At 62.1% G+C, this 114,907-nt stretch carries 106 protein-coding genes and 1 tRNA gene (2 of these 107 running past the window's edge); 61 read left to right on the top strand and 46 right to left on the bottom strand.

Annotation, left to right across the window (positions count from 1 at the left end; translation table 11 throughout):
- On the top strand, positions 1-2,642 hold the 3' portion of the coding sequence (locus tag Q4F19_RS08125; protein WP_303541431.1) for a LamG-like jellyroll fold domain-containing protein. 1,204 nt of this gene lie to the left of the window's left edge; the window shows 2,642 of its 3,846 coding nt (coding positions 1,205-3,846); its start codon lies off the left edge, out of view; its stop codon occupies positions 2,640-2,642.
- A gap of 2 nt (positions 2,643-2,644) precedes the next feature.
- Positions 2,645-3,841: a serine hydrolase domain-containing protein gene (locus Q4F19_RS08120; RefSeq protein WP_303541429.1), complete on the top strand. Its 1,197-nt coding sequence runs from the start codon at positions 2,645-2,647 to the stop codon at positions 3,839-3,841.
- A 298-nt stretch (positions 3,842-4,139) separates the two neighbouring features.
- On the opposite strand, the gene Q4F19_RS08115 is transcribed toward Q4F19_RS08120, so the two are convergent.
- Complete coding sequence (locus Q4F19_RS08115) at positions 4,140-4,862, bottom strand: LamG-like jellyroll fold domain-containing protein (protein ID WP_303541427.1); 723 nt, start codon at positions 4,860-4,862, stop codon at positions 4,140-4,142.
- Positions 4,863-5,037: 175 nt separating this feature from the next.
- Positions 5,038-5,874: a helix-turn-helix transcriptional regulator gene (locus tag Q4F19_RS08110; RefSeq protein WP_303541425.1), complete on the bottom strand. Its 837-nt coding sequence runs from the start codon at positions 5,872-5,874 to the stop codon at positions 5,038-5,040.
- A 96-nt stretch (positions 5,875-5,970) separates the two neighbouring features.
- Here Q4F19_RS08110 and Q4F19_RS08105 point away from each other — a divergent pair, with 96 nt between their 5' ends.
- The 4 genes from Q4F19_RS08105 (at position 5,971) to Q4F19_RS21460 (ending at position 10,987) form a co-directional block, all read left to right on the top strand.
- Positions 5,971-6,873, top strand: coding sequence for an SDR family oxidoreductase (locus tag Q4F19_RS08105; RefSeq protein ID WP_303541423.1), 903 nt, complete (start codon positions 5,971-5,973; stop codon positions 6,871-6,873).
- A 239-nt stretch (positions 6,874-7,112) separates the two neighbouring features.
- Complete coding sequence (locus Q4F19_RS08100; RefSeq protein ID WP_303541421.1) at positions 7,113-7,349, top strand: hypothetical protein; 237 nt, start codon at positions 7,113-7,115, stop codon at positions 7,347-7,349.
- Positions 7,350-7,538: 189 nt separating this feature from the next.
- A complete protein-coding gene (locus Q4F19_RS08095; RefSeq protein ID WP_303541420.1) occupies positions 7,539-10,325 on the top strand; it encodes a TonB-dependent receptor domain-containing protein in 2,787 nt (928 codons plus the stop codon).
- A gap of 434 nt (positions 10,326-10,759) precedes the next feature.
- Entirely contained in the window at positions 10,760-10,987 is a 228-nt protein-coding gene (locus Q4F19_RS21460) for a hypothetical protein (protein ID WP_431312378.1), read from the top strand.
- A gap of 3 nt (positions 10,988-10,990) precedes the next feature.
- On the opposite strand, the gene Q4F19_RS08090 is transcribed toward Q4F19_RS21460, so the two are convergent.
- Together Q4F19_RS08090 and Q4F19_RS08085 are read right to left on the bottom strand one after the other, a co-directional pair.
- Positions 10,991-11,473: a helix-hairpin-helix domain-containing protein gene (locus Q4F19_RS08090; protein WP_303541418.1), complete on the bottom strand. Its 483-nt coding sequence runs from the start codon at positions 11,471-11,473 to the stop codon at positions 10,991-10,993.
- Positions 11,474-11,475: 2 nt separating this feature from the next.
- Positions 11,476-12,897 carry a beta-propeller fold lactonase family protein gene (locus Q4F19_RS08085; protein WP_303541416.1) on the bottom strand — a complete coding sequence of 474 codons (1,422 nt, stop codon included), beginning with the start codon at positions 12,895-12,897 and terminating at the stop codon, positions 11,476-11,478.
- Between the two features lie 339 nt (positions 12,898-13,236).
- Here Q4F19_RS08085 and Q4F19_RS21455 point away from each other — a divergent pair, with 339 nt between their 5' ends.
- Entirely contained in the window at positions 13,237-13,509 is a 273-nt protein-coding gene (locus tag Q4F19_RS21455) for a c-type cytochrome (RefSeq protein WP_431312387.1), read from the top strand.
- 75 nt (positions 13,510-13,584) lie between these two features.
- Here the strand turns inward: Q4F19_RS21455 and Q4F19_RS08080 are convergent, their stop codons facing one another.
- From Q4F19_RS08080 to Q4F19_RS08070, 3 genes are all read right to left on the bottom strand, one after another.
- The gene (locus Q4F19_RS08080; RefSeq protein ID WP_303541414.1) at positions 13,585-14,214 is read right to left on the bottom strand and encodes a hypothetical protein; all 630 of its coding nucleotides are present in this window, start codon (positions 14,212-14,214) and stop codon (positions 13,585-13,587) included.
- A gap of 22 nt (positions 14,215-14,236) precedes the next feature.
- Positions 14,237-14,542 (bottom strand): hypothetical protein, encoded by a 306-nt coding sequence (locus Q4F19_RS08075; protein WP_303541412.1) that lies wholly within the window; start codon positions 14,540-14,542, stop codon positions 14,237-14,239.
- A gap of 112 nt (positions 14,543-14,654) precedes the next feature.
- Positions 14,655-14,924 (bottom strand): GlsB/YeaQ/YmgE family stress response membrane protein, encoded by a 270-nt coding sequence (locus tag Q4F19_RS08070; protein ID WP_303541411.1) that lies wholly within the window; start codon positions 14,922-14,924, stop codon positions 14,655-14,657.
- Positions 14,925-15,135: 211 nt separating this feature from the next.
- Between Q4F19_RS08070 and Q4F19_RS08065 the strand changes: the two genes are divergently transcribed.
- A complete protein-coding gene (locus Q4F19_RS08065; RefSeq protein ID WP_303541409.1) occupies positions 15,136-16,623 on the top strand; it encodes a PAS domain S-box protein in 1,488 nt (495 codons plus the stop codon).
- Between the two features lie 633 nt (positions 16,624-17,256).
- Positions 17,257-20,436, top strand: a complete 3,180-nt coding sequence (locus Q4F19_RS08060; RefSeq protein ID WP_303541408.1) for a TonB-dependent receptor domain-containing protein — start codon at positions 17,257-17,259, stop codon at positions 20,434-20,436.
- Between the two features lie 257 nt (positions 20,437-20,693).
- Here the strand turns inward: Q4F19_RS08060 and Q4F19_RS08055 are convergent, their stop codons facing one another.
- Positions 20,694-21,893, bottom strand: coding sequence for a dicarboxylate/amino acid:cation symporter (locus tag Q4F19_RS08055; protein ID WP_303541957.1), 1,200 nt, complete (start codon positions 21,891-21,893; stop codon positions 20,694-20,696).
- A 549-nt stretch (positions 21,894-22,442) separates the two neighbouring features.
- Positions 22,443-24,233, bottom strand: coding sequence for an APC family permease (locus Q4F19_RS08050; RefSeq protein ID WP_431312386.1), 1,791 nt, complete (start codon positions 24,231-24,233; stop codon positions 22,443-22,445).
- On the opposite strand from Q4F19_RS08050, the gene Q4F19_RS08045 reads away from it, so the two are divergent.
- Both Q4F19_RS08045 and Q4F19_RS08040 read left to right on the top strand, forming a co-directional pair.
- Positions 24,147-24,329: a DUF2442 domain-containing protein gene (locus tag Q4F19_RS08045; RefSeq protein WP_431312385.1), complete on the top strand. Its 183-nt coding sequence runs from the start codon at positions 24,147-24,149 to the stop codon at positions 24,327-24,329. The two genes, Q4F19_RS08050 and Q4F19_RS08045, sit on opposite strands and share 87 nt — an antisense overlap.
- A gap of 301 nt (positions 24,330-24,630) precedes the next feature.
- Positions 24,631-25,059: a hypothetical protein gene (locus tag Q4F19_RS08040; RefSeq protein WP_303541406.1), complete on the top strand. Its 429-nt coding sequence runs from the start codon at positions 24,631-24,633 to the stop codon at positions 25,057-25,059.
- A gap of 141 nt (positions 25,060-25,200) precedes the next feature.
- Here the strand turns inward: Q4F19_RS08040 and Q4F19_RS08035 are convergent, their stop codons facing one another.
- On the bottom strand, positions 25,201-25,494 hold the full coding sequence (locus tag Q4F19_RS08035; protein WP_303541405.1) for a DUF6894 family protein: 294 nt from the start codon (positions 25,492-25,494) through the stop codon (positions 25,201-25,203).
- A gap of 703 nt (positions 25,495-26,197) precedes the next feature.
- Between Q4F19_RS08035 and Q4F19_RS08030 the strand changes: the two genes are divergently transcribed.
- The 3 genes from Q4F19_RS08030 (at position 26,198) to Q4F19_RS08020 (ending at position 27,258) form a co-directional block, all read left to right on the top strand.
- Positions 26,198-26,377, top strand: coding sequence for a hypothetical protein (locus tag Q4F19_RS08030; protein WP_303541404.1), 180 nt, complete (start codon positions 26,198-26,200; stop codon positions 26,375-26,377).
- A gap of 87 nt (positions 26,378-26,464) precedes the next feature.
- Positions 26,465-26,755: a hypothetical protein gene (locus tag Q4F19_RS08025; protein WP_303541403.1), complete on the top strand. Its 291-nt coding sequence runs from the start codon at positions 26,465-26,467 to the stop codon at positions 26,753-26,755.
- An 83-nt stretch (positions 26,756-26,838) separates the two neighbouring features.
- On the top strand, positions 26,839-27,258 hold the full coding sequence (locus tag Q4F19_RS08020) for a hypothetical protein (RefSeq protein ID WP_303541402.1): 420 nt from the start codon (positions 26,839-26,841) through the stop codon (positions 27,256-27,258).
- Positions 27,259-27,946: 688 nt separating this feature from the next.
- Here Q4F19_RS08020 and Q4F19_RS08015 read toward each other — a convergent pair.
- Positions 27,947-28,738 (bottom strand): tyrosine-type recombinase/integrase, encoded by a 792-nt coding sequence (locus Q4F19_RS08015; RefSeq protein ID WP_341850169.1) that lies wholly within the window; start codon positions 28,736-28,738, stop codon positions 27,947-27,949.
- An 18-nt stretch (positions 28,739-28,756) separates the two neighbouring features.
- Between Q4F19_RS08015 and Q4F19_RS21395 the strand changes: the two genes are divergently transcribed.
- Both Q4F19_RS21395 and Q4F19_RS08010 read left to right on the top strand, forming a co-directional pair.
- Positions 28,757-29,203, top strand: a complete 447-nt coding sequence (locus Q4F19_RS21395; RefSeq protein WP_341850168.1) for a hypothetical protein — start codon at positions 28,757-28,759, stop codon at positions 29,201-29,203.
- An 84-nt stretch (positions 29,204-29,287) separates the two neighbouring features.
- A complete protein-coding gene (locus tag Q4F19_RS08010; RefSeq protein ID WP_303541401.1) occupies positions 29,288-30,328 on the top strand; it encodes a hypothetical protein in 1,041 nt (346 codons plus the stop codon).
- A 260-nt stretch (positions 30,329-30,588) separates the two neighbouring features.
- On the opposite strand, the gene Q4F19_RS08005 is transcribed toward Q4F19_RS08010, so the two are convergent.
- The 3 genes from Q4F19_RS08005 to Q4F19_RS07995 all read right to left on the bottom strand — a co-directional run bounded on the left by Q4F19_RS08005 (position 30,589) and on the right by Q4F19_RS07995 (position 33,215).
- Entirely contained in the window at positions 30,589-31,572 is a 984-nt protein-coding gene (locus Q4F19_RS08005) for a ParB/RepB/Spo0J family partition protein (RefSeq protein WP_303541400.1), read from the bottom strand.
- Positions 31,573-31,828: 256 nt separating this feature from the next.
- Entirely contained in the window at positions 31,829-33,031 is a 1,203-nt protein-coding gene (locus Q4F19_RS08000) for an AAA family ATPase (RefSeq protein WP_303541398.1), read from the bottom strand.
- A complete protein-coding gene (locus Q4F19_RS07995) occupies positions 32,997-33,215 on the bottom strand; it encodes a hypothetical protein (RefSeq protein ID WP_303542003.1) in 219 nt (72 codons plus the stop codon). The genes Q4F19_RS08000 and Q4F19_RS07995 overlap by 35 nt, the downstream gene beginning before the upstream one ends.
- Before the next feature lie 352 nt (positions 33,216-33,567).
- On the opposite strand from Q4F19_RS07995, the gene Q4F19_RS07990 reads away from it, so the two are divergent.
- From Q4F19_RS07990 to Q4F19_RS07980, 3 genes are all read left to right on the top strand, one after another.
- Positions 33,568-34,872: a replication protein RepA gene (locus Q4F19_RS07990; protein WP_303541396.1), complete on the top strand. Its 1,305-nt coding sequence runs from the start codon at positions 33,568-33,570 to the stop codon at positions 34,870-34,872.
- A 1,125-nt stretch (positions 34,873-35,997) separates the two neighbouring features.
- The gene (locus Q4F19_RS07985; protein WP_303541395.1) at positions 35,998-36,435 is read left to right on the top strand and encodes an antitoxin Xre-like helix-turn-helix domain-containing protein; all 438 of its coding nucleotides are present in this window, start codon (positions 35,998-36,000) and stop codon (positions 36,433-36,435) included.
- Entirely contained in the window at positions 36,422-37,153 is a 732-nt protein-coding gene (locus Q4F19_RS07980; protein WP_303541394.1) for an RES family NAD+ phosphorylase, read from the top strand. Before Q4F19_RS07985 ends, Q4F19_RS07980 begins: the two co-directional genes overlap by 14 nt.
- Positions 37,154-37,369: 216 nt before the next feature.
- Here the strand turns inward: Q4F19_RS07980 and Q4F19_RS07975 are convergent, their stop codons facing one another.
- Positions 37,370-37,969: a Ros/MucR family transcriptional regulator gene (locus Q4F19_RS07975; protein WP_303541392.1), complete on the bottom strand. Its 600-nt coding sequence runs from the start codon at positions 37,967-37,969 to the stop codon at positions 37,370-37,372.
- 278 nt (positions 37,970-38,247) lie between these two features.
- Between Q4F19_RS07975 and Q4F19_RS07970 the strand changes: the two genes are divergently transcribed.
- From Q4F19_RS07970 to Q4F19_RS07950, 5 genes are all read left to right on the top strand, one after another.
- Positions 38,248-40,011: an amidohydrolase family protein gene (locus Q4F19_RS07970; protein WP_303541391.1), complete on the top strand. Its 1,764-nt coding sequence runs from the start codon at positions 38,248-38,250 to the stop codon at positions 40,009-40,011.
- A gap of 529 nt (positions 40,012-40,540) precedes the next feature.
- The gene (locus Q4F19_RS07965) at positions 40,541-40,744 is read left to right on the top strand and encodes a hypothetical protein (RefSeq protein ID WP_303541389.1); all 204 of its coding nucleotides are present in this window, start codon (positions 40,541-40,543) and stop codon (positions 40,742-40,744) included.
- Between the two features lie 368 nt (positions 40,745-41,112).
- Positions 41,113-41,376 carry a thioredoxin domain-containing protein gene (locus tag Q4F19_RS07960; RefSeq protein ID WP_303541387.1) on the top strand — a complete coding sequence of 88 codons (264 nt, stop codon included), beginning with the start codon at positions 41,113-41,115 and terminating at the stop codon, positions 41,374-41,376.
- A complete protein-coding gene (locus tag Q4F19_RS07955) occupies positions 41,270-41,740 on the top strand; it encodes a glutathione S-transferase family protein (protein WP_303541385.1) in 471 nt (156 codons plus the stop codon). The genes Q4F19_RS07960 and Q4F19_RS07955 overlap by 107 nt, the downstream gene beginning before the upstream one ends.
- Positions 41,741-41,742: 2 nt before the next feature.
- Positions 41,743-41,949, top strand: a complete 207-nt coding sequence (locus Q4F19_RS07950; protein WP_303541384.1) for a helix-hairpin-helix domain-containing protein — start codon at positions 41,743-41,745, stop codon at positions 41,947-41,949.
- A 103-nt stretch (positions 41,950-42,052) separates the two neighbouring features.
- Here Q4F19_RS07950 and Q4F19_RS07945 read toward each other — a convergent pair whose 3' ends face one another.
- Entirely contained in the window at positions 42,053-42,313 is a 261-nt protein-coding gene (locus tag Q4F19_RS07945; RefSeq protein ID WP_303541383.1) for a hypothetical protein, read from the bottom strand.
- Positions 42,314-42,590: 277 nt separating this feature from the next.
- On the opposite strand from Q4F19_RS07945, the gene Q4F19_RS07940 reads away from it, so the two are divergent.
- Positions 42,591-43,196 (top strand): helix-turn-helix transcriptional regulator, encoded by a 606-nt coding sequence (locus Q4F19_RS07940; protein WP_303541382.1) that lies wholly within the window; start codon positions 42,591-42,593, stop codon positions 43,194-43,196.
- Between the two features lie 91 nt (positions 43,197-43,287).
- Complete coding sequence (locus tag Q4F19_RS07935) at positions 43,288-44,295, top strand: aldo/keto reductase (protein ID WP_303541381.1); 1,008 nt, start codon at positions 43,288-43,290, stop codon at positions 44,293-44,295.
- A gap of 75 nt (positions 44,296-44,370) precedes the next feature.
- Here Q4F19_RS07935 and Q4F19_RS07930 read toward each other — a convergent pair whose 3' ends face one another.
- Entirely contained in the window at positions 44,371-44,769 is a 399-nt protein-coding gene (locus Q4F19_RS07930) for a thermonuclease family protein (protein ID WP_303541380.1), read from the bottom strand.
- 87 nt (positions 44,770-44,856) lie between these two features.
- Between Q4F19_RS07930 and Q4F19_RS07925 the strand changes: the two genes are divergently transcribed.
- From Q4F19_RS07925 to Q4F19_RS07900, 6 genes are all read left to right on the top strand, one after another.
- Positions 44,857-45,054 (top strand): hypothetical protein, encoded by a 198-nt coding sequence (locus Q4F19_RS07925; protein ID WP_303541379.1) that lies wholly within the window; start codon positions 44,857-44,859, stop codon positions 45,052-45,054.
- A gap of 1 nt (position 45,055) precedes the next feature.
- Positions 45,056-45,550 (top strand): hypothetical protein, encoded by a 495-nt coding sequence (locus tag Q4F19_RS07920; protein ID WP_303541378.1) that lies wholly within the window; start codon positions 45,056-45,058, stop codon positions 45,548-45,550.
- Positions 45,547-46,020: a hypothetical protein gene (locus Q4F19_RS07915; RefSeq protein WP_303541376.1), complete on the top strand. Its 474-nt coding sequence runs from the start codon at positions 45,547-45,549 to the stop codon at positions 46,018-46,020. Before Q4F19_RS07920 ends, Q4F19_RS07915 begins: the two co-directional genes overlap by 4 nt.
- 10 nt (positions 46,021-46,030) lie before the next feature.
- Positions 46,031-46,309 carry a hypothetical protein gene (locus Q4F19_RS07910; RefSeq protein ID WP_303541374.1) on the top strand — a complete coding sequence of 93 codons (279 nt, stop codon included), beginning with the start codon at positions 46,031-46,033 and terminating at the stop codon, positions 46,307-46,309.
- A gap of 454 nt (positions 46,310-46,763) precedes the next feature.
- Positions 46,764-46,931, top strand: coding sequence for a hypothetical protein (locus Q4F19_RS07905; protein ID WP_303541372.1), 168 nt, complete (start codon positions 46,764-46,766; stop codon positions 46,929-46,931).
- Positions 46,932-47,608: 677 nt separating this feature from the next.
- Positions 47,609-47,686 (top strand) — tRNA-Ser (locus Q4F19_RS07900).
- A 170-nt stretch (positions 47,687-47,856) separates the two neighbouring features.
- Here the strand turns inward: Q4F19_RS07900 and Q4F19_RS07895 are convergent.
- Positions 47,857-48,870 (bottom strand): winged helix-turn-helix domain-containing protein, encoded by a 1,014-nt coding sequence (locus Q4F19_RS07895; RefSeq protein ID WP_303541951.1) that lies wholly within the window; start codon positions 48,868-48,870, stop codon positions 47,857-47,859.
- Positions 48,871-49,078: 208 nt separating this feature from the next.
- Here Q4F19_RS07895 and Q4F19_RS07890 point away from each other — a divergent pair, with 208 nt between their 5' ends.
- On the top strand, positions 49,079-49,786 hold the full coding sequence (locus Q4F19_RS07890) for a DUF938 domain-containing protein (RefSeq protein ID WP_341850167.1): 708 nt from the start codon (positions 49,079-49,081) through the stop codon (positions 49,784-49,786).
- A gap of 745 nt (positions 49,787-50,531) precedes the next feature.
- Here the strand turns inward: Q4F19_RS07890 and Q4F19_RS07885 are convergent.
- The 3 genes from Q4F19_RS07885 to Q4F19_RS21450 all read right to left on the bottom strand — a co-directional run bounded on the left by Q4F19_RS07885 (position 50,532) and on the right by Q4F19_RS21450 (position 51,711).
- Complete coding sequence (locus tag Q4F19_RS07885) at positions 50,532-50,918, bottom strand: hypothetical protein (RefSeq protein WP_303541370.1); 387 nt, start codon at positions 50,916-50,918, stop codon at positions 50,532-50,534.
- Positions 50,919-51,222: 304 nt separating this feature from the next.
- On the bottom strand, positions 51,223-51,417 hold the full coding sequence (locus Q4F19_RS07880; protein ID WP_303541369.1) for a hypothetical protein: 195 nt from the start codon (positions 51,415-51,417) through the stop codon (positions 51,223-51,225).
- A 45-nt stretch (positions 51,418-51,462) separates the two neighbouring features.
- On the bottom strand, positions 51,463-51,711 hold the full coding sequence (locus Q4F19_RS21450; RefSeq protein WP_431312377.1) for a DUF6894 family protein: 249 nt from the start codon (positions 51,709-51,711) through the stop codon (positions 51,463-51,465).
- 777 nt (positions 51,712-52,488) lie between these two features.
- Between Q4F19_RS21450 and Q4F19_RS07875 the strand changes: the two genes are divergently transcribed.
- From Q4F19_RS07875 to Q4F19_RS07855, 6 genes are all read left to right on the top strand, one after another.
- On the top strand, positions 52,489-52,866 hold the full coding sequence (locus tag Q4F19_RS07875) for a hypothetical protein (RefSeq protein ID WP_303541367.1): 378 nt from the start codon (positions 52,489-52,491) through the stop codon (positions 52,864-52,866).
- Between the two features lie 672 nt (positions 52,867-53,538).
- Entirely contained in the window at positions 53,539-53,694 is a 156-nt protein-coding gene (locus Q4F19_RS07870) for a hypothetical protein (protein ID WP_303541365.1), read from the top strand.
- Positions 53,691-53,909 (top strand): hypothetical protein, encoded by a 219-nt coding sequence (locus Q4F19_RS07865; RefSeq protein ID WP_303541363.1) that lies wholly within the window; start codon positions 53,691-53,693, stop codon positions 53,907-53,909. Before Q4F19_RS07870 ends, Q4F19_RS07865 begins: the two co-directional genes overlap by 4 nt.
- Positions 53,910-54,304: 395 nt before the next feature.
- Complete coding sequence (locus Q4F19_RS21445) at positions 54,305-54,559, top strand: DUF6894 family protein (RefSeq protein ID WP_431312376.1); 255 nt, start codon at positions 54,305-54,307, stop codon at positions 54,557-54,559.
- A 262-nt stretch (positions 54,560-54,821) separates the two neighbouring features.
- Complete coding sequence (locus tag Q4F19_RS07860) at positions 54,822-55,271, top strand: nuclear transport factor 2 family protein (RefSeq protein ID WP_303541361.1); 450 nt, start codon at positions 54,822-54,824, stop codon at positions 55,269-55,271.
- A 196-nt stretch (positions 55,272-55,467) separates the two neighbouring features.
- Complete coding sequence (locus Q4F19_RS07855) at positions 55,468-55,998, top strand: hypothetical protein (RefSeq protein ID WP_303541360.1); 531 nt, start codon at positions 55,468-55,470, stop codon at positions 55,996-55,998.
- A gap of 1,080 nt (positions 55,999-57,078) precedes the next feature.
- On the opposite strand, the gene Q4F19_RS07850 is transcribed toward Q4F19_RS07855, so the two are convergent.
- Both Q4F19_RS07850 and Q4F19_RS07845 read right to left on the bottom strand, forming a co-directional pair.
- Entirely contained in the window at positions 57,079-57,816 is a 738-nt protein-coding gene (locus Q4F19_RS07850) for a PEPxxWA-CTERM sorting domain-containing protein (protein ID WP_303541358.1), read from the bottom strand.
- A 316-nt stretch (positions 57,817-58,132) separates the two neighbouring features.
- Entirely contained in the window at positions 58,133-59,095 is a 963-nt protein-coding gene (locus tag Q4F19_RS07845; protein ID WP_303541356.1) for a GlxA family transcriptional regulator, read from the bottom strand.
- A 119-nt stretch (positions 59,096-59,214) separates the two neighbouring features.
- Here Q4F19_RS07845 and Q4F19_RS07840 point away from each other — a divergent pair, with 119 nt between their 5' ends.
- Positions 59,215-59,856, top strand: coding sequence for an HD domain-containing protein (locus Q4F19_RS07840; protein ID WP_303541354.1), 642 nt, complete (start codon positions 59,215-59,217; stop codon positions 59,854-59,856).
- A gap of 50 nt (positions 59,857-59,906) precedes the next feature.
- Here the strand turns inward: Q4F19_RS07840 and Q4F19_RS07835 are convergent, their stop codons facing one another.
- On the bottom strand, positions 59,907-60,485 hold the full coding sequence (locus Q4F19_RS07835; protein ID WP_303541352.1) for an isochorismatase family protein: 579 nt from the start codon (positions 60,483-60,485) through the stop codon (positions 59,907-59,909).
- Positions 60,486-60,618: 133 nt separating this feature from the next.
- On the opposite strand from Q4F19_RS07835, the gene Q4F19_RS07830 reads away from it, so the two are divergent.
- Entirely contained in the window at positions 60,619-61,164 is a 546-nt protein-coding gene (locus Q4F19_RS07830) for a TetR/AcrR family transcriptional regulator (protein ID WP_303541351.1), read from the top strand.
- 39 nt (positions 61,165-61,203) lie between these two features.
- On the top strand, positions 61,204-62,118 hold the full coding sequence (locus Q4F19_RS07825) for an alpha/beta fold hydrolase (RefSeq protein ID WP_303541349.1): 915 nt from the start codon (positions 61,204-61,206) through the stop codon (positions 62,116-62,118).
- Positions 62,119-62,373: 255 nt separating this feature from the next.
- On the opposite strand, the gene Q4F19_RS07820 is transcribed toward Q4F19_RS07825, so the two are convergent.
- Both Q4F19_RS07820 and Q4F19_RS07815 read right to left on the bottom strand, forming a co-directional pair.
- Positions 62,374-63,489: a glycoside hydrolase family 130 protein gene (locus Q4F19_RS07820; protein WP_303541347.1), complete on the bottom strand. Its 1,116-nt coding sequence runs from the start codon at positions 63,487-63,489 to the stop codon at positions 62,374-62,376.
- Positions 63,486-64,244 carry an SDR family oxidoreductase gene (locus tag Q4F19_RS07815; protein WP_303541345.1) on the bottom strand — a complete coding sequence of 253 codons (759 nt, stop codon included), beginning with the start codon at positions 64,242-64,244 and terminating at the stop codon, positions 63,486-63,488. Before Q4F19_RS07815 ends, Q4F19_RS07820 begins: the two co-directional genes overlap by 4 nt.
- Before the next feature lie 235 nt (positions 64,245-64,479).
- On the opposite strand from Q4F19_RS07815, the gene Q4F19_RS07810 reads away from it, so the two are divergent.
- A complete protein-coding gene (locus Q4F19_RS07810; RefSeq protein ID WP_303541343.1) occupies positions 64,480-66,645 on the top strand; it encodes a hypothetical protein in 2,166 nt (721 codons plus the stop codon).
- 285 nt (positions 66,646-66,930) lie between these two features.
- Here the strand turns inward: Q4F19_RS07810 and Q4F19_RS07805 are convergent, their stop codons facing one another.
- The 4 genes from Q4F19_RS07805 to Q4F19_RS07790 all read right to left on the bottom strand — a co-directional run bounded on the left by Q4F19_RS07805 (position 66,931) and on the right by Q4F19_RS07790 (position 72,241).
- Entirely contained in the window at positions 66,931-67,251 is a 321-nt protein-coding gene (locus tag Q4F19_RS07805; protein ID WP_303541341.1) for a hypothetical protein, read from the bottom strand.
- 1,240 nt (positions 67,252-68,491) lie between these two features.
- Positions 68,492-69,598, bottom strand: a complete 1,107-nt coding sequence (locus Q4F19_RS07800) for a hypothetical protein (protein WP_303541340.1) — start codon at positions 69,596-69,598, stop codon at positions 68,492-68,494.
- A 114-nt stretch (positions 69,599-69,712) separates the two neighbouring features.
- Entirely contained in the window at positions 69,713-70,030 is a 318-nt protein-coding gene (locus Q4F19_RS07795) for a VOC family protein (protein ID WP_303541339.1), read from the bottom strand.
- Between the two features lie 1,413 nt (positions 70,031-71,443).
- Positions 71,444-72,241, bottom strand: a complete 798-nt coding sequence (locus tag Q4F19_RS07790; protein ID WP_303541337.1) for a phytanoyl-CoA dioxygenase family protein — start codon at positions 72,239-72,241, stop codon at positions 71,444-71,446.
- A 116-nt stretch (positions 72,242-72,357) separates the two neighbouring features.
- On the opposite strand from Q4F19_RS07790, the gene Q4F19_RS07785 reads away from it, so the two are divergent.
- Positions 72,358-73,149 carry a helix-turn-helix transcriptional regulator gene (locus Q4F19_RS07785; RefSeq protein WP_303541336.1) on the top strand — a complete coding sequence of 264 codons (792 nt, stop codon included), beginning with the start codon at positions 72,358-72,360 and terminating at the stop codon, positions 73,147-73,149.
- 81 nt (positions 73,150-73,230) lie between these two features.
- Here Q4F19_RS07785 and Q4F19_RS07780 read toward each other — a convergent pair whose 3' ends face one another.
- Both Q4F19_RS07780 and Q4F19_RS07775 read right to left on the bottom strand, forming a co-directional pair.
- A complete protein-coding gene (locus Q4F19_RS07780) occupies positions 73,231-74,523 on the bottom strand; it encodes an MGH1-like glycoside hydrolase domain-containing protein (RefSeq protein ID WP_303541335.1) in 1,293 nt (430 codons plus the stop codon).
- 57 nt (positions 74,524-74,580) lie between these two features.
- Positions 74,581-77,166, bottom strand: a complete 2,586-nt coding sequence (locus Q4F19_RS07775) for a TonB-dependent receptor (RefSeq protein ID WP_303541334.1) — start codon at positions 77,164-77,166, stop codon at positions 74,581-74,583.
- Positions 77,167-77,307: 141 nt separating this feature from the next.
- Between Q4F19_RS07775 and Q4F19_RS07770 the strand changes: the two genes are divergently transcribed.
- From Q4F19_RS07770 to Q4F19_RS07745, 6 genes are all read left to right on the top strand, one after another.
- Positions 77,308-78,258, top strand: coding sequence for a LysR family transcriptional regulator (locus tag Q4F19_RS07770; protein ID WP_303541333.1), 951 nt, complete (start codon positions 77,308-77,310; stop codon positions 78,256-78,258).
- Between the two features lie 102 nt (positions 78,259-78,360).
- On the top strand, positions 78,361-79,626 hold the full coding sequence (locus Q4F19_RS07765; protein ID WP_303541332.1) for a glycerate kinase type-2 family protein: 1,266 nt from the start codon (positions 78,361-78,363) through the stop codon (positions 79,624-79,626).
- Between the two features lie 11 nt (positions 79,627-79,637).
- A complete protein-coding gene (locus tag Q4F19_RS07760; RefSeq protein ID WP_303541331.1) occupies positions 79,638-80,888 on the top strand; it encodes an MFS transporter in 1,251 nt (416 codons plus the stop codon).
- Entirely contained in the window at positions 80,885-81,925 is a 1,041-nt protein-coding gene (locus Q4F19_RS07755; protein WP_303541329.1) for a zinc-binding dehydrogenase, read from the top strand. The genes Q4F19_RS07760 and Q4F19_RS07755 overlap by 4 nt, the downstream gene beginning before the upstream one ends.
- Entirely contained in the window at positions 81,922-82,905 is a 984-nt protein-coding gene (locus tag Q4F19_RS07750) for a Gfo/Idh/MocA family protein (RefSeq protein WP_303541327.1), read from the top strand. The genes Q4F19_RS07755 and Q4F19_RS07750 overlap by 4 nt, the downstream gene beginning before the upstream one ends.
- Positions 82,889-84,625, top strand: a complete 1,737-nt coding sequence (locus tag Q4F19_RS07745; protein ID WP_303541326.1) for a glycoside hydrolase family 36 protein — start codon at positions 82,889-82,891, stop codon at positions 84,623-84,625. Before Q4F19_RS07750 ends, Q4F19_RS07745 begins: the two co-directional genes overlap by 17 nt.
- Positions 84,626-85,033: 408 nt before the next feature.
- Here the strand turns inward: Q4F19_RS07745 and Q4F19_RS07740 are convergent, their stop codons facing one another.
- Positions 85,034-85,408: a response regulator gene (locus Q4F19_RS07740; protein WP_303541325.1), complete on the bottom strand. Its 375-nt coding sequence runs from the start codon at positions 85,406-85,408 to the stop codon at positions 85,034-85,036.
- Positions 85,405-86,451, bottom strand: a complete 1,047-nt coding sequence (locus tag Q4F19_RS07735; RefSeq protein WP_303541324.1) for an HWE histidine kinase domain-containing protein — start codon at positions 86,449-86,451, stop codon at positions 85,405-85,407. Before Q4F19_RS07735 ends, Q4F19_RS07740 begins: the two co-directional genes overlap by 4 nt.
- Before the next feature lie 2,155 nt (positions 86,452-88,606).
- Between Q4F19_RS07735 and Q4F19_RS07730 the strand changes: the two genes are divergently transcribed.
- Positions 88,607-88,762, top strand: coding sequence for a hypothetical protein (locus Q4F19_RS07730; protein WP_303541322.1), 156 nt, complete (start codon positions 88,607-88,609; stop codon positions 88,760-88,762).
- Positions 88,763-88,804: 42 nt separating this feature from the next.
- Here Q4F19_RS07730 and Q4F19_RS07725 read toward each other — a convergent pair whose 3' ends face one another.
- Entirely contained in the window at positions 88,805-89,077 is a 273-nt protein-coding gene (locus Q4F19_RS07725) for an HU family DNA-binding protein (protein WP_303541320.1), read from the bottom strand.
- Positions 89,078-90,561: 1,484 nt separating this feature from the next.
- On the opposite strand from Q4F19_RS07725, the gene Q4F19_RS07720 reads away from it, so the two are divergent.
- Entirely contained in the window at positions 90,562-92,145 is a 1,584-nt protein-coding gene (locus Q4F19_RS07720) for a carboxylesterase/lipase family protein (protein WP_303541318.1), read from the top strand.
- A 282-nt stretch (positions 92,146-92,427) separates the two neighbouring features.
- Positions 92,428-95,178: an ATP-binding protein gene (locus tag Q4F19_RS07715; RefSeq protein ID WP_303541316.1), complete on the top strand. Its 2,751-nt coding sequence runs from the start codon at positions 92,428-92,430 to the stop codon at positions 95,176-95,178.
- A gap of 27 nt (positions 95,179-95,205) precedes the next feature.
- Here the strand turns inward: Q4F19_RS07715 and Q4F19_RS07710 are convergent, their stop codons facing one another.
- From Q4F19_RS07710 to Q4F19_RS07695, 4 genes are all read right to left on the bottom strand, one after another.
- The gene (locus Q4F19_RS07710) at positions 95,206-95,835 is read right to left on the bottom strand and encodes a pyridoxamine 5'-phosphate oxidase family protein (RefSeq protein WP_303541314.1); all 630 of its coding nucleotides are present in this window, start codon (positions 95,833-95,835) and stop codon (positions 95,206-95,208) included.
- A 49-nt stretch (positions 95,836-95,884) separates the two neighbouring features.
- Entirely contained in the window at positions 95,885-96,562 is a 678-nt protein-coding gene (locus tag Q4F19_RS07705; protein ID WP_303541312.1) for an isochorismatase family protein, read from the bottom strand.
- 80 nt (positions 96,563-96,642) lie between these two features.
- Complete coding sequence (locus tag Q4F19_RS07700; protein WP_303541310.1) at positions 96,643-96,936, bottom strand: hypothetical protein; 294 nt, start codon at positions 96,934-96,936, stop codon at positions 96,643-96,645.
- A gap of 51 nt (positions 96,937-96,987) precedes the next feature.
- Positions 96,988-97,959, bottom strand: coding sequence for an alpha/beta fold hydrolase (locus Q4F19_RS07695; protein ID WP_303541309.1), 972 nt, complete (start codon positions 97,957-97,959; stop codon positions 96,988-96,990).
- Between the two features lie 531 nt (positions 97,960-98,490).
- On the opposite strand from Q4F19_RS07695, the gene Q4F19_RS07690 reads away from it, so the two are divergent.
- The 4 genes from Q4F19_RS07690 (at position 98,491) to Q4F19_RS07675 (ending at position 103,117) form a co-directional block, all read left to right on the top strand.
- Positions 98,491-98,988, top strand: coding sequence for an HIT family protein (locus Q4F19_RS07690; RefSeq protein WP_303541308.1), 498 nt, complete (start codon positions 98,491-98,493; stop codon positions 98,986-98,988).
- An 834-nt stretch (positions 98,989-99,822) separates the two neighbouring features.
- On the top strand, positions 99,823-100,971 hold the full coding sequence (gene dgoD / locus Q4F19_RS07685) for a galactonate dehydratase (RefSeq protein ID WP_303541307.1): 1,149 nt from the start codon (positions 99,823-99,825) through the stop codon (positions 100,969-100,971).
- A gap of 14 nt (positions 100,972-100,985) precedes the next feature.
- On the top strand, positions 100,986-101,693 hold the full coding sequence (locus Q4F19_RS07680; RefSeq protein ID WP_303541306.1) for an SDR family NAD(P)-dependent oxidoreductase: 708 nt from the start codon (positions 100,986-100,988) through the stop codon (positions 101,691-101,693).
- Positions 101,694-101,695: 2 nt separating this feature from the next.
- Entirely contained in the window at positions 101,696-103,117 is a 1,422-nt protein-coding gene (locus tag Q4F19_RS07675; RefSeq protein ID WP_303541305.1) for a sugar porter family MFS transporter, read from the top strand.
- Positions 103,118-103,205: 88 nt separating this feature from the next.
- Here Q4F19_RS07675 and Q4F19_RS21440 read toward each other — a convergent pair whose 3' ends face one another.
- Entirely contained in the window at positions 103,206-103,643 is a 438-nt protein-coding gene (locus tag Q4F19_RS21440) for a BLUF domain-containing protein (RefSeq protein WP_431312375.1), read from the bottom strand.
- Positions 103,644-104,418: 775 nt separating this feature from the next.
- On the opposite strand from Q4F19_RS21440, the gene Q4F19_RS07670 reads away from it, so the two are divergent.
- The gene (locus Q4F19_RS07670) at positions 104,419-106,830 is read left to right on the top strand and encodes a bifunctional diguanylate cyclase/phosphodiesterase (RefSeq protein ID WP_303541304.1); all 2,412 of its coding nucleotides are present in this window, start codon (positions 104,419-104,421) and stop codon (positions 106,828-106,830) included.
- A gap of 521 nt (positions 106,831-107,351) precedes the next feature.
- On the opposite strand, the gene Q4F19_RS07665 is transcribed toward Q4F19_RS07670, so the two are convergent.
- Positions 107,352-107,594: a hypothetical protein gene (locus tag Q4F19_RS07665; protein ID WP_303541303.1), complete on the bottom strand. Its 243-nt coding sequence runs from the start codon at positions 107,592-107,594 to the stop codon at positions 107,352-107,354.
- Between the two features lie 74 nt (positions 107,595-107,668).
- Between Q4F19_RS07665 and Q4F19_RS07660 the strand changes: the two genes are divergently transcribed.
- A complete protein-coding gene (locus tag Q4F19_RS07660; RefSeq protein ID WP_303541302.1) occupies positions 107,669-110,593 on the top strand; it encodes a TonB-dependent receptor in 2,925 nt (974 codons plus the stop codon).
- A 118-nt stretch (positions 110,594-110,711) separates the two neighbouring features.
- Here Q4F19_RS07660 and Q4F19_RS07655 read toward each other — a convergent pair whose 3' ends face one another.
- The 4 genes from Q4F19_RS07655 to Q4F19_RS07640 form a co-directional block, all read right to left on the bottom strand.
- Complete coding sequence (locus Q4F19_RS07655) at positions 110,712-111,047, bottom strand: TfoX/Sxy family protein (protein ID WP_303541301.1); 336 nt, start codon at positions 111,045-111,047, stop codon at positions 110,712-110,714.
- Positions 111,048-111,291: 244 nt separating this feature from the next.
- The gene (locus Q4F19_RS07650) at positions 111,292-111,750 is read right to left on the bottom strand and encodes a DUF6644 family protein (protein WP_303541299.1); all 459 of its coding nucleotides are present in this window, start codon (positions 111,748-111,750) and stop codon (positions 111,292-111,294) included.
- Between the two features lie 4 nt (positions 111,751-111,754).
- The gene (locus tag Q4F19_RS07645; RefSeq protein ID WP_303541298.1) at positions 111,755-112,123 is read right to left on the bottom strand and encodes a DUF6152 family protein; all 369 of its coding nucleotides are present in this window, start codon (positions 112,121-112,123) and stop codon (positions 111,755-111,757) included.
- A gap of 110 nt (positions 112,124-112,233) precedes the next feature.
- A complete protein-coding gene (locus tag Q4F19_RS07640) occupies positions 112,234-112,824 on the bottom strand; it encodes a cupin domain-containing protein (protein WP_303541296.1) in 591 nt (196 codons plus the stop codon).
- Positions 112,825-113,303: 479 nt separating this feature from the next.
- Here Q4F19_RS07640 and Q4F19_RS07635 point away from each other — a divergent pair, with 479 nt between their 5' ends.
- Together Q4F19_RS07635 and Q4F19_RS07630 are read left to right on the top strand one after the other, a co-directional pair.
- Positions 113,304-113,573, top strand: coding sequence for a hypothetical protein (locus Q4F19_RS07635; protein WP_303541294.1), 270 nt, complete (start codon positions 113,304-113,306; stop codon positions 113,571-113,573).
- 48 nt (positions 113,574-113,621) lie between these two features.
- A complete protein-coding gene (locus Q4F19_RS07630) occupies positions 113,622-113,975 on the top strand; it encodes a DUF4287 domain-containing protein (protein ID WP_303541293.1) in 354 nt (117 codons plus the stop codon).
- Positions 113,976-114,175: 200 nt separating this feature from the next.
- Here the strand turns inward: Q4F19_RS07630 and Q4F19_RS07625 are convergent, their stop codons facing one another.
- A protein-coding gene (locus Q4F19_RS07625) for a hypothetical protein (protein WP_303541291.1) crosses the window boundary here: on the bottom strand, positions 114,176-114,907 show its 3' portion. Its footprint extends 540 nt past the window's final position; only the last 732 of its 1,272 coding nucleotides appear in the window; its start codon lies beyond the right edge, outside the window — the gene reads right to left on this strand; the stop codon is at positions 114,176-114,178.

The following is a 114,907-nucleotide window of genomic DNA, read 5'->3' as shown; positions in this document are numbered from 1 at the left end:
GCTTCGACAACGTCGCCCAGGAGACCCCGATCGAGGAGATCGCGGCCTATGACGTGACGGCCGGCGTGGAGCCCGCCGATCCGGTCGTGCTGAGCTATGTGCTCGATGCCCGCGCCGATCCCGCTTTCTATCCGGCGCTCGATGCGCTCCGCATGACGATTGCCGGCCGGAACATTGCCGACGAGCGTACGGCCGTCGTGGCGCTCCCCGCCGGCGCACCGCGCAAGCGCCTTGCCGACGAGGGCCCTACGGCGCTTCCGGTCGTCCACATCCTCGTCCCGGGCGATTTCCGCGACGCGCGTAGCGGCGGCACCGCCCAACGCTTCGCCTATGGCACGGAGAATATGGACGTCGGGCTCGACGGCATCGCGCTCGATCTTCCGCCGATGGACGTGAAGGCGACGCATGGCGGGCTCCTCCCACTAAATATTCGAATCAAAGATCCCACCTGGCCGGACCGCGACCTCCTCGATATCAATGTCTCGGTGAAGCCGGGCGAGGCACGCACGCTCTGGCTCGACACGCGCGACCGCATCCTTCCGCCAGGCGCCAATCTCGCGATCGACATCGCGGCAGCGGGCGGAGGCTTCGACGCCGCGAAGCTCGATGGCACCCGCATCCGGGCGCTCTACAAGCCGGCGTCTGCCGCGAAGGCCGAGCATGTCGCCGACCGCTTCGAACAAGCCCGCGACAATCTTTCCTTCCTCGTCGAGGAACAGCCGAACAGCCGCGCCTATCCGATCTGGGATCGCTTCGAGCGCGACATTTCCGACGTGCTTCGCGTCGATCCCGCCAATGCCGTCGCGCGCTCCTACTGGGTCGAGAAGAACCCCAATCAGCCTTACGCGTCCTTCACGCAGGACGCCGCCTCGGCCGGCGTGCCGCTATGGGCCTTCCGCCAGAGCCAGGATCTCAAACTCTATCGCAAGTTCGTCGACTGGTGGATCGACAACCGACAGATCGCGGACGGCGAATTCGGCGGCGGCCTCTCCGACGATACCGATCTGGTCAATCAATGGGTGCCGCTCGCGCTGATGGGCGTCGAGCCCGCGCGCCTCGCCGCCTCCCAGCGCCGTGTGCTCGATGCGACCTACGCCAATGGCATGTGGTCCGATGGGCTCAGCCGCATCCGTGCCGACGAGCTGCACAGCTACGAAGAGGGCATCAATTCGGTCGCGCAGTCGCTGCAGATCAGCCGGGGCGATCCCACCGCGATCGAGCGGGCAATGGACGTGGCGCGTAATTATCCGCGCCTGATCGCAGTCAATCCCGCCGGCCATCACCACATTACCTCAAGTTATTACAGCGGCACCGATATCGTGCGCGAAGGTATCTGGGGCTGGCAGCATCCCTATAGCGTCCTGATCACGCACCCGGGCCTGCTGCTCGCCGACTATAACGGCGCGCCTGCCGTCAAAGCGGCTCTGCTGCCGGTGCTCGACGATTGGCTCGCTCACGGCAAGCAGGCCGCCGATGGCAGCTGGAGTTTCCCTTCCGACATCGAATGGTCCACGGATGCCGCGACTGGCAACGGCGTCGTAAGCGCTGCCAATGTCTTCTGGGCCGCGTGGACCTGGACCGGAGACGGCAAATATCTCCAGCCAATCGATTCCGATCGCATCCAGAAGAATCTGGCCGGCCTCTCGCGTCTGAATGCCGATCTTTTGACGCGTCTTCCGGCGGGTCCACCGCTCGCCCGCGCGATCGCCCAAGGATCGGCAAAGCCGGCCGGCTCCGACAACGATCGCAACCTTGGCGGCAGCACCGACGCGGACTTTGCGCGCTTCGTCCGGTGGCAGCAGACGGGCGACAAGTCGATCCTTGCGGATTTGTTCGGATCAGAGATTGAGTCGGACGCGCAGCGCATGCATTTGCTGACCGAAGGGCATCTCTGGTCCGATCGCGTCAGCGTGCCGAGCGAGATGCTCCAGCGCACCCGGCTCGGCGGCGTCGCGCATCGCCGCAACGCTTACTATCCCGGCAATCTGGTCCGCTGGCGCTTCGCCGAAGGCACGCAGGCCGAAGATGTCGCGATCCTGATCCCGTCAGGCGATCCGCGAAAGTTCAAGGTGATCGCCTTCAACCTGAGCGATCGGCCTGTCACGGCGACGATGATCGGCGACCAGCTTGTCGCCGGAGCGTGGTCAATGACGTCCGGGACCGACGCCGATGGCGACGATCGCGCCGACGCCCCGTCCGCCGCGACATCGGTCACGCTGGAGGAAGGCGCGAAGGTGCCTCTGGCCCTGCCGCCCCGCCAAACGATCGTCTTCGACTTTACCTTGGCCACCCCGGGCGAAGAGCCGCGCACGCGCGCCGACGTCGGCATTTCAGGAGACGATCTCGCGCTTTCCGGCGCCCGCCTCACCGCCAAGATCCATAGCCTCGGCGCCAAGCCGTCGCCTGCCGGAACCGCGGCGCTGCTGGACGGCACCGGCAGGACTTTGGGCACCGTCCGCTTCGCCGCCCTCGCCGCGCCCGTCGATCTGCAGCCCCGTGTGGCGAGCGTCACCTTCGCCGTCCCCCAGGCCGCGCGCAAGGGTCCGCTCACCGTCCGGCTGGCGCTGGACGGCGACCCGGCCGAAATATCCGCCGACAATAATAGCGCGACCTTGGGCGCCACGATCGCCGAAGGTCGATAGGGATGGTCGCGATGCTGGGCCGTCATGGGATGCTATCGGCCGCGCTCATCGGGCTGGTGAGCCTCGCTCCCGCCACCTGCGTCCGGGGCAAAGCGACGCAGCCACCCGCGAACGCCATCGCGCTTGCCCTCCAGCCTTCGGTGGACGCCGGGCAGATTGCCGGCGCCGTGGGATTGGTCGCGACGAGCGATCGGATTCTGGAAAGTGCCGCGGTCGGCGTGTCGAATCTCGCGACGCACCGCCCGATGCGGGCGGATGATATTTTCTGGATCGCCTCGATGTCGAAGCCCGTTGCCGGCATCGCGCTCGGCATCCTTCGCGATCGCGGCGCGCTGAACTTCGACGATCCCGTCAGCCGGTTCGTTCCGGAGTTCGCTGCCGTTCGCGATGCACGCGGCGCGCCGCTCACGCTGCGCGAGCTGATGACGCATACCGGTGGGCTCGGCGAGCAAATGCATCGCCCGCCCCACCAGACGCTCGCGCAGACCGCAGCGATGGCCGCCAGGACGCCTCTCGCATACCCGGTCGGCGCGCGCTGGTCCTACTCGACGCTCGGCATCGATGTGCTCGGGCGGGTGATCGAAGTGGCGGGCAAGATGCCGCTCGACACCTTCCTCGAAAAGGAGATTTTTCGTCCGCTGGGCATGAAGCAGACATGCTTCTGGCTGTCTCCGTCCGAACTGCCCCGCTATGCCCGGAGTTATCGGATGGGCGATGACGGCACGCTCCAGCCTGCGAAGATCCCCTACCTCTATGATACCGACCCCACCGACAAGCAGCGACCACCCTTGATCGGTGCGGGCCTGTTCTCGACGGCCGGCGATATTGCCAGACTCTATCAGATGCTGCTCGGGCGAGGCGCACGCGAGGGCGCTCGGATACTGCAGCCCGAAACGCTCGCCGAACTGGCACGCAATCAGACCGGCGACTTGGTGACGAGGCCGGGAATGTCGTGGGGACTGACCTTCAGCGTCGTCGAGGATCCCGGCAAGCTCGAGGGCAATGTAACGCTATCCCCCGGCACGTTCGGTCATGGAGGCGCCTTTGGAACGGCGAGTTGGGTCGATCTCAAGGCGGGTGCGGTCTACGTCCTGATGCTTCAGCGCGCCGAGCTGCCGAATCCCGACAACTCCCAGATGCGTATTGCCTTCCAGACTGCGGCCGCCGGGATCGTGCGAGCCTCGAAGCGGGGCCAGTAGGCGGACTATACGCATCGACCGCGGATCGCTCTTGCGGGGGCTGCGGTGGTTGCCGCCCACGCTGTTACCCCTAGCAGCGCGCGAAGGGCCCGCGGCGGAGCCCGCGAGCTTCCCGTCGCAACCGCTCCGACCACCCGGATCTGCATCGACGCGCGAGAACATGGCGCGAAGGCCAACGGCGTCACGAACGAAACGAGCGCAATCCAACAGGCCCTCGATCGATGCGGAGATGGCCGAGGGCGAGAACATACTCGCAGGGGTGTTTCGCTTACCGGCTTACCTCGCCGAAACTCAGCATTCAGCTGTGTGCCAGCGGTGCCGTGGCTTTTGGAAGAGCGAATTGGGTCGACGCGAGCGCTTCGGTGGCGAAGCGAATCTCTCGGACGGCGCCGCGGAAGAATGCTACGTGATTTAAGCGCATGCCGATCGACGCCTGACCCGGTCCTTGCGGGACGAACGGCGTATCCACCTCCATCTGCAGGTCACCATTGACGAAAGAGCGATAGGTCTGGCCGTCGTAAGTCTGGGCGACATGGTGCCATTCCCCGACGGGATAAGTCTTGGTTGGCGCCATCATCGTCTGGCGATAGCCTGCGCCCGTCATGAACGCGTCGAGATACCAACGATCGCCGACAACTCGGATCTCGAAGAGCATGCGCGTGCTTCCGGTGCCAGGCGCCACCGACGGTGTCTCGGCGGATTCTAGGTGGAACCAGCGTTGCTCAAATGCGCCGCCCTCCGGCCGAAACAGGGCTTGGACCGTGAACCGTTCTGCGCCGGCGAGCGGATGCTCTCCGACAATCAGCGCATCATCGACACCATCGAAGCGCGTCGCTGGCCCCCAAGGGCTATCCATAAGACGGGGAGCCCCAACGAGCTTCAGAGGCTCGCCGGCCACAGTCTGCAAATCGTCAAAAGTCCAAAGCTCTCGTCGAACGGGTCGAGCTGCCTGTGCGGGCACGAGCGCCCCAGCGACGCCCAGTGCCAACGGCCCGGCAATAAACACTCGTCGATCGATCATCCTGCTTCCTCGTTCGGCCGAATTGCAACACTGCTGAACCCTGCATTCGCGATACTGCAGCGCTCCGACATCCCGAGCCAGCCTGGCGCCGGGGTCCGGCACACGCAGCATGCCCTCCATTACGAGGGCGCCGCCCCGCCTCTAACTGTTCGCAACTGGCCATCGTCGATACCAGTCAGCCTTCGCGGACGTCTAGCAACACGCACAGTCGCTCGGCGTCTGCTGGCGATGCGGGGTTGTAGACAATCATCCCGAGTTCGGGCCGCCCCTCGACGGCGAATGAGGAGAATTCCATCGCGAGCAGGCCTACATCAGGATGACGAAGACGTTTAATGCCCTCGCCATGCGCGACCACGTCATTGTCCTGCCATAAAGTTTCGAACTCGCGACTGGTGCGGGAGAGCTCGGCTACAAGTTCAATAACCGCAGCGCTGTTGGTGGCGCCCGCGCGCGCTACGTCAGCGCGAAAGGCACCAACGACGAAGCGCGCCATGCTGTCCCAGTCCTCATTCCGCGCACGGACATGATCGCTGCCGAACATCAGGCGGAGGATGTTGCGTTTCTCGCGGGGCAGCTTGGCATAATCGGTCAGAAACAGTGTTGCCGCCCGATTCCAGCCAACGACATCCCACATGGAAGTCTTAATGATCGCCGGGCTCATCACCATTCCGTCGAGCACGCGCTGGAGCCGAGCGGTGATGCCGTCGACCGGCTGGTAGCGCGCCTCAGGCGGACGGCCGAGACCAAGCATGTAGAGGTGCTCGCGCTCCGGCTCGGTCAGCATCAAGCCTTTGGCGATGCGGTCAAGTACGTCCGCCGACGGTGCGCCGCCACGGCCCTGCTCAAGCCAAGTATACCAGGTCGGGCTGATGTTCGCGCGGCTCGCAACTTCTTCACGGCGCAATCCGGGCGTCCGTCTGCGATCGCCGCCGAACCCGAACGCTGCCGGGTCGAGGCGGGCCCGACGATCGCGCAGATAGGTGCCGAGCTGATTGCGCGCTTCGGTAGCCATGATCGATCCTGTTGGACGTTATACCATGATAACATCACTACTTTAACACGTTAAGCGACGCCGCGATATGCCGATCCGTTGTATAGGAGATTTCATATGCGCGTGTTCCTGACCGGGGCGAGCGGCTTCATCGGCTCGCACGTCATTCCCAAACTACTCGGACGCGGGCATCGCGTGCTCGGCCTTGCCCGGTCTGATGCTGGTGCCCGTCAGCTCGAAGCGGCCGGCGTCGACGTCCATCGCGGCGATTTGGAACAGCCCGAGTCGCTCGCCAGCGGCGTGGCTGCCGCGGACGCGGTAATTCACTGCGCGTTCGACCATAATTTCGCGACCTTCTTTGAGAATACCAAGAAGGACGAGCGCAACATCGCCGCGATGGGCGAAGCGCTGGAAGGAACCCACAAACCGATCTTGATCACGTCGGGGGTCGGCATCGGCACGCCGCTGAATGGGGGCTCCGCGACGGAGGACGTGCTCAACCCGCAGCACGCTAATCCACGCATCGCCACCGAGCTCGCCGGCGCGGCGCTGACCGCGCGGCGTATCGACGTGCGCACCATCCGGTTGCCACAGGTGCACGACGCTACCAAAGCCGGACTGATCACACCGCTTGTCACCGAGGGGCGTCGCGCTGGGGCGGTGGCCTATGTCGGCGAAGGAAATACGCGATGGTCGGCGGCACACGTCAGCGATGTCGCGAAGCTCTACGTCCTCGCGCTGGAAAAGGGCGAGCCGGGAGCGCGATATAATGCGTCAGCAGAGGAGGGCGTTACTGCTCGCGCAATCGCCGAGGCGCTTGGAAAGGGAACCGGGCTTCCTGTTCGATCGATCGCGGCTGATGAAGTCGAGCGCTACTTCGGCTGGATGGCTCCCTTTGCCGCGCTTGACATGGTCGCGTCGAACGCATGGACGCGCGCTCGGCTGGGATGGGAACCGACCGGCCCCGAGCTTCTTACCGACCTTGCCGCCATGGATTACGTATCGCTCAGTGAGGCCTGACGGAGGGCCGTTCCCGCCGGATCGCCAGGCCGGCGGGCAATGGTTTCATGTCCAGCGCCTGGCCGAGCTCAGACCGCCGGGGCTGACCCGATCGTAAAGGGCGACGCCGGCCGGCTGAGAAAAGCCTCTCCGCGCCTAAAGCGTCTTCGCTCTCACCCGGGGCCCACGACGTGGACGCTGTCTACTTTGTCGTCTTACAAAAGTGTGGCGGGCTGATGCGGTCATTCCCGATGCCGAAGGTGGACATCACCACCGCAAGATCTACCGCAGAATGTGAGCAGCTGATTGCAAAAGGCAAGATGATTGCCGCTCAGCAAAGCGACCACGCGCGTCCGGCGTATGGCGATCTCTCAGCCTGTGAGCGCGCGCCCGGAGATCCGTTTGACAAGGTATGCAGGCCCGGATCAGCTATCTCCAAGAAACCTATCAGAAAGTTCACCGCTAATAGGGCGGGCGTGAAAAGCAAAACATACTGAAACAGCAGACCTCGTAAGAGGCAGTCTAAACAGGGAGGATGGATGATGAAATCGAGCGCATATCTGCGCCTGACCGGCTCAACGCTCGCGCTTACTATAGCGTCGGCGTGGGGACAGGGCGTCTTTGCACAGATGGCGCAATCTGCACCGGCAGAAACCCCTGCTTCTTCTCAAACCACATCGGTTGCGATGACCGGAGCAGACGAGGATATCGTCGTCACCGGCACGAGCATCCGCGGCGTCGCGCCGGTCGGCTCGAACCTGATGGCCGTCGCGCGGCAAGAGATCGACCAAACGAGCGCGCAGACTGTGCAGCAGATCCTGCGCACCGCGCCGGCGATCACGGGCTCAGGCTCGACGCCCCAGGGGGGCAATGCGGGCAATTCCTTCTATGCGCCGACGATCCACGGTCTCGGCTCCAGTTCGAGCAACTCGACGCTTGTATTGGTCGATGGTCACCGCATCTCGCCCGGGAGCCAGCAGCAGCAGCTAACCGATCCCAACATCATCCCACCCATCGCACTGGAACGGGTCGAGGTGCTAGCCGAGGGTGCATCGTCTACCTACGGCTCTGACGCGGTTGCAGGCGTGGTCAACTTCATCACCCGCCGCAACTACGACGGCGCGATGGCCACCGGCCAGCTCGGCTTCGGCGACGGCTACCGCACCTATAATGCCGGGTTGTTGTGGGGCACCAAGTGGGACACGGGCAGCGTCATGCTCGCCTACAATTACTCGCGGCGCAGCGCGCTGGCATTCTCCGACCGTGATTATTTGAACCGGGATCACACGGCCCAGGGAGGCACGAACTTCGGCAGCTTCTTCTGCTCGCCAGCCGCCATCCAGCCGCAGGGCGTCTCGACCATCTATCTCTCGCCGACATCGACGACGAGCATCGCCAATACCGCGGCGAACTCGCCCTGCCAGAAGGTGTCGACCGGCGACATCTTCCCGCGCGAGATCCGCAACAACGCGATGCTCAAGATCCGTCAGGGCGTCGGCGAGAATCTTACGGTCAGCCTCGATGCCGTCTATTCGCGCGTCACCAACAAGCAGAACGTGCCGCGCGGCACGCTGACCGCTACCGTCTTTCGCACCGGCGCACAGGCCAACCCCTTTTACGTCAACCCGCCGGGCGTGTTGGCGGGCACCGCTGCCGGCGACCGTCAGCAGGTGCGCTGGGATGCCGACGAGCTGCTCGGGCCCGGCGCCTACAGCTTCAACAACGCGGTCGATTATTATGCCGACGCGACATTCGAATATAAGATCGGCAGCAACTTCCGTATCACGGGGCTCGGCCTGTATGGTCGCGAGGACAGCTATGTTGGCGATCAGGGCCGGCTATGCGTCAGCTGCGCCAATCTGGCGCTGAACGGGACGACCAATGCGGGCGGCAGCCTGACCCAGCCCTCAATCCCCGGCACGACGACGATCGTCACCTCGCTGCCGCTGACCGCCGCGAATGCGCTGGACGTGTGGAACGGTCTAGCCGGCAACCGGACCGCGGCGGCAGTGCTCGCGCGGTTGACGGACAACAGCACCCAATCGCGCTGGTATTATTCGATCCGGCAGTTTCGCTTGGGCACCGACGGCACCTTGTTCGATCTACCCGGCGGTGCGGTCAAGATCGCCGCCGGCGTTGAATATGTCCACTATGGGCTCGACATAAACCGGACACGGCCGAACAATACAGGCCCCTCGACCTCGGGCTCTGAATTCTTCAAGCTCAACCTGAGCCGGAACGTCAAATCGTTTTATGGTGAACTGCTTGTCCCGATCATCGGTCCATCGAATGCGCTGCCCTTCGTCCAGTCGCTCGATCTCAGTCTCTCCGGGCGCTACGATCGCTATAGCGGCATCGGATCGACCAAGAACCCGCATGTGGCCTTGGCGTGGGGCGTGGTGGACGGGCTGAAGCTGCGCGGTAATTATTCGCGCTCCTTCGTCGCTCCACAATTGACCAGTGTCGGTGATCGTTCGCAGGGCGGGCTCACGAGCTTCAGCGGCTATGGCGCTTCCAATACCACACTGATCGTGCCCATCTCCAGCTTCCCGCTGGCTGCTCAAATACCGGGAGTCACCTGCACCGCCACGACGTGCACCGTGGGCGCCAGCGTCAACGGCATCTCGCTGAACGGCGGCCCGGCGGATCCACGGCCGGGCAAGGGCATCAGCTGGTCGCTCGGCGTCGATTTTCTGCCTCGCTTCCTGCCCGGTTTCCGGACGAGCGTAACCCTGTTTAATAACAAGCTGATCAACCAGATCAGCGGCACAAGCGTCTCCAACGCAATCAACAGCGCGGCGCTGAATAGCAACCTGCAATTCTTCCCCAACGGCGCCACGCAGGCTGATATCACCGCCGTCGCAGGCTCTTTTCCGCAGACGTCGGTCATCCCGTCGCCGATCTACTACATCGTCTCGGTCAGACAGCAAAACATTCTCAACCTGAATATTCAGGGCCTCGATGCGAGCGCAAATTACGATATTCCGACCCAGAACGCGGGCACGTTCCATCTCGGCGGATCGATCACATATTTCACGAAGTTCGACCAGAATATCAAAGGCGGCGCGACCTTCAGCGTCCTCAACACGACAGGCTTTAACAACACGTTCCCGTCGATCAAGACGCAGGCGCGCGGCGATCTCGGCTGGGACATCGGCAACGTCTCGGCCAACGTATTCGTCAACTATGTCGGCGGATATCGAAACTGGTCGAGCGCCACGGTCCTGCCGCTGGTCAGCGCTGGCGGAATTCCGACCAGCGGCGGCGACAAGGTCGCCGGCAACGCCACGATCGATCTCAACCTGGCGTACAACTTCAAGAGCGGAGTGCTCGACGGCACACAGATCTTCCTCGACGTGACAAATGTGTTTGATCGCGATCCGCGCTTCTACAACAGCGCCAACGGCTACGATCCTTATTCGGGGAACGTCATCGGCCGTGTCACGACGGTAGGCTTCCGCGCCAAATTTTAAGCGCGAGTCCTGCTCGTCTGGCGGCTGGGCCGGCAAGGTGGGCTTTGTAGCCGCGATGGCGGCGGTACCCAAGGGATGGGAATGAACAAGCCGCCCTGCCAGACCGGTCCTGCGCGCATGGCCTTGCGAAGTCTTGCGCTGGGCCTAGGGTGCGGGCGGGTGCGGCCGAGGTGCAGACCCGGCGCGCCAACGACATTGTTGTGACCGGACAGTCGGCAAGCGATGCACGAGGCCTCGACAAACTGCCGGGCGGGCTGATCGACACTCCGCAGGCGATCAGTCGAATCGGGGAAGAGGTATCCAGCGGCAGGGCTCACCACACTCACGGACGCCGTGCGCTCCATACCAGGGATCAGCCTCGGCGCGGGCGAGACGAGTTGGCAGGGCAATAACCTGGTCCTGCGTGGTTCCCGACGCGCAACGACAGTTGCTCGATGACATGCGCGATTGCGGCTATTATTTCCGCGATCCGTTCAACGAAGCCTCGATTGAAGTGCTCAAAGGGCCGAGTTCGGCTCGTGCGCGATGCAGTTTGCCGGGAGATGCTTCATGCTCTGGACCAAACAACCCAGAGTATCGCCAAGCGTCTTGCAAACGACCCCGCGCTCGCCGAATTCCATGGTCATTATCACAACTTTCTCAGGCAGTGGGCCGAGCCCTGACCTTCAGAAGCCGATCCTCCTCTTCCGTGCCTCTAGCTGTCCTGAGGGAACCCCGGCAACGGTCGCGAGATCGGCGATGGACGCGAATTTGCGCGTCTCTCGGCGCGTGACGACGGCATCCGCGCTGGCGGCCGGGATGCCGAGGATCGCGGCGATATCTTCGGCCGCCGCCTCGTTCACGTTGAGCGCGGTGAGCGAGAGGTAGAGATAATTGGAGATCCGCTCGAACTGTTCGTCGGTTCCTTTCGCGCCACGCTCCGCCATAGAACGGACCGTCTCCTGCCAATCGGCATACGAGCGGACATTGTCATCGATGAGATTGACGGGATGGCAGGCGCCGCAGACCGCAACGAGCGCCTGCCTGTCCTTCGGATCGGGATCTCCGATCGGCTCGAGGTGCGCCGCCGGCGGGGCGGCGGTCGTGCGCGCAAAGCCGATCGCCGCGAGGAGCATGAGGGCCGCCGCGCCCCGCATTGGCCACGCCATCGTCAGCTCCTCGGCTTGGTATTGCCCAAATTGTCCTGCTCGCCAAAACCATTGCCGAACTGGTTGACAACGCGCTGCAGCTTGCCGTCTCGGAAGCTCATGTCGAGCAGCTTTTCGGCATACATGGGCTTGCCATATTCATCGTTCATCGAGCCGACGATTTTGCGCGTCCTGGCATCAATAATGTCGCCAGAGGACACGTAGATAAGCTTGCCGTCCAGCCCGGGCGTCAGCCAGTAGACACCGTGCGTCGGCTTGATCGTTGCGACTTCGACCGGTGTTTCCTTGGTGTTGTCGAAGATATGGATCAGATTGTTTACGCCGTCCGCAACCCAAACTTCGGTTTCGTTGTTGACAAGTGCGATGCCGTGGCTCGGGCAGCCATGCGGGATGCGCGGCTTGGGCGTCGCGTTCCACTTGGTCTTCCAGTCGCCCGCCACTTCAATGTGGTGCGTGATCTTGCCGGTTGCGACGTCCGCGATCTCGAAGCCGTCGAGATTATTCGTATTGGAATAGATCTTGGTCGCGTCGTGGTTAAGGACGAACACGCGGATATGATCGCCGAAGGTGATGTTCTTGACGAGCTTACCGGTCGCGATGTCGCTGATCGTCATGACCGGATTGTTCGGTGACATGAAGGCCAGCTTGCCGTCGGGACTCAAATTGAGGTTGTGCGCACCGGGGCTGAGCGGCGCTGCGAGCTTATGGAGCAATTTGCCGGTTCGCGGATCGACGACGTACCAATAATCCTTGAGATCGGACCCGACGACGAGATATTTGCCGTCGGCGGTGACCTGGGGACGTTCGCAGCAGCTGCCGTCGAGCTCGGTGTCCCACACCTTCTTGTCGGTCGCGAGATCCCACGCACCGAGCCGGCCGCGGGCCGAGACGTACATCATGTTCGTGATCGCGCTTGCTGTGAAGCCAGCGACCTGTTCCGGGCTCACGCTGCCGGCATAGTCCCACGTCGGGATGCGTTTGACGAAGATATTGTCATTGCCGGCATCCAGCACGACCACGCCGACGCCGTTCCGATAGCCCGGCGCCTCTAAGCTCCCCGGGAGCGCGACATAAACGAGATGCCGATCGCGCGGTCGAAAGGATTCGTTAGGCGCACTGCGCATCGGCGAGGTTTTTGGCGGAAGTGGCGGCGCAGATGCATTTTGCGCGTCGGCCTGACACCAGATCAGGAGCGCGCCGCAAATTCCGGTGCCTACTCGCGCTAGGCTTTTTGCCCTCATCATACTCTCCGTTCTTATCGTCTGGCTTCGATGGCCAGCTCGCAAAAGTCCTGCCGTTAGGGGCGTGGTGAAACGCGGTATCTCCCAAACGGTGCCGATGATGGATTGAGAGCGGAAAGCCGAGCATTTGCAACGCAAAAGGTTTGGCTCGCCGCACAGTCTCTCATTGAATGAGACTGCCATCACCTGACGCGGCTCTGATCAACGGCCTAAGCCGCATTCGGTCGCCGGACAGGTGAGGCAAATTCCAACCCAAAAGCCATTCCCTTTGAAGAGATGCTATGCGGCCGTTATTTTCTGATTTGTTGCCGACGCCCAACTTTTGGCCCGCTCAGGTTCGTTCTCATGCCGGTGCACGGCGGCGTCTCATCCTTTAATTGTAGTGCAACATTGCCCCTTCGTGCCGTCGCCGGTTAGACATTGATCGTTTAAAGCAATGGAATTGGGACATGAAGCGATATCTCGATGCTGACGGCATTGACCATCTTCATCATCGCGCATCGCTCTGCCACCTAGGACCGCATCTCATCCCTGACGCGGGCTGCGGATTTCGTCGCTGCAAAACACCATTTTGCGGGCACCTGCGGTGGCTGTCACGGATCGACGGCGTTTGGCGGCGATCGGGCCCCGGCGCTGATCGACAATGCCACTCTCCGTCAGCTGAATGCCGCCGGCATTGTGGCCATCATTACCTCGGGATCGCTGCGCGCCATGCCTGCTTTCGCCTCTCGTCCCGCGGATCAGGTGACGAAGATTGCTGCTGATGAGGTCGGCCGGGGGAGAAATCCGTACTGACGGATCGCCAGGGCGTAGGCGCGTCTTAAGCGAATGATGCGTCAGGGCGAACCTCACCCTGACGCAACGTTTAGTTCAGGAGCGATCCGAAGCTGTTGCCGTTGTGTAACGGCCGCGCTCTCGATCGACCTCGTCGCTCGTATAAGCGGGGGCGTCAGCGTCGAATGTCGTCCAACCGGACTCGCGATAGGCTGCACTGCGCGCTGACATATCGACCGCCCGGGTGCGATCCAGGACCGCCTCGGCCTGGGCCGCCTGATCGTCCGGAACCTTGGCGCTGACGAGCGTACCGCCGCGACGGACGCCCTCTGAGTAGACGTTGGCCTCCTCGTCGGTGTGGCCTGCAGTCTTGAGCGCGCCCACGAGGCTACCGGTGGCCGCGCCACCGACCGCGCCGATGCCGGCGCCCGCCGCCGTGGCGGCCAACCAGCCGGCCGCGACGATCGGACCCAGGCCGGGAATAGCGAGAAGCCCAAGCCCGGCGAGCAGACCGCCTGCGCCGCCGAGCAGCGCACCCGTCGTAGTGCCGCGGGTGACATCGCCGTCGTCGTTGACGCCGTCGTGATCGTCGGTGCCGTGACCGCCATGCGCATTGTTCGCGACAATACTGATGTTGCTATGATCGATGCCAAACGCCTCGAGATCACGAACCGCGGTCGTGGCGTCGCTATAGTCGTCGAAAAGACGCGTAATTGTCTTGGGCATTATCGTTCTCCGAGTATCGGGATCAATGGACGGTTACGTTGCCCTTGTAGTCGAGCCCGACGTTGACCTTGCCGCCGTCCTTGGAAGCCATGCCCTGCCAGACGCCGTTCTTATTCTTGGCAAGCTTACCGACGTTTGCGTAGCCGGCCTTCTCAATCCGGCCCCGCGCCTGCGACTCCGTGAAGGAGTTGCGGCCATCGGCAGCCATCTTGGCCGTGCGCGCGGTCGCGTCCTTCACGACAGGATTATGCGAGCCGGTATTAGCCTGGGCGAGTGCGCCCGTTGCCAGCATGGTCGCCATCGCGGCGACCAAGATCTTCATGTGCATCTGTCTCTCCTGTTACTCACGTTCCATTGTCGCGAGCTGGGCGGCCCAACGATCGACAGGCGGGAACGGCGCCTACGCAAAGCTACCGATGATCCTGAGCGTCAGCGGCCGATCAGCGAACCGAGCCGCGACGAACCAGATTGATGATCGCGAGCAGGACGATGGCGCCCAGGAGCGAGACCAGGATTGTCTGGATGTTGATGACGCCGCTCGTAATCGGCGCGCCGCCGATCAGCGGCGTGACGACGAACCCAGCGATGAGCGCGCCCACGATGCCGACCACGACATTCAGAACGACGCCCTGTTGCCCGTCAGTCCGCATGATCATGCTGGCGACCCATCCGATGAGTCCGCCGACAATGAGAAGGATGATGAGACCCATGATGTCCTCCATTTCCCCAAGCCGCACAGCGGAATGCCGCGCGCCCTTGGTTGGTTGGACCGCATCAACAGCCCTACGGCCCGGACGTTCATTGCGCGTTCGGAGCAGGGGCTCGGTGCTTGATCTGGTTGTCACGGCTGTGTTGGTAGATTTGTCGTATGCTAGGAGCGCGAAAGGGGGAACGCACACGCTCCTCGAACCTTGACGCGTCATGACGGATGATCTCATCGGGCGGCCTGGTTCGCCGACGCTTCGCCACCTCGAACAGCTGATGTCGGGGCTCACGGCGGGGGTGATCCTCGTCGATCCGTCCGGCGTGTTGATCAATGCCAATGGCGCGGCGTTGCGGATGCACGGCGTAGCGTCGCTCGAGGAGCTTGGGGCAACTGCCGACGATTACTGCCTGCGCTTCTGCCTGCGCTATCGAAACCACCACCGCCTGACGAAGCGGGAATATCCCATCATGCGCATGCTTGCGGGGGAGAGCTTTCCCGATCTAGTGGTTGAGGTCGCACCGATCGGTACCAACGAGCCGCGCTGGACGCATACAGTCCACGACGTTGTGATGGACGAAGATGGCGGCGAGCCCGACTGCCTCGCGCTCGTCATTCAGGACGTGTCCGAACGCTACGATGCGGAAGCGCGGTTCGAGGCGATGTTCCAGGCAAACCCGGCACCGGCGCTTATTGTGCGGCTCTCCGATCAACGCTTCATCCGCGTCAATGCGGGCTTTGCCGATCTGTGCAGTTGCCCGCGCGATGCGATCGAAGGCCGGCATTTGCGCGATCTAGACATCCTCGCGCATGCGGAACGGCACGCGTTTGTTGCGGAGCGTCTCGCGAGTGGCGCGACGATCCCGCAAGTCGAGTCCGAGCTGCCGCTTCCGGATGGGTCGACGCGGCTGGTCATTCTCGCCGGGCAGCCGATCGAGGTCGCCGACAAGCCCTGCATGCTGTTTACGTTCGCGGATCTCGAACCACGCCGGAAGGCAGAGCACGCCCTCAGGTCGAGCGAGCATCGCTCGACGACCATGTTCCGACTGGCTCCCGTTGCCATGGTGGTGACGTCCGGACCCGACAACCGCATCGCCGAGGTCAACGAGGCTTTCGTGCGCATGTCTGGCCACGCCGCCGGCGAACTCGTCGGTCGGAGCGTCGACGATTTCCAGCTATGGAATGACGCCGCGTTGCGCCGGTCGATGGAAGAAGAGATCGAGCGTCGCGGTGGTGTTCGGACATGCGACGTTCGCGTCTTGCCGAAGGACGGCAAGCCGATCGACTGTCTCGTCTCAGCGGAGGCGATCGACGTGAGAGGTGAGCGATGCGTGCTCTGGCTCTATCAAGACGTGACGTCGCGACGGCATAGTGAGCTTGAGCTCGTGCAAGCGATCGACGCCGTGATGAAAGATGCCAGCTGGTTCAGCCGCTCCATCATGGACAAGCTGGCGACGCTTCGTGGACCGGGCGGTGCGACGGTCCCCGCCGTTGCGGAGCTGAGCAAGCGCGAACGCGAAGTGCTGGAGCTGCTTTGCGAAGGTCTGGATGACAAGACAATTGCCAGCGTGCTCGACCTGTCCGGGAACACGGTCCGCAATCACGTGTCGCGCCTCTACGCGAAGATCGGGGTGAACCGCCGTAGCGCCGCCGTAATTTGGGCCCGAGAGCGAGGGATCGGCGGCCGGGTCGGCGAAGCACGTTGACGCCCAAGCATCGGCACGGGTTCGCGGGCTGATGGCGTGAACGCTAGCTAGGTCGAATGGGCGCCAAAAGCCGCGAACTTTGCGCAGCTGCCTTTTGAAGAGCGTCCGCAGTCGGGAAACTGAGGGAGCGCGCCAAACGTCGACATTTGGGTCAACCCCGCGACGTTAAAGGGGAGGTTGGGCTGGCCAGCAGCGGCGTCTTATCGAGAGAGCTCGCTGGTCGCGCAAATGTATTGAGCGTCCGAGGTTGCCACCTAATCGCGCACCAACGACGGTCTTGGCCGCATCACAAATTACCTGAAAAATACCCCAACCGCTCGGATAGATAAGATAAGAATGTTGAAGTGCTGGGCTGGTCAGAATGACGATCCAGGAAGATACTGCCCAATTCGATCGCCACGCGATAAAATGATTCGCATACGAAACGAGGTCGTTTCCAGTGCGTAATTAAGCCGGAAAACTATCGAAAGCGGGATGTTTCCGCAATGTTAACTGTGCCTTGGCGGTGACACTATTAATCAATAGTGCCTCATCGAAACGTGAATGCTACATTAACGTTTGTGCGCCGGTAGGCGCGCGGGGAGAATGCGCCATCAGCGCAGCTCCGTTGCGCGTCAGGTTTGGTGAGACCAAATGCCCAAAACCCCCCTCCTCGCCGCGAGCGCGCTCGTAGGCACGCTGGCTCTATTTCCTCCCGTTGCTGGTGCACAAACGGCCACGGCGGGCGCTGATACGCCGCCCGTCGGCTCGTCGCCCAGTATCCCGGGAACTGCTCCGTCCAGGGCCAGCGCCGATGAAAGCGGTGCCGAAAGCACGGCAATCGTCGTGACAGGATCGCGTATCCGGCGCCCGAATCTAGAGTCCGGCGCGCCCATCACGACCGTGAGCGGTGCCGAACTCTTTCAGACGGGCAAGGTCTCAGTCGGTGACATTTTGAATGAGCTGCCGCAGCTCGCCACCACCTTCAGTCAACAGCAATCGACGCGTTTTTTAGGGACGCGCGGCCTCAATCTTATCGATCTCCGTAACCTCGGCACGGCGCGGACTCTCGTCCTCGTCAACGGGCGTCGTCATGTCGCGGGCGACGTGCTGAACAGTGGCGTCTCGCCGGACATCAACACGCTTCCCACGGACCTGATCGAGAGCGTCGACGTCGTTACCGGCTATGGCTCGGCTGTGTATGGGTCGGATGCAATTGCCGGCGCTGTAAACTTTAAGCTCAAGCAGGATTATCAAGGCGTCCAGGTGCGTGGCCAATCCGGCCTCAGCCAGTATGGCGACGGCAGCAATCAATATGTCTCGGCGTTAGCCGGCACGAATTTTTCCGACGGCCGCGGTAACATCGCCGTCAACTTGGAATATGCACGTCAAGGCAAGTTTTTCGCGTCGGGGCGCCCTAAACTGAACCGAGCGGACGGACTGGTGGTTGTAGACGCCGACACCGGGGCGAGCTCGGACGCCACGGCTGACCGCGTATTTCTGCGTGACATCCGCTCCACGACGATCTCGCTCGGAGGTCTGTATTCCGTCGCCAGCCCGGGCGGCGCTTGCGGTCGCGATGGTACTGGCGCTGCTTACAACTGCGTATACTTCTTTCAGCCCGATGGGGCTCTCACCCAACAAACCGGTCAGCGCGTCGGCTTGGCGCCAAATGGCAGCTTCCTTGGGGGTAACGGCTATTCTGGCCGTGAGGGCGAACTGCTGGCTCTTTCACCGCGGTTGAGCCGCTATTCGATCAACGCGCTTGGCCATTTCGATGTGTCGGACGCGTTCACACCGTTCTTCGAAGCGAAGTACGTCCGGTCCCAGGCGCAGGGTTCGCAAAGCGGCCCATTCTTCGCCCAGGGGACCACGCTCGGTGATCCCGCAGGAGCGGGCAATCTCAATCGCGAAATGATCCGCCTCGACAACCCTTATCTGACAACGCAGTCGCGTGCGCAGATTACAGCATTGCGCACCGCGGCGGGGCAGACGTCTACGGACGCCACGCGCGTTGCCATTCGCCGAAATTGGCTGGATTTCGGCATTCGTGACGAGCGGATCACGCGCGAAACCTATCGCGGGGTCGCAGGCGTGCGAGGCGGGTTCAACGACGACTGGAATTACGAAGTGTCCGCCAATTACGGCGAGCACCACGAGAAGAACCTGATAATCTCCAACGTCAACGTGCAACGTTACCTGTTGGGCGTCGACACCACCCGCAACGCTGCCGGACAGATCGTTTGCCGCTCGCAGGTCGATCCTGCGGCCGCGATCGCTTATGTTCAGGACGCGGAGGGAAACACTGTCAACCCGTCGCTACTGGCTGCGGACGTGGCGGCGTGCGTTCCTATTAACCCGTTCGGCCAGGGGACGCTCAGTCAAGCCGCGCGCGACTATGTCAACGTTGAGTCACGCGCGAGCGGCAAAATCACCCAGTTCGTTGCCAACGGCTTCGTCTCCGGCGATCTCAGCCAGCTATTCGAGCTGCCCGGCGGCCCGATAGGGTTCTCGATTGGCGGCGAGTATCGGCGCGAGACGTTGAAGTACGAGTTGGATGACCTGACCCAGCAGGGCTACGCCTTCTATAATGCAATCCCGTCGTTCAGCGCGCCTTCGTTCGCCGTAAAAGAAGTGTTCGGAGAACTCCTCGTACCGATCCTGAAGGACAAACCGTTCTTCAAGGAACTAACGATTACGGGCTCGGGCCGCATCTCGGATTACAAAGGAGCCACCGGCACCGTCTACTCTTATGGCGGGCAGCTCGTGTGGCGACCGATCGAAGATATCCGTCTGCGTGGCAGCTACACGCGAGCAATCCGAGCGCCCAATCTGACCGAGCTATATTCAGCGCAGGGGCAAAATTTTGCGCCAGCGCCTAACGATCCCTGCTCGGCGCGCAACTTGAATACCGGATCGCCGACGCGGGCAGCCAATTGCGCCGCCGCGGGTCGGCCTGGCACCTATGACTTTGTCTATACGCAGTCTCTATCCATTCTCTCCGGCGGAAACCCGAATCTTACGGAAGAAACGTCGGACAATTATACGATCGGCGCCGTCGTCACTCCTCGGTTTGCCTCCGGCCTGTCGCTGACAGTCGACTATTTCACCATTACGGTAAACAAGGTGATTTCATCGATTGATGCCCAAACGATCCTGAATAATTGCTACGATGCATCGGACCTCAACAATCCATTCTGCAGCCTCTTCACGCGCGCGGGCGCGACAGGCGGGCCGCAGGGCGAAGTTCCTTTTCAGGTGCTCGAGGACTCCCTGCTCGCCTCGACCTTCAATTTCGCAAAGCTCAAGGCACGCGGCATCGATGCTGAGCTCGCGTACCGGCACACATTCGGCTCCATCACGGCCGGTTTTCGCGCAAACTACACGCGCTTTCTTCAACGTGACGACTTCTTGGATCCGACCGACCCTACGCTTGCGGACCGGATCCTGAGCGAGGCCGGAACGCCCAAGGACCGGCTGACGGCGAATTTGGAAGCGACGCGCGGCAACGTCACGTTCGGATATCAGGTCCGCTGGATCGGCAGGCAGGTTTTTGGCTCCGCCGAGAACACCTATTCGGTGAATGGTGCCGATCCGGAGAATCCGGATTATTCGGATCCACGCTTTTACGGCAACGTCTTCTATCACGACATTCGTGCCGAGCTGGCCGTTACCAATGGCTTCGCAGTGTATGGTGGCGTCGACAATCTGACGGATCGCTTCGGTCCCTTCGGCTCGACGGGGATCGGGGCCAGTTCCGACAATGTCGGCAATACTGGTCTTTTCGAGAACAAAGGCCGATCCTTCTACGCTGGTATCCGCGCCAAGTTTTGATCCTTTGATCCATCAGAGAGCCGGCGCACGCGTCGGCCTCCTGTCGCTGATTGGATAGGCTAAGGCAGGCATGCGCGAAACGGTCGCGGATCAAGCGGGAGCGTCTGGCAGCGGGCGGACTTGCTGGTGAGGCCCTACCACTGTTGGAAAATCGCGCGAGGAACGACGACGTCTATGCGCGCTGGGCGTCTGGCCCCTAGTTGGTGGGGGGCCGGGCGCTAAGGCGCCGCGCGCTTTCAGCCTACGACGGAGCGAGATTAAAACGTAGGACCGGTCGCCCTCTCAGGAGGCGCCCATCGCTCAGCTACCACGGCAGCGGCCATGTCGTTGGTGACATTGCCCAGTGTTCTGAACAGGTCCGGGATCGATTCGATCGCCAGAAGCAATGGGAGCGCCATCACCGGTACGCCAATTGCGATACACACCGGCGCGATTGTTGCGAAGAAAGAGACTTGCGCTGGTAAGCCAACCGCGCCCAGGCTGACTGGAACCGCCACCGCGGCCGCGAGCACCAGCCCACCGACCCCCATCGGAACATGGTAGACGTGCGACAGATATACGGCGACCGCCACGTTTGCAGCCGCGCTCGCCGCCCTAAAAAGCGAAACGGCCATCGGAAGCACGATGCCGGTGGTTTCACGCCGTAGACCAAGGCTCCCGACCGCTTCAATCATGACCGGCAAAGTGGCGAGCGAGGATTGCGTACCGAGCGCTACTGCTTGCGCCGGCATAGCGGCACGTGCGAACTTCAGAGGCGACCTGCTTCCGATCGCTGCGACCCAACCATAAGCGAGGAGTGTCGCCGCGAGGCAACAGGCGGCGACAACCACAACATATTGCCCAAGCGCGCCGAAAACACCGGTGCCGAGCCGGGCTCCTGCGCCAAACGCCAGCGCGGCTATGCCAATCGGTCCTGCTGCCAAGACCCAGCTGACAATCACTAGCATTGCCTCCACCAGTGCGCGCAACGGCTGCAGTAACGCCTCGGCTAATCCCGGCTCTAATCGCGCGGTGGCAAAACCGCAGAATAGGGCGAACACGACCAGCGGTACCATCGCGGTCTCCGCGGCCGCCTTGATGGGATTAGGCGGAATGATTGAGTGATACCATGTCGCCGGTGCGACCACCGCCGCGGGTCCGCCGCCAATGTTCAGGTTGGCGGCCGCGACCGGCCACAGCTGTAACAGACCTTCAGCGAGGAACGCTGCGGACAAGCACGCGGCGGCTAACATCAAAGCGAAGATCGCTAGCGCGCGCGTAGCCGTGCCGCCTGCGGCAGCGCTGCGTGAGGCGGAAGCCACCCCGACTACGAGCAGACCGAAAACAAGCGGCACTACGGTCATTGTTAGCGCGTCGAGCCACAAACTTCCCAGCGGCAGAAGTATTTGCCCTATAGCTTTTTGCGGCGATCCGCTGAGCGTCATGCCGGCTGCCAAGCCTATGGCCAGTCCAGCCAATAGGCGTAGCGGGTGTCCCGCGACCGTGCTCAACGAACCGGGGCCCAACAGTATATGGCCGAAGCCACCAGAACTAAACGCTCCACATAAAGATACGCCAACGTATCGAACTCAACGACTAACATGTCTGGATCGATCGCATTATATCTCAATTGCAACAGGGCTCTCCGTTAAGGACACTCGTGTTTCCTACAGCCGTCGCGAGCGCCGACGATCGTGCTGCCTGTGACGAGAGTAGATCGGCCAGCGGCGCTGTTCGCGCAACGCGTCAGTGCAAGCATTGCATTTATCTACTCCGTCGCTGCAAGAACGCTGCGCTCGACAGCCTGCTCCAGAGAAATTGGAATCTTTTTTTTAAAGGGCTCAGCGAATTTTATTAAGAGAATCCCGAATTCGATCGATGCGATCAACGTCGTGGCCAATTTAGCGAGCTCGTTTTCCGCTAATTTCCGTAAGATTTACGCTGTTTCCTAAGAGGCTGATTCCGATCCGAAGCTATCGCCGACACGATTGCACGCATGAAGGCGCCGCCCGCATCGGCTTGCTTCCTTATCGATTGGAGCTTTTGAGCCCAGAGCGGTGGATCGAATAGGTGAAGTAAATCAGACATGCGCAACCAATCCACAGCGCGAACAGCAGGAAGGTGTCGGCCGGCAAGCTAGCGATCAGATAAAGGCAGAACGCCGCGCTCAGCAACGGAAGCGCCGGAAAGAATGGCACCCGGTAGCCGCGCGGGAGACCGGGCCGTCTGCGGCGAAAGATGATGACTCCTATCGACACGGCCGCGAACGCGATCAGCGTCCCCATGCTGGTTAGGTTGACGAGCACGTCGAGCGGAAAGACGGCCGCGAGCAGCGCCACGCCGGCGGCGACGACCCAAGTGTTCTGGCGCGGCACCTTGCTGATCGGGTCGACCCTGCGGAAGAACGCCGGCAGCAGACCGTCCTGGCTCATCGCGTAGAGGATGCGCGTTTGGCCGTAGAGTACAACCAGCGTCACGCTGAAGATCGACATGGTTGCGCCCAGCGTCAGCAGCAGCGAAGGCCAGCCTAGCCCCGTCAGGTTGCGAAGGATCACGGAGAGCCCAGCCTCCTGTCCTGCGAAACGAGTCCAAGGCTGGGCGCCGATCGCGGCGATCGCGACTAAGATATAAGCGGCAGTCACGATCAGCAGCGAGAAGATGATTGCCAGCGGTAGGTTCCGATGCGGATTGTCCACCTCCTCGCCCGCCGTCGCGACTGCATCGATGCCGATGTAGGAGAAGAAGATCGAGGACGCTGCCGAGCCGATCCCGATCATCCCCTTCGGTGCGAACGGCCGAAAGTTGGTGGCTGAGAAATGCGCCAGCGCGATCACGACGAACATGGCGAGCACGGCAAGCTTCGCGATCACCAACGCGGTGTTGGCTCTGATCGACTCTCTCGCACCGCGTAGAAGCAGAAGCAGGCAGAGCCCGATCAGCGCCACCGCGGGCAGGTTGACGACCCCGCCACTGCCTGGCGGCTTGGCAAGCGCGTCGGGGATGCGCCACCCGATTGTCACCGTCATCAGTTCGTTCAGATATTGGCCCCATCCGACCGCGATCGCGGATGCCGACACGCCGTATTCGAGCAGGAGACACGCGCCGATCAGGAACGCCGCAAGCTCGCCAAGAGTCGCATAGGCGTAAGAGTAAGAGGAGCCTGCCGCCGGGACGGCCGATGCCAGCTCCGCATAGCAGAGCGCGGTCAGCGCAGCCGTAATTCCGGCGATGACGAATGAGATCGTTACCGCAGGCCCAGCCTCAGGCACCGCCGTCGTCAACGCGATAAAGATTCCAGTGCCGATCGTGCCGCCGACACCAAGCATCGTGAGCTGAAAGAGTCCGAAGCTGCGCGCAAGCGGCTCGCTCTCGTGTTCTTCTGGCGCGAAAAATCCGGTCACCGGCTTGCAGCGGACGACGCTTGTCAGCAGCGATCGCATGTCCACGCTATTCGCTCCTGCCGCTTGGAAAACCGAGGGAGCCAGTGCTGTCATGATAGCGGCAGCGCGGCAACAGCCCCGGTGCGGCGCTCGCTTCACGCTGCGCGGGCTGCCCATGTCCGCGAGCATGGCGTGGTCCGGTTGCACGGCGGGATCCATCGCCAAATCCGGCGCGAGGACGCCGTCGCGTTCAATCTTCCAGCGGAGTAGGATGATGGAAGGGTGACGAGCATCCGCGGCGTCCGCTTCGAACGTGACCACCTGATCGTCGATCTGGCCAATGGTCGCGCCCTGTCCGCGCCGCTCTCGCGCTATCCGCGGCGTCATGGCGCTACCATCGACCAGCGCGCCGCGTGGCGGACGGCTGGCGCCGGCCAGGGCATCCACTGGCCCGAGATCGACGAGGACCTGAGCCCGGAAGCGCTCGCGGAGTATGTCCCTGACCGCCGTCAGCTTCTCGGACGCAAGCGTTGACGATCAGATCGCCGATCCCCGAACTCGCCTTTGGAATGCGCACGGACCCTGCCAGTCCTGTCTTAGGCCCGATGTGCTTGCGGGCATCGAAAGGATCGACGGCGTTCCGTCCCAGCTTGATAGCGGACTGGCACGGCCCGGTCAGTGATCGCGCAGGCGTCTAAACGGACGCTTTACGCGGTTAGCGGCTAAAACGCGCTCGAGAAGAAGGTTGCTGCCACTGCTTGCCGCCCGCTTTGAACTCCGACGCAACCGAATCGGCGGCGAGGTATTATCGTAACGTAAACGAGCAGGGACGCACATGACCGATACCGATCCGAACGGACGTCCCCTTCCTCTCGCGACAACGAGCCCCGCCATCGACGCTCCAGTTCCACCGGTCGTTGCGTCCGAAGCTGTGCTGATCAAGCCGGCCTCGACCAGGGAAGTGTTCGGGCGGGGGCTGCTGCTCATTCTCGGCGAAATGGTCCAGCTCGTGCTGGCGTTCGCGCTTGCCCTATATGCGTTGGCCTGCTGCGCCGCCTTGCTTGTGAAGCTGAACGACGCCGTCCACTTCATGGGCGAGAAGTTCGTCACGCCGCGCGTCATCACTGATACGCTCGGCGGGTTTCTAGCGCACTCCGTAGCTTACTTGGTCATCGGCATTCTCGCTGCGATCTTCGCGATCAAGTTGCTCGATCTCGTTGTTCGCGTGCTGCAGCGGCGGGCGCGGCTCGCTGAGCGCGGCTAATCGGCTGCGTGAGACGCAACGAGGGGCATCTATCGGAGCCGGGCTGCCCGGCGCGAGCTCAGCGCTCCAGCTTGGTAACCCCACTCATGGGTAAGCCAGGTTCGCGGCAGTGACGGTAGACGTTCAGAGTGCGATGCTCGCTCACAAGGCAACGTCCCCGCTTCCATTCGGAAGGTGAGCCGCCACGCTTTCATAAGATGCTAGGTTCGGCCTGGGTGCTGCCTCTACACATGCGACGATGATGTACATCTGGTGCCGGCGCAAAGCGTCCTGAATATCAACACGCCATTGACGATGATCAGCATAGCTGGGGTTTTCTTGTAGGTAGCCACCTAAGGTAACGATCGCCCGGTCGCGGGCTTCCTCAACCGTTTCGGCGTCAATCTCGATTTCACGCTGCTCTATGCCATCAAGCTTGATGAAGAACTTAGCCATTTGAGCCCCCAATGCCAGGCTAACGTCCGCCGTAAGAAGGTGCTTGATACAGCCGGACCAAGCCAAGTTTGGCCAACCTGTCGCGATTCGCCTGCATGGCAACGGCGCGTTCCCGATCAGCGTCCTCGCGCTCCGTCTCAAACCGCCGCGCAGCCCTAACGGGAGCCCCCGAGCGTTCCGTTGAGGCCTGATGATCCACATCAACATACTACCCGAGCTTCGGCGCGCACTTCTTAACAAACGATAAGAAATCGCCGCGATTTAGTCCATGGCGCTTATCCCCTCAGCGTGCTGGCTTAGGACACGGCGCAATCCGCCTGCTGTGTCCCGTTCTCGTGAAAGTTCGGGCATTCCTGCGTAGCTGCCAACAGCTCAGGTTCGCGTTCCTAGGTCCAGCCCGGATCGTGTCGCCGTCGACCACGTGAACGGGACCGGACAACACAGGGAAACGTACTTTTAGGATCAGGGGCAGCATCGCGATCCCTCAGCTGTGCTCCCTTAAATGGTACTTTCATCTTGGAGCCAGGGGGCACCCGTGAAGAACCATTCTGTTGGCGAAATCAGTTGCGTCGATCAGCGTCCAGCGAACAGCAGCTCATAATGGAAGCTGTCCTTTGCCATTGGGCTCGTCAATGGCAGAAAGGTGCCGCTTAAAGCGGTGCGGACTGATGGCGGGATTAGCCGAACGAGTTTGTCCCTGCGCATGAACGAGCAGCTGTTTTTGGGGATGAGAAAAGGCGCCATCAACGACCGGGATTGGTGGACGCCCTCGAAGAAAATTGAGCAGCCGGCCCAGGGCATTCGACTTTCGTCTAATACGATGCCACGTTTCACCGATCGCTTACGTTTCGAACGGATGCGGCGGTATGTCGAGTCATTATGACATCTGTGCGGTCCCCGACCACGGCCTTATCCGACTGACGATGGGCGGTTTTTCAGCCCTGCTGAAATCGAAAAGCTAAGCCTCAGCATGGCCGAGGCGGTCGCGGGTCTGGGTTGCTTGCCCAATCAACATCTCACGATCTGCGACATCCGCGGCATGGCAATTCAGAGCCAGGAAGCAGTAGGTCGTTTCTCCCAGCTCGTAGGAACCGAGAAGGTACGCTCACGCAAGCTCGCCTTCGTCACGACGAAGTCGCTAGCGCGCATACAAGCACGCCGCCTGACAGACCGGCGTGAGGTGGAGTTTTTCGATACGATTGTGGCCGCAGAGGTATGGCTCGGCGTCAGTTCGGCATCGCCGCCGGGCGGCGCTGCCTAATAAACATCGCTGGCCACGCTGAAATACAGCATCGCCATGCATCCCTGGACAATGCGCACGGTTGGCCGAATGTCGTCTGGTCGATGCGTACCATGTGGCACACCCCGAGTGCGGTGATCGGCGCTGCCCAGTATGAGTGCATAGTGAGATGGGGGTCGAAAGCCGTCATCGCCGGGCGCGTAACGGCGTATTTCATCGGCTTCGTCGATCCTCCCTGCCGTCACCTCACGGTCAGTAGTGAGAACCAGCCGGGCGCGATCGATCTGGCCGCAGACCAAACTCTCCGCACGCAGGATTTCTCAAATCTGTCCTCGTCGGTGCGCCCGAAACGCCGCCTGATTGCCGCCGTCACGAGCGAGATAAGATTCGACGGGATCGGCGATCAGGTTGAACGGACGCATAAGTTCGACGCGGCTATCCTCATCCTCGATTGCCGGGTGCAACTCGAGAACCTCGTCACGTGGCGCCGGCAACGGCATCGCACCCGTTTTGCAAGCGCATAGAAGGAAGTTTGAGACTCTATCAGCGAAGGGTGCATGACTTCCCCCTGTTTCAAAGCAGCCATCTCTCGAAGACATCGAGCGCTCTGAAATAGCAACGGCGCCGCGGAGTGCGCGTCGCTGAGCAGGACGTATGTTGAGTTATCAGCAAGACTCGCTACGATCTGTTAGTCGCGACCCTGGTCGCGGCTTTCTGCGAATGACTCCCCTGCCCGCCGATCTAGGTCGGCGGGCCTTCTTCATCATCTTGCGGAACTTCATGCGGCCATGAGCGTTTTTGTTGGGCGAGGTCGACTCCTCCCCTGCGATCTCGTTAGAGTCCCGTCGCCGACCTCCCCCCAGATGAAGCGGCGGGGCTCCTATCCGCCCTTGGACCGACGCTTAGTCGGTCTCGCAGTTGGCAGGCACAGGTCGCATAGCGGGCCTTTACCCCGATCTGGCTTGAACCGAGTGATTGAAACCCATGCTCGGGCCGGGCAATCTGGCACGCTGCCGGCGCACTCGGCTTTCGCCTAGCGATCGTCGCGGATTTCCTTGATGATAAGCCGGACAGGACATTGGTTGGTCGCGCAAGATCCGCCGAGACCCTTTGGGTGGTAGGCTGCCCGCCAGCTTCGGTCGGCGATTCTCTTTGGCCAGGCTGGCAGCGCCTGACCTGGCTGCCCGCTTGAGGACGAGAGCCTGCGCGAGCTCATGTGCCCGCAGGATCGGCCAGCCGCCGGGCCAAACGTGCACTCGAACCGCTTTTTGCGGCCAGCCGTGCACCGTAGCGCATCACCGTCTTCGGATCGCGCCAACGATAGGCCTGCATGATGGCGGGAAGGCTTTCCCCTGCCGCAAAATTATCTTGCGCAACGCCCACTCTGATCGAGTGGCTCGAGGCTCCTGCAATCCACCGCTGAACCTCAGCCTCGGTCGTCGCTCCAAGGAGCTTCTTGTCGAAGGCTTGTCGGATCAGCCGCTTGTAGATGAGCGTGACCGAGTTCGGGTGGAGGGGTCCCTCGCCTACCCGCCTGACCGCGCCGTCGAAATATGTCTCCACCCGCCGGAACAGCGCACCCCCGCTGATCCGCGCTTCCCGCTGCCATTCGGCTATCGCCTGCATCGTGCCAGGCGAGAGATAAGCATAAGCGCCTTCGCGATCGCGGTCGGTCTTGCTGCTGGCAATGAATAGCGCGCCTGATCCGTCCCCGTCGGGACCTTCCACATCGGCCACCCTGATCGCCACCAGCTCGGACCGTCGGCAGCCGCTGTCATAGGCGACGCTCAGCAAAGCCCGATCCCGCGCGCCGAGCATGTCCTTCCGCGTCGCCTTGAGCAAAGCGAACAGGCTCACACCGGTCGCCGGATCGCTCAGGTCGACGACATCGCCTTTGTAACGAAGCCCCCGTGCCTGCCGCTGGCGCGTGCCCAGCTGCTTACGGGCGGCCTTGTGCTCGAGCCTGACCAGCGATGCGTCGGTCGGATCGTCGCGCTCGGCCATCCGGTACGCCCACCCGATATGGACCAGATACCGGGCGATCGTCGCGGCCGCACGGCGCTTTACTCGGCGCGCTGGCGCGATATCGTCATCCTGCCCCGAAAGCGCTCTGATGAACGCAGCGACGGTCGACGCTGTGGCATCGAGCGTGCGGACACCCGAGCGCCGACACCATTCATCCCACACGTTGAGGTCGGAGAGGAAGGCCCGGACGGTGTTCGCGGACCATGCGCGGGCGGCCGCAGCAACGATCTCGGGATCGACCAGCTGCCGGTGTGGCGCGAGCATGCGCACCTCGCCGACGATTGCCTCCAGCGCCGACGCAGAGCCAAGCCGGACAGCGCGACGATCAGCCACCATGCTGGCTCTCCGCGCGCGCTCGATATCCATCTCGACCGTCGTCCGCCACGCTGCGCTTCCCTTCGCGTCCGCTCCGCCGCCGCCATACCCACGAGACGGCCTAAATGATAGGATGTTGATAACCGTCCATTATCAACACTGACGGCTACCTTATGGTAGACGCTACTAGCTTCTTCGGGCTATGTTTTGGCCATGGCACGCCCGCTTCCAGACCTTTCTGCACCTGATTGGACGCCGAAGCTCGCGACCACGCTCGAACGTGCCGCCGGCGCAATAGCGCGATTAGATGCCCGTTTATCAGTGACTTCGGTCAGATCGCCGTGGGCATTGCGCGCATCATGGAGCGGCTTTGCCGCCGCGCTGCGCTTGCAAGGCGCCGAAATTGATGAAATCGACATTTTCGGCCGGGCATGCGGCGTTTCTCTGCCGGCGAGACCCTCGATCCGCACAACGTTCGACGAACTTGATGACCTCGCGCCATGGCAGGCAGCGCTCCGTGAACGCGCCGAGCGCCACTGGCGCGACGATGCGCCTTTCTCCACCGTCGTCGCAGCGGATTGGCGCGACCGCCCCGTTCTTCTGCAAGCCCTGGAAATCGCAGCCCGGCATGCGCGCGCGGATCGGTCGATCGCGCCTTGGCTCGCCTTCCCGATCCTTCTGCGAACGCTCGGTCTCAGCCGGGCCCCCCTTCCCTGCCTGGTCGTCGGCGACCGGGCGTTCAGGCTGGCGCCACGGGACACGGACGCGATCGTGCCACGCTATCTTCGCGCGATCGCCGAGGCCGCCGACAACGGGCTGGTCCGCCTTCAGGCCCTTGAGGATGATCGAGTTCGCGCAGCAGCGGCGGTCCATGCGGCCCACCGGCCCGGCCAATTACTGACACTCATGGCGCTGTTGCAATTCCGCCCCGCGATCAGCCCGCGGGGCGCAGCGGCGGCGCTGAGGCTCAGCCTGTCGGGCGCGGGGAAGCTTCTTTCGCGATCCGCCGAATTGGGACTCGTGGTGGAGATTTCCGGTCGGCAGGCGTGGCGGACCTATCTTGCGCCAGATCTCGCGGTCACTTTCGGCTTCCGAAGCCGCGCTGCCGGAAGGCCCCCCTCCCCTCCCCGCGTGTCGGCATTGCTCGAGCCGACCCTCGCTGCATTCGATGCCGAGATGGCGGCACTCGATGCAACCTTGGCTCGCCTCGGTCTGCCCGTGCCCGCCGTCCCGCTCGATGCGGCCGACGCCTGAGCATCGAACGCGAAAAAAAGGCCGCCCGCGGGCGGCCTTGCAAAGGTGGGAGAGGATGCCTGAAAGGCCCATCCGTTGTGCACCGCAGCGCGCATCTCCGCAAGCTAAACGACGGTCGGAACTGTAAACCAGCATCACATCCGCGGGACCACGCGCCACAATCCAGTCCGCCACACCTGCCAATCGGTAGGATCGCGCGGCATTATCCCATCATCCTGTTCGCTCCTACGGAGATGCTTGGACGATGGGGCCGCATTGTATCAACCGTCCGGCAGGAGCGCTTCGACGGCTTTGAGTAACTCCGCCTTCGTTGCCCCGGACCTGGGTGCGATCTTGATCGTGAGCCCCCCGCCCCTCGCCTTGGCGTACCGCAGAATCACCTTCCCACCCTCGCTCGCGACCTCGATCTCACCGCCTTTCTTTGCGACGGGTTCGACAGTTGCTTTGACGAGGCGCTTGGCAACCTCTGGACCGCTCATCCTGGTGCCGGCCTGCTGGCGTTCGGATTCGAGGCGCTCCGCCTCCTCTCGCATTTTGGCAAGCGCTCTGGGGTCGCCGACGAGTGGTTTGATGTCCCGTGCGACGCGGACCGTGATGTCGTGCGTATCCGAGAACGCTACGACGATCTCGTCGGGCAGACGCGCTACGTCGAGCAGCCGGCTGAGCCACGAGCGCGACAGGTTGAGATGCTCCGCCATCTGCGACTGCGAGCCGTCGTAAAATTCGGCGAGCGCGATCGTATATTCCTTCGCCCGCTCCCAATCCGAAATGTCCTTGCGCGATCGGTTTTCCACATCGGAAACCCGGAACGCTTCCTCATCGGACACCGCCTGTATCGTAACAAGATATTCGTACTCGGGGTGGTGATGCGCTCGCAGCCAGCGCACCGTCCACCAGCGTCTGACGCCAGCGACAATCTCATAGTCGAAGTCTGGATCGTCCCTGACGCGACGGACGATCGCGGGAATGCGTTGCTTCTTGGCGGATAGAAAGGAGTCGATGAGATCGCGGCAGCTGTCCTCGTTCAGGTGGTCGAGGTCACGATTATGCATACGCCACGGCCGGCAGCGCGCCGGATCGACCCACTCGGTCCGGTCCGCGACGGTTTTGCCCGTCGCGATGCGCGCAAGCGTCTGGCTCCTGCTTGCCATGATCCCATCTGCCGGACTCGAATTATCGAGCGCCGCAGCCTCGTCGAGCCCTTCGGTAAACATCGAGCCGAAGCCCTTATTGCCCTTGCTCATCGCCCCGTCCCCTCGCTTTGACTAGCCGTCGTTACCGCCCCTGGCGGCGCCGTGTTGCCACGTGGCAACACGGGCGGTCTGTGACGCTCGAACGCGGCGTTCACCCCGCGCCGCCGCAGCCCTTCAAGCACATCTAAGCCACTGATATGAGACGTATTTTTATGAAGTTGCCACATGGCAACTTTGCCGACCAGCTCAACAGAATGAGGCGGCTGGCAAGGCGGTAATGGGCGCCGTTGCCACGTGGCAGCGCGGGTCAAATGCGCTCTCCCGCTTTACTCGCCCACGTCCGCAAAACGTCGACCTCGATGCTTTGGCAAACCTCGTTCAGATGCTTCATGCAGCGGTTATAGACCTCGTGCGACGTCACTGGCTTTTCCAGCTCGAAGACGGTCTTCATGCGGGAGCTGGCATTGTCGATTTCGGCGCTCGTCACCATCACCGCCGACGCCATCGAGCCACCGAACACCTGTCGCATCATCGACAGGATTTCGCGGTGCATGGACTTGCTATCGTCGACGCGACTGCCGACCAAGCGAATGAAATTATATGCCGGACGCCCCCTCCCCGCAAGTTGCTCCAACTGTTTCATGGTCGTCTTGGCCATGTCGATGAACGACACGGTCGATGCGAAATCAACCAGGCTCGGCGGCACGGGAATGACCATGGAGTTTGCCGCTTGGAGCACGGCCATCGAGACCATGCCGAGCGCGGGCGGTGGGTCCATGATGACGATGTCGTAATCCTCGACGACCGAGTCGATGGCGTCAGCGATCAGATCGATGATGTCCATGTTCTGGTTGCGCGCCATATAGCCGGCAATCTCATATTCGAGATTGTAGAGGCGCAGGTTTGCCGGGATGAGGTCCAGTCCATGGAAGTGCGTCTTACGGATGATCTTTCTCAGCCCCAGCAGCTCGGGGTTGTGAAAATGGCCATAGAGCGTGTCGTCTTCCCCCAGATCAACGTCGGGCCGATAGCCAAACATCATCGTCGATGACGCCTGGCTGTCGCAGTCGATGAACAGCACCCGGTAACCCTTGATCGCAAAATGTTGGGCGAGATGCAGAGCGATGGTCGATTTGCCGACCCCGCCCTTGAAATTGCACACCGAGATGATCGCCGGGACGTCGGTTTGCTCACGCCAAGGACGCGTTCCGAAGACTTCGCGCATGTGGTCGAGCTCTTCGAGCGTGTACTGAATGCGGTGTCCGTTGGCGGCTCGACCGCGCTCGGGGAGGCGACCGTCGCGTTCGGCCTCTCGGATCGCCGAGGCCGTCCGTCCCACCAGCGCGGCTGCCTTAGAGATGGGGAAGGTCGGCCCTTTCTTTTGACCGGTCTCGGGATCAACGGCGCTGTCCCTAATCCGCTTAAGGATTGTCAGCGCCTTTCGATGGAGCACGTCGAGGCTCTCCTCGATCAGATCATCTGGCGCCACTACGATAGGATCTGTTGCCATGTGCGTCCGCTTCTGTGGGTTTGATGGCGGACATTAGCGGCGTTGGCAGTTTCGGGCAACGATTGGCCATCAGAGTTACAATTGAACCGATGATCTCCGAGCCGTTTTCGAAAAGTAAGTCGTTATTCAGGACGCGATCGGGTAGGAGACCGATGATCTCGGTGCGATCCGCATCGATGCGCAACGGGCGCAGATCCAGGCTCTCTGCCGGCTGTGCATAACTACCGATGATCTCGGTACCGCCCGATGTTCTCGGTGCAAAGCGCCGCTGATGTCGGTGCGCGACGACCGATGATGTCAGAGCCCATACCTATTACATGAATCCCTATAGAAATCCGATTCGCGAATCGTCTGGATTTTTTTGAAAAAACGAAGGGCAGGGGGCTCGAATGCCGAAACGGCACCGAGATCATCGGTAATTTTGCAAGTCTTGGACCCTGATTGCCCTCCAAAGTGCCAACCGGGTTGATTTGCCCCACCAAACCTGTTGAAACGCTGCCATCGAAACCCCGAGAGAGTCGGGGAAGGGCGGAACGATGAATGGGGACGAACATAAGCCAATCGGGCATCAGTATGCGCTAGCCATGCTGAAGGGCGGTGAGGAGCGCGTGCGGATCCTCGCCTCTACCAACGGTTCCCAGACCACCCTCGACGCCTTTCTTCGCGTCCAAGACGAAGAACCTGTCCCCGCGTTTCTCCATTCGGCACTTTGCGCCATGTCGCTCCCGACCAAGCGACCCAAGGATGACACCCAGCCGATCGTTCGGGAGGATGGCAAATATGCCTTGGCGATCAATCCCCGGCCTGTCCTGCAGAACATCGACGGCAAATCGGTCCTCAAAAGCCTTGGCGTGCCTTATGGAGCCTATCCGCGGGTCGCATTGATCTACCTGTTATCGCAGGCGGTGATGAAACAATCGCGGGACGTGTATCTCGGGCGTAATTTCACCGAGTGGATGCGCCGACTTGGCTACCAGACCGTCTCGTACGGACCACGTGGAACCGCTAATCTGATGCGCGAGCAGGTCGACCGGTTGCTGGCGTGCGAATGGCAGATCCGGTGGGATGGCACCGAAGCTGACGACAACGCTTTCGCTGTCCGGGACGTAAAAATTTCGAACGAATATGCGGGCTCGCTCGACAAGAATGGCGCCTTTGCCCGCGAAATTCGAATGTCGGAGGCATTTTACAGCCATCTCGTCGACCATGCAGTTCCATTGAACGAGGTGGCGATTCGCGAGCTCAAGGGGATCCCCACAGCCCTCGATCTCTACACCTATCTCGCCTACCGTTTGCCGCGGATCGGCTCCGACAAGGGCCAGATCATTTCTTGGGACCAGCTGGCCAAGCATCTCGGGAACGAAGCCGACAGCAAGCGTTTCCGCCAAACGGTTCGCGAGACCATGCAGATCGTCTCGGCGGTCTATCCCAACGCCAATGTCGACCTTTCCGGGCGCAAAGTTGTCCTGCATCCATCGCCTGCGCCCATGGAGCGCAAGTTCGTGGGTCCGCATCTGCGCCTCGTCGGACAGGACGCGCCTGAAACGGCACCGAGATCATCGGTCGCACCGGGTGCCGTTTTGGCAAAACTGCCGGCCAAGGCCTCCGAGCCAGTGTGGGCCTTTCCGAGCGGTTCATTGCGGTTCGGCGAGCGCGAGAAGGCGTTTCGCGACATTGGGCTGTCCAAGGGGCATCCGTGGGATATCGATCGAATGGCAGAAGCGTTTCGCACCGGGTTCCCGGGCATCAAGCGTGAGCGCTCCGATGCCGAGTGGATGCGTGTCTGGGAATCATTCGTCGTCCGCTATGCCGAGCGCAGAGCGAATAAGGGCGACGATTGACCGATGATGTCCGAGCCGTTCGTTGAGAACGATGCTCGGATCGTCTGTCGCGCCCCAGACTGACGGGAGAAGAGGGGAGGGGGGGGCTGCTCGCGCGCGCAGGAGATTGTCCCATGCCGCTTATCGCCAAGCTCCCGTCGCGCGACTGATCGACCTCGTGGGTGCCCTTAATGGCATCTGGCACGGTCATGCGGCGATATGTCGATGCCACCCATGATCGTTGCTCGTGATCCGACGGGTCTCGTTCCGTTTCAGGTCGCGAAGATCAGTTTTTGCGTCGGAGCCGTGCCCTGCTGCCCCTTTGCTAATCGGCTAGTCCGAAGCATAGTCGTAAACATCGACGTAGGCCCACGATCCGCGGGTATCGCGCACTCGTAGGAGCTGGTCCGGATAGATCGTACGGAGCAGGTATGCGTGGGCATCCAAAGCGGCCCTAAGCGGCGCGGGGCGATCGATGTAGCGGATGCGGCGTTCGCGGTCGCGGTCCCGCCCTTCGGCGTTATCCGCCGCACTTCGAATCTCGGTGCGAAGCTGGCTTCGTGGTGTCCATCGTCGTCTCTCGTTTGAACCGATGGTGCGGCCCGCACCAGAAAGAGGCACGACGACTGCCGTAGGCTGCGGACGGGGCACCAGCAGCGACGAGGCAGCAGACGGCGAACGCTCTGTCGGCATTGGTCGTCGAAATAGCTAGGCCGGGATGGTCGGCCAACTTCCAGCCGCCGTCGGTGAGGGGCCGCCTGGCGTTCGCTTGAAGGGGTCGCGACGCTAGACGATTTCGCCAGTGATCTGCCGGACGAAATCCGCGTGGGTATGTGGCCGTCCTACCATCCCATCTCCGAAGATCGTCGTGCGCAAGCAGCTCGTCGTGGCAATCTCGAGGTCGCTGATGGGGTGCTGACGATAGTCGGCGTAGTAGCGATGGTAGACTGACGCCTCATAGATGTTGGGCGCACCACCGTGGATGACCCCCGCCCGCAGCTTCGCCAGCCGCCGAGCTCGTGCGGCGTAGCAGAAGGACCCTAGGTGACATCCGACAGCGTCGACCATCGCCTGGCCGGCGCATTCCTACGCCATACTTGAATGGTCGCATCACGTGACGTATATGATCGCACCAGGAGATGCGATATGACAAATGTCATACAGTTCCGTCAGCCGGTGTCTGATACAGGGCAGCTTCAGACCTTCGCTGTTGAGGGTGACCGGGCGCGTCTGACGCGACCCGCGGTCAAAGCGGTTCTGAGGGCCGTGGCGGCTTGGAACGGCAGCAACGCTGACGGTGCTGCGTTGCTCGGTGTGTCCGAAAGCACCTGGGACCGCATGAAGGCCGGCAAGTGGGACGGGGTGCTCAGTCAGGATCAACTGACGCGGGCCTCGGCCTTGATCGGTTTGTTCAAAGGCTTGCACCTGCTGTTTGCGGACGCGATGGCCGATCGCTGGCCATCGCTTCCCAATCGCGGCCCGATCTTTGATCGCCTGTCGCCGATCCAGGCAATGATCTCCGGCGGCATCCCGCGTATGCTCGAAACTCGTCTCTACGTCGACGCACTGCGTGGCGGGCTCTGATATCGGTAACGTCGACGGCGTGCCGCTGGTCCGCGAGGCGTTCCAGCGGACCGTCCGGCTCGTCACGAGCGCACGGCTGCGCGCGTCGGTCATGGCTTCGCTTGCCGACGATGAAGACGAGCTCGCGCTACTGGCCGAGATTGAGGGCGCGACCAGCGGCCGCCTGATTGCGGAAGAGCGCGGGACCAACGCCCTGACGTCGGCGGAGCTGGTCCACGGTGTTCCGCATGCCAAATTCATCAATGCGAGCTTCGCGTACGCCAAACCCCGCGAACCTAACCGTTTCAACCCGGCAGAGCGTGGGGCCTGGTATGCTGCGCTTGCGGTCGAGACCTGTATCGCCGAGGTCGGGCATCACCTCACCAAAGCGCTCGCCGACACCGGCGATTTCAACGCTATCGTCGAATATGGCGAGATGCTCGCCAGCATGTCAGGCGTTTTTGCCGATCTCCGGCAGGCGTCCGAGCATCCCTGCCTCGATCCCAATTCTGCTAAAGGCTATCCTGCCGGCAACGCCATGGCGGCGGCTGCACGCGGCGGCGGCCACAACGGTATCATCTATCCATCCGTTCGCGACTCAGGCGGCACCTGCATCGCGGCACTATGGCCGAACGTCGTCCAATCAGTCGTTCAGGGTGACCTTTATCGGCTAAGGTGGTCGGGTGGCGCTGACTTCTCGACCGAAGTCGCCTTGAAGACGCTCTGTACTCAGAGTTGATGAGAGTCCGTTTTCCTTTGTCGCTATAGCTTATTTTGGTGCTGCCCTAACTGCGCCGGCGTCGGCGCCATTACCGCCCCTTCAGTTGGCGCGTGGCGACTAAGTCATCGAGTGAGCGGCCCGATTGATCGGCGTGTTCTCTCTCCGCTGCTTAATACCATCCGCATGCGTGATGACGAAGCGCGAGGCGGGAGCCTGCCGGCTCCCGCCAGGCGATTAGCTTGCCTTTGGCTTGCGTCCGCGCTTCGGGGCCGGCTTGGCGACGATGACGTCACTGATGGGTTCTGGGGTCGCGACGGCCCTGCCTGCGGCGATGCCAAGTTTCCTGCGACTGGCCTTTACGGCAGCGGCGAGTGGAGCGGTGGCGGCATCGACCTGTTCAACTGCCTTGCGGCCCAAGCCGACGGCCTTGGCCAGATTTCGACGCTTCTCGGTATAATTGGGAGCAACCATCGGATAGTCCTTCGGCAAACCCCATTTCGCACGATATGCGTCCGGTGTAATCCCGTACGTCCGGCCGAGATAGCGCTTCAGCATCGTGAGTTTTTTACCGTCCTCCAGGCAGACGATATAGTCCGGCTTGATAGAGTTTCGGATCGATACGGCTGGCACCAACTTAGCGGGTAAAGCTTCTTCCGGAGCGGATATCTTGCTCAAGGCGCCATAAACGGTGCTGATCAGCGTTGGCAGATCGACTGCCGCCACGGAGTTGTTCGACACATGCGCCGACACGATGTCGGCAGTGAGAGTTAGTAGCGCGTCGTTGGCCAAATCATCCTCCGTGTTCAGCAGCAGTAATACCTTGCCGTCTGGCACTGTCGAGCATCCATTGTCTGTTTTGATAAAGTTCCCGGGAAATACGGATCGTCTTTGCCGGCGCTCCGGGCGTGCTAGCTGCCCTATGCCGGGCGGCGGGATGCCAACTGCGCACAAAAACAGCAAAACGCCGTTTTTTTTGCTTCGTCTTTGAACGTTTCGGATCTGAGCTTTCTGCTAGCAGATGTTCGATAGCACGCGATCAGAGGGCCGAATGGATTCGATCGCGAGCGTTGCGCCGGAGACACTTGTTGAAGAGACCCCTCGCTTTTGCCGGAATGATCGCCTTCTTTATCTCCGCCGCGGGTCGCACCGACGCGGCACCGGGCGGAGCGACCACCGCGATCGTCGGCGCGACCGTCTTTGATTCCACTGGTGCGGCGCCCTATCGGGCAACCGTGCTGATTCAGGGCGACCGAATCGTCGCGGTCGGTACGAACGTGAAGGTGCCCTCGCGCGCAAAGATCATCGACGCCAGCGGCGAGGCTCTGGTTCCCGGGTTCTACGACCTGCACACGCACTGGACGGCAAGCGGCGACCCGGGCGTCACTCCGGCCATCGCCAACGCCTACGTGTCGACCGGCGTCACCACGAGCAACGATTTCAACTCTTCCCCTGAGGCGTTCGCCGCTCGGCGCAAGTGGCTGGCGTCGCTGGCCATCGCGCCGCACGTCAATCTGTGCGGCCGCCTGTCGACGCCCGGCGGCCACGGCGCTGACTGGGCCGATACCGCCACCACCAAGATGATCGTAACGCCGCAGTCAGCGCGCGACGGCGTCGATCAGATCGTGCCTTACAAGCCCGACTGCCTGGGGGAGGTGATGGTCGACGGCTGGCGCTATGGCTTGTCGCCCGACGATACCAGCATGAACGAGGATGCGCTGGTCGCGTTGGTGGACGAGGCGCACAAGTACGATATTCCCGTGTTGACCCACATTCTGCGGACGCAGAAGGCCGTCGAGGCCGGGCATGCCAAGGTGGACGTGATCGCGCACGCGCTGCAGGATCTGCCGCTCACCGACGAGCAGGTCGAGGCTATCAAGAAAGGCGGCGACTATTTCGCGCCGACACTTGCCGTCTACGATCCTGACAAACCGGGCCGTCGTGCTCAAGCCGGCACCGATGCAGCGCGCCGCGCCCGCGCCAACGCCAACTGGAGCAATGCCGTCTCCAACACCAAGAAACTCTACGACGCGGGTGTTCCGATTGCTGCGGGCACAGATGGCGGCATGCCGGGGACACCTCACGGCAAATCGAGCCTGCGCGAGATGGAGTTGCTGGTCCAGGCCGGGCTGTCACCCTCGGCTGCGCTGATCGCCGCCACCGCCAACAGCGCCCGGATCATGCGCCAGTTGGCCGATCGCGGGACAATCGAGCCGGGCAAGCGCGCCGACATCGTCCTGATCAAAGGCGCGCCCTGGACCAACATCGCTGATGTCGAGAAAACCGATCGGGTATTCATCGACGGTAAGTTGGTGTTCGGCCCCGGCGCGCCGCCGCTCAACGCGATCACGCCGATGCCGGCGATCGCGGTTGCCCCGCTGGTGGCCGATTTCGAGCGGGCGGATGGGCGCACTAGTCTTGATACGTTGGTCGTGACCGAACCAGACGGAGGCATCGAGCGCAGCATCGAGGTGATCGACACCGTCGCCCGAGAGAATAGTGGCCATGCGCTGAGCATGATGGGCAAGATGGCCATCAAGCCCGATGCGCAGATCGCCGTCGTTCTGCCGCTCACGAAGGGCAGCATACAGCCGGCTGACCTGCGCAAGTATAAGGGCATCAAGCTCGACCTGCGCGGCGACGGTCCATACGAAGTCGAACTCAACACCCTGAGCGGGACCTATTCCGCGACAATCATCGGCAGCGCTAAGTGGCATACAGTAGACGTGCCCTTCGCCGACCTGAAAAAGCAGAAGGGCCGGGCCGAATTTGCGACCACCGGCTGGACCGGAGACGACGTTACCGAGATCGAGATCAAGGCGGTGCGAAAGGGCGGCGAGAAGGCATGGCTACTCCTCGACAATGTCGGGTTCTACTGACCTATTCATTGCGGACCAAAATTCGCGCCGCAGGCGCTCGCGATCAAGTCTTCGTATCCCGGCGACGACAATGATTGAATCCCGATGTGCTTGAAAGTCCTGCGATCGGTCCCACATCCACTCCATCGTCAACAACGGAAAGGAGGTGGTCGAATGTCTCATTGTCATACGCCGTCCGCGGCACACATTCTGAGCATGGCCTCCACCACGGGGGTCCGGCTCGTCTGAGCTGACCGCGTTCGGTAGACAATGGAAGGGCCGTTCCGTGAGGGGCGGCCCTTCGCATTTGCGAGGCTTCCGCCGCTGAGCTTCGGGCTCTTCGGCAGGCGCAGCGCATCTACGACGCAATCAACTTGCGGGCATTGCTGGCGGCCGTTCTTTTTCGCGCGCGGCGCGGAACTCGGCGCGACAACGAGCCCTTAGGAACATCGCGCGTCCGGCAACGCTCGGATGGAGTACCGAGACGGACGGAACGACCGATGACCGAGCGACATGGCGTGGCGCGGCCTCGCCTGACATTAATTGGCGCATGAGCGTCGCCCTGGAAAATGTCCCTCACGGAGATGGCAAAGTCGCCGAAGTGACGATCGTCGAAGGCGCGGTCCGTGCCTGGCTGACGCTGGATGCAGCACATAGGACGGGTGCTATGCTGACGGTTGAGCATCCGGTCATCATCGACGGCGCGTCGATGACGCGGGCTAACCGCGAGCCTCGCGCAGGCTGCGAACCGTGATAGACCAGCAGGGGTCCTCCATCTCGACGATGCTGTGCTCTCATTCGTCGCGCGGCTCACCGGTCATATAATTGGCGCTGCCCGGCGACGTGGGCGCACAGTTGCCTTCGAAGCGCTCCGATCGACGACAGCGAAAGCGCGTGGCAGCGGCCGCGCCCAGCGAGATGTCGACGACTGCCCAAAAAGCGGGACGGTCAATGCCACCCTCCGGCACCGGAATCGTGGTGGATCAGCAGCGCTTTGACCCAGGCACCGGCGAAAAGTCCAGCGAACCGACCTAGAGGGAAAGCCCGGCGAGCCGGAAGCGCGTCGCTCCGGACCGTCCGACGCGCTCCGGCGTTGAGCGCGGACATTCCGAAAGGCGCGCAATGACCACCGTCCACCACCTGAAATTCTCCCGCTCGACACGGGTGCTCTGGCTGCTCGAGGAGCTTGGCCTCGACTATGAGCTGAAGGCCTATGACCGCGATCAGAACTTTCGCGCGCCCGCCGAGCTATCCAGTCCATCCGCTCGGAAAAGCGCCCGTGGTCGTCGACGATGGTCTCGTGCTCGCAGAATCAGCGTCGATCCTGCGATTTCTCGAACAGAAATATGGCAACGGCCGCCTGGTCCTGGTGGCTGGCACGCCTGATCGGGCGCTTCACGACGAGTGGCTCGATTATGTCGAGAGTTCGCTGGCCTTACCGGCGATGCTCACCATTCTTGGAGGGGGAACCGGTAGGCTGCCCACCGCCCTTGCTAGCTTCACCGCACCGGAGCTTACCAAGGCTCTCTCCTACACAGCGCACAGGGTTCGCGAGCGCCACTTCCTGATGGGCGAACGGCTGACGCTCGCCGACATCCAGATGAGCTACATGCTCGCGACCCTGCGCCGCTCGGGGCAACTCGCAGACTATGCCGCGGTGCTAGCGTATCTCGAGCGGCTCGAGGCGACCCCCGGCCTCACGAAGGCGGTTGAGATCGGCGGACCCATGACCCCATCGGTGGAGGGCTGAGCATGCCCGCCGTCGACATCAACAGCGCGACCGCGGCCGACCTCGACGCGGTCGATGGGCTTCGCGGACACGGGTTCGAGATTGTCCGATACCGCGAGGAGCGCGGCCGCTTCACGAAGATCAGGCAGCTTGACGAGGTGCCCGGGCTCGCCGGCGTACTATCGGACGCGCAACGCGACGCTCTTACGGTAGCCGCGGCCCCCGACTGAGGGACCGCCCCACCCGGCACCTGCTGGTGTTGGCCGCTCGATGATCAGCGGCTCAACGGCGGACCGCGATCGCTCGCGAGCCGCCAGACCCCCGCAGGCCCCCTCATGCTGCCATGCGGTGGGGGACCTGCATGCTGACATGGCTGGAGGTCTCGAAAAAAATCACCTCGTCCTGCGTGAGCTGGATACGCTGCCGGGGCTGAACAAACAGACGCTCGCCCGCTCGTACCATCCACAGCTGCCTGTCAGCGGGTCGGTTGGCCTTGGCGAGCAGATAGCTGGTGTCGATCACCTCGGCGTCGATCCCGAGAAGTTGTCCGTCGACGTCGACGATGTGGCGCAGCCCGATGTCCGAAAAACCCATGCCCGTGTCCTTCTTCGAGGGAAGGACTTTCGCACGCGTGGATGTCAAAACCTGTCACCCCTCTATCGGCGCGCCCGGTGGACGATCCCGGCGCGGCACATCGCACACCTGCTAACGCCCTCATCAGACGAGCTTGTCGCGCTCGCCGAGGCGATCACGCAGCTGGACAAGGCGGGAATGCGACAGGAGGCTGCCCATGCGCGGAGCCTGGAGCGCAAGGTGAGGGCGCTCATCCCCGCCCGAGCAGGGAACGAGGCTCGACGTCGACAAGGAGGCGGTGCTGGAGGCGCCGGTCCACGCCGCACGGCCCGGACCCCGGCCTGCCGGCGACGAGGAGGTGGTCGAGGCGATCTACGAGGCGCTGAAGGGCTGCAACCTCCTGCGCATTCTTTACCGCAAGCGAGAGGACGAGGCGCCGAGGGAGCGCGTCGTCGCACCCCATGGCCTGCTCCTCGGCGTGCGCCGCTATCTGGTGGCGCGGGACACGACCAAGGGGCCCAAGGCGACCCTGCAGCACTACCGGGTCGAGGAAATTTATCACGCCGAACTGCTGGACGGCACGTTCGAGACGGATCCCGCATTCGATCTCAAGAAGCATGCCGAGAAGGGGGTCGGCTCTTACGAAAGCGCGCAGGAGTTCGGCGAGGTCGTCTGGCGGTTCCGGCCCGATGCCGCCCCCCAGGCCCGCCGCTACGTCTTCCACCCGACGCAGACCACCGAGGAGGCTGAGGACGGCTCGCTGATCGTCAAGTTCCGGGCTTCCGGGTATCTGGAGATGACCTGGCATCTCTATTCATGGGGCGATGCGGTCGAGGTCGTTGCACCCTTGCGCCTGCGTGAGATGGTGCATGACTATCGCAGGACGTTTCCGGCGCTCCCCTGACCCGCGCGTCAGGGCGGGCGGACGCTTGCGCATCTTGATCCCGTTCGGACCGATGACCACGTGGCGGTCCGACTCCGTTTGAGGATTGAACATGGCACTGAGCGACATCCTGCCCGGAAAACTTGGCTTCGGGGCGGCTCCGCTCGGCAACATGTTCCGAGACATTCCAGAGGCCGAGGCGCTGGCGACGGTCCAGGCCGCGTGGGACGATGGCATTCGCTATTATGATAACGCGCCGTTCTACGGCGCCGGTCTGGCCGAAATCCGCATGGGTGAGGCGCTCGCCGGAAAACCACGTGACGAATATGTCGTCAGCACCAAGGTCGGGCGCGTGATCCTCGACGAGCTCGAAGATGTCGCCAGCCGGGAGCAGGGGGAGAAGAGCGGTGTGTTCGCCAACGGTCGCCCCAACAAGGTCGTGAACGACTACAGCTACGACGCCACGCTGCGATCGATCGAGGGCAGCCTCAAACGGCTCCGCACCGACCGCATCGAGATCGCCTTCGTCCACGACCTGGCGCGCGACTTCTGGGGCGACGAGTGGATCGCCCGCTTCGAGGAGGCCCGCACGGGCGCGTTTCGCGCCTTGGACCGTCTGCGCGGCGAAGGCGTAATCAAGGCGTGGGGCCTCGGCGTGAACCTGTGTGAGCCGATCGAAACCTTGCTGGATTTGAGCGAGCCTACTCCGGACTGCTCGCTGCTTGCCGGCCGTTATACGCTGCTGGACCATTCGCGTTCTCTTCAGCGCGTCATGCCGGCGATGGCCGAGCGCGGTCTCGGCGTCGTGGTCGGCGGTCCCTACAGCTCCGGCGCGCTCGTCGGCGGCCCGAACTTCGAATACGCTCCGGCGAGCGCGACCATTCTAGAGAAGGTGGCGCGCATCAAGGCGATCGCCGATCGGTATGGCATCAGCATGAAGGCTGCAGGGCTGCAGTTCTCGCTGGCCAACCCTGCAGTGACGGCCGTCATCCCCGGTGCCAGTCGTCCGGATCGGATTGCGGAAGATCGTGCAGCCATGGAAGAAAGCGTCCCGGGCGACTTCTGGCGTGAGTTGCGCGACGGAAGGCTCATCGATCCGGCGGCGCCGGTCCCGCTCTAGTCCGAAGTGGCAACCGGTTCGGCCGCTCGACGATGCCAGCCTTTGTTGATCCGCGACGCGGCCTGACGCGCTTCGTCATCTGCAGTCGTTCATGCGGTATTGCCGCCAGTATCGATCCCACCGGACGGCGGCGTCTGCCGCGACCACTGCGCACGATAATGATCGCCCATCGGGAAGCGTGCATCGGGCGACGACGCGTCCGTAGCTGCGGTCGACACCGAGACAGGACAGACGCTTCCCCAGAACGAGCTTCTCGACGGTCCCCCGGCTGCGTGCGGCGGCCATGTCGTCGCAGCTGTAGGCAGGATGCGTGGCGCGTCGGCACGGCTCGGCATTTTGGAAGTCCGGCGCTTGTACGCCCGCGATGCGCACCTTCACGCCGTTGGCGCACCAGAGCGGCCCATCCCCGTCGTGGACGCGCGTCACGACGCAGCTGAATGGAGACGTGGCGGCGACGAGAAGCAGGGCAAGCATGGGAATCCTCTTGCCCGATGTTCCGCCTATGTTCTAGCTACATCGCATGCCGCGATGTCGGCGAGTCGCTAAGCTTGGAGCAAGACGATGCAGCACGACGTGCGGCTGAGGGCCGCCGCGCGGGCGATCTTTGACGCCTGCTACCCGTCCGAAGAATGGTCGCTGGTCCCGTTCGACGAGGCCGAGCGATGCGGGACGCTTCATTATCGGCAGGCGGTAGAGGACGCGCGCCAGGCCCGACTCCTGTTGAGCGCTGCCAGCGCGACGCAGCTGGCATTAATCTGACATGGGCGCGTCCGTGGCAATGGAGGTCGAGCGGCCCCAGCAGCTCTGGCTCGATGTCGAGCGACCGATCCTGACTCGGCCACGCCGGCCGAAACCCACCGTGCAGGACGTCGATCGTCCGCCGTCCTCGAATCAGCAGATGGAATTGAAGATGGCGACCGCGCCGAAGAAGCTTAAGAAGATCATCAAGCCGCCCGCACCTCCAATCGTCCGCGCCGAACCGCCGATCGCGCAAACGCCGCGTGTCGCTCCCGCGATGACCACCCCCGAGCCGACGACAGCAAGCGCGCCGCCGCAGTCTTTCGGCAGCTGGCTGTTCGATCAGACGAAGCGGGCGGGAATGATTGGCGAGCTCGCGAAGGCCGCCAAGCTCGACAGGCTTTTCCCGAAGAACGGCTCGGTTGAAGACGTTCGCGCACGGTTCGCGACCGTCGGGGCGGACGGCGATGCGTTCATGGCCCTTGAAGATGCCGAGAATGAATATGACCGGCGGTGAAGCGGCTCAATCTGGCGACGCGCCAAAGCGACATCGCGATCCGGCTTCGCGTTTTGCGGGGACCGATGAGGACGACGCTGCAGAACGTACGCGGGGCGCAGGCGGCCGAGACTGCCGCACGTCTGATTATCGAGCGGTGCCTTTCCGGCTGCGCGATCTTCGAGCCAAACAGGGTGGTGCGGACCGCAACTTTTGGCGACAGCCCAACCTACATGAAGGCAGGATACTTCGGCGATACCGAGCCTTGGCCGACGGCGCCCGGCGAGCCGAAGCAGCCGACCGATGCCGCATCTGCACGGCAAACGACATCGATGCGCTTGGCGACGATCTGGCACGGGCCATGTGGGAAGCGCTCGTGCCCGGGACGCTCTTTGAAAAGGCCAGCCAGCATCGAGGCAGCTTTCCTGCTGATCGCGCATCGGACAATCAAGTGGCTGGGCCGAGCCCACGCCGCGCAATCGAACCCTTGAGGAGCACATCGTGTCCGAACCTGAGATGATAGACATGGGCGGGATGGTCGCTGTCTGCTGGCCCGAAATCGAGCTTGGAACGCTCGATTGGTGGCCGATGGACGCATATTCGCCGGAGGCGACAACCTTACCGATCGTGCAAGACGCAGACGGCAAGACATGGCTGGCCCAGCAGGATCCTCACGGCGACTGGCGCGAGATGATCGACGGGGACCTGCTGGGCAAGGTCACTCCGGTCCGCTGGGCGGTCCCGACCGACGACATGATCCAGGCGCTCGCGTTCGGCTGAGCAGTCGGGTGTGCCATCCGGATCAATGATCGCCATCATATCGGCCGCAAGCTCGACACCCTCGGTCAGTGCGCCCTGCACCGGTGCACCATCGGTTGCCTGCCGGCAGTGCAAGCATGCCCACCATTCGACGCTGTGCCGTTGTGGTGGATGTTCGATCGTCGCGGCTGGAGCGGTCTGTTCCCTGGGATGCGCCGGCATGTCTATTGCGGCTTTGCTAAGAGAAAGGCCGACGCAAATTCAGACCCTCCATCTTGGTGACGCACGAACCTCGCCAAGGATCGGCCAATATCCCTATCCGGACGAGCGGACCTGGAAGCGACTGGCCTCGCGATATCGTTGGTAGGGCAGGGATTGGCATCCGCTCGATCTGGGATGTTCGCCGCCACGATGGCTTGACCGTTTTGACAGGTCTTGGAATCCTAAGCCTCAAACCACTGATGGTGAGGGAGAAATGGCCGACAATCAGGATCGAGAATATTTCGCGCGACGGGCCGCCGAATGCCCGGAAAAAGCGAGAATCGCGGTAAATCCTGCCATCGGCAAGATCCACCGCCAGATGACTGAAGCGTATGAGCGGCGTTCAGAAGGAGAGGCTCTGAAAGCCGTTCGCCGCGCTTAGCGGCGCAATCCCAAGACAGCCGGCCCAACGCGCGCTCAGGAATGCTGAGAGTTCTGGCTTAGCCGGACTGCCGGCGCGGTTGGCAACTAGCTGCCGCTCGGGTGGTGGTCTGAGCGAACCTATGGAGCGCGCTATGGATGTCGTGGAGCTGGCAGAAGGGACTGAACCGCCCACGGATGCAGATTGCATTCGCGTTTATGCCGATGGTTCGGGTCAATTCGAGCTGATGTGCTCCGCACTGTGCGATGGTGACAGCGTTTCGTTCGTGGGCGACCAGCACTATGAAACAGCGAGGCGGCGATCAATGTCGGCTTGGCTTGGGCCAACGAAGCAAAGATCGCCAAGATCTACGTTGCGATCAACCCCGCCCTGAGCGAGGCTGACAAACCCCTCTAGGCAAGTTGGCGTGACGTCCGCCTTCCGGCATGATCCGTCGATGTGCGATCTTTATGCCCTGCGAAGCAGCGCAGCAAGGTCCCGTCCCATTTCAACGTCGCCAATCCGATTGCGTCGAACGCTGGTGAGGAGATGTATTCCGGTGCTCCCGGCATGGTCGTTCGGGAGCACGCAGGCATGCGGCTCACGCAGAGCATGGCGTGGGGCTTCTAGCTTCGGCTGAGGACGATGGCGCCGACGGCCAAGCCGAAGCCGGCCAACGATATCGCCGACATGCGAAAGGGGGTGTGGACCGGCATTGCCCGCAAAGCGCAATGGCATTGCGAAGGTCTGGGGTTCGATCCCCCACGGCTCCACCACCTCTAAGTAATTGAAAGAACGACAGAATATTTATTCCGGGGCGCTTCCGAGGGACATGGTTTGTTCTGCTTCACGGGTCGCAGCCGGATCGCAGGGTTGATCGGTTCGCAATTTGATCCGCCTAATACGGCCATCGGGACCTGGGCCATAGAGGGTCGGTCGACGAATCTCAACCGGTCGCGTTCGACCATCCGTCGAGGCCAAGCCAGACGGCCATATCCCCCAGCTCAGCCTCCAGCGCGACGCCTGCATGATCAGGCGCGTCAGGCTGGAAGTGTATCGACTGGACGATTAGCCGCGAAGCCCTCCGGTCGGCTTTGAGATCGACCCGCGCGACGATCTGCTCGTCGAGCAGGAAGGGAAGCACGTAATAGCCGAATCGCCGCTTGTCGGCGGGAACATAGATCTCGATCCGGTAGTGAAAGCCGAACAGACGTTCGGTCCGATCGCGCTCCCAGATTAGTGGGTCGAACGGCGCCAACAGCGCCCGCGCTTCGATCTTGCGAGGTCGGCTCGCTGCGTGATGGAGCCAGGCATGGCGCCAACCCGGTACATCGACCGGGATGAGGATGCCTTCCTCAGCCAGAGCCTGGATCGCCGGCCGCGCTTCATCGGGCGACAGGCGAAAATAGTCGCGCAGTTCGCCGCTCGTCGCGATGCCATGTGCTGCCGCGGCGCGCTCGATCAGCGCCCGATGCGCATCACCTGCGAAGGGCGTGGGCTGGGCCAACACGTCGGCAGGGATCACCCTTTCCGCGAGATCATAGACGCGCTCGAAGCCGCCGCGGCGTGTAGCGGTGGTGATGTGCCCCGCCCAAAACAGCCACTCCAGCGCGCGCTTTGTGTCGCTCCATTCCCACCAGCCCGATTGGCCTTTGTGCGCCTCGAAATCGGCTGCCGCCATCGGCCCGCCGATTCGGATCCGATCGAGGACGGTCATTGCCTCGGGACGACGCTCGATGGCGAACACACGCATGCCGCTCCACCCAGCTTCGCCACGATCAGCCTGCGCCATCCGCCAGCGGAGAAGGCGATGAAAATCATATGGCAGGAGCGAGGCTTCGTGCGCCCAATACTCGAAGAGCTTCCGCTCGCGCTTCTTTCCCCAGGCGAGTCGATCAAGATCGGTGCGATCATACGACCCGAGCCGGGAGAAGGCCGGGAGATAATGGGCGCGTGACAGGACGTTGACGCTGTCGATCTGGAAAAGGTGAAGCCTGTCCAGTGCGCGCCTGATGTGAAGAATGCCCGGCCTCTCCGGACGTGCGATCCCGAACCCTGAGCGGCCAGCGCGATTCGCCGCGCGAACGACAGGCTGATTCTCTCGATGGTCACCGTACGCGATGCAAGATCATGGTGGATTCGATTGCTGGGCAATCCGCGGATGGTCAATGTTGGCGGGGTTTCACCGCTGTGACTGCCTGCCGGTTTGGGCGGCCAACATCTTCGAGCCCGACCTTGGCTTTGACATGGGCGGTTTGCATGAGTGGCGCATGAGCACCGATCCCCGCCGCAGCAGCCCCGCTGCTCTCCGTAACCGCGAGCCGATCCTTGTGGCCTTGCGCGCGATCCTGCCGTCGGCTGGAACGGTGATCGAGGTCGCCAGCGGATCTGGCGAGCATGTTGTCTATTTCGCCAAGCACTTTCCCAATCTTCTTTGGCAGCCCTCCGACCCCGCTGCGGAGGCAAGGGCGTCGATCGCTGGCTGGATCGCCGATGAAGGCTTGCCGAATATTCTTCTGCCGCTGCCCATCGATGCCATGGCGCCAGATTGGCCCATCGCGCATGCGGATGCCGTGCTGGCGATAAACATGGTTCATATCAGCCCATGGGCGGCAACGCTGGGGCTGCTGCGGGGCGCGGCGCGCCTTCTTCCGAGCAATGCGCCGTTGTTTCTCTACGGTCCGTTTCAACGAGACGGCGAGGCGATGTCGTTGAGCAATGCGGCGTTCGACGCGGATCTCCGACTCCGCAATTCGGAGTGGGGAATCCGCTTGCTGGAGGACGTCGTGCATGAAGCTGAGAAGGCGGGCTTTGAGTTGGCCCGCGTCATGGCGATGCCGGCGAACAATCTTTCGGTCATCCTGCTCCGAAAGTGATCGCCGGCATGCGGTCGCCCTGCGGCTGCGCATTGCTTTCAAGAGTATCCAGCCGGTCAAATGTCGGTACCTCGAGCGGAAACTTGTCCTTGCACGAGCAATCGGCACTTTGGGTGGTGAGCGGCACGGCCGCTTTCGGGCGGGGTGCGCCGCCAGCAATGTCCGCTTCACGCCCTTGCAGCAGCCAAATTGAGCTGAACCAACGTCCGGTTTCGGGCTCCGCAGAACCTGCACGAATGGCCGACTTTGGGTCTTAGCCGCCGTAAGGCTGGTCGTCGGCCGCCCCGAGTTTCGGCCGCTCGCGATGATTGTGGCGACACACGGAAGCGGACATGATCGCGCCGGGCCTTTGATACGGAGCCGGCGATCCTCAGCTTTTCTGGGCGGTATTTGGTGGGGTCTAGCGGCCCAGGCGCGGCTTCCGTTCTAGAGTGGGTCTGGGTCGCAGCGGTTACGCCATCGCTGATCAGCTTACTCTCGGCAGTGCCGTGGGCCATTGGCGAACCGTGGCCTGTTCCGTCGCTCGCGCTGCTTGGGATCTTGCTGCTCGCATCGCTGGCGGTCGACTACAAACTGCATGCGGAGGGCTTTGTCCACCATGGTGGCGGCGGCTTCGCATGCTGCTGTCAGTAGGGCTAGGCGCGCTCACGCTGGCACTCGGATACCTTGCCTAAGTTGTCGTGGATGCAGGGGGCAATGAAGCCACAGGGCGGCTGATCGAGACACGCTGAAGGTGACCAATTTCCTAGGCTGGAGAATATCCGATCTCTGCCAGCCGGGCTCGACGCTGCAGCACACGAAGGATCAGATCGACCAGCTTGATCGCGAAGATAGCGCCGAGCACGCAGACGACCAGATAGGTCGGGGAATGAGCCAGCAGTCCGCTGAGCGCATCTGTAATGACGCGCGGGATTACAAACTTCTCGCCCATGAAATGAAGAGCATCGTTCGCTTTGACCGCCAGCGCTGCACAGCATGCCAGCGCGAAGAGCGCGAGGACGAAGGCAAGCACCAGCTGAACCATCTCGCCGAAAATTAGTAGCAGTCCGCGCCCGAACACCTCCTTGGTCGAGGCAGGCTTGATCCGTTCGGACGCTGAGACGACGATCGACGGCGCTGGCGCGTCCGCCATAGGAGCGGTCGCCTGAACGCGGCAGACGGCGTCCGGCGGGCTCGGTATTGGTCATGCGCGTCTTAGCTGGTTACGCCACAATAATACCTCTCCGAAGACATGGTTGCGTCCGCGCGCTTGCCTCCAGGTTTTAGACTATAAATATCGCCGCCGTCGTCTCGTTAAGATGGCGTCGCTAAGAAGGCTGCTCGCCTCCGATCGCCGGGCCGGCGCTAAAACTTGCGCCGGTCATGAACGCCGATAGCCGACCCGGTCGGCGTTTGAGTGGACGGCTGGCGCCTCTCTTCGCCATACTCACCGGGGATCATTCCTCCTTCCGGTCATAAACACCCTGGATCTCGCGCCTGACCTGGTCGAGCCGAAGCGCCTCGTCAGTCTCGCCCTGGTTCAGGCGGTCAGCAAGCTTGTGCTCGACCATCGCCTTTGCGTGGCCATCATGATCGCTCACGAGAGCGCGTGCTTCGCGAGCTGCTTCGGGGTGCCGCACCGTCTTTTTCATCGGACCACGACAGCTGCATTGCGCGCGTGCTGACGGATTGATCGCCTACGCAATATCTAAGGCCGCTGGTGCCGCATATCCGTCCATCGATAGCTCCCAGAGAATGAGACCCACCGCATTGGTCACCGACACGCTCCACGGTCGACTTCCCCAAAAAGCTTCAGCGGCATCTCTCATCATTTGGCCACAAGTGGCGATCGCTTGGCTCCGCGCCTCGATGGGCGTGTCGAACTCCCACCCTTCGAGATCGGTAGAGCGAACGTCGGTCTGTACGTGAAAAAAATATCGGGCCACGCGGGCTCCTGCGATCGGGGCGGGAGCAAAGGCACTCTCGGTTGCCAGCGCCCGAAAAAGATGGCCAGCAATGCCTTATGAACGGCCCGCTCAAGGCATTGATCCCTCTAATAGAACTGGAAGCGGTCTGGCGGGATGTCCATGCTTTCCGAGCACAATTATTTGCTAATATAAAGAAATAACACGGATCAATTTTATTGCGTGAGGATGTCAGATGCTAAACTGACTTTGCGGATGCCCAGTCGGCGAGACGTGATCGAACATTTGCGAAGCCAAGGAACCGAGGTGCCGCCGGTGATTAAAATCGGACAACCGAGGCAGTCCTAATCTGGGTCGCTCTAGGGAGTGGAGGGCCATGCTTGCCTGGCCACTTTCTCGCCGTAGCCCTTGAGGCGCGCTGAATTAGCTTCCCCAGTTTTTTTCGCTCGTCTCACGAGTTGCGGCGCTTCACCTTGACCCGGTTGCAACGCCGACACCGATAAACGGTCGTCGCCGGCCGCGCGGCTTTCTTTCCACGCCACCGATGAAGCCCCAGCCACCAAAGCACCCCCATACCCACCCCTCATCGGATGAACGCACGTCCCCCGCGTTCATCCGAGATGCCTGAACATACGGTGAAAAGCCGCGCCCGGTTGCAGCCTGCGCGCCGCAGCGTTGTTAAAATGGAGCGCTCAGGTCGAGCAACAGCATCGCCGCGAAGGTCGTCACCGACCCCGCAACGTCCGCCCCGCCGAGTTTTGGCAGGGATATGTCGCTTTACACCTTCATTATGTCTTGATGACGGAGTTATATATCCTCGGCCCGGGCGGCAGGCGAACGCCCGATCCGGTCAGCCTCTATCGGTTGATCACGTTCTTCGCTGCGCTCGCCGCGATGCTCCGGTGCGGTGCCGAGGCGCCTCCGCTGTGGAGACGGGACTTGGCCGCTCCAAGCCTCACGGCGCGCGTCTTCTTTGCCAAGCGGTGGATCGATCCATTAGCAATGGTCTGCGGCTTCCTCTGGATGATGATCGTCATGCTCGGCGAGCCGGGGAAACGGGTTCCACCTTTGCAAGGCGCCATTGCCGGTGGACATGTGCTCGCGCTGGCCGGTGCTGCTGCGAGCGCTCGGCGCGGTCGTCCGATCAAGCAGAGTAGCTGCAACGCATGTTGCTAACAGATTGAGAGTTGCTTCCAGCTTCGACGAGGCAGATCCCTGAACTTTAGAAAAGGGGGACAGGTGATGCGTCGTCGGGGCATGGCCGAAGCGCCACGGGACGGGCGCACTATCATCGGGTGCACCCGGGTGGAGGGCGTTGAACATCGGATCCGGTGGACGGATGAAGGTGGCGGCTCATGGGCCGATGTGCCGACGGAGCAGCGCCTGCCCTCAGATCTGTTCGTAGAATGGCGTCGTGATCATAACGCCGACGACTACGCCGCTTAGTTCAGCTTCGAGCTTGGAAGCCTCGGTTTCTGTCTGTCCCGCCTCGGCAAGCGCAATGAGTCTATCCTGCGGCGCAAGCGCCTCCGCGAGCTTCCGGTGCTGAGTGGCGCGCTGCCTCAATCGCGAGATTATGCGCCGGCGATCAGGTTCAAGGGCTGTGTGCACTGTTTCGCTCCAGCATGTTGCGCGGCAACGTCTCGTCAACCTCAGTTAACGAAACCCTAAAATCGGTGGCATCCCCGTCCGCCGCGCGGCTAAGCGAGACAGACGCACGGTCAAATGTTCGGCTGATCGAGCCGGTGCAGCCGCTGGTCCTGACTGCGCCTGCGCCGTCCGTTGCAAGCAACCCGGCGCAGTCGTTTGGCGACTGGCCGTTCGACCAGACGAAGGCGGCCTGGCCTGATGGGGGAGGTGGCGAGGGCGGCAAAGCTCTACCGGCTCTTCCCGAAGAAAGGGTCGGTCGAGAACGTGCGCAAGCGGATGAATTCGCTTGGCATTGCCGAGGCCGACGTCTTCGAGCAGATCGGTGACGCCGAACGGTGTTGGCTTTCGCAATGAGGCTCGTTTTGGAAGAGGGCGACGGGGACGAGATCGCGGGACCGTGGAAGGGGCACGAGGAGGTGCGCATCGTCGCCGCGCGCCTCTACGAGGAAGGACACCCGGGGAAGCGCTGGGACGATCTGACCTACGGGCAGCAGGCCCCTCTCATCAGCGACGCCATCGCGGTGCTCGTCGAAGCTTGGCGCCACCGTCGAGACGACCGGCTATGTTGAAGGCCCCCGCCCCCAAAGCCCGGTGCGCTATTGCGTCGCTGTGTTGAGGCGCTCGAGCGCGGAAGGGCGATCGTCAAACGAGAACGCCGTGCAGGACGCGATCCGGGTGAGACTGGCGTTCTGGGGCAATAGCAAGCGCGAGATTTCATCGCTTCGATCCGGACTCGTAACGGAAGGTGCATCTTCGCTTCTGCGTACGGGCTGAAGGTGTTCCGCATCGTCGTCGACCAGTAATCGTCGACAGGATCTACAAACAGGTCGCACCACTTTGGGGATGTGGTCTATGGCTTTTCAACCGCGGACGATCAGCTCACCCGCGTGAGGCGCTCGCCGCCACTCAGACCACGCTAATCCATGTTGTTGCGATGCAGTAATGTTATACGCAAGATGCGTTGATGCCCCGTTTCCGATTCCACGTTCTAAACGATACTTTTTATCTGCAGGACGAGGACGGAAAGGACCTCCCTGATACCGCGGCCGTCGAGGTCCATGCGCGACATGTGCTGGCCGACGTCGTTGCCGATGAAATTCGACAGGGCCGAAGCTCGATCCATCTTGCGATCATGGTTGAAGATCCACGGGGAACGCGGATTGCGAACTATCGCTTAGTGACGACTGTTACGGCGACCCAGAGCCCCTTGGCTGACTAATGCGACGCCGCCCCCGCTCCTAGGTCGTTGCGGCCACTGGGGGACTGGCGGCATAACTGCCGGTCTTCCAGATAGTTGCTACCATCGATTTGAGATCAGCAACTCACCTGCACGCCGCCCCGCGCCGTGGTTCGCCGCGACCGTATAGGTGACGGGCACCGTCTGACCTGAAAGCGCTGTAGCTTCCGCCACAGGAGCCGCCGTTGCCACCGATAACAATTCGACGCACCATGGCGCCGGTTCTCAGATCGAAGAGGGTGGCATGCTAGAGAAGATCGGACTGCTTGGGGCCTTGGTCTTCGCTATGCCTGTTCTCGCGCAGCTTGCCCCTGGAGTTCGGATGCCCCCGGAGATTGGTGCTGCTTACGGGAGGCTCGGGAAGGCGATGATGGCTCATGACGCTGCAGGTGTCAGAACCGTCTGGGCCGATAATTTCGTTGTCAATTCGCCCAACAATACCGTGATCGGGCGAGAAGATGTGATCGCCATCATGGACCAGGACTTTCTCGACTACCGCGACTTCCGCAAGCACATTACCTTTGTCGGCGAGAAGCCGGAGGTGACCGTTATCATGGGATATGACACGATGATTCCGTTGAAGGGTCCTGGCGCTGGCAAGCAGGTCACGCGGCCCTTCACGGACGTGCGGGCGAAGCGGGGCGCAGGCTGGCAGCTGATCGCCCGCCAGGCGACGATCGCCGAGGCGAAGTAGGAAGGGCGCGTCTGCTTCCCACCGGCGGTGGGGAAGCTCCGCAGCTGGTAATCCAAGGGTTAGCTACATTGACGCTCATGCGTGATCGGGAGCTGTGGGGTGCGCCCTGCAGGTACTGCGTCAGCACGGGGAACCGGCGGGATAGCAGAGGCGATTCCGGCGGGTAAGGCAGACCTGAGTGAGGATCGGAACGGCGATGAGGCCGATCATCATCGGCTCGGCGACGCCATGTCATGATAGGCAGGATCACCCTCAATCGGGCCTACTCGGCTTGCGCGACGACATGCAGCCGCTAAATTATTCAAAACCTTCGGAAAGGAAGGCTATGTTGAGGATGCTTCAGGAGGATCAGCGTGAGATCCTCGAGATGATGGATCATTCGCGCCGAATGTTTCAGCAGCCTGAAGAGGTCGACGCATTAACGGTCGACAGGATACGGTGGCGGTTTGATCGGGTGGTAGCGCGCCACATACATAGCCTCAGGACCGAGATCGGAGATTGGGCCGCCAAGTTTCATCCGGAAGAGTCCGGGCGGGTGAGCTCGGTCGCCCGCTTGGCAGAGGACCTCAGCCATGATTATGAATATCACAAAGCTAAGCACCCTACGCGCGATATTCACATCGAGCCTGACGTGTATATCGCCTCCGCTTCATTGTTGATGGGCAAGCTTGAGCATCTTCTGCAGGAAGAGCGCGCTATTGTATTCCCGCTCCTTCCGGACGATTGAGGTAGTGAGCTCGCCTTGGTCCGCATATCGACATTCGCCCATTCCGTAACGACGCGGTACCGATCCAGCATACCAGCGACGGCTACTTTGCCGCCCTCGATGCTCATGCCGAGCTCGTTCAACTCCATTCCGGAGAGCGCGGGCATTATTGCGCTCATGTGCACCTCGCCGGGGGGAGCCGCTGGCAGGCTGGGGTGTAAATAGCGGGGGTCATTGCCCGCCAATGAGCGCGACGGCGGAAACGGATCGCCTCCGATAAATGCTCGGCAAGCTCGACTGACCGAAAGCGCCCCGCTGGGCGTATGAACAACGGGGCGCTGCGAAACTCGGCCGAGCTCACGGAGGGGCTCAACACCGGTTTCACGCGACGGTTCCAACGGGGCCCCAGAAAGGCGGTCGACTGTGGGGCGGTGGCCCCGCCGCAGGGGGTGGACGGCGGGCGGTACGCGGAGGCAACGACGCTTACTAAAATACGAGCGGGACCTAAATGTCCCGGTTCCGCCATCTCCGAGCGGCGCCACCCTGAAAGGCTGAACGATGATCGACTAAACGTGGAGCTGATAGTCGCCTTGCGTTTGATCAACCTCGGCCACGGAACGTGAACAGGCGTCCGCTTCCGGAATGCGGCGTTGTGCGCCTGAGTGGCGGGATGTGGGTCTTTCCTAGCGGAACGAAGCGCGTTTTTATTTTGGAGCCCGAACGCGGCCAGTCGACGATTAAGCGGTCCTACCAAGGCGCAGTTAGCGCAATGCCGCCAGCAAACGCTCCGCTCCCACAGCATGTTACCAAACCTAAGGTCAACCGATGTGACTCAAGGTCGCTCAATCAGAACTTTTCTCCGACACTTATCTTACCCGTACCGAGCCTGCTTCCTCCTCCCAGCGCTGCGTCGACGTCGAGCCCGAAGATCCTGTCGCTGCCCAGGTTCAGCCCAGTACTGGCCTCGTTAGGGATGGCGCGCGCAGCCATCGATCGTCGGAGATCACATGAGAGAGCCTCGGGAGGTCGGCATAATCGAGTGCGGCCGATTGGATGAACGTGCGCGGGCCAGAGTTTCCAACCCGCGCACCGAAAGACTGATCAGGCGAAGCTGCCGCTGACCCGCTGACGTCGGCGCATTCCAACACCGATTAGGCCGAACCCGCCGATGAACATCGCCCACGTGGCGGGTTCGGGAATTGCTGATGGAATTGTGGGCGGAGGCGTCGGAGTATCGTAGGTTATTGACAGCACCGCTTGGGTTGCGCCCGGAAAATCCAAAGTCGTAAAGCTGGTGCAGGACGTGCAAGGATTGGTTTCCCGAAATGCAAAGCCAAGATACTGCCCCGGTCCATTGTAAACATAATTTACGGTTGGACCGCCAAATAGATCAGCTATCACCAAAGGATGGTTTAAGTCCAGATTGTTGGTAAGGTTGTTGCCGGCAAAGAGGCGCGTGGCATCACTGCCAGTATTGGCCGCGAGGTAGCTTCTGAACTGCACGGCACCGAGTCCGGTATTGCCATGTCCGTCTACCTGCGGACTAGGCTGTAGTGTGAGAGAAAGTGATGTGATATCCATATCACTCGGTATCGTAGGGATCAGAAACTCTAAAGTAGTCGCATAGTTGCCGGTTAAGGTGGAAGAGTCAGAAAACCGTCCGACAGCGCCGGCACCATTGCCCAACGGGCCGTTTGTGGAGAACGACTCACTATTGCCCGGGGCGTAATAAATGTAATGAGCGCCAGTAAGCGTAATTGTGGTCGCCGCCGCAACCGGCGCTCCAATTACGATTCCAAAAACTGCTGCCAATGCGGTCGCTACCGATAAACGCTTCATACCACCCCCTGCTCAGAACGACAGGGGACCTGGTTAACAGTGTAAAAAAGAAAAGTCGAATCAGTAGCTTGCCTGGTTCTTCGCTATCGCAGCCGGTTCGATCACCATGCAGCTAGCGATCGACGAGCGCTTGCGCCTCGCCTTCGGCTTGCCCAACTCTTCCGATCTGAGCACATTAACAGAAGTCCGCATTCGAGATGGACACAAGGGATACTGAGTGGATGAAATTGGGTCTTTGTAGCGAGTGCGGTGATACCAGCCGAGCATCTGTCTGGGCAGACGCGCTCAAACCTTGAAGCTGCCTCTACGTGTCGGCCTACCAATCGCTTGATCCCTTCCCCGTATAATGGCTGCGATAGGCTGCAGGCGTGACACCGATGCAGCGCTGAAATGCTCGACGGAAGGTCTCGACGTCAGAAAAGCCGCAACGCGCGCCTGCCAGCTTCGGTGGGTGTCCATCTTCGAGCAGACGACGGGCCGCATCGATTCTGACACCTTCAACCCACGCCGATGGCGTCACGCCCACCTCGTCACGGAAAAGCCGTGCGAAATGGCGCGGGCTGATGCCTGCACGTTGCGCAAGTATCGCGACGCTATGATCGTCGGCAGGATGAGCTGAGACCCAGCGCTGCAAATCCTGCAACGCAGAACGCCCGGCGGGTCTCCCCTTGCCGGATCGGCTATATTGAAGCTGGCCACCCGGTCGGCGGAAGTACATGACCAGTTGGCTGGCGACGCGGCGCGCTATCTCCGGTCCGAGATCCTCCTCGACCAGCGCCAACGCCAGATCGAGCCCCGCCGTCACGCCGGCAGCGGTCCGGACCTTGCCATCGCGGACATGGATCGCATCGATATCGAGATTCACCCCTGGGAAAGCGCTGGCGAAGCGATCGGCCATCGCCCAGTGCGTCGTCACGCGCCGTCCCTCCAGTAAGCCTGCGTCCGCCAGCAGGAAAGCGCCGGTACAGACCGAACCGTAGCGCCGCGCGGCGTCGGCGGCCGTCCTCAGGTTCGCAAGCACGCCCTCGTCTCGCGCACGGCGGTCCATGTGCGGGGCACCGGCCACGAGCAGGGTGTCGAACGGCTTGGCGTCCGGGTCGCCAAGCACCTCGCTGACTGCGAGGCGCATGCCCGATGATGCCTCGATCGATCCCGTTGCAATTCCGACGATCGAGATCGCATAGGCGGCCGATCCGGACTGGACATTGGCCTCGGCGAACACATCCGCCGGGCCTGACACGTCCAGGAGCTGCACGCCCTCAACGGCCAGTAGCCCCACTCTCCGCGCCGCACCCATGTCCGTCCTCGAGGTGAAATGGCAGGATTGTCCGGAACACATCATAACGAGCCAGGTCTGGCGTGGCTATGGATATGGAGCCACCAGGAAGGATACCCGCCATGCCGTCCCATGATCCAGTCGCCGTCATCCCCGACAGCAAGCTCGCCCGCGCCATCACCGAGTTCATCCGTGACACAGAGACTGAGCTTCTCTTCAACCATTCGAGCCGGGTCTATCAATTTGGCGCTCTCGCCGGCGTGCATCGTGGCCTCCGCTTCGATCGCGAGCTGCTCTACGCCGGCGCGATGTTCCACGACATCGGGCTGATGCCGGGCCATGCGAGCGCAGACGAGCGCTTCGAGGTCGATGGCGCGCATGCGGCGCGCGATTTCCTGCGCAGCCATGGTGTGTCGGAAGCTGACGCCTATACGGTCTGGACCGCGATAGCGCTGCACACGACGCCCGGCGTTCCGGTCCACATGCATCCTGTGGTGGCGTTGGTGACCGCGGGCGTCGAAATGGATGTGCTCGGCCTTACGTATCCCGACTATTCGGACGCCGAGCGGGAATCGGTCGTAGGCGCTTTCCCGCGCACGCCGGCGTTCAAGGAGGATATCCTCCAGGCCTTCTACGACGGCATCAAGCACAAGCCGGCCACGACCTTCGGCAACGTCAAGGCCGACGTGATCGCCGATAGGGAGCCGCACTTCCATCGCGGCAATTTTTGCGAGGTGATCCGGAGTTCGCGCTGGAAAGGCTGACAGCGACAGCCGCGGGGCGCCGAATGCGACGCCCTGCAGACGTCGCGTTCTTAGTGGCAGGCGGACACTACGTCCGCACTGGAGCGCACTCGGGCAACCCGCGGCAGGATTTGTTCGATCGAGAATGCGTGCATATCGTGAGTGAGACTGGAGCAGAGATCTTCGACGACCACCGTCTCGTAATTGTGCTGCCACGCATCGCGTGCCGTCGATTCTACGCCGAAGTTCGTCATCACGCCGCCGATGAGCAACGTTCGGATCGCGCGCCGACGGAGTTGGAGATCGAGTTCGGTACCATAGAAGGCGCTCCACTGGCGCTTGGTGAGAACGAGCTCTGCCTGGAGCGCTGCGACGGCGGGATCCAAGGCGAGCGCTTCGTCCGGCATACCGCCCTCGGGCACGTTCAGTACCACATCGACGGGCGTGCGGATCATGTCTGCGTAGCCTTCCGAAAAGGCCGCACGCGACACGATCAGTGTCCCGCCGGCGTCTCGTAGAGCCTGCATCGTGGTCACCATCTTCTCGATGAGCGGCGCTTTCGCGTACGGACGGATCGGCAGGCCGAGCGTCCAATTCTGTGGATCGATCAGCAACAGCGCGGTTGAGCGCGGATCGAAGGCAAGCGGCATCGTAGAACCTTTCCGAAATTGAGGGACATGATATGAGGGTAGCCTCACAGAACAAATATGAGGATTACCTCACATGTCAACCGAGCAGGCCCGTTCGGGGCGACGTCCAACGTCTGCTCGGGGAGAGGCGCGGGTGGCGGCGCTTGAAGCGGCGGCGGCGGATGTGCTTGCCGACAAGGGCTATGAAGCCACGACCATGACAGAGATCGCGGCGCGGGCCGGTGCTTCGATCGGCTCTCTCTACCAGTATTTCCCGACCAAGGAGGACATCGCGGCGCATCTGCACGCAGCCTATCTGGATCAGCTTGACGCGGCCCTCTCGGACGTAGATCCGGCGCCTATCGCGGGCTTGATCGACGCGATTTTCGAGGCGCTGGGGAGCTTTTTAAAAGCACATCCGGCACTCGCGACACTCGTAAACCGGCGCGATATAGACCCCGCCCGGAAGCTGGCCTCGCGTACTGCTCTTGAAGAGCGGCTCGGCAAGATGCTGGCCGCCTCGGGTGCGCTTCCCGCGCCGCAGATCGCCGGATTGGCCGTCCTGTTGCTCCAGCAGATCAAGATCGCCGTCATGCTGACAGCGTCCGGCAGGCCCGAGGATATCGCCGCGATCCGCCATTTGAAAACGATGCTGCACCGTGAGCTCGATGCCCTCGCGGGCGAAGCAGGACGCCGATGATCACTGCAACCCATCCATTCTCATCAGGGATGCCTGCCCATGTTGACCGTGCAGACCGCGTTGTTGGACATCGCTTATCTCAGCGGCGGACCCGAAAATGGTGCTCCGCTTCTGCTCCTTCACGGCTGGCCCGATGATGTCAGCGGTTGGGCGACTGTTACTCCGGCGCTGGAGGCCGCGGGATATAGATGGTTCGCACCATGGCTCCGAGGCTTCGGTCCGACGCGCTTTCGGTTGCCTGATACGATCCGCGACGCGAGCTCGGTCGCCATCGCGCAGGACGCGCTCGACTTCGCGGACGCGCTTGGCCTCGATCGGTTCGCAGTGCTTGGCCACGATTGGGGTGGGCGAGCGGCCTATGCAATGGCCGCGCTCTCGCCTGAGCGCCTCATGGCCATCGCTGTGTTGGCGATCGGCTACACGCCGCATGGACGTTACGAGGTGCCGTCTTTCGCGCAGTGCCGGCGCTGGTGGTATCAGTGGTTGATGACCTCGGAAGCGGGCGCGGCCACGGTGTCGGCCGACCCGATCGGCTTTGCGCGCGCGCAGTGGGAAAGCTGGAGCCCTCCAGGATGGTACGCCGAGGACAGCTTTTCGATGGCGGCCGAGAGCTTTCGTAATCCGGATTGGCTGGCGATCACGTTGCACGGATACCGGCATCGCTGGCAATCGGAGGCGCTCGACCCTCGCTATGCGGAACAGCGTATGAGGATCGGGGCGACCGAGCGCCTCAGCGTGCCGATGCTGATGATCCAAGGCGGTGACGACCGATGCGACCCGCCTGAGGAGTCCGAAGGGCAGGAGCGGTTCTTCACGGCAAGCTATGAGCGACTGGTCATCGATAATATTGGTCATTTTCCGGCGCGAGAAGCAGCACAGCAGGTCGGCGACGCGATCCTGCGGTTCTTGACCGGCTTTCCTGCAGAGCAGCAGTCATCAGTTCTGACTGTCTAAGATTAGAATATATGCCGGCTCTATCAGCAGTGTGAAATGGTCTCGTGCTGTAGCCGAACGTGTTGGTTGAGCCAGAAGCGAATAGCCCAAACCTGCTGCTGCTTTAACGCCCTCTTCGGACGAGAAGTCGCCCGTCATTCCAAGGGCGGCGTACTCGGAATGCAGGATTGATGCAGAAATGTCCCATCGCTTGGCTCCAGGGGTGCCCGCTCGCTATATCGAATAGTGCGTCATGCCTCATCAGTGGTTTGTATCTCAGACGAACACGCTTTTAGGGATGTGCGTAATTCGACAGGCGAGATCGCCCTCGCCGGAGGCTACCACATAATGGTCTCCGCCGTCGGCGATGCCGGTCGTGAACACGACGTCGCGGAGGTACATCTGGTGCTCGATCGGGCGGGTGAGCTCGGGGTTCGCTTCGAGCAAGGGCGCATGTTCCGTGGCGACTGTCTTGCTCGGATCGTCTCGGTCGAGGATCGACCAATAGGTCCGGTAGATGCCGACGATCTCCTTGGGCTCCACGCCGTGCCAAAGCGTGAGCCAGCCGCGGTCCGTGAGGATTGGGGGCGTGCCGCCGCCCATCCGGGCGGTCGCGACGGTCGCCGAATGCGGTCTTATGCCCGGCTCGCGATAAGGCTTCCAATGAAGCGCGTCAGGCGAGGAGGCCAGGTTGATGGACGGCCCCGCACGCCATTCGCTGCCCGGCGGATAGGCGAAATACAAGTCGCCGAGCGGGCGGGTCTGGGCCCAATAATGTCCGTCGATCAGGCCTTCGAAGATCAGCATGTCTTTGTTCTGATGATCGAGGACGATGTCCTCGAAGGTCCAGTCTAGGCCGTTGATCGAGGAGTAGAGCGTCGTCGAATGGCGCTCGGGGCTGACCGAGCAGGTCGTCATCAGCCAGCGATCTCCAACTTTGCTGATGCGCGCATCTTCGAGACCATACATCTGAAAATCGGCATGCGGCGCGATCGCCTTGTCGTAATGATGCGCGATCACCTCAAGGCCGTCGGGACTGAGCTCGACCGGCAAGAGCCAGGCGAGCGACGTCAGCGCCATGACCTTCCAGCCGCCCCCCTGCAGCATGAACTTGCGCGGATCGGCCGTGTTGGCGGCCTCGAGCGGCCATGCGTCGAGCAGATAGCGGCCGTCGGACCAGCGGATATTGTGGACATGGCCATCGAATATCGGCTGGCGGAGCGCCTCGGCGACACGGACCATCATCAGCAGATTGCCGTTCGGCAATCGGGTCAGCGCCGGATTGAACGCGCCGAGCACATAGGTCTCGACGCCGAGATGACCCGCAAGCGGCGAGCGCGAGAGGTCGATATCGTCGGGGACGAGGACCAGCTTGTCGACCGCGAACGTCATTCGCCCGGCTGCATGCGAGGGGCGATGGTGAGCTGCTGGACCACGGCGCGCCGCGGCTGGGTCAGCACGAAGTGCACGCCGACCGCGATGTCCTCAGCGCGAAGCATGCTGTCCTCGTTGATCATCTCGCGTTGCTTCTCGACAGGTATGTCGGGCAGTTGCATGTCCGATCCGGTCTTGCCTGGCTCGACGTTGCTGACTTTGATGCCTTTCGGGCCAAGCTCCTTGCGCAGCGCCTCCGAGAAGCCCTGGATGCCATATTTGATGCCTGCATAGATCGTCGATTGCGGTCCGAGCACATGAGCGCTCATCGAGCCGATGAAGACGATGTCGCCATGGTCTCGGAGCGTGTCGGCGGCTGCCTTGGCGCTCAGCAGATAGGCGGTGAAGTCGGTGGCGATCGCCTCGCGAAGATCGGGCTCGCTCGTTTCACCGAGCGCGCCGGCGGCGGCCGCGGCATTGATTACCGCTATATCGAGTCCGCCGAGATAGGATGCGGCTGCTTCGAAGGAGCGTGTAACATTGTCGGGGTCGGCGAGATCGACGGCTAAGCCGTTTCCCCGGCCGACCTCCCTGATCCTTTCCAGCGCGTCGGCGAGATGGCCGGGGTCGCGGCCGCAGATAAAGACGTCGACGCCGTAGCTCGCGAGCAAGACCGCGATGGCGCGGCCTATACCCGTCGTTCCGCCCGTAATGATCGCCTTTCTACCTTCGAGCGTCGGCTGTTCGGTGTGGGCATCGACATCCGGCGTCATCGGCATCTCCTGAAGGCTCGACGCCCGGAAAGCGCGGGCCGGGCGCGAAGTTCCCCCGGCGCGAGCAAGTCACGAAAATCCCATAGGAATGGCGTGCCATCGGGCTGCAACCTAACCCATCCGAGCGCGTTGCGGCGGCGTGCAGGGACAGGGGATGGTCATGGCAAAGGCAACGAGACGATCGTCGGGCGAAACTGGCGTGCGGAGCGACAACGCCCCAGGCGCAAGTCTCTGCGTGCTCGCGCTTCGCTCCGAGCTGAAGCAGGGCCGGATGCGCACGATCGGTACGTTCGAGTTCGAGGGGCGCGACGTGACCGTGGCGCTCGGACATGATTCGCTGTGGGCGATCAGCCGGCGCGGCGCCGCCCGGCTTGCGGTTCGCACCGCCTACGCGTTGGGCGGGCTCAAGGCGCGGCGGATCAAACCGAGGCCGGGCGAGGCCATGCGCATCGCGTTGACCAGCGCGATCGGCAAGCACATCGTCAGCCTGGCCGTCGATACGAACGAACTACCCGTGCTTCGGGCGACGACATGGCTGACGCCGAGCGAGGATCTGCTCGTGCCGCATCTGCCGCGCGATCTCTATCCTCTCGGCCCCGATGACGACCCCTTGACCGCAGAAGGCAATGTCGAGGCGGCGCAACGGGGGCTCAACGCCGGCCTGCTCTATTGGCGTCTCGGCGGCGAGACGCCCGGCTCCCTGCTGTATTTGCAGAACCTCACGGCGATGAACGCCTATTACAACGCTACCCATACCAAGCCCGATGGCGCGGTCGGTGGCGAATGGCCGGAACTCGGCTATCTTCCGCCGACGCCCCCGCAGAGCGGTACACCGCCGGTGAACCCGCTCAAAAAAGGGGAGCAGGTCTGCCTCTCCGACGCATTGATCGTCTTCCATCGCGACGCACCGGCGGATGAAGCGCATTCGGGGCGGCTGTTCCTGCAGATGCTCGGCAGTGCCTACCGCCTGCTCGACAAGCCTGAGCCGGAATTCCACGATTGGCCAGCGCGGGCCGAGCGCACGCTTCGAGACCTGGCGGACGCGCCGGAGGCGACGATCCGCCATTACGGCAACACCTATGTTCATCCTTACACTGCCTCCGAATATCCGGACTCGATGGTGCAGGTCTCTCTCGTCAGTTCGATCCACGATTACGGCCGGTGGCTCGGGCAGGCGGCCCCTCTCGAGGCGCGGCTGGCGCGGGGGCTCGATCGCTTTTTCGATCCGAAGCTGGGCTCGATCCGCCGCTACCTTCCGAACGTCGGCAAGGATAAGGACAAGGATGCGGTCGACAGCTGGTACCTCTATCACCCGTTGCTCGGCCTGGGGAATCTCGCGCTCGACGGCGATAAGCGTGCGCGGCGCCTGTTCGAGCAATCGGTGGGCTTTGCCATCAAGGCCGCGCACCATTTCGATTACAAGTGGCCGATCCAGTACAAGGTCACGGATTTCTCGGTTATCGTCGAGGCCCGCGGCGACACCGATCTTGGCCAGACCGACGTTGGCGGCATCTACGCTTACGTCATGCTCGTCGCTTTCGAGCTGACCGACGATCCCAAATATCTCGGAGAAGCGCGAAAGGCGATCGATGCCGCGGAAGGCATGCGCTTCGAACTCAATTATCAGGCCAACCTGACCGCCTGGGGTGCTGCCGCCTGCATGCGGCTGTGGCGGATCACGAACCAGGAGCGCTACCTCCTCCAGAGCTACGTCTATCTGGCGAGCTTCTTCCACAATTCCGTTCTGTGGACGTCGAAGATCGGCGACAGCGCGAACTATCCGACATTCCTTGCGGTAAGCGCGCTCCATGACGGCCCGTACATGGCGCTGTACGAATGCTTCGACAGCTTCGCGGCATTCGAGCGCTATCTGAAGGACGGCGGACCGGATCTCGATCCTGCGGCCCTGATGATGGTCAGCGACTATTGCCGCTACGCGCTGGATCGCGCCTGGTATTATTATCCCGACGCACTGCCTGCGGAGATGATTTCCGAGGAACCGCGCAACGGCCATATCGATCGAAAGCTCTCGTTTCCGCTTGAGGATCTGTATGTCGGCGGGGACAAAGCAGGGCAGGTCGGCCAAGAAATCTACGGAGCCGGCGCTGCGTTCGTATTTGCGAGCCGGGTCTTCCATCATGTCGAGGGCGCACCGTTCGACATGTTCTGCAATGCCTTCCTTCTCGCCAGCGACCGGACCAGCGATCAATCGCTGTCTTTTCATCTCGGCGGCGATCCGGCGGGCCGTGCAAATCTCTTCCTGCTAGCCACTGGCAAAGGATCTTTGTCGTCCGTTACCGTGACGAGCGATCCCGGGGGCGAGATCGCGGGCAATACACAGGGCAGGCGCCGCGAATTTGAAGTGCCAGCAAACGCACGGGTGCATATACGCTGGCGCTGACCCGGAAAACGTCGAGGTCAGTCTCCGGCGTCGAATACGGAGTCCGCGATTTAAGCTGGGAAGCTTGAGCTAAATGATCGCATTGGGAGCGGTATTTGTTGGTGCAGTTTCTATAAGCGCCGCGCTTCTACTTTCTACTCACACTGCGCGATCATCAATGCGTCTCAGGATGCGATGATGAAGCGTCTATCTGCTAAAGTGAATAATCACGGACTATGGCGGCTAATCAAGCATCATAGACTGACGCCAAATCCGCACTCTCTTGAGCGGTGAGCTAGTTCTTGCTCAACCCTTCTTGATTACGGTGTCGGCCTTAGTGTCGATCTTTTTTTCTTCGGCTTTAGAGATACGTCCCGCCTTGGCCGCTTGGCTCGCTCTCGCCTTTGCGTTCTTGGCGTGGGCTGTGTCCTCGATCGGGTATGCTCGTTTGTCGGGCTCGGCAAATTTACTCGGCGGCAGTTTGTCGCGCTCCGACTCGGATAGCTTCGTCATATCCTTCTCCTCCACCGTTAAAACGCGCTGGGGCTCACCCGGTTCAGTGCCACGTATCGATATGATCGAATAGCCGTTTCCGGGACGCGGCGGGCCGCGTTTGGGCGGCCGCATCTGGGTCTCCTGGATCAACGACGCAATTCCGGCGCGAAGCGCGCCCGCGCTATCTGCCCGACACGGAGACCTAATGCTTGCCCAGCCTCGTTGGAAAAGCGGAAGTGCATTCCGCCCTGGATACGGGCGAGGCTGCTGGCGGCGAGAAAGTCATCCCAATCCGCAAACGTCATCGTGACGGGCGTGCCGAGGAGTCACTGGCGATCTCTACCGGCCCCGCCGTTTCAGCGGCGAGGACTCCAGCATATACGCCTGAGAAGCCGCAGTGGCCGCAGGGATGTTCGGGATGGTTGGAGCGTCGCCATGACCGGCTCCCAGAGCGGATCGCGCTCGGTCGCCGCATTATCGTCCCGATCAGCATTGCGGATCGCGCTTAGCGGCCGCCACGTCATGTAGCGCATCTTGGCCTGCGCGATCGCCGCGTTCGCCTCCAGACCCGCCATGCGCCTCCACCTCCTCGCGAAGCTCACGCGCGAGGTTGCCGTGATGCGACCATCACGAGCGCACAGGCAGACAAGGCCGTGAAGGACTATCGCGAATCCCACAAGGGATAGCATCGGGTGCCATCGTCCGCTCGTGACGTCTTCATCAACTGTCCGTTCAACGTGGAACGCCGGCAGAGGCCGTTGTTTCCGATCTCGATGGCCACTGGTCGTATGGCCTGATCCAGCGCTTTGCGCCGATGCGGACAATCCTACGCGGTTTCGTCCAGCCGATCGCTTCGTAACTATGGTCGAGCGTGTTCTGAAAACAGTCGTTCTCTACTTCCGGACGATGTTGTCCGGTGGCGACGATGGCCTCGAACGAGAGGCGCATGGGGGCGTCAAATGGCACTTCCACTACATCGATAGCCGATTTCGTAGTTCGGACGTCATCCTCAGCTTTGACACTCGGTGGGTGAAAATGAGCACGCGAAGGGCGTCGGCAAGTTGCGCCCCCTTTTCGTGGAGACCCACGCGGAGGGCAAAGCAAAATTTACGGCGCATTCCACGCGTTGGCAGGACCCGAAACGGCAAAGTATGTATCAGATCTGCTCGCGCGATCTCCACAAGGGTGTCGAGCATTTCCGGTGCGCCAAGGACGGTTTGGACGCAGTGTGGGCGCATGGTGCCATTCTGACCCCACATCCCAGCAGCATCGCCGCGTCACCCTATTCAACCGACTCAAACAGTGCACGCCCGGGTAGGAGGGGAAGGGGGCGAGAAGCCACCGCCCGTGTTCCGCGGCCGTGCTCGATTTCTCATAGCCTCTGGACCGTGCCGGCTTTGGCAGGTGCCTCATCTTGAGAGGCCGGCCCCGATGGATTTTTCGCCGGGAGCGATGGCTTGGGCAGGCCGTGGTGGCCTACCTGCCAGCCGACGGCCGCGATCGCGCCCAAGGCAAAGAGCAGGGGTAGTATGACCTCCAGTCTGAAGGTCCAGCGACGGATGCGCAGAACTTTCTTCAGGAGATCGTTCAATTCCTCCAGTCGGTTGTAGATGAATTGTTGATCGCCCCTGTCGAAGGCAGCCCGTAAGCCTTTCGATGAGAGAGCGCTGCGCATCTCGACCCACGGATGAAGGGTCTCTTCGTACGCGGTCTTGATGACTCGGCGCGCGCGACGCGGCGCGAGATAAGGTGCGCCGGCTTTTTCCTTCTCCAGCCGATCGGCGTGCAGAGCCTCGTCGGCCTTGTCGACAAGTCGCCGCAGATCGGCCGCGATGTCAGCCCGGATCTCAGCGAGCCAGGCCTCCTGCGCGTCGATGACGCCAGCCATTTCGGGCAGCTTGCGGATTTCGGTCACATCGATGGTAATGAACTGAATGTCGGGCGTCGTCAGCGGGGCGCCATCGACCGACGCCATTATTTTCTCGTTGTAGACTCGATAGGCGTCGGTGATCGCGCGATCCATTTGCTCCCGGTAATATTGCTCGACCCGTTCACTGATCTGAGCGACCGCGATCAGATTACGCACTTCGAGGATCGCCGTATCGTTCTTCGTGCGGCTGAAGCCTGCCCGGTCATAATCGACCCACGCCTTGAACGAAAAGATCGCCCCGACTCCGAACACGAACATGCCGAAGAGCAGGAAGGCCTTCCAATCGAGCGCAATTGTCGCGTCAGCAAGCTTGAAGCTGGCGACGTCGAGAAGCCCGAACGAGACGAACACGAGGGCGCTCGTCAACAACATCGTCTGGTACCGCACCGTCTCGACCGAGAGCGGTGGGACGCTGACGGCGGTCGCATAGTCGACCAGCGCATTGCGGCGCACGGCATAAGCCTCGTTGTCGACCGGATCCTTGAGAGAGAAAACGAGAGGAAACTGCGCTCTGACCCGTGCCTCTAGCTCGTCCTTATCACGCGCCATCGTGCGGACTCCCGGTTTGCCGTCCGCCACTCTATATCCCGGCCGAGCGGGTCACAATCCGCGCGCGGCGGCGGCCCTGCCAGATGCCTGGAAGATTTATCGGTTTAGGCCCGATTATAGCCTCTGTGGGCTATAATTGACTCTGTCCGGATGGGAGGTGAATCGGGCAATGCAGTTCGCGGGGCTGAGCCTCAGGCTGATCGACGAATTGTCTGACCCTGAAATTTCATTTGGCAGGCGGTGCCAGAACTCGGTCTTGGTACCGTCCGGATCGATGATCCAGGCATACTTCCCCGTGCCGTCGCTCTGGCGCTTCAGGATCTTGACGCCCTTCGTCTCGAGGCGCGCGACATAAGCGTCGAGATCGTCGACCGCGAAACTGATCATGAACTCGCGCTTCGACAGCTCGATCCCCTCGCTCGCCTCTGGCATGCGTTCCAGAGCGCCATCGGTGGATGGCCGGGCGCGTCGGTGCGCAGGATCGCCCCTCCCCAGGGTTCGAGCGGCGAACCCAGCACGTCCCTACCACGCGGCCAGCGCCTGGGGGTTCTTGCTGGTGACAAATACCCCGCCGAGCTCTGTGATTCGACCCGCGCCCTCCGCTACCGCCGGTGCCGATGCGAAGATGACGAGCGTCGCAGACGCCACTGTCACCGCCCTGTTCCGCATGTCCCGCGCTCCACGAATCCCCCGTCCGGCACGCTATCAAAGCGGCCGGTGAACTCCCAGCCGGGTGCCCGCGCGATCATGGTCCGGGCGCATGTCGCATGTGGTTGAAGGCGAGGAGTGCCGCGCGGTGGCGCCAGGCTGGGCGACGGTGGGGCAGAGTGCGCCGGCCGGGATGCAGAGGAGAGGAGGATCTGGATGGGTGTCCTTTCGGAATGGCCTGAGGGGACAGTCGTCAAAGGACAAGTGTCCTAAACATCGGTGAATTCAAGCTGGTCAACAATCGTCTGCTGGGCTCAATCTTGACGCGGACCATCGCGACCTCCCGCCTGGGTCTGTGCCCGGTCGAGAGCACGAACGACAGGCGCCCGCCTACGAGATCGTTGCGCCTAACGTCGGCAACCCCTGACAGCGGGCATCTCGGCTTTCAATCTGCCGCTTTCGGTCCCGACGGGTGCTGCGGCGAAACTACCCGCTTTATCAAAGTCTATTGGCTGTTTCGCGGTAGACCGCCAGTCTTTCATCTAGCCCGACATGGCATCCGTCGTGAGTGACAGGATGAGCAACACCTGACACGAACAGAGATTGTTGGTAGGGCGAGTTAACATGATGAGCGGCCCGCGCTTTGGTCTATATCCTGTGCCTGTCCGCCATGACGCAACTTTCCACGTGCGATTCGACTCGTGTGATGACATCATTGGTGCGAAGCATGCGTGCTCCAAATTTGCGTAATTCGTAGTTTTCTCATCCGGGACGGTCCGTATCTTTCCCTGGATGTGAGATGGCGGCCGGACTGTTCAGCGCATCTGGCGGGATATTTGTAATGGCGACACACGGCACCGCGACCGACTGGGCGGAAGAGGCAAAGCGAATCGGTGCGCCCATCAACGCGGAGCCGAAAGAGCGGAATGCCTATCGCGTCGCCCACGCGGACATGATCGCCAGGACGCTTCGTGGTGTCGGTCACACGCGACCTCCCGCTCGGGCACCGGGATGCGTGTCGTCTACAAATTTCGTCGGCCCACATCCCGGCATTCGTGGCGGCCGGTGTGGCGACCGCGACATCCCGGCCCTTGTCGGCTTCGGGGCGGGGGCGGGCCGTGCCGCTGACGCGACAGGCCTGCTTCGCGAGATCGATTGCCGCAGACGCGATCTCGACGTTCCCAACCCGCGCGGCCGTCAGACCGGCGCAGTGCGCCCCCGCGCCGAGCAGGTCAGGCAGCCTGTTCCTCCCACGCAAAGGCGAAGCGCTTGGCACCGGCATCGACGCCGGCGAGCATCATGCCCTGACCGCGCGAGGCAATGACGATCGTTGAGCGGCACGTCGAGCGGGTCGCGCATCTGCACGAGCAAGGTGGTGCGTGGCTCGTTGGAGACGTTCGTGCCCGATCCATGGATGAGCAGATAGGACATGAAGATCGCGTCGCCCGCCTTTGCCGGGATCGGAGTCGCGCGAGTGATCGGATACAGCTTTTCTGAGGCGTGATGATCGCTGCCATAGGCTTCGACCGGGCCGAGCTTGTGGCTGCCGGGATAGGCGCGCAGGCAGCCTTTTTCCTCGGGCGCATCGTCGAAGTGCAGGATGATCGCGATCATCGAATGATCGCGATGCGGAAAATAGGGATAGTCCTGGTGCATCGGGAAGGGCGATCCCTTTTCCGGCGGCTTAATGAACATTTTGTTGTGGTGAAGCTGGACGTTCGGGCCGATGATGCCCTGTGCCGGGCCTGTCAGGCGCGGATCGGTCAGCAGCCGAGTGAAGGCGGCCGAGCGGAAATGCACATCGTGGCAATGGGTGATCGAGGTGCCGCCGGCCTTGACGCTTTCCCATGTCGCGTCGGTTTCCCCCTGCCGCTCGGCGATGGCGTGAATCTCGGCCCGATAGGCGGCTGCCTCCTCCGGAGTGAGCAGGCCGGTTATGTGAAGATAGCCGTTCTGCTGGTAGAATTCGATCTGTTCGGTGGAAAGGCTGGTCATGGGCGGCGTCCTGATTTGCGCTGGCATCATATAACTGCGTGACTCAGAGGCAATTGGATCTGGGCAAGCCTCGTGGTATAAAAACGCATGTCGCTTTTCGCCTGGCCACGGCGATCGTGCCGCGCATCGTGGTCGCCGGCCGCTTCGCCCTAGTCGATCGCGCGCACGAGACCCGCTACTGCGGGCCGACGCATGCGCTGCACCTCCACGATTATAGCGCGGAGCTGCGCACGGAGGCGGGGACGCAGCCGTTGGCGCAGGGTGACGTGACGCTCAGCCCCGCTGGCAGCGCCACGACATATGCGCTCGATGCGCCGGGGCGGCACTGGTGCATCCATTTCTTGGCGCCCGCCGATGTCGTAGCTGACGATGCGCCATTGGCGATCCCGGTGCACAGCTCGGCCGCGACGATCGGCGGCGGGGTGCGCGAGCGGATGGCGCATGTCGCGGCGCTGCATGCGCGATCGGCGGACGACCGCCTCGCTGCCGTGGCCGCGGGTTTGGCCCTGCAGGAATTGTTGTTGTGGCTGGCCGATCGGCCGCGCAGCATGCTTGGCGCTCGTGTCGATACGGCTGCGGAGCAGGCTGCGGCGATCATCGACACGCGCTTTGCCGAACCGCTCGATCCGGCGACGATCGCCGCCGCAGTCGGTCGGTCTCCGGCCTATCTGGCGCGGATATTCCGGACGCGCTTCGGCACGACCATCCCGCATCGCCTGATCCGGAGCCGCGCCCAGCATGCCCGCTATCTGCTGGAATCGACCGACCTGCCCATCTGGCGCATCGCCGAGCGGGTCGGGATCCCCGATGCACAGCATTTCAACAAGACGCTGCGGCGGCTGTTGGGGGCGAGCCCTTCCGCGATCCGCGCACGCTCGGTCGGCAAAACGATCGATGCCGATCGCTAGCCGAGCGTCGCGCGCGAGCGTCCACGCGCTCATCTGGCGGCGGCGGGCAAGCCTGCAATGCGTCCTTCATCCCGCGGCATTTTACGATGCGGGAACTGTCGACCAAGCCAGCCAGATCGCTGCCGTCCACGAGAAATCGTCACCCCCGCTGCCGGAGCCGTCGATCGGGCTGAACGCCTCGTAGAAACCTTTGCGGGCGATCAGCGCCAGCGTATCGCCGCGTACCCTTTCGGCCCAGCGGCGATGACCGGCTTCGGCGAGGCCGGTGCCGATCATCCAATTGACCACCGCCCACACCGGCCCGCGCCAATAGCGGACCATCTGGAAGCCCGGATCGTCCGGATCGAGGCTCGGCATCAGAAACTGGACGCGAGCGGAGATGCGCTCGATATGCGCGAGCATCGCCGCGTCCTTCCGCGGGTTTGATAGGCCTGCGTAGAAGCTGAGCAAGGACGCGCTGGTGACAAAGCCGGAATGGCGTCCAGTGAGAAGATCGCGCGAGCACCAGGTGCCGCGCACTTCGTCCCACAACCAACCGATGCCGGCTTCGGAGCGGGCGATCCAGACATCGATTGCGCTGCGGTCACAGCCGAGAATGTCGGCAAGGTCCGCGAGATCGCGATTCGCGCGCAGCAAGATCATCGACATGCCGACATCCGCCACCTTGAACGGATTGCCGGTGGCGATCTTCGCATGATCCCACCCTTGTGCGCGGCCATATTGGACGAGCGCCAGGTAGCGATCATATTCGAGCTTCGTCGGCCGCATCTTGGCATTGAGATGGCCGGTATCGCGGCGGGTATATTCGCCGACGTTCGAGACATCGATCGATTCGCCGGGCGCATCCCATTCGGGAGAATTGTCACGGCCCGTTTCCCAAGGGTGCATCGCCACCACGACGCCGCGCTGCTCGGGGTCGCGATGGTCCGCGAACCAGCGATGCCAAGCGAACAGCTTGTCGAACAGAGCCTCCGCGCGCGGCCGGAAGGCCTCGCCTTCGCCGGCGGCGACCGCGCCGTCCCATAGCCTTCGCACGACGGTCGCGGCGACAGGCGGCTGGGTGATACCCGACGTGACCGGCTCCCTATCTGTGCCCCAGACCTGCGGACCGGGGAAATAGCCCTCGTCCTCCTGCCAAAAGACGATGTGCGGCAGGAAGCCATCGTCCCATTGTGCGCGGAACAGCGTTTCGATCTCGGCCCAGGCGCGTTCGCGGTCAAAGGTGGCGAAGCCCAGCGCGACGAAGGCCGAATCCCAATTCCACTGGAACGGATAGACGCGGCCGTTTGGCACGGTGTAGCCGCCGCGATCATTGCAACGCAGGATATCGCGGGCTGCCCCGTCGAGCCGATCGGTATCGAACTGGTCGGTCATGGTGTCGCCTGAAATGCACGATGCGGACGCGCGTCGGCGCCCGCTCCGGTGAGAGGATCAGAAGGTAAAGGTAAGCCGCCCGGTCACGCGGCGCGGCAGCACCGGGCGGCCGACGAAATATTGCCCGCCGACCGTCTGGTTATTGTCGAGCCGCGGCGAGCCTTCGGTCACGGCGTCGGTATCGAACAGGTTGAAGACGTTGACGCTGAACCGCAGCGCATGCTCGCTGCCGAGCGGGATCTTGTAGCCGGCATCGAGATTGACGATGTTCCACCCTTTCAGGAGGATCGCGTTGTTCGACGCGACATAATTCTCGCCCGTATAGTTCGTGAAAAAAGACACATCGAGCGCGCCGTCGTCATAATAGAGGCCGGCATTGTAGAGCAGGTTCGGCTGGCGCTCGAGCTGGTTGCCGATGATCGCCGGATTTGGCGTCGGAACGTTGTTCACCAGCGCCTGGAACTGGGTATATTCGGCGTGCTGCAGCGTCATGTTGCCGTTGAAGTGGAGGCTGCGCAGCAGCTTGATGTCGAGCGTGGCCTCGACGCCATAGGATTCGGTCGCGATCAGGTTCACCGCTTCCTGGAAGCCGCCGCCGGGGGCGTTGATGAACAGCACCTGCCGCCGGTTATTTAGCTTGGTATAAAGCGCCGCCGCCGTGAAGGTGAATTGCGGCTGGGCGACCTTGATGCCCGCTTCGGCCTGCTTGATGATCTCGCCCGAATAGCTGGAAGTGCCCGGTGACGCGCTGGCATTCGCGGCCGTGCCGGTCGGCAGCGGCGCGAACCCTACCGCGCGGATCTCGGGGAAAAAATAGCCGCGTGAGCCATTGGCATAGAGGCTCACGCGATCGGTCAGCTTGTAGAGCAGGCCGAACGCGGCCGCCCATTCGGTGGCAGAGACCTTGCCGGTCAGATAGCCGTCATTGCCCCAGCTGACGTCGCGCAGCGCCGCCGAGAGATTTGGGGTCGTGGTGTCCGTGATGAAGGTGGAGACGCGCTCGCGGCGGACGTCACCGCTGAAATGCTCGACGCGCCCGCCCAGGTCGAGGTTGAAGCGGTCGCCGATCTCGATCTGATCAGCAAGATAGGCGGCGTAGCGCTCCGCTTTGTGGCGGTTGTTCACATAATTGGCAGTGCTCGCGTTGGTGAGGCCGTTGTGCGAGATGATCGTCGTGGCGCCGGTCGTCGGGTTGGTGACGGTCAGGTTGATCAGGCGCGGCTGGTTGTTGAACTCGGCGAGGTAGGTGGAGGTGACGTTCACGTCCCGCGCCCATGCATTCGCATAGAAGCCGCCGAGCGTGACGCTATGATCCAATGCGCCGGTCACAAACCTGCCGGTGAGGTTCAGTTCGCCGGTGAAATCGTGCATCGGCCGATTGCGATCGGTGAAGCGGTTGGCGAACAATAAGGTGTTCGCGGGCACTGCGCCGCCGCCTGCGAACGTATAGGTGGCGTTGGCCAGGCTGATGCCGTTCAGCTCGGGTATCTGGGCGCGGCGCGCAGCATTGGTCACGAAACTGGCCAGAGTCTCGGGCACGTTGACGATGCCGTCTCCATCCGACCAGAGCCCGAACTTGTGCTTGTATTGGGAATATTTGGCTCTGCCGTTGAAGCCCCAATTGTCGCTCATCTTCTTGTCGAAAGCGAGCGCGACCTGGCCGCCCTTAGTATAGACGCCATCATCGATATCGCTGACGAACGGTCCGTCCGGCGTGTTGAAGCCGAGACTCGCGAGCGGGAACTTGTTTTGGACGGAATTGACCTTCTTCCCGTCATTTCCCGGGATGCGGTTTCGCGTCACCCCGTCGAGCGGGATGGGCAGATAATATTGAACCTGATCGTCGATCCACTGGCCGTAGAGCGTGACCGATCCGCCATTGTCGGGGAAGGCATATTTCAAGTTCGCACGCAGCTGATAGCCCTTGGTATCCAGATCGGTGCGGATCGGCCCCTCGTCATCGCGGTAGAAGCCTGAAAAGGCATAGAACAGATTTTCAGCGAGCGGACCGCTCACGGCAAGGTCGCCGCGATAACGCCCGCGCTGCGCATATTCGAGCTGGGTGGTGCCCCGGAAGGTGTCGGTACCCGAACGGCTCAGATAGTTGATCAGTCCCGCGACCGACCCCGGTCCGAACAGGTTCGAGACGCCGCCGCGCACGAATTCGAGCCGATCAATGCCAAGGTCGTTGCGATAATAGACGTCGAACGCCGACGAGTTGAGGCCAAAGGTTGAGAAGACGGGGATCCCGTCATACATCAGCGGGGTGAACTGATATTGGCCGCCCGAAGGAAGCCCTTTCACGAACACGTTGGCCGCGACTTCACCACCGCCGCCGTCGGCCTTGATCGTCGGGATGCTGTTGAGAATGTCGGCCTGATTGGACGCTGACCGTCGGGCGAGCGTCTCACTGTTCAGCGACGTCACAGCAAGCGGCGTGTCGAGCGCGATGCGCGCACGGGTCGTGCCGGTGACGATGATGTCGGGCGCTGCCTCGGCTGCCGAAGCGATCGCCGTCGGGGTGGGCGCCTCGGCCGGCGGCGCGGCCGTGGTCTGGGCCGACGCCATCGTCGGGAGCAATGCCAGCGCGGCGCTCGCCGACAGCAACCCTGCGCGCAGGCCGTTCATGCCGAAGCCCTTCATCTCATCCCCTCCATCTACCCATCGCAACATTGCCTGTCGCCGATCGTTGGCCAGAGCGTGATCAGAAGCCGGGTCGGCCGGAAGTCTGTGATGTTGCAACGATCTGTTGCGGGTTTCGGAACGTAGCCTTAACAATATCGCATGCTCGATCTCGGCGACCTCATGGTGTTCACGAAAGTCGTCGAGACGGAAAGCCTGACCAAAGCCGGCAAGTTGCTCGGCATGCCCAAGTCGACCATCAGCCGGCGCGTATCACGGCTCGAGGAGTATCTGGGGGTGCAATTGCTTCATCGCTCCACGCGCGCGGTGACGGTGACGCAGGACGGCGCGCTGTTCTTCGATTATTGTTTGCGCTCGATCGGCGTGCTGCGCGACGGGGAGCGCGCTCTTCAAACGGGCCGGGACACACCGCGCGGCGTCGTCCAGATCGCGATCCCCTATGTGCTCGGCCAAAGCCTGATCGGTCCTTTGCTCGCTGACTTCTTGCAGCAATTTCCCGAGGTGCGGCTGGTAAGCGTGCTGAGCGATGATGCGATCGGGTTGCTTCGCTCGGGGTTCGACGTTGCGCTCGCGGTGGGGCCGTTCGCGGATAGCGGGCTGATCGCGGTCAAGCTCGGCTCGACCGGCTGCGGCACTTTTGGCGCACCCGGCTATTTCGAGCGGAAAGGGATGCCGCAGAGCCATACCGAATTGCCGCGCTTCGATTTGCTCGCCACCGGCACTCTCGATCGTCGCCAACGCTGGAGCCTGCACAGCGCCGATGCGCAGGTGACGGTCGAATTCTCGCCGCGGCTGGTGTGCAACGACCTGATCCTGCTCCGCCATGCCGCGCTTTCCCAGCTCGGCATCGCCAGTCTGCCGGCTTTTCTGTGCAAGCGCGATCTCGCCGAAGGGCGGCTCGTCGAGGTGCTTCCCGGCTGGCAAGCCGCTGATATGGATTTCTTCGCTCTGTTCGCTGATCCGAAGGGTGTGTCAGTGCGAGTGCGCACGCTGATCGACTATCTCGTTGAGCATCTGCGCCCGATCCTGTCGTGGGACATGCATGATGTTGCCACAAGCGGAACAATGCGTTCCGATTATGCTGACTTGTAAGCGCTGCCGGTTAGGCCAGCCTAAAGGCGTCCCGGCAACGACCGGCGACTTCATCGGAGAGGGACCATCGCCAGCGCCGGGAGTCCAACTTTAAGCGGCGACGTGCGCGCCAGCCTGCGCGCCTTGTTTGCCGAGGCGGTGCGGGCCGTATCGCCCATCGTCGCGATGCCCTTGGTGCTGCCAAGCGCGCCGCACGGCCGTACAGTCGTGATTGCGGTGGGCAAGGCAGCGGCCGAGATGATGCGTGTCGTGCAGGCGCGCAGCCGGGGCGCCGCCGTCGAGGGGCTCGTCGTCACTAGGCATGGGCACCTGCCCTTGACCGGAGCAAATTGGCCGAACGTGGAGGTAATCGAGGCAGGCCATCCCTATCCGGACGACAATAGCGTCCGCGCCGCGCGCCGCGCGTTGAAACTTGCCGCGACATTGGAGGCGGGCGATCGCCTGCTCGTGCTGCTGTCGGGCGGCGGCTCGGCGCTGCTGGCGGCGCCCGTTCCCGGACTTTCGCTCGCCGACAAGCAGGCGGTCACCCGCGCGCTGCTGCAATCCGGCGCGACGATCGAGGAGATCAACCGCGTGCGCAAACACCTCTCGCTCGTAAAGGGCGGCCGGCTCGCGGTGGCTGCCGGGCATGCGGCGGTGACGACCTGGATCATCTCGGACATTCCGGGTGACGACCCCTCGTTCGTCTCCTCGGGCCCGACGGTGGCCGATACGAGCAATCTCGAAACGGCGCGCGAGATCATCGCGCGTTATGGTATCGAGGTCGCGCCCGCGATCCACACTGCGCTTGCCGACCCGGCGAACGAGACACCTGACCCAGACAGCCTAGGACTGGCTGGGGCGGAGACAGTGGTGATCGCACGAGCCGCCGACTCGCTCAACGCGGCAGGCAAAATGGCGCAGGCGCTGGACTATCAGGTGACGAGCCTGGGCGATCGGCTCCAGGCAGAGGCGCGGCATTTGGGAGCGAGCCATGCGGCACTCTCCCGCCGGCTCGCCAAGGACGGGATCCGCCGGGCGATCCTTTCGGGTGGCGAGACGACGGTCACGGTCGTCAACAAGGCGGGGCGGGGCGGGCGTAACCTCGAATATTTGCTTGGCCTCGCCATCGCGCTCGACGGCGCACCGGGCATCTCGGCCATCGCCTGCGATACCGATGGCATCGATGGCACCGAAGATGCAGCGGGCGCGATCGTCACGTCCGACACGCTCACGCGCGCCGCTGCCCTAGGGCTCGATCCGGCGGCGCATCTAGCGCAGAACAACGCTTATCTTTTTTTCGAAGCGCTCGGCGATCTTGTCGTCACCGGCCCCACGCTCACCAACGTCAACGACTTCCGTGCGATCTTGATCGACGCGGAGGCTTAGAGAGGACAGCGATGCAGGCCGACAAAAAGCGCGGGCCGCCCGGCGCGAACTATCCGTGGTCGCTGATCGCGTTGCTCTGGGTCGTCGCCTTCCTCAACGCGGCGGATCGATCGGTCATCGTTGCGGTGATGCCAAACATCCGCGCGGAATATGGCCTGTCCGGCAATCAGCTTGCCTTGATCTCGTCGGTCTTCTTCTGGGTCTATGCCGCCGCAGCCCTCTTCACCGGGCGGCTCGGCGACAGCGCCCGGCGCACGCGCGTCGTTCTATACGGGCTGGCCTTCTGGAGCGTCGCGACGGGGCTGATCCCGCTCGTCAGCGGTTTTGCGATGCTGCTCGGCGCGCGGGCGATCGTGGCGGCGGGCGAATCCACTTATTATCCCACGGCTACCGCCCTGATCGGTGATTGGCACAAGCCTGCGACGCGCAGCCGCGCACTCTCACTCCATCAGACGGCGGTGTTTGCCGGATCGGGGCTCGGCGCTCTGCTGGCCGGCGCGTTGGCCGATCATTTCGGCTGGCGCATGCCGTTCCTGGTATTCGCGGTCGCGGGCCTCCTTTGGGTCGCGGTACTGTACCGCACGCTGCAAGACGCGCCGATCGTGCATACCGCGGCCGAGGCGGGGAAGGGCAACGAGCCATATGGCGTGGTGCTCCGGATCAAGCCGGCGGTGATGCTGTTCGTCGTTTTCTTCCTCGCAAACGGCGTAGCCAACGGCATCACCGTGTGGGCGCCGACGTTCGTCCACGACATGCTGGGTGAGAGCCTGACCGGCTCCGCCTTTTACGGATCGGCGAGCATCAACATCGCCGGCTTCGTTGCCGTGCCGCTCGGTGGGCTGCTGGCGGATACGCTGGCGCGGCGAAACCCGGTCGGGCGCTTCTACACGCTCGCAATAGGATTGACGGTGGCGGCGTTGATGCTGTTGCCTATGCTTTGGGCGCGCAGCGGGGCGATGGTCGGCATGGTCCTGATCGCGACGACGCTCGGCAAGGGCCTGTTCGACGGCTGCATCTACGCGGCGATGCAGGACGTCGTGCCGCCGAGCGCGCGATCGACTGCGGTCGGGCTGATGACGACCTGCGGCTTCATCGGTGCCGGCTTCGCGCCACTGGTCATATCGGTGCTTTCGAAGACGCTGGGCATGGCCGGCGCCTTCGCGTCGTTCGGCGCGCTGTACGCGATCGCCGTGCTCATCTTGTTGGCGACGCGCGAGTCCACCCGTGCGGCCGTGATCGCCAACCAGCAGCAGGTGCAATGATGCAGGGATTGATGCTCGCCGCCCCGCGAAACCTGGTGTTCGAGACGCTCGATCTCGCGGCAGGGCCGGGGCAGGTGCTGATCCGTACGCTATATTCTGGGGTCAGCGCGGGCACCGAGCTCTCGCAATATCGCGGGTCCAGCCCGTTCATGAACCGCCAGTGGGACGAGAGCCGGCGGCTGTTCGTCGAGGGGGCGGGCCCGAGCTGGCCGTATCCGGTGCGCAACCTCGGCTATGAGGAAGTGGGCGAGATCGTCGGGCTGGGGGACGGCGTGGAGGGGCTGGCCGTCGGTCAGCGCCTTTACGGAACGTGGGGCCACCGCACGCATCATGTCGCTGAGGCCAACTGGGCGCGTGACCGATTGTTGCCCGAAGACGCGGATCCGCGCATTGGCGTTTTCAGCCATATCGGAGCGGTGGCGCTGAACGGGGTGCACGACGCCCGCATCCGCATTGGCGATGTCGTCGCGGTCTTCGGGCTGGGTGTGCCTGGGCAAATCGTCGCCCAGGCGGCGCGGGCGAGCGGCGCGCGCGTAATCGCGGTCGATCCCGATCCGGGCCGCCGCGCAGTGGCGCTGCGACTGGGCGCGCACGAAACGCTTGATCCGGCCGGTGGCGGCGCGGCGGAGGCGATCAAGGCGATCACCGGGGGGCGCGGCGCGGATGCGTGCATCGAAGTGTCCGGCGCGCCGCCCGCGCTGGCCGATGCCATCCGCGCGATCGCTTATTCGTCGCGCGTCGTGGCAATGGGCTTTTTCCAGGGTGAAGTTCCGGGGCTGCGGCTCGGCGAAGAGTTCCATCACAATCGGGTGGAACTGGTTTGCTCGCAGATTTCGGGTACCGCACCTGAGGCCATGCACCGCTGGTCGAAGCCGCGATTGTGGCGGACGGCGATCGATCTCCAGCATGCGGGGCAGCTCGATTTGATCCCCCTTATCACGCATGGAGTGGCGTTTGCCGAGGCGCCGGCCTTGTTCGCGCGCATTGATGCGGGCGAACAAGGCCTGTTGCAGGCGATGCTGGAGTTCGGGGCGTGACGCTGCGCGTTGCCCTGCTCGGCTGCGGCGGCATCGCCGGGCGCCATGCCGGCGCGGTCGCGGCTTTGCCCGAACGGATGAGCCTGGTCGGCTGCTGTGGGCGCGATCAGCCGCGCACCGATGCCTTCGCCGCGCAGCATGGCGGCGTGGCCTTCGTCGATCTGGCTCGAATGATTGGCGAGGTCGCGCCCGATCTGATCATCGCGACTTTGCCGCCTTTTGTGCGCGGTGGGGAGATCGAGCATATTGCCGATCGGGGCATTCACCTGCTTGTCGAGAAGCCAATCGCGCTGGATATGGGCGCCGCCGAAAGCATGGTCGCGGCGGTGGAGGCGACGGGCGTCACGGCAGCGATCGGCTTCATGTACCGGCATGGCGACGCGGTGAAGCGCTGGAAGGCGAGCGATACCGGTACGGTCGGGATGTACGCGGGCAGCTATCATTGCAACGCGCTGCACGCGCCGTGGTGGCGCGAGCAGGCGAAGTCAGGCGGACAGATGCTGGAGCAGGTGATCCACCAGATCGATCTGGTCCGCCATCTCGTCGGCGAGCCCAGCACCGTCTATGCGCGCCGTGCGAACTTGTTTCATCGCAATATGCCGGGCTACGATGTCGAGGACATTTCGGCGATCCTGTTCGGCTGGGACGACGGCCGCATCGCCACCCTCGATGCGTCCAACATCGCGACGCCGGGCGAATGGCACAAGGCATGGGCGGTCTATGCCGAGCGGCTTACGGGGCGCTTCACCAGCTGGAACGATGCTGTACTGACGCCGACCCAAGCGGGTGCAGCAGCCGAGACAATCGCCGGCCCGAGCGATCCCTTCATCGCGCAACTGGCCGATCTGGCCAATGCGATCCGCGACCGCCGTCCGCCGCTGGTGCCCCTGCGCGAAGGCTCAGCCTCGCTGCGGCTAGCGCTAGCCGCGCGGCAATCGGCCGACGAGCGCACCGAGATCTGTCTTGCCGATCCTGCCTGAATTACGCAGCATCGATCTGGGCGACGTGGCGCCGCTGATCGACGGACAGCTGCCCTATCGTCTGGAGGTCTCTGCGCGCGACGAGAAGGGCATCGTCTGGACGCTGCCGTCCGGCGGCGCGATCCGGCTGACGATACGAAGGATCGACGACGCGATCGCGATCGACGTGACGGCCGAGGACATTACCTGTCCGCTCGCCAGCCTGGGGCTGCGATTTGGGGGCATTAGCGGCGTTCGCAAGTATCTGCGCAACGGCTATCAAAGCTGGGACGGCAGCTATTTCGTAGCGCCGGGTACGCCGGCGGGCGACGGGCCGCCGGCCAAGGCGCCGACGCTCGGCTTCGCGATGACGGCGCTGCTGCCCGTGGTGGGCGCTGGTGCGGTGGTGCTCGGCCACGACCGGCACGATCGCTTTCAAACGCGCTTCCGCTTCGGCGGCACAGCTGCGGCATTGACGATCGACGTCGAGACATTGCTGGATGGCACCGGCGCGACCCAGGCCGAGACCTTGTTCCTGTTCGACGGCGACGAAGTCGAGGAGGCGTTGCGGCGCTGGTCCCGCCGTTCGGCATCCGCCTCGCCGCTCGCGCCGCGTATCCCTGATCAGCGGCTGACGGGCTGGTGTTCGTGGTACAATCTATATGCCGCAATCGACGAACCGCTGCTGCGCGAACATCTGGATGCCGCCCGCGCCTATCGCGACACGCACGATGTCGCGCTCGAAATCTTCCAGATCGATGACGGCTTCACGCCCGAAATGGGTGATTGGCTGGATGTGAAGGCTCAATTCCCGCGGGGGATGAAACCGATGCTGCAGGAGATTGCGGCGGCAGGCTTTCGTCCCGGCCTGTGGATCGCGCCGTTCCTGGTCGGAAATCGCAGCCGGTTGTTTGTCGAGCATCCGGACTGGGTGGTCCAAGACCGCGCCGCGGGCCGCCCGCTCCTCGCGATGCACTTCTACGGCGAGTTTCGCTGGCACAAACGATCGGAGGAATATTACGTCCTGGATATCACTCACCCCGAAGCCGAGGCCTATATTCGCCGCGTCTTCCGCACGTGGACGCGCGAGTGGGGCGCCGGTTACATCAAGGCCGATTTCCTGCTGCACGGCGCCGAATATAGCCCCGATCGGGCGATCTGGCACGCAAGCGGATTGTCACGGATCGCGATCTGGCGCCGCATGATGACAGCGATCCGCGAGGAGATCGGCGACGATGTCACCCTATCCGGCTGCGGCTGTCCGCTATGGGCATCGATCGGGCTCGTCGACGCGGTGCGGATCGGGCGCGATGTGGGCGTGACCTGGCACGGCGACTATTCGGCCGAAAGCTTGCTGCGAGATCTGCAGAGCCGCAACCATGCCCACGGCATCCTGTGGCAGGCTGATCCCGATTGCCTGCTGTTGCGCGATCGCTTTCACGAACTGAGCAATGCGCAGGTGGAGGCGCTCGCGCATTTCGGCGGCGGGGCAGGAGGCGTCGTGATGACGAGCGACCAGCTTGCCGAACTGCCCCCCGGCCGGGCGGCGCTGTTGGCCGAACTCCTGCGCACGCGGGTCACGCACTGCGACTTCCCGCGGCTCGGCACAGACGGCGTCACCATCGAGCAGCGTTTGTGGGACGGCGCGGCGGCGGCGGCGACACAATGGTTCAACCCTAGCGACACGCCGAGCGACGGCCCTGACGGCGGGACGTTGCCGCCCTACACGCTCCGCCGGTGATAGCCGCGGTTGCTTCGTCCGAATGGCGCGGCGTTCGTCCGCAACGCTTTAAAAAAATGCGGGAGGCTCCCATCCGAATTTCTGGGGGACCCAAGGGCGCTATCGAAAGCAAGAGATCGAGATGAATGTGTCTGCTTGCGCGAGCGCAAATTGCGGCCTGAATGTCCGTGTGTGGACGCCCCGCTGGGTTCAAGAGGTGTTAAGGTGGCTCGATCGCGCAGGTTCAGGTGCGTCCGTGTGTCCGGCCTGTCGAGCAGCCCTCACCCCCGAGCGCGCAAAACCGGTCTGGACCCGAATCGCGATCTCCATACCGATCAGCAGCCGTGACCGGTTTGGGTCCTTGCGCCGCCAAAGCTGTCTGTCGGCTAGCGCCCCGTCAGCGGGCGTACGGGCGCTGATCACAAAGTTTCAACGCGGCGCGGGCCCCAGCAGCGCCGTGAACGCCCGTGCGAGCTCGCCCATTGGGTACGGCTTCGTCAATATGATATGCTTTTTATACCTTTCCGGAATTCGCTCGACCTGATAGCCCGTCGAGAAAATGAAGGGTATTCCCCGACCTTGAAGGACGGCCGCCACCGGGTAACTAGTGGTGCCGCTAAGGTTGATGTCCAACATGGCGGCATCGAATAAATTTGCGGCTAAGATATCGCAAGCCTGGATAACGGTTGACGCGGTAAAGACAGCCTCGCACCCCAACTCCTCGAGAGCGCCCACCAACATAATCATTATGGCCATTTCGTCCTCGACTACCAGAATGCGTTTTCCGGCAAGTGGCGTGATCACAAAATGTTGCCGTGGGCCGGCACCTCAATTAGACAGACGAGGCCGGAATCCTTGTATTCGAGAGTAACCTTTCCCCCCAATTCATGTGCCAATCCGCGTTCTAAAACTTGAGACCCAAACCCCTTCTGCGTGGGCTTTGCTACCGGTGGGCCGTCGTTCTCTGCCCATCGAATACGTAAGTTTGCGCTCGCCGCTAATGGGGAAAAGTCCCAAGACACCGCTAGTGAGCCACGCTGACTGTGGAATGCTCCATATTTGGTCGCGTTTGTCGCCAACTCGTGAAAAGCTATTCCGAGAGCAATTGTGGCCCTGGGGGAAAGCTGAAAGTCGGGTCCACTTATGGTGGTTCGATCGAAGTCGCCGACAGCGGGACGGAACGGCTCGAGCGCCGTAGTCACGAGATCATGCATGGCTACTCCGTCCCAGCTAACTCGGGCGAGCAGATCGTGCGACCGGGACAGTGCAAAAATGCGCGACTCAACTGCGTCGCGGAACAGTTCACCTTGGTTTGCCTTTTTCGACGCTTGTGAAACGATGGATTGAACTGTCGATAAGGTATTTTTCACCCGGTGGTTAAGTTCGTCGATAAGCGCGTAACACCGCTCGCGTTCTTGGTGGTGCTTCGTATTATCGGCTAGCGAGATAAAATGTTGAGCGGTCTCGCCAGCTGCATTGAAAACCCGGCTTACGAATGTACTCGCCCAGAATCCTGAGCCATTTTTGCGACGGTAGCGGATATCGGGGCCACCTTCATGCCCGTGGCAGGCAGCGGCGATCTCCGCCAATGTCTTCCCATCGCTATCGGGATGAAAAAAGAACTCGATTGGCTGCGCCAGAACTTCATCGCACGGATAGCCGGTGAGATGAAAAAAAGCTTCGTTGGCGAAAATGATCGGCTCGCCGGGCGCCGTCGCGTCCGTGAAGGCCATCGCCATTCTGGTCGTTTCCGCTGCGACGACAAAAGGGCCAAGTTGCCTTTGAAAGTTCGCTACCTGCCCCTCAGCGGCCCGCTGCTCGACTGTTTTGGATTTTGAATCGGGCAAGACGCAGTCTCCCAAGTGGCGGGAGCTCATCGAATCTCTCAGTCGTCGGAAGCCGAGTCTACGACGATAGAATCACATAGCACGCACCGGCTCCGCATCATATGCTCAGCAATGGAGATTATAAAAATAGAGCGCCTCAGTTATTCTACGCGAGCATTGCGCTCGGCAGTTTGAGATCAAGAGCGTCTTCAGCAGTTACAGGGTAACCGAGAAGATACCCCTGGATAGGGCCGCAGCCTAGGCCGACGGGTGAAGCAAGCGGGTCCGTGAATCCTTCCTTTTCGGCCGTCGTGGCCGAAGCCTAGGCGGGCTGCGATCCCTAGTAGCAGCTGCTTAACGGACGCCCACTTTCGGGGACGGCCAAAGCTTGCTTGAGCAACTGATTTTGGGTTCTATTCGCCACAATCTAAGCTGACCGCCGCCATCCTTTGCTGCTTCCTCGATTGCGGTGGCGATAATCGGCCCTGCGTACAGTATGCAATCGACCCATAGTGGGATCCTGGTAGGGGATCGAGATAAAGCGGAAGGTGCGGGAGCCAGCCGCCTCTCGTGCGGACGGTAATTGTGAGGGGCAGCTCGCTGTTCTGACCCATGTCGCGCCCGGTCGACATTTGGATTGGTACGGAGACGAGGAGATCTTCGGCGGCTCCTTGACGTCTCCCTCGCCCGCGCCGCTGTTCGGAAGCTGAGCCTCGGCGTAGGCGAGACGTTTCCTCAGAGCGTGCGGCGCTCTTGTAGCAGAGTTGGAGGCGTACGGGACCGAGGGCCAGACCATCCGAAGCCGCCGCGAGCAAGAGGGACAAAACGGCTATCATCAGGCGCATCATGCCGTTTGCTGGAGCAGGCTGGATCAAGGGACGCGCAACGATCCGATCCGCTTCGGGACCACGCGATTGCGGTTCACAGACCGACCGTAGATTGATTGGTTCGGATTCGGTGCGGGGACGGTCTGAGAATCGGAAGGGGTCGTGAAGCGTGCAGAGTATCGTTGATTTCTGCGATCTAACCCGGTCGCGCGTATAAAAGGTAGTAAACAGCCCAATTAGCATACTACCATGGATTGGGGGCGGCTGATTCGCGATCCGCGGTAGACGCAGATGGTCTCGCCAGAAGGCTTGCTCAGGAACGCGCCGAAGATTTAAGCGATCGACGAGAAGCTGGGAAAGCAAATGCGGCGCGTTTTAAGGATTACGGGACGGAAATAGCCCAGCAAGCACCGAGCTCCACGCCTCAAAAGCGGCTCAGATTGGAGCCGCCTCGATGGTTCGACCTTTAATCATCAGCATACCTGATCCTGTGCTTTGCGAATGTCGATTACGTCTTACTGACGGTACATCCGCGCAGCGAGTTGGGGCGCGAAAGCCCTCCTCGTTATGCGGACCCTAGAACCGATCCACCTCGGCACGCCGCAATGCCAGGATCCGATGTGCATCCTCCTCGGTAGGCTCGCTGTTACACGACTCGTTGCGCGGCGCAGAGCGCTCAACCTCCTCCAGCGCCTGGGCTATTCGGAGCGCGACAAGCGACGCGCCTTGCTCATCGGCAGTGACGAGCGCCGTCTCGAGTAATCGCCGAATTTGAGCGAGAACGGAAAGTGGCACTGTAGACAACTGACGTCCTCATGCAGTTTCATCAACGTGTGTTGAGTATTCATATTAGCAAAATAGTTGTGCTTAGAAAGGATGAACATCCGACGGGCGGCCCCTAGCTTCTTCCGATGGGTCAATGCCTGGAGCGGACCTCGATAGGGCATTGCTGGCCATTTCTTCAGATTCTGGCAACCGAGAGTGTCTTTGCTCCCGTCCCGATCGCAGGAGCGCGCAGGGCACGGTATTTTCTTCATCTTCAGACTGATGTTCGCACTACCGATCTTGAAGGCGGAAGTTCGACACGCCCATCGGGGGAGTCGACCGTGGAGCGTGTCGGTGGCCGACGCCGTAGGTCTTATCGTTTGGAAATGATCGATGGACGTGCCCGATCGGCCGTCGATCGGGCCGGTCCGGCCTGTCTCCGAGGGCCGAAAATGCTCCCAGGCGGCAGGATTAGGCCTCAGGACTTTGCTACTCACCCCGCCTCTCGTGAAGTGGCGCTTTAATGTCTTTCGCGTAAGGGATCGCGCTGCTGCGAACTGGACCTGATCCCGATGCACCTACCAATGTTGATCACCACCACCTCGGTGGCCATGCTCGTGCTGATCTTGATCGGCTTGGAATTGGGCAGAGTGCGCCTGATCACGGGCCTACTAGGCTGGGCTATGTGGTCGGTCGTCGTGCTGCTGCCGGTCGCGGCCGCTGTGCATCTTAGCGCCTGATCGATCCTCCTGGCATCAAGGGGTCGTGTGGGCAGGGCCATCTCAGCGGAACATAGCCTTGAGCGCTTTGCTCGCCCGGAACTTCGGCATGCCGGTTGAAGCGATCTCTAACCGCTCGCCGGTGCGTGGGTTGCGTCCCGGTGAAGGCTTCCGCTTGGTCACAGAAAATACGCCAAATCGGACCAAGCGCACTTCATCGCCTTCGGCCAGAGCCATACCGATTCTACTCAGCGCTGCCTCGACGATCAAAGACGTTGCGGCCCGGTCGAAACCGCCCTCGTCCGCGATTGCTCGGATCAACCCCAGCTTGTTCATCCGCCCACTCTATTAGCTGTTCGGTCGAACAAGACTCCCATGCGATAGCGTCTGTCAAAAAAATTCGGCTCTCCCGACGTGCAGACAATCAGAGACCGGGGGGCGGTTGCTGTGCTGCACGCGTGGAAGCTGTTTTGCTCTGGAGCAGAAAGCGAACTGGCGCATTGAACATACTGGACTGACGAAGGCGACGCCGATGTCTCAGGGTCTGAAGCACCATTTGAGCAGCTGGTGCATGCTGGCCGCGATCTGCGCCGCTATGCTCGTGCTTATTGCGCTGGGCGTCTACTTGACCTCAAGGCCCGACAGCGGGCCGAAGCCGATCGCCAGGCCCGACGCCCCCCGGGCAGCTATAAGCCCGGCCAAGGCGCAATAGGCTGCTTTGCTACCCGCCTTCAAAGCGAGAAATAGCTCAGCGTGGACAGGATCGGCAGCTGGTTGCCAGCTTCGTCGATCGCGGTGGGAAGGCGTTGCGTGCCACTGCGGACCTAAGCCGGGGCTTAGGTCAAGACGATGTTTTCCAGGTCCCGAACCAAAGCAGTCCCAGCCGTAGATGGTTTTTGCGCGCATCGCGGATCAGGCCATCAACCAGCGAAAAATTGTAGACGCCTTTTTCGGCTCCAGCTGTTCCCACGAGACAGGTACGAACACAGTATTTAAATTCATAGCCGCGAGCTGCGGTTAGACCGGTTGCACGTATTCGAGATGCGAATAGCTGGAATTATAGACCTCGCCGCCGAGCATCAGGAAGGGCGCACCCTTGACGACCAGCTGTGTAACACTGCCTCGCCGCGAACCGGCGCTTCGGCTGGAGCGGTGCGGTCGGGCCACGTAAATTCTGGCGCGCAGGCCAAGCTTCTTCTGCGCGCCGTGAGAACTGAGACAATGCGTGCTTGGGCAAGCAGCGGCGGTCTGACTTCCTGTGGGTGCTTTCGCACAAAACCTTGTTCCAACCAGTCGCGCAACGCCAACCGAGCAGGCCGCTTCGCGTCCGACCGCGCCATCGTCCAGCCGATCCGTCCGTCGACGATCATTCTCCTCGACGACTCTGCGATGGCCGTTCAGCGAGAACAGGGGGCGAGCGTCTGTGCTTTCGATGTCAGCTCGTTCGCGGCCTGTTTCAATCTGGGTCGCGAGGGGCGAAGATCCAGAAAGCTATAGCGCCGAGACATCCTGGATGCAGGCCTCAAACCATGCGTACATTTAGGTGCTGATCCGGTTCGGTCATAATGATTCGCCGCGTAAGCCGGGGCGCTCTACCGATCTCGCGACGGAGTTTCCTGCCAACCTCCGCCGATACGTGCAGGAAAAGCGGGCGGCGCATGACAGGTCCTGGCATGCGATCCGTCTTGCCGATTAGCGGGCCCGTCGGATGTGATTGATCCGTCAACAGGCAGCGAGAAAGCCTTTCGGTCGATCGCTGCAAGCGCGACTATAACAGCCGCTTTCGCCATTGTGCGCGGCCAACCTAGGAGAAAGAGCTGATGACCATCGCGAGCGCTGAAGGTGTGTCGCGGCGCATCGTTCTGGCAGGGGCGGGCCTGCTGCTGACCGGGATCGAGCCGGTCCGCGCCGCGGGCGTCCGAAGGCAACGGAACAGGGTCCGCACCTTGGTCGGTGATTTTGTCGGTGTCTGCGATCAGGGCGTCACGGCGTTCCGGGGAATTCGATATGGCCGGGCGCCACGGTTCCGCGCGCCGGGCGCGGTGGGTGCGCCCGGGAAGCGGATAATGGCGGACGCGTTTGGACCGGTCAGCCCGCAGGGCGATGAGACCTATCACCCGCAGTCAGAGGATTGCTTGTTCCTCAATATCTGGACCACCGAACCGCACCCGGCCGCCAGGAAGCCCGTGATGCTTTATTTGCACGGGGGCGCCTATTCGAACGGCAGCGTCACCGATCCGTTGAATGACGGGCAAAGGCTGGCAGCCCGCGGCGACGTCGTTGTCGTGACCGTGAATCATCGGCTCAACGCGTTCGGCTATCTGTACCTCGCCCGCCTCGATCCGCGCTTTGCAGATAGCGGCAATTGTGGACAGCTGGATCTGATCCTCGCGCTCCAATGGGTGCGACAGAATATCGCCGCGTTCGGCGGCGATCCTGAGCGCGTCATGCTGTTCGGCCAGTCCGGCGGCGGGGGGAAGATCGCGACGCTGATGGGCATGCAGGCGGCCGACGGGCTATTCTCTCGCGCGGCAACGATGAGCGGGCAGCAGGTCACGGCCTCGGGCCCCATCAACGCGACGGCGAGGACGCGTGCATTCCTCACCGCGCTGAGACTGCGCGAGACCGACCTGGACCTGTTACTGGCCATGCCTTTCGAAAAGCTGCTCGAAGGTCTTGCCGCGACGGATCCGATCCTCGGCGGAGGCGTCTATTTCGGGCCGGTGCTCGATATGAAATCGATCGTCCGGCACCCGTTCTGGCCGGATGCAAATCCCCAGTCGCTCAGGATCCCGATGATCCTCGGCAATACGCTTGATGAGACGCGCGCCTTTACCAGACCCGATTCCCCTAAGGTTCAAGGCCTGACGTGGGACAATGTCGCCGAGCGAATGGCACCGGATCTGCGGACTGACATCTTGCCGGAATGGGTCGTCGGACAATATCGCCAACAGTTTCCAAACTGGTCGCCGATCGATGTTTTCTATGCGGCGACGACCGCGGGGCGGAGTTGGCGCGGCCAGGTTATCGAGGCGGAAGCCCGCGCTCGCGCGGGGGCACCGGCGTGGGTGTATCAGGTCGATTTTACCTCGCGCCTGGATCCGCGACACGGTGCGTTTCACACGATGGACATTCCGCTCGTGTTCGGAACGCTTGACGCAAAGGGTTCCGAAACCGGGATCGGCGTCGACGCGCGGACTGCGTCTCAGACGATGCAAAACAGCTTCGTCGCGTTCGCCGCGACGGGTGATCCCAACCATCCAGGGCTGGCGCGTTGGCCGACATATGATCTCGAGCGGCGCCCGACAATGCTGTTCGACGTGGTTTCAGGCGTGGAGGAGAACCCGCGGCGGTGGCAGCGGGAGCTGTTCGCGCGCGTTCCTTATATTCAGCCGGGGACCTGAATATTCAGCCGGGAACTCGAGGTTCGCGATGTTTTGGTCGCCCGAGGTGAAAGAGTTACGAAGTGCGTAAGCATCTTTTGTTGACACGTGCGCGCGCTGTTCTTGCAACCCACGGATTTGACCCGACACGGGACAGAGAGCGATCAGTTCGCGCCCGGACGCTGGCTGACATGCGGCCGCGGCAACGCCACTTGGCTTTGAACGGCCGCTTCTGGGTCACGCTTAGCGTGGTTGCCTACGGGGGCTTGTAAACAGCTATCTACGATTTAATCTCGGCGCATCTTGAAAAGCTTTGGGGAAGCGGTGACCAACGAGGGTAGTTCTGGCGACACGCCGCGACAATGCGTCTATCGCTTCGGTGACTTCCTTCTGTCGCCCGGACGTCAGCTCCTGCTGTACGAGGGCCAGCCGGTCGCGCTCGGGGGACGAGGCTTCGACATTTTGACTTTGCTTGTGACCCGAGCCGGCGAGGTGGTCAGTAAAGCGGATTTAATCTCGCACGTGTGGCCAGACTATATTGTCCATGAGCACAATTTGAAGGTCAACGTCGGCAACCTGCGAAGGTCGCTGGCGCGATTTGATCTCACCGCCGATTATATCGCGACGATAGCCGGCCGTGGCTACAAGTTCGTCGCGACGGTCGAGAGTGCAAACCCTACTGCCGCGCCCGGCCCGGCGAGCGGGGTGCATCCCGCCGGCATGCCCAAGGCAACGCGTCTCTTCGGACGCGAGGAGGCAATCGAGCAGATTTCCCGGCAGTTGCAGCAACCTGGCTATGTGACGATTGTTGGGCCCGGCGGTGGCGGGAAGACGTCGCTCGCCGTAACGATCATGCAGCAGTGCCGCGTAGCCGGGCAGGCGATCGTCTTCGTCGATCTTTCGACGGTAAGCGACCATCGGTTCGTCGTGCCGGCAATAGCCTCTGCCTTCGGTATTTCGCTGGGTCTTGACGATCCGATCGCCGCGGTGATCGAGACAATGCGAAACCAGGCGTTGCTGCTGATCATCGATAATTGCGAACACGTCCTTGCGATGGCCGGGACGATCGTTGAACGGATCTCGGCGGAACTTCCCGACGCTAGCATCGTCGCCACCAGCCGCGAGCCGCTGCGCACGAGGCACGAGCAGATCCATTTCCTTTTGGGGCTATCTTATCCGGACCACACGAAGCCGCTTCGCGCCCGCGACGCCTTGAGCTTTCCCGCCGTGCAGCTGTTCATGGCCAAGGCGAACGCTTCCCGCGACGTCCAGATGACGGACGAGTATGCGCGCGACGTCGCGTCGATCTGCGCAAGGCTGGAGGGCTTGGCTCTTGCCATCGAGCTGGCAGCGGGCACCGCCAGCGTTCTTGCCCCTTCAGCGCTGCAGCAGCTCTTCCGGAATGGTTTCGGCACGATGAATCGCGGGCCGAGGGACGCACCCCTGCGCCACCAGACATTGGAAGCCACCCTCGACTGGAGCTACCGGCTTCTGCCGGACCGCGAGGCCGTCGTCCTCGGCCTGCTATCGGTGTTTTCGGGGCGGTTTGCCGCGGATGATGCGGAGGCGATGTATCCCGCCGGCGGCCTCGATCCGATGACCGGGCGTGACGCGTTGGCGCAGCTCGTGGCGAAATCGCTGGTATCTGCTGAAGTGGAAGGTGGGTCCGTTCTTTACCGGCTGCCCGAGAGCACGGGGGCCTACGCCGCTCGGCGTCTGTTCGGCGCTCCGCATCGGGAGCAGGCCCGACGTCACTATGCCGCGCGCGTACGGGACAAGCTACAGACGGCCGAGCGGGATTGGTCCTCACAGACGTCACGCGAGTGGCTCAGGAAATATCAGTCGCAGATCAATGACGTCCGGGCGGTGATCGCCTGGGCATTTGATCCTTCGGGCGATCCCGACATCGGCGTCGAACTGGTGGTCGCCGCATTGCCGCTGTGGCAGGAGCTGTCGGCCTTTAGGGAGATGCTGTCGGCGATAGAGCTTGCTGCGGAGGCGGGATCAGCCTTTCTCAATCTTGCGCCTTCTGCCCGTGCCAAACTCTCGACAGCGCAAGCCTGGGCCATGACGCTCGCGCGCCAGATCCACATGCGGACGGACGGCGCGTGGCTTCAGAGCATCCACGATGCGGCGGAGGCCGGAGATGCAGAGCTCGAGCTGCGTGCCATATTCGGACAGGCGGTCTTCCTGACCTATTCGGGCCGGCCGCTCGCTGCGCTGCGTAGGATGAGCGACTTTGCCGCAAGCTCGGGGCTGGACTGGACGGTTGCGCCCGACGGAAAGCGCTTGCTGGCGCATGTCGAGGTCTATGCGGGTCGCTTATCGTCCGCCGCGACACGCCTCGACGAACTGATGGCAACCTGGGGCGGGCTGCAGGATGGCCGCGGCTTGTCTCGCTTCCAGGTAGATCTGCCCGTCGCGATCGGCCTATCCAGATCGTTTCTGCTATGGCTCCAAGGAGACGTCGAGCGCGCCTCGCACCTCGCAGCACGCGCGGTCGATAGAGCGACCGATCTCGACCACATGATATCGCTCGGCAATGCCATCTGCCTTGCTGGCCTCCCAATCGCCTATTTGAGCGGCGAGTTCGCGGTTGCCGCGCGTTTGCAGCAGCAACTGGCCCAAGTCGGTAGACGCGAGAGTGTCGGCATATATGAAGGGACCAGCCTGTTTTTCGGCGGTGCCATCCGGATGGCTCAGGGAGAACAGGACGGATTGGCGCTGATGCAACAGGGCATTTCCGAACTGCATGCGCATGGCTGGCGCACACGCGTCGCTTTCTACAGATGTTTGCTTGCCGAGGCCTGGATCAAAGCGGGTGACGTGCGGCGCGCCGAAGATTGTTTCAGGCCGGCGGTAGCGCAGGCCGACGTTCGTCAAGAGCGGTGGTGCCATCCCGAACTATGGCGGGTCGCCGGCGTCATCGAAGCGGCCAGGCAGCGCCGCGCGCAGGCGGATCGCTATTTCGAGAAGTCTCTTAGAGCGGCAAAGGCTATGGGCGCAGGATCGGCGATCCGGCGAACCGAAGCGTCGGTCGCTGCCGCGGACTGAGGTGCTAGCGAGCAGCGGCCCGCTTTCTCAGTCCGTTGGCTCTGTATCGATGCGCGCGCGCAGCGCGGCGTTCTCTCGCTCGAGTTGCGCAATTCTTTCTAACAGTGATTGCGAAGCCGCGCGCGCTTCGGCCTCGGTGAATCGCGGTAGGATATGTTGCGGGCAATTCCAGTCGAAGGCCACGAGCCTCAATCGGAAGATACGCTCCGCTTTCGCGCCATAGGTTTCATCGATGACTTTGGCCGTCAGCGCCGGGTCCGCATCGAGCGCAAGCTTTTCAACATGCGCGTAAATCTTGAGGCGCGACCGGGAAGGGTAGCTCATGACGAATAGACACGCCCGATCATTCGCCATCAGATTGCCGGTGCTGATATACTGGCGATTGCCGCGGTAGTCGACAAACGCGAGAGTGCGATCATCCAAAACCTTGAGGAAGCCAGGAGGGCCCCCGCGATGCTGGACATAGGGCCAGCCCGTCTCGGAGACCGAGGCAATGTAGAAGCTGTCGCGCTCGGCCATGAACGCGGTCTCGTTGGCGGAAAAGCGGTCAAACTCCCGGTGTCCCTTGAAGTCCGACCAGAGACGATCCGCGCCCATTTCGGCCTGCGCGCTGCGAACGGCGGGGGTTAGCGCGACGTCCATAAAACCATAGGTCATATCGAGTCTCCGCTCTCTTCCTGCTCACGCGGCTGTAGCATACGTGCGGCTAGGCAGCCTCTCTGGCAGCCTGCTGGGCACGGGCGTAGCTCTCCGCCACTGCCGCATAGTTGGGCGCGACCAGCCCGTAGAGCTTTGCGAGGTCGGCGGCTTCGGGGCGCGCCCAGGTCCGATGGAGTTCGGATAACAAGGCATTGGTAGAGGTAGGTTTGACGCCACCCTGGACGAAGCGGGCCAGCGAAACGCGCGATGCCATTTCGCTCGGATCTCCCGAGGCATCCAGCACGGCATAGACGTCATAGCCGACGGCGCGGGCGTCGAGAGCCGGAAACATCACGCAGACGCTGGTCCAGACGCCCGCCATGATCAGCGTCTTGCGCTCCGTTGAACGCACTACGGCGACGAAATCGTCATTATCCCAGGCGTTCACTTCGCCCTTGCGCGGCACATAAACCGCATGCGGTGCGTAATCATGAATCTCGGGCATGAGCGGTCCATTCGGGCCGGCGGGTTCGGAAGCGGTCGTGATCACCGGTATCTCCAGCAATGCCGCGAGCTTGGCGATCATCTCGACGTTCCGGCGCAGGTCGGAGATCGAGATGTCCTTCACCGTCTGGAGCAGCCCCGATTGATGATCGAGGAGCAGGATCAGCGCGTCGGAGGGATCGATGAGCGCCGCTCCGCCGCCCGACGGAAGAACGCTGGATTTAGATCTGTTGCTGTACATGGTTGTCCTCCTTCGTCTGGTTACAAATCAGCCGTGTGGAACGGGCGGGCTCGCCGGCTTTCGGCGAATACGGTCGCGATCTAGCCGGCTACCCGCACTTCAGATTGGCGCTGGCTTCCGTGAAGGTGCTGCTGCCGTAGCTGGGCGACCAGCAATCGAAGATGGCTTACAGCGGCAATCAGACGCCCGACCACGGCAACGTTGCTTTCTAACGATATCGTCGGGTGTCGCACAGCGATCACGTCCAGCCCACGGCCGACGAGTTCGCCGTGGATATGATGCCATCCCAAGCCCGCCACGAAGGCTCCGTGAACCAGAATGATCGACACGGCAGACGCCCACGTTACCGGGATGCCCCACAGGCTGCTGGTCATCTGACATCCTTTCGGAAATGCGCCGCGAGGCCGCCGGCCCCGCGGGACGCTTCACTTGCAGACCTTGCGATCGAGGAAGTCGCGGATGAGCGGCGCCATCACGTCGAGCTTGTCCTCAAGGGCGAAGTGGCCGCTGTCCAGGATATGCATTTCGGCATCGGGCAGATCGCGCAGGTACGGGTGCGCGCCAGCTTCGGGGAAGATCTTGTCGTTCTTGCCCCAGACGATCAGCGTCGGCGGCTTGCGCTCCCGGAAGAAAGCCTGAAATTGGGGGTACAGCGGCACGTTGCTGCCGTAGTCCCCAAGGAGATCGAGCTGGATCTCGCGGTTGCCCGGCCGATCGAGTAGCGCCTGGTCGATGACCCAGTTGTCGGGGCTGATCCGCGCGACGTCGCCCATGCCGTCCGTGTACTGAAACTTCGTGATATCGAGCGTTACGAGCCCGGCAAGAGCCGCGCGCCGCTCTGGCGTCTTCTCGGCCCAATAGGCTTTGATCGGATCCCAGAACGCAGCAAGCCCCTCGGTATAGGCGTTGCCGTTCTGGACGATCAGCGCTTCCACCCGCTCCGGATGCTTGAGTGCGAGCCGGTACCCAACCGGTGCGCCGTAATCCATGACGTACATGCTGTAGCGCTTCGCCCCGACATAATCGGTAAGCTTGTCGACGATGTCGGTGAGGTTGGCGAAGGTGTACTGATATTGGGCGTGGTCCGGTGCGTCGCTCTGACCATAACCGGGATAGTCGGGGGCGATGACGCGGTAGCGGTCGGCGAGCAGCGGGATGAGGTTGCGGAACATGTGCGAAGACGTGGGAAAGCCGTGCAGCAAGAGCAGAACAGGCGCGTCGACGGGCCCTGCCTCGCGATAGAAAATCTTCAAGCCGTCAATCGTCGTGCTCTTGTAATGGATGACCGGCACTGCCTGCGCGGCAAGTACGGGCTTATTCGGGGCACAGCGGGCGTCGGCAACAACCGGGGCCATGGCTGCGACAAGGGCGATGGCGCTAACAAAATACTTGTTCATGATCTTTGCCTTCCCAAATCGGTGCCGAGCAAGTTCAGCACCTCGGAACGCTGGATATCAGGAGGGGGCGTCCGCTCAGGGATAAAGAAGGGTAAAAAGTTGAACGTCAGCCGGTTATGTTCGGTACAGCAACCCGTGAAGCAGCAGGATCAGCGGCGGCGGCTGTCAGCCTGAGGCAATAGAGGCAAGGTGATCCCTCCGAGCTTGTCGGCCCGGCGGAGATGACGCGCTATCGTGCGTCTGTCGCGATCGGCCCGTGCCCACCGTCCGCGTACGCAGCTGTCACGAGCGCTCGGCGTACTGAAAGTAGTGCCGAGGCCCGTTCTGTGATGTGATCGGCTCCATAGCGCAGATTATTTTAGCTGAACGAAGCCCGAAACTGGGACCCGCCCGAATGGTGCTGAATGGCGGATTCTGGGTCAGCGCTGCTACGAGCCCGCCGGACTGCTGCCGCCCATGAGCAGCCGTTGACACGCCGACCGGGATCACGGAGCGTGATCTAGCGTCGCGATCAGGCCGTGAGGGGACGATGTGAAGCGACTGGTCATGGGGTATATGATGATGACGGCCATCGGGGCCGCGACGGCGACCTCTGCCCAAACGAAGCCCCCGGTTTCAGCGAACAGCGGGGCTACGCTCTGCCCGCTCTCTGCGCCCTACGATGCCAACAATCCTTGCGCGCGGATTATCCAGGGGCAACTCCCTGTATCAATCATTGCCCAGAATAAGAGAGTGATCGCGATCATACCCTTGGATTGGGTGCATCCGAATCATGCGCTGGTGATGCCGAAGCGGCCCGTGCGCAACCTCTATGACCTTGACGACCGCGATCTGGTTGCGGTGATGCACATGGTGAAGCGCGTCGCGACGGCTCAACAGCGTGCGGTGGGCAGTACCGGCTTCTCCCTGCAGCAGAACAACGCGAGCAGTCAGGACGTCTGCCACCTCCATGTCCACGTGATCCCCAATACGCCGCTTGTCCCCCGGGTCCGCGCCACACGCGCCGAGATGGACGCCATGGCTGAGTGACTAAAGGCTGCGCTCCCGAGGCGCTGATCGGCGGATCGGACTTGACCAATCGGTGGTTCCGTTTCCCACCACCCGAACCGTTTGCGAGGCAATCCTGTACTCCGGAACAGCCATATAAGCGGGATAGCCGGACAACCGCTTTTGGGGAGCGGCCGAGCGATGTAAATGTTCTGAATGGGTCGGCACGCCGTACCGGCATATGGTCGGTGGAAGGCGCTTATTTGGCTGATCTGTCGCTGGAAGCTGACCAACGGCTCGCGTCCGATAGCGGCCTCACCTCCCCCTCGCTAAGCCCGAGTTGAAAGGGCATCATGCGGTTGACCACGAGACCAGCAGCGCGGGCGACGGCGCTGACCGTTTCTCTGCTCACACCAAGGCGTTCGGCGACCGCGCGACCTACTACCGTTTCACCAAGGACGAGAACTTCAAGGCTATCACAATGGAGGCCGCGACCGTTTTAACGGACCTTGGCCCGACGTCCCCGGCTTTATCGCTCGCGAAGCTGACGGGGTATGAGGGAAATTCGAGCCCGCCGACGGCTTCAGCTTCCCGTTCAAAGTTCGCGATGGATCAGTCCTGGCGTTGTCCGCGGCAGAGCTTGCGAGGATCAAGGCGTCCGACAGCCATACGGCAAGGCAATGAAGGAGCCCCTCGGGCTGGCCGTATCTGGCGACAGACATTTCTCCGAAGCCGCTTATATAAGATCGGCCTATACAGCGCGGGTTCGGCCCCGGGCGGGCAATCGGTCGCCTTGCAAACATCGAGAGGAGTCACTTTGACGCTGGCATTCTGCAGGTTGATCGTCGCGTCGACCGCGCCGCTGAAAGCTGCTTCGTGACTGATAGCATCGCGCTCATCGAGTGCTTTCCGGTTCGCCCGAGATGGCTGTTCGTCCGCATCGAGACAAAGCAGGGCGCCGTGGGTTGGGGTGAAGCGACGCTCGAAGGCCATGTAGAGTCAGTCATGGGTTCGATCGACGCCGCGCGCGATCGCCTGATCGGTCATGATCCGGATCGCATCGAAGACGCCTGGCAGCTTCTGTATCGGCTGGGATTCTATCGCGGCGGGCCCGTACTGATGTCTGCCATATCGGGCATCGACCAGGCCTTGTGGGACCTCAAGGCTCGCAAGCTCGGTGTCCCTGTCTACGAGCTGCTCGGTGGTCGCGTGCGGGATCTGATCCCCGTCTATGCGTGGATCGGTGGCGATCGTCCGCACGACGTCGCCGCCGCAGCGGTCGCGCGCAAGGCCCAAGGCTTCACCGCCGTCAAAATGAACGGTGTCGAGGATATGGGGTGGCTTGAAACCGCAGCGCACGTCGACGCCGTAGCCGAACGGATAGCGTTGGTCCGGGAAACAGGCATCGATGTCGGCGTCGATTTCCACGGACGGGTCCACAAGCCGATGGCCAGAGCATTGTTAGCGGCGATCGCCCCGCATCGCCCGCTCTTTGCGGAGGAAGTCGTGCTCGGCGAGCATCCGGACGCGCTGCTTCAGCTTTCTCAGCAGACGACCGTCCCCCTTGCGATGGGCGAGCGTCTCTACAGCCGCTGGGATTTCCGTCCGTTTCTGGAAAACGGATCGATCGACATTGCGCAGCCCGATCTGGCGCACGCCGGCGGTATTTCCGAATGCCGTCGGATCGCTGCGATGGCCGAGACGTATGACGTCGCATTCGCGCCGCATTGCCCGATCGGCCCCTTGGCGCTTGCGGCCTGTCTAAACCTGGCGGCGGCCACCCCGAATTTTGTGATCCAAGAAATCTCGCTCGGCATCCATTATAACGGACCTTCCGAGGATCTGACGACGCTGATGAAAAATCCCGACATCTTCGCGGTGTCTGACGGCGCGGTACAGGTGCCATCCGGGCCTGGCCTTGGCGTTGAGATCGACGACGAAGCTGTCCGGGACATGGCGCGCAATCCGCATAGATGGCGTAATCCCGCATGGCGCGGTCCGAACGGGGAATTGCGCGAGTGGTAAGCAGAGGCGTCCTCGTGACCGGTGGCCTCGGCGGCATCGGGATGGCCGTCGGCCGCGCTTTCGCGAGCGAAGGCGCCAGCGTGCTCCTGGTTGATGTCCGGCCTGACGGGGGAGCGGCCATCGCGGAACTTATTGCGGCGGGAGCTCCCAAGGCGCTCAGCATCACCGCCGACATTTCCGACGAAACGAGCGTCGCGCGCGCCGTCGAGACCGCGATGAGCGCATTCGGCGCGCTTGACGTGATCGTCAACGTCGCCGGGATGATGATCTACAAGCCTATCGCTGAGCTTGTGGCAGAGGATTGGAGGCGGTTGCTCGACATCAACTTCGTAGGCGCGGCCCTGTTCACCGGCCATGCCTTGCGGACGATGAAGCCGGGCGGCTGTGTCGTGAACATTGCGTCCGTCCACGCGCGCCGAACGACAGCGCTTGTTGCGCCTTATGCGGCAGCGAAGGCCGCGCTGGTAAGCCTGACGCGTTCGGCGGCCATCGAAGGAAAGCCTCTGGGCATTCGTGTCAACGCGGTCCTCCCCGGGGCGATCGATACGCCGATGTTGCGCGAAAGCCCGGCCATCAAATCGGGTGCCGAAGTCCTCGATGAGGCCGATATCGGTCAGCCGGAGGACGTGGCGGCGGTTGCTGTCTTTCTCGCGTCGGATGCCGCGCGCTTTATCACCGGTGAAGACGTCGTCGCCGATTCCGGCCGGATGGGGCGGCTCTGACGATGCAGATCATCGAGTCAGATACGAGGGGCGCGACGGATTCTGCGCCTGCCGGCGCATCCAGGCTGGTATGGTTGTCGGCTGCCGTCTCGGCGATCGGCGGCCTGATGTTCGGCTACGATTGGGTCGTCATCGGCGGCGCCAAGCCGTTCTACGAAGCGAGCTTCGGGCTCGATCGGCCGGCTGACCAGGCTTGGGCGGTTAGTTGCGCGCTCATCGGCTGCCTGATCGGCGCGATGACGTCTGGCGCCTTGAGTGATCGATTCGGCCGCAAGCCGGCGCTCAGCACCGCCGCGATGATCTTCGCGGTCTCTTCGATCGGCACGGCCCTGGCAACGAGCTTCACGACCTTTGTCGCGTGGCGCATTCTGGGCGGTGTTGCGATTGGGATGGCCTCAGGGCTCTCGCCATTATACATTGGCGAGATCGCGCCGGCCGCCAGTCGCGGCCGCCTTGTCGTTCTCAACCAGATCGCGCTCGTGCTCGGCATATTGGGCGCGCAGATCGTGAACCTTCTGATCGCCGATCCGGTCGTGCCGGGCGCGACCCTCGCCGAGATCGCCGCGTCGTGGAACGGGACGGTTGGCTGGCGCTGGATGTTCGCGGCGGCGGCGGTGCCGGCGGTCGTTTTCCTGTTCGGGTGCACCTGGATTCCCGAAAGTCCGCGATGGCTGGCGCAGCGGGGGCAGTGGGAAAGAAGCGAGCACGTCCTGTCCCGCTTCGGCGGCCGGGAATATGCACGTCACGCGCTCGCCGAGATCCGTGCGGCGCTGGAGGTTTCGCCCGGCCGGAGCTTGCGTGCCGTCCTGCAAGAGGGGCGTTTCCGTCGGGTGTTGGTCATCGGCATCGTCCTGGCCGTCCTGCAGCAGTGGTGCGGCATCAACGTCATCTTCAATTACGCGCAGGAAGTTTTCGAGTCCGCAGGCTATGCGGTGTCTGATATCCTGCTCAATATCGTCATCACCGGCGTCGTGAATTGCATCTTCACGGTGGTGGCGCTGGTGACGGTCGAACGGTGGGGACGTCGTCGCTTGATGCTGCTCGGCTGTTCCGGTCTTGCCGTCATCTATCTGGCGCTGGGGGGGTGCTATCTGGCGGGGCTGCAGGGCTGGCCGCTGCTCTTGCTCGTGGTTGCCGCGATCGCCTGTTATGCGATGACGCTAGCGCCGGTCACATGGGTGGCACTGGCGGAGATCTTTCCGGGCGAGGCGCGTGGCGCAAGCATGTCGGTAGCGACGACGGCGCTGTGGGCGGCCTGTTTCCTGCTGACATACAGCTTTCCCTTGCTGAACGCCGCCGCGGGTACGGGCCTGACGTTCTGGCTTTACGCCGCGCTCTGCGCGGCGGGCTTGGTTTTCATCTCCGCCAAACTGCCGGAAACCAAAGGCAAGAGCCTTGAAGAGATCGAGCACGCCTGGGCATAAGTGTCGGTGTTTTCGGGCCGGGGCAGGTTAGAGCGTGGCTCAGATCGCCAATCGGATCAATTGATTAAGATTGCGTGCGTAGGACGCCCTACTGATTATCCGCCATCGATTGCAGCAGGGCCTTAAGCTGGCGTGCTGTATCAGGGCGTGACCGAACGGACTGCGATTGAAGAAGCGGTATGAGCTCTCGATCGATATATGTGTCGGGCCCCGAGTAGGCTAAGCTCCATTTACCGAATTGGCGCTGCAGAGGCTGAGCTTCTTCGATAACATTCATATCCGTGTGGCGGCGATCGAGCCTCAGCTTAGCTAGCAAATCGGCTACCGCAGCGGCCGGTCCCTCGATAAATTGTACGAAATGATACTCGGTAAATACCAAGGCGCCGGTTATACCCACAGCCGCGTTCCACGACTTTGAAAAGTTTACAATTGAGCTCGCGCGATGTTCCAGTTCGGAGAAAACTATTTGGCTTTTGCTGATGTAAAGTGTGGATCGTAAGATGGCATAGTCCTTTGACCGTGACAAAAGGTGCCCGGCGTCGATGCGCAGGATCCTGGCCTACGTCAGTGTTTCCTTGACCCGCAGCCGGTACAACAAGCCCTTGCGCGCCGGCCGAGCAACGGACTGACCTGCTCATTGTTCGACCCAATCACTATGGGAAGAACGGCTAGCAATTAGCTCGCTTTAGCGGGGGGGGGGGGGGGGAGGCGCCGCCGGCCAAGAGCTGCATCAACGAAGGGCTGCTTTCGGCAGGTCGGATCCGCCTTTGAACGACCGCAGATGATGACGTGGACGGCTACCCACCATCAATCAAGATCGTCGTCCAAGGCGTCTGGCTCTGCAGTGCTACTTTAGCGACAATCTCCGTCATCAGGTCGAACGGCTCTAATTCGTGCCGACATTCCCGGAAATCACAGTGGCTTGCGTTATCAAGGCGCGTTTTTTTCTCAGCAGCCGGGTCGAATCGGGGGCGGTCGGGCGTCCGTGTCAACGTCAGCGGGGCTCGGATGATCCACTTTGCAAGGCACGAAAATTTGCGGGTCCAGGCATCTCGGGCGATAACCGCTCAGGCGCTAACGGCGGTGGATCCGTAGCCGTATGTAGGTTGCCGCACCGAAGGGCCGGGAACGTTCTGGCCGTGAATAGAGGTCTGGCTGAGAAGCCGCCGATTGATTGAAGGCGGATCCGATCAACGATTTTCTGTCGTCGGCCAGCGCGACTTGCGCCTTCACGAGACCGACCGCTCAGTCAGAAACTGAAAACCAACTGATCCTTAACGTCCCTCCGCTAATCCCCCAGAATGTTTGACACCATTTCGGCCGTGTTCGCGTGCATGCGGGATATGCATGATGGTCGCCTAGTGTCCTTAGCCGGCATCGTTTGTGCGGTCGGCACATATGCTTCGTTCGCCATTGCTCACCATGCGGCCCGCGCAACTGGCAGGCGGCGGACCGCATGGGGCTTGGTCAGCGTCATGTCGAGTGGCTGCACGGCGTGGGCAACCCACTTTATCGTGTTACTCGCTTTTCGACCTGGTATGCCGGCGGCTTTCGAACCGGTTTTGACGGCAATCTCGTTGGGGCTAGCGATTACCGGGATTGGGACCGGCGTTTGCATCTCAATCAGAAACCGAGGGGTCCGAATCCAGTTTGTCGCTGGACTCTTTGTGGGTCTTGGGATCGCCGCACTCCATTATGTGGGTCAGGCCGCCTATCTCATTCAGGGTCACATTCTTTGGAACTGGGGTCTGGTGCTACCCTCGATCCTCCTGAGTTTGCCGCTTTGCGGTCTGGCAATGGTCGCAGCATCCAGCCGCTTGGCCCAAATTCGACGGAGTGCTGCGCCCCTCCTGCTCTTAGCGATAGCCATTTTGCATTTCTGCGGAATGGCGGCGATGCGTTTTCGCTTCGACCCTTCGAGCACGTTTCCGTCGGACGCCGTAACGCCGTCAGCCATCGCGCCTGCGGTGGCCGGTATATCGCTAGCGCTAATCGCTTTGGCCGTGACCGGATGGCGGTTCAATCTTTCGGCAATCGGTCGTTTGCGACAGGATCGCCGGCGCCTCCGCGAGCTGACCGATGTTGCTCTTGAGGGACTGCTTATCTGCCAGGGCGATACGATCGTCACAGCAAATAGCAGCGTCGAGAAACTGGCTGGCTATGACCCAGGCCAGCTCATTGGCACAAGCGCCAGTGCCCTGCTTCCGAGCGTGGACCTTACCGGCCTCGCCGAGCGCGAAGAGCGGGAAGTTGGTCTACTCGTACGATCTGGGCAGGTGGTGCCCGTGCGTGTGCTGCGGGCCGAAATGGTACTGGGCCATAAATTGCAAACGGTGCTTGCGATACGAGACCAGCGAGAGCGCCTTCGGACGGAAGCCAGGATGCGCAAGCTCGCCTTCACCGACTCGCTAACCGGCCTCAGCAACCATGTTAGTTATGTTGATCAGTTACATCATTACATGGATGAGGGCATCCCGCTGGTGCTGCTCAGCATTGATCTGGACCGATTCAAGGCTGTCAACGATCAGTTCGGACATCTCGCTGGCGACGAGGTGTTAAGAGAGGTCGGCGCGCGGCTGCGCTTCGTAGTACGGCCAGACGACGTTACGGCGAGGGTCGGCGGCGATGAGTTTGCCGTCATCCTAGTCGGCCCGGAAGCCAAGGATCGCGCTATTGCCGTCGCTCAGGAAATCGCTGATCGCCTAGGCCAGCCATTCTCCGCAGAGAGCCGCCTCGCCTATAGCGGGGCTACTATCGGAATCGCATTAGCTCCGATTGATGCGACCACCACCAGCGGTTTGCGTCAGTGCGCAGACCTGGCGCTTTACCGCGCCAAGGAACAAGGTCGGGGAAGCATCTGCTGCTTCGACCCGCAGATGGACGCAGCGCCGCGCGACCGACGGTCGCTCGAAGGTGACCTTCGAAGTGCGATCCGCCGCGGAGACATCGAACTAGTTTACCAGCCGGTTATGTCCACGCAGACGGGGCTGATTACCAGCGTGGAAGCACTGGCCCGTTGGCTACACCCAGAAAAGGGGCCGATATCTCCTCATATCTTTATTCCGCTTGCCGAAGAGTCCGGCTTGATCGTCCAGCTCGGAGAGACACTATTGCGGCAGGCCTGTTCTGACGCTGCATCCTGGTCCTCAAGCGTTCGCGTGGCGGTAAACCTATCCCCTTTGCAATTTCAGGCTGGGGATTTGTGCGCGACCGTCGCCGGCATCCTTAAGGAAACGGGCCTAGAAGCAAACCGGCTCCAGCTTGAGGTGACCGAGGGCCTCGTCATTCGTGACGTCGAGCGCACCTTCTCTGAGCTTGAGCGGCTCAGAGCCCTCGGCATTCAGATCCTTATGGACGACTTTGGAGTTGGATACTCCTCGCTGAGCTATTTCCAGCGCTTCCCGTTTGACAAGGTCAAAATCGACAAGTCATTTGTCGATCAGATTACGACCTCGCGCGCGGCGCGTGCGATCGTGCAGGCAATCGTTGGCTTGGGTGATACGCTCGGCATGGGGGTGGTCGCCGAGGGCGTTGAAACGGAAGATCAAATGCGTCTTCTGGTTGAGGCCGGTTGCACGCATCTACAAGGGTATCTTTTCAGTCCGCCGGTCCGGAAGTCTGTCTTACAGGAATCCTTTCTCCTGCCTCTTGGTGCTAAGCCTCACGATGCGGGTGACGTGGATCGGAACGGTCGCTGCCGCACTGCGGTCTAGCGCGTCACATTCGGCATTTAAGATTGCGACTCACCCATCGATTGCATGTCAGGCAACTCGGCGAGTGGAAAAATCCCGCCCTTTCGTTTCGCAAACCGATTGCGCGCCGGCAGGAGCCGGCTGTGGTGGTCGAGAACAGGTTGGCGTCGACCAGACGCCGTATTTTCGTGTTCGGTTCGCACCTTTAATGTCGACTCTAAAGAGGTCGTCGCCAAGAGGAGCAACGCGCGCGCCACGATGAAGCGGTCTGGAGCGCCTAGGCCTCGAATTGCCGTGCCAAAACTGTTCCAGCTAGTGATGCCATTGGTGCAGTCGGCGCCGCGTCTGGTAATAGCGCTCGTTGCTTTTCGCGCGATGCGACGCCGCAACGAGGGGTAACGATCGCGCCTAGACACACATGGGGCGCCGGCCAAAACCACGTGACATCCTCTAATGAAGTCCACCTATTGCGCTCGTCGAGTGTCAAGTATCGTGCACGCGCAATAGCAATCGGCGGACCAGCGAGAACGGCTTAGCCGTAGTCACTGTTGCTCAGGTGCTTGGCGTTGCGGGCATAATGGCCCAGATGTTGCGTCATCGATGGATAACAAGCCGCCAGTATCGCGGTCTGCATCACCGCCAGATACGAAGCCGGCGGCTTCCACAACGACAGCCTTGGTCCCAACTTTTTCGAGCATGTAGATCGCACATTCTGATGTCACCTTTGACGAATATCGATCGGCGAGATCTAGAGATCGCGGAAAAAAAGACTTTACGAGACCCATTTTCTGATAATAGGTATCACATATTGGGAGGCCGGCGGGGGCTGTGACCATCCCAAGATAGGGGAGGTAGTCGGATGGGCGCTGGTCGGATCACCTTGTGCAGCGGCGTTTCGCTAGCTGCAGTATTGCTAGCAGTCTCGGCTTCGGCACAAACATCATCATCCTATCCAGCTGCAAGTGAAGACTCGTCGGCGACGGCGCCGCCGGGCAACCAGCAGAGCGCCGAGGAGATCATCGTCTCGGGCTTCCGCGCGTCGTTGAGCAGTGCGCTGAACACCAAGCGCGCCGAGGCATCGTCGATCGACGTGATCAAGGCGGAAGACATCGCCGACTTCCCCGACAACAATCTCGCAGAATCGCTGCAGCGCGTGCCGGGCGTCTCGATCAACCGCGTCGGCGGCGAGGGGCGCGCGATCACGGTTCGCGGCCTGTCCGGCAGCTTCACCCGCGTGCGCGTGAACGGAATGGAATCGCAGGCGATCTCGGGAGCCACCACCTCCGATCGCGGCATCAACACCGGCCGCGGCTTCGATTTCAACGTCTTCGCGTCCGAGCTGTTCAACAATCTGGTCGTCCGCAAGACGGCGGATGCGGAGACGATCGAGGGGTCGCTCGGCGCGACGGTCGACCTTAACGTTGCGCGGCCGTTCGACTTCACCAAGGCGACCGTCGCGCTGAGCGCGCAGGCGGGCTATACGACGCTCGCGAAGAAGGCGAACCCCAAGCTGACCGGTCTGCTGACCGACACATGGAATACAGGGATCGGCCGCATCGGCGTGCTGGTCTCAGCCGCTTATAGCCGGCGTCACTATTTCGAAGATCAGTTCGGCTCGGGCGGCTGGAATCCCGCGACGACCGACGGCGGCTTCTGCTCGCCGATCGGCGTTACGCCGGTCTCGCCCGCGCTGAATGCCGGGCAAGGCACGACCGCCACGGACTGCGTCGCGGGGGTGACGCGGCCCGCCGCGAACGACGCCAATTATGCCGCGGTCAACCGCTCGACGGTCTTCCTGCCGCGCCTGCCGCGCTACGGCCGCTTCGATCACGACCAGAAACGACTTGGCATCACCGGCTCGCTTCAGTGGGAGCCTGCGCCCGGGATCGAGATCGGCGGCGACCTGCTTTATTCCGACTACAAGGTCGCACGCGACGAATATTGGCTGGAGGGCTTTTCGTTCGCACGCGCGATCGCATCGCCCAATTTCGGCAAGCCACAGACCGCGATCCGCGAGGCGGTGCTCCGCAATGCGGGCACCAGCAACACACAGGGCGCCAATTTCGGCCAGACTGTCTACGATATCGATTATGGCGTGTTCGATGGCGTCGATGTCCGGTCCGACAATCAGCATGATCGCTTCCGCAGCCGCTTCAGCCAATATACCCTGCACGGCAAGTTCGAGATTACCGATCGCCTCCAACTCGCTTTGCTTGGCGGCATCGCCGATACCAATTTTGACCAGACCGAGCAGACGACTTTCCTGTTCGGGCGCAACAATACGCGCCAGACCATCGATTTCCGCGACGATCGCGACCTGCCGACGATCGGCTACGGCTTCGACGTGACCGATCCGTCGCAATATTCGCTCGCGCCCGGAAGCGCCGAAATCCGCACGACGCCGTCCTACGTCAACAACAAGAACCGCCTGATCGAGGGCAATTTCTCGTGGAAGCTCAACGGCCTCATCACGGCTAAGGCCGGCGTGCATTACGACCGGTTCGATTTCGACATCACGGCGTACCAGCGGCCGAACAACTTCCTCGTGCCGACGCTGACCGCCTCGCAGGTGGCCGACGTGACGCGCACGATCGACGGCTTCGGCAAGGGCATGCCGGACGGAGTCTTCCCGACCTCGTGGATCGTGGTCAATTACGACAAGTTCGCCCAGCAATATGGGCTGGACAATTATAGTGGCGATTTCGCGATCGTCGAAAATCTGAGCGCGCGGCGCGCCGTGCGCGAGGACGTGCTGTCCGCCTTCGGGCAGATCGACTTCAACCTGAAGGATCTAGATGTGCCGGTCCGCGGCAATATCGGCCTGCGCTATGCGCGGACGAAGCTGGATTCGACCGGCTATTCAACCTCGATCGCGCAATTCATCACCGCGCAGAATAAATATGACGACTGGCTGCCGTCGGTGAACATTGTCGGCGACCTCACGAGCAAATTGCTCGTGCGCGCGGCCGCTGCAAAGGTGATCACGCGCCCCGAATTGAGCTTTCTGAGCCCGGGCGCGACGGTCACGATCAGCGGTACCCCCTCGATCAACGGTGGCAACCCGGCGCTGGAGCCGATCCGCGCCAACACCTATGACGCCTCGATCGAATGGTACTTCGATCGGAATTCCCTGATCTCCGCCGCCTATTTCTACAAGGACATCAAGTCCTACATCCAGAACCAGGCGCAGCAGCTCACCTTCAACCAGACCGGCCTGCCCTTGTCATTGCTCGTCAATAGCGGCCTCGATCCGAACGTCTCGATCTTCACGGTCAATCAGGCGCGCAACACGCCGGGCGGGCCGCTCAAGGGGTTCGAGATCAACTATCAGCAGGCGTTCAATTTCCTGCCGGGATTTCTGCAGAATTTCGGCACGCTCCTGAATTATACGCACGTCACGTCGCGGATCAATTATTTCCTCGCGGCCAGTGCGAACAACACCACCAATCGCGATCTGCTCGGCCTCTCGCGGGATGCGTTCAACGCGACGCTTTATTATGAGGACAAGAAGTTCAGCGCGCGTATCTCGGCGGCGTATCGCGGCCCGTATATTATCGCGCTTCCGGCCAATAATCCGCTGCAGGATCTGGAGGGGGTCGATAAAAGCCTGATCTTCGACGTCTCGGCTTCCTATCAGCTCACCGAAAGGGTCAAGCTGACGTTCGAAGGCCTGAACGTCTTCGATCGCTTCTATCGTCAGTTCATCGATTCAGATCGGGACAGCACCTTCGTCTACAGTCACACCGGGCCGCAATTCTATGCGGGCGTTCAGGTGCGGTTCTAGAATGTTGGCGGCCGACGACAGCCCAATCACGCCGACTGCCTCTGGGTCTTTCAGCGAGCGATCCGCAGCGGCGTTGCGTGCTGACAAGCCATGCAGGAGAGCGAGACCACGCGTGCGCTTACGTCCTTTGCTTCGGTTTCCGCGGTTTGGGCTTCGGCAGCTCTGCCGCCGTGACGCGCAGCAGGACACCTAGCCACTCGACATCGTCCCAGCGATCGGCCTCGATTAACAGGTGCGGCTTGGCCCCTGGATAGGGCGGAGCTTCGGATACCGGCCCGGTATGGCGGCGACCGGGTGCCGTCGGCTTCACGTAGAGCTGATCGTCGCAGATGGAGCCAATCATCTTGCCGTCGACGTAGACGCCATACTCGCCGAACATCGGCTTGGTCGATACCGCGCCCGCGCCAGTTGCCTGTTCGAGCAGGTAATCGGCTGTGCGTTGCTGCGTTGCCATAGCCCGAACTTAACAGACGAGCGTCGCCGCTAGCAATGGACGGATTATCGTCTGCGTCGCCGACCGCAAAACGAACGCGCGGCGGCTTTCCGGGAGGATCATGGTGACGCTGGATAACCGGGATTGGGTCTTCCAGCCGTAACTCCCCGCAGCGTACGCCCGTGCAGGGGGGACATCCCAGAAGCTGCAGCCTGCGCCTCGCCGTTGGATGCCCATGTAACCATTTACTCAGATCATAGCGCCATCAGGTGTACGCGATCAGCCGACCAAGCGCCGCCACAGTAAGCCACAGCGCGATTGAGACCACCGCTATCATCCTGAGCCAAGGTGTCACCGGCTCTTTGCCACCCCAAAGTAAGCGAAAGGCCATCGCGTTCGAGAGCGCGATAAGAATGAGCAGCAGCTTGGCTCGAAGCAGCGGTGAGTGGATCAGGGTGCGTGCATCCGCCGAAAAGAGCACAACGCCGCTGAGCCCGAGCAGGACCAGCCCCCCGATTGCCAGCGGCGTGAGCGCACGGGACAGAGGTGACAGCGGCAAGCTACGAAACGCGCCAGCCAATCGCAGGTCTACGATCCCGATCGGACCGATCAGGAGCGCGAGCCCGAGCAGATGGACGAGATTGGCGACCGGATAGGTCCAGCTGCCGCCGCGCGCCGCCTGGCCGAGCGTGCTTGCCTCCGCCCAGGCGGCAAAGCCCTCCACCCGCTCAGCGCAGCTCGTAGGTTCTGCCGTCGAGTGTCAGCCGATCAATCTTCATCTCGGGTGTGCCATCCTTGCGGACTTGGCCCTCGAGCGTCACAGGCTTCCCGCTCTTCAGCATCGCGGGGGTCAGGCCGCGCGTCTCCATTCTCGCGACCGGCGCCAGGACTACGTCCCAGGTACGCCGTTGGTAGGCGACCTTCGCGGTGGCATGCGGATTGCTCCAACTAACCTCGCTGAGCTTGCTCGTGACACTGACCGGCTTGTCAGGGTCATACGTGCTCCAGCCATGATGCGCGAGCGCAGCGGCCGGTATCAGGGTTGCAACCAAGAGAGATCGGCGCATGGCATCCTCCTCATGTTCCAGCGCGATCATAGCGCATTGCAGCTGTGACCGTGCCGCAAATTTAGATCCTATTTGACCATTCGCGTGCGGGCGATGGCCTCCTGACACTGAGAAATCAAATGGGTCCTACGCCATGGCTCTCAATCGTCGAAGCGTGCGGCCGGCGAGAAGGGCTTCTCGGCATCCACTACGAACATTACGAGCTGGTCGAGCGGTGCATCGCCGCTGCTGGTAAGTTGCATAGCCATGTCCTGCCCGTGGGCGCTGAGCGCGTCGCCTGCGCCGGCTCGCTCGGTTCCATGGCCGGTACGCTGGGTGACCTGCCCGGCCAAAACGTAGATCGCCTCGGCACCAGGATGACTGTGAACTGGTGTTTGCGATTCGGGGGGGCCGCCGGCGCGGTTGATACGAAGCAGAAAGCTTCTAGCATTCGGCGTCGGGATCGGCCCAATCTCTCTTACCCGGGTCGCGCCGGGCGTCGCGCCGCCCGCACGCGATAGCGTGAACAACCAGTTTCGCCCTGCCACACTCGCGGAAAGCGCGTGTGGGCCGCCCGCTGCCTTCGCGGCGTTCGCGGTAGGCAGAGTTTCAATTCGCCAGAATAGAGGGCCGGGTGGCAGAGTTGCAAGTCGCCGCTCTGCAATCGTCTCGATTACAAAAGCACCGGGGGACAAGGCTCGCGCCTCACCAACGGCAAGAGAGGCGAAAAACAGCGCAGCGACGAACCGCATCGGCAGCTCCCTTGGTCACATGGCGAATAGCAGACCGGCTGGCCTGATCCTAGCCAGGTCAAGCTGGACGAAGACCGATGCTGAGAGAACGGAAAGAGTGGTTCGAACATCGAGATGTGGGTCCCGACTGCCTTTCTGGGCCAGCTGCCTGCATTCGCTTAGGGTGAGCAAGGCTATGACCAGCGATCCGAAGCCGTGTCGTGCCCGATAAGCCAGCCTGTCGGGTTTAAGAGCTGCTAGTCGAAATCTTTTGTTTTCTGGCGTTTTCGAGACGGTCCCACATCTTGCAAGCCTCGTTGGCAAAAATTCGGGGAGACATGATTTGATTACCCTTTGGTGTCATTCACCGGATCATGTCGGTTCAGTCTCTCGTCCACGATCTTAAGACGATCCACACCGACCTCATCAGCCGGATATCAGCGCTGGCGACGGAGCTTGGGAAGACTAGGCCCGATTTTTCAAGTCTCTCCCCCGCGAGAATGAACCTTGCGCGGGCCAGCCGTCGTCGGGCTATTTTAATCGACCAACTCACCCGAGCTGTGGCATCAGTGCATCAGCCGACCTTCACCAGTCTTCAACACAATCTGCAAAAGGCGCGCTTGGCTTCGGCAGATCATATCGGCAGGTGGACTGTTGGCCGCATCGAAGCCGACTGGCACGGCTATCGTAGCGCGTCTCCCAGAATGCGCGAAGCTATGATCAGGCAAATCGCGGACGAGGCAGAAATTATTTTCAAATTGCAAATGTAGCGCAGTTCGAACGTGCGATACTGGCTGTCCGCGGTAGCGAGTCGGTTCATGAATGGCTGCCCGAAGCTGGAAAGCAATCAGCGCGCAGCGTACGACCGCGTCTGGGTCAGCGCCATCGAGCTGCACTCTGATTGCACCCCTCCGCGTGTTGGGCGAAAATGTGGTGCTCTTGCTGGTTTAGAGTTTGGAGTTGTTGCTGACGACGTTGGCAAAGGATCCGCTTCCTACTTCCCGTCCATCGAGAAGAAATATGGTAAGCCGATTGCGGAATGGCAGGAACTGGTTCGCCAGAACCTTCCAGCGAAACCCATGGAGCTTGTTTCGATGCTGAAAAGCGACCACGGGATGGGTCACGGTCATGCAAAGGCGGTGGTGTCGCATGCCTTGGCTGATAGGAGCTGACGCTTCCTGGCCGAAGCCTTTGGACACTCGGCAGGCCGCGATCCTGGTAGCAGCAGCGCCCGAACGCACGCCCAGTTTCGGGAGCCCCCAAACGAGCTTGAGCGACTGGAATTGGGTCGAAAGCGATGCGCGCCTAGGGCGGCTTGCGACCAAGCGAGACTAGAATGCGTGTAACGGCAGCTGGCCTATCCGAACGGTCTCTAATGCGACGACCTGGCCGGGGTTGCGCTCGAGCTTAGATCCGCTGGTACGGTGGGCGTGGACATGATCCGCGCCATCTCGCGCCATCGCGCCTCCGGCCCCGGCCCTGCACTATTCACATCGGCGCGAACCATGTCCCGGCCGAGACCATAGTTGATTACATAGCTGCGATAGTGATCGGTGAATTCCAGCGATTTCCGTGCGCGCGCTTCGGACACGAGGCTGTATCTCTGGGTCAGCGCTACGGCCTGATCGCGGCTGATCCGGCCGTCGAGATAATCGCGAGCGATCGTGAACCGAGCCCCAGACAGAGCCTCCATCGCCTTGCCGAGCGCGTCATAGCGTTCCGCGTCGGCGGGATCGAAGCCGGCGAGCGGGAACAGAACCGTCTTCTCGAAAGCGGCGCGCTCGTCGCCAGGAAAGGCGAGCTCGATGCCGAAGTTGGCCGCCCCCTCGGCAAGGAAGCTTTGCGGGCTGTAGAGCGGGTAGAGCGTGTATTCACTCCAACCGCGACCGCGCGCGAGATTGCGTTCGAGCAGCGCATTGTAGACGTGGTGCCCCGGATAACCCTCATGGCAACCTAGATCGACCGCGCGATCGATCGGCACCGGCAGGTCGGTGTTGACCTGGATCAGACTGGTGTCGTTGCCCTTGTAATAATTGTAGCCGCCCCAAGGCTTATTCTTGACCAGTTCGAAGGTGAACCGCTCGTCCGCGGGCAGCGGGATGTG

The organism is Sphingomonas natans, assembly GCF_030546695.1.
Taxonomy (GTDB): domain Bacteria; phylum Pseudomonadota; class Alphaproteobacteria; order Sphingomonadales; family Sphingomonadaceae; genus Sphingomonas_I; species Sphingomonas_I natans.
Note: the sequence above shows the minus strand (reverse complement) of the source record. Positions and strands in the feature narration are given on the sequence as shown.

Excerpts from the sequence above, each read along its gene's own strand:
- Q4F19_RS08105 (WP_303541423.1), top strand. The coding sequence starts at position 5,971 with ATGCGCGTGTTCCTGACCGGGGCGAGCGGCTTCATCGGCTCGCACGTC.
- Q4F19_RS07920 (WP_303541378.1), top strand. The coding sequence starts at position 45,056 with ATGGGCGCGTCCGTGGCAATGGAGGTCGAGCGGCCCCAGCAGCTCTGG.
- Q4F19_RS08020 (WP_303541402.1), top strand. The coding sequence starts at position 26,839 with ATGCGTACCATGTGGCACACCCCGAGTGCGGTGATCGGCGCTGCCCAG.
- Q4F19_RS07660 (WP_303541302.1), top strand. The coding sequence starts at position 107,669 with ATGGGCGCTGGTCGGATCACCTTGTGCAGCGGCGTTTCGCTAGCTGCA.
- Q4F19_RS07670 (WP_303541304.1), top strand. The coding sequence starts at position 104,419 with ATGTTTGACACCATTTCGGCCGTGTTCGCGTGCATGCGGGATATGCAT.
- Q4F19_RS07760 (WP_303541331.1), top strand. The coding sequence starts at position 79,638 with ATGCAGGCCGACAAAAAGCGCGGGCCGCCCGGCGCGAACTATCCGTGG.
- Q4F19_RS07925 (WP_303541379.1), top strand. The coding sequence starts at position 44,857 with ATGCAGCACGACGTGCGGCTGAGGGCCGCCGCGCGGGCGATCTTTGAC.
- Q4F19_RS07945 (WP_303541383.1), bottom strand. The coding sequence starts at position 42,313 with ATGGGTTTTTCGGACATCGGGCTGCGCCACATCGTCGACGTCGACGGA.
- Q4F19_RS21460 (WP_431312378.1), top strand. The coding sequence starts at position 10,760 with ATGACATGCGCGATTGCGGCTATTATTTCCGCGATCCGTTCAACGAAG.
- Q4F19_RS08060 (WP_303541408.1), top strand. The coding sequence starts at position 17,257 with ATGCCCAAAACCCCCCTCCTCGCCGCGAGCGCGCTCGTAGGCACGCTG.
- Q4F19_RS07880 (WP_303541369.1), bottom strand. The coding sequence starts at position 51,417 with ATGAAAAAGACGGTGCGGCACCCCGAAGCAGCTCGCGAAGCACGCGCT.
- Q4F19_RS07775 (WP_303541334.1), bottom strand. The coding sequence starts at position 77,166 with ATGAAGGGCTTCGGCATGAACGGCCTGCGCGCAGGGTTGCTGTCGGCG.
- Q4F19_RS07930 (WP_303541380.1), bottom strand. The coding sequence starts at position 44,769 with ATGCTTGCCCTGCTTCTCGTCGCCGCCACGTCTCCATTCAGCTGCGTC.
- Q4F19_RS07905 (WP_303541372.1), top strand. The coding sequence starts at position 46,764 with ATGGCCGACAATCAGGATCGAGAATATTTCGCGCGACGGGCCGCCGAA.
- Q4F19_RS08000 (WP_303541398.1), bottom strand. The coding sequence starts at position 33,031 with ATGGCAACAGATCCTATCGTAGTGGCGCCAGATGATCTGATCGAGGAG.
- Q4F19_RS07815 (WP_303541345.1), bottom strand. The coding sequence starts at position 64,244 with ATGACGCCGGATGTCGATGCCCACACCGAACAGCCGACGCTCGAAGGT.
- Q4F19_RS07695 (WP_303541309.1), bottom strand. The coding sequence starts at position 97,959 with ATGAACAAGTATTTTGTTAGCGCCATCGCCCTTGTCGCAGCCATGGCC.
- Q4F19_RS08040 (WP_303541406.1), top strand. The coding sequence starts at position 24,631 with ATGACCGATACCGATCCGAACGGACGTCCCCTTCCTCTCGCGACAACG.
- Q4F19_RS07700 (WP_303541310.1), bottom strand. The coding sequence starts at position 96,936 with ATGACCAGCAGCCTGTGGGGCATCCCGGTAACGTGGGCGTCTGCCGTG.
- Q4F19_RS07800 (WP_303541340.1), bottom strand. The coding sequence starts at position 69,598 with ATGGCGCGTGATAAGGACGAGCTAGAGGCACGGGTCAGAGCGCAGTTT.
- Q4F19_RS08025 (WP_303541403.1), top strand. The coding sequence starts at position 26,465 with ATGGCCGAGGCGGTCGCGGGTCTGGGTTGCTTGCCCAATCAACATCTC.
- Q4F19_RS07755 (WP_303541329.1), top strand. The coding sequence starts at position 80,885 with ATGATGCAGGGATTGATGCTCGCCGCCCCGCGAAACCTGGTGTTCGAG.
- Q4F19_RS07950 (WP_303541384.1), top strand. The coding sequence starts at position 41,743 with ATGCCCGCCGTCGACATCAACAGCGCGACCGCGGCCGACCTCGACGCG.
- Q4F19_RS07935 (WP_303541381.1), top strand. The coding sequence starts at position 43,288 with ATGGCACTGAGCGACATCCTGCCCGGAAAACTTGGCTTCGGGGCGGCT.
- Q4F19_RS07990 (WP_303541396.1), top strand. The coding sequence starts at position 33,568 with ATGAATGGGGACGAACATAAGCCAATCGGGCATCAGTATGCGCTAGCC.
- Q4F19_RS07870 (WP_303541365.1), top strand. The coding sequence starts at position 53,539 with ATGGGGGAGGTGGCGAGGGCGGCAAAGCTCTACCGGCTCTTCCCGAAG.
- Q4F19_RS07875 (WP_303541367.1), top strand. The coding sequence starts at position 52,489 with ATGACGGAGTTATATATCCTCGGCCCGGGCGGCAGGCGAACGCCCGAT.
- Q4F19_RS07790 (WP_303541337.1), bottom strand. The coding sequence starts at position 72,241 with ATGACCAGCCTTTCCACCGAACAGATCGAATTCTACCAGCAGAACGGC.
- Q4F19_RS07780 (WP_303541335.1), bottom strand. The coding sequence starts at position 74,523 with ATGACCGACCAGTTCGATACCGATCGGCTCGACGGGGCAGCCCGCGAT.
- Q4F19_RS07770 (WP_303541333.1), top strand. The coding sequence starts at position 77,308 with ATGCTCGATCTCGGCGACCTCATGGTGTTCACGAAAGTCGTCGAGACG.
- Q4F19_RS07825 (WP_303541349.1), top strand. The coding sequence starts at position 61,204 with ATGTTGACCGTGCAGACCGCGTTGTTGGACATCGCTTATCTCAGCGGC.
- Q4F19_RS08090 (WP_303541418.1), bottom strand. The coding sequence starts at position 11,473 with ATGGCGTGGCCAATGCGGGGCGCGGCGGCCCTCATGCTCCTCGCGGCG.
- Q4F19_RS08095 (WP_303541420.1), top strand. The coding sequence starts at position 7,539 with ATGACCGGAGCAGACGAGGATATCGTCGTCACCGGCACGAGCATCCGC.
- Q4F19_RS08015 (WP_341850169.1), bottom strand. The coding sequence starts at position 28,738 with ATGGCCGAGCGCGACGATCCGACCGACGCATCGCTGGTCAGGCTCGAG.
- Q4F19_RS08065 (WP_303541409.1), top strand. The coding sequence starts at position 15,136 with ATGACGGATGATCTCATCGGGCGGCCTGGTTCGCCGACGCTTCGCCAC.
- Q4F19_RS08030 (WP_303541404.1), top strand. The coding sequence starts at position 26,198 with ATGAACGAGCAGCTGTTTTTGGGGATGAGAAAAGGCGCCATCAACGAC.
- Q4F19_RS08010 (WP_303541401.1), top strand. The coding sequence starts at position 29,288 with ATGGCACGCCCGCTTCCAGACCTTTCTGCACCTGATTGGACGCCGAAG.
- Q4F19_RS08115 (WP_303541427.1), bottom strand. The coding sequence starts at position 4,862 with ATGATCGATCGACGAGTGTTTATTGCCGGGCCGTTGGCACTGGGCGTC.
- Q4F19_RS07805 (WP_303541341.1), bottom strand. The coding sequence starts at position 67,251 with ATGCGGCCGCCCAAACGCGGCCCGCCGCGTCCCGGAAACGGCTATTCG.
- Q4F19_RS21395 (WP_341850168.1), top strand. The coding sequence starts at position 28,757 with ATGGACCAGATACCGGGCGATCGTCGCGGCCGCACGGCGCTTTACTCG.
- Q4F19_RS08080 (WP_303541414.1), bottom strand. The coding sequence starts at position 14,214 with ATGCCCAAGACAATTACGCGTCTTTTCGACGACTATAGCGACGCCACG.
- Q4F19_RS07675 (WP_303541305.1), top strand. The coding sequence starts at position 101,696 with ATGCAGATCATCGAGTCAGATACGAGGGGCGCGACGGATTCTGCGCCT.
- Q4F19_RS07970 (WP_303541391.1), top strand. The coding sequence starts at position 38,248 with ATGATCGCCTTCTTTATCTCCGCCGCGGGTCGCACCGACGCGGCACCG.
- Q4F19_RS07890 (WP_341850167.1), top strand. The coding sequence starts at position 49,079 with ATGTTGGCGGGGTTTCACCGCTGTGACTGCCTGCCGGTTTGGGCGGCC.
- Q4F19_RS07795 (WP_303541339.1), bottom strand. The coding sequence starts at position 70,030 with ATGCCAGAGGCGAGCGAGGGGATCGAGCTGTCGAAGCGCGAGTTCATG.
- Q4F19_RS07640 (WP_303541296.1), bottom strand. The coding sequence starts at position 112,824 with ATGCGGTTCGTCGCTGCGCTGTTTTTCGCCTCTCTTGCCGTTGGTGAG.
- Q4F19_RS07985 (WP_303541395.1), top strand. The coding sequence starts at position 35,998 with ATGACAAATGTCATACAGTTCCGTCAGCCGGTGTCTGATACAGGGCAG.
- Q4F19_RS08070 (WP_303541411.1), bottom strand. The coding sequence starts at position 14,924 with ATGGGTCTCATCATCCTTCTCATTGTCGGCGGACTCATCGGATGGGTC.
- Q4F19_RS07730 (WP_303541322.1), top strand. The coding sequence starts at position 88,607 with ATGTTGATCACCACCACCTCGGTGGCCATGCTCGTGCTGATCTTGATC.
- Q4F19_RS07840 (WP_303541354.1), top strand. The coding sequence starts at position 59,215 with ATGCCGTCCCATGATCCAGTCGCCGTCATCCCCGACAGCAAGCTCGCC.
- Q4F19_RS08075 (WP_303541412.1), bottom strand. The coding sequence starts at position 14,542 with ATGCACATGAAGATCTTGGTCGCCGCGATGGCGACCATGCTGGCAACG.
- Q4F19_RS07850 (WP_303541358.1), bottom strand. The coding sequence starts at position 57,816 with ATGAAGCGTTTATCGGTAGCGACCGCATTGGCAGCAGTTTTTGGAATC.
- Q4F19_RS07855 (WP_303541360.1), top strand. The coding sequence starts at position 55,468 with ATGAGGCCGATCATCATCGGCTCGGCGACGCCATGTCATGATAGGCAG.
- Q4F19_RS07665 (WP_303541303.1), bottom strand. The coding sequence starts at position 107,594 with ATGGGTCTCGTAAAGTCTTTTTTTCCGCGATCTCTAGATCTCGCCGAT.
- Q4F19_RS07865 (WP_303541363.1), top strand. The coding sequence starts at position 53,691 with ATGAGGCTCGTTTTGGAAGAGGGCGACGGGGACGAGATCGCGGGACCG.
- Q4F19_RS08110 (WP_303541425.1), bottom strand. The coding sequence starts at position 5,874 with ATGGCTACCGAAGCGCGCAATCAGCTCGGCACCTATCTGCGCGATCGT.
- Q4F19_RS07960 (WP_303541387.1), top strand. The coding sequence starts at position 41,113 with ATGACCACCGTCCACCACCTGAAATTCTCCCGCTCGACACGGGTGCTC.
- Q4F19_RS08085 (WP_303541416.1), bottom strand. The coding sequence starts at position 12,897 with ATGGCAGTCTCATTCAATGAGAGACTGTGCGGCGAGCCAAACCTTTTG.
- Q4F19_RS07820 (WP_303541347.1), bottom strand. The coding sequence starts at position 63,489 with ATGACGTTCGCGGTCGACAAGCTGGTCCTCGTCCCCGACGATATCGAC.
- Q4F19_RS08005 (WP_303541400.1), bottom strand. The coding sequence starts at position 31,572 with ATGAGCAAGGGCAATAAGGGCTTCGGCTCGATGTTTACCGAAGGGCTC.
- Q4F19_RS07655 (WP_303541301.1), bottom strand. The coding sequence starts at position 111,047 with ATGGCAACGCAGCAACGCACAGCCGATTACCTGCTCGAACAGGCAACT.
- Q4F19_RS07725 (WP_303541320.1), bottom strand. The coding sequence starts at position 89,077 with ATGAACAAGCTGGGGTTGATCCGAGCAATCGCGGACGAGGGCGGTTTC.
- Q4F19_RS07705 (WP_303541312.1), bottom strand. The coding sequence starts at position 96,562 with ATGTACAGCAACAGATCTAAATCCAGCGTTCTTCCGTCGGGCGGCGGA.
- Q4F19_RS08120 (WP_303541429.1), top strand. The coding sequence starts at position 2,645 with ATGGTCGCGATGCTGGGCCGTCATGGGATGCTATCGGCCGCGCTCATC.
- Q4F19_RS07835 (WP_303541352.1), bottom strand. The coding sequence starts at position 60,485 with ATGCCGCTTGCCTTCGATCCGCGCTCAACCGCGCTGTTGCTGATCGAT.
- Q4F19_RS07965 (WP_303541389.1), top strand. The coding sequence starts at position 40,541 with ATGAGCGTCGCCCTGGAAAATGTCCCTCACGGAGATGGCAAAGTCGCC.
- Q4F19_RS07710 (WP_303541314.1), bottom strand. The coding sequence starts at position 95,835 with ATGACCTATGGTTTTATGGACGTCGCGCTAACCCCCGCCGTTCGCAGC.
- Q4F19_RS21445 (WP_431312376.1), top strand. The coding sequence starts at position 54,305 with ATGCCCCGTTTCCGATTCCACGTTCTAAACGATACTTTTTATCTGCAG.
- Q4F19_RS07885 (WP_303541370.1), bottom strand. The coding sequence starts at position 50,918 with ATGGCGGACGCGCCAGCGCCGTCGATCGTCGTCTCAGCGTCCGAACGG.
- Q4F19_RS08035 (WP_303541405.1), bottom strand. The coding sequence starts at position 25,494 with ATGGCTAAGTTCTTCATCAAGCTTGATGGCATAGAGCAGCGTGAAATC.
- Q4F19_RS07630 (WP_303541293.1), top strand. The coding sequence starts at position 113,622 with ATGAATGGCTGCCCGAAGCTGGAAAGCAATCAGCGCGCAGCGTACGAC.
- Q4F19_RS07635 (WP_303541294.1), top strand. The coding sequence starts at position 113,304 with ATGAACCTTGCGCGGGCCAGCCGTCGTCGGGCTATTTTAATCGACCAA.
- Q4F19_RS07860 (WP_303541361.1), top strand. The coding sequence starts at position 54,822 with ATGCTAGAGAAGATCGGACTGCTTGGGGCCTTGGTCTTCGCTATGCCT.
- Q4F19_RS07645 (WP_303541298.1), bottom strand. The coding sequence starts at position 112,123 with ATGATCGCGCTGGAACATGAGGAGGATGCCATGCGCCGATCTCTCTTG.
- Q4F19_RS07720 (WP_303541318.1), top strand. The coding sequence starts at position 90,562 with ATGACCATCGCGAGCGCTGAAGGTGTGTCGCGGCGCATCGTTCTGGCA.